Raw genomic sequence first — 104,779 nt, 5'->3', positions numbered from 1 at the left:
GCGCACACGCGGGCCGCGGCGAAGGCGCGGAAGGGAAGGGACCCGGCGGCGGCAAGGGCCGTGAGTCCGCCGCCGGGCGTTCTGCGGAGGTCAGGGCGTCAGCAGGTGCCGAGGTCCTTCCAGACGCCCCACTCGCCGGTCGTGCCCGGCTCCTCGTTCTGGGTCCACCACTGGGCCTTCCACGTGTGGCCCTTGTGGGAGACCTCGTTGCCCGCGGTGTAGACCGTGCCGGCCACGTACGCCGGAGCGGTGCAGGTGCCACCGGTCGGCGTCGGCGTCGGGGTCGGACCCGTCGGAGTCGGGGTCGGACCGGTCGGCGTCGGCGTCGGGGTCGGGGTCGGGGTCGGCGTCGAGCCGCCGGGCTCCACCACCGTCGTGCCGCGCGCCAGGTCACCGGCGAGCGCGTACGTCGTGCCGCTGATGTTCACCGTCCAGTTCGACGGCGTGGACACCGGCAGGTAGTAGTTGAACGCCAGGTCCACCGACGCGCCCGGGGCCAGCGACTGCCAGGTCGGAAGCTTCAGCGACACCCGGTGGAAGTCGCCCTTCAGACCGCCCACGTTGTTGCCCGTGTGGTCGCTGCTGATCACCTTCGTGCCGAAGCCGGACTGGTCCGAGGCGTTGCCCGGCGCGGCCGTCGCGTAGTCGAACTGGAACTCCGTGCCGCCCGGCAGCGCGGTGGCCGTGTTGTTGGTGATCTTGATCTTCGGGGTGATCGGGTAGTTGGAGTCGCCCAGCTTGAACTCGGTGAACTCCACGCCCACGTTCACGGCCTGCGTCGGCAGCGTCGCGTTCGACTTCTTCGCCCCGTAGGGGGTGGCCGCCTTGAACTTGTCGTACATCAGCGAGGTGAGCGTGGAGCCCATCTCGTACTGGCCCTTGCCGGCGTTCCAGGCGTAGTCGCCGGCCATCTCCCAGACCATCGTGCCGCCGATGCCCTTGCTGACCACGTAGTCGGCCTTGGCGGCCACCGACTGCTCGTCCTCGGTGGACAGGAAGACCTTCTTCTGCGCGTTCCACAGCCACGGCGCGACCAGGGTCGAGTCGTACTTACGGGCGTAGGTGCCGGTCAGCGTGGTGTTCGCGGGGAAGCCGTACTGCGTGACGTAGTCGCCGACGATCCCCTTCTCCAGGTTCTTGGCGTGCCACATCGGGTTGGAGCCGGCCGGCGACTCGACACCGTTGGTGTCCTTGTCGTGCCACAGGTTGTCGATGCCGACGGCGCCGTCACCGCACTTGGTCAGACCGGAGCCGGCCGGGCAGGTGGTCGCGGAGGCCTTGCCCCACAGACCGTCCGTGCCGCCCTGCACGTTCTTGTGCCCGCGGGTGTAGTACGGCAGGCCGATGTTGATCCGGCCGGCCGGCATCGAGCCGCGGAAGTAGTGGTAGGCCCAGTCGGTGTTGAGGTAGCCGATGCCGCCGTACTGCGAGGTGGAGTACACGCTCGCCGCGGCCAGCTCGGCGTCCTTGCCGTCGTCGAAGAGCGAGGCGTTGGGGCCGACGTACTCGTTCCAGGCCCCGTGCAGGTCGTAGGACATGATGTTGACGTAGTCCAGATACTTCTGCATCTGGAAGGTCTCCATGCCGCGCAGCAGGTAGCCGGAGGAGGGCGCGGCCACGGTCAGCATGTAGTGCTTGCCGTCGGCGGCGCCGGCCCGGTCGAGCTTCTCGCGCAGGCTCTTCATCAGGGCGTCGTAGCCCTTGACCAGACCCGCGCGGCGGGCGTTGGAGAGCTGCCAGTCCAGCGGGTTGCCCGCGTCCTTCATCGTCGTCGGGTACTCGTAGTCGATGTCGACGCCGTTGAAGCCGTACTTCTTGATGAAGGCGACGGCCGAGTCCGCGAACGTGTCGATCCCGGCCTGGTTGACCGAACCGTCGGCGTTGGTGGCCATCGAGTAGAAGCCGCCGGAGTTCACCCGGTTGCCGTTGTCGTCGAAGTAGCCGCCGGTCTCCGCCCAGCCGCCGACCGAGATCAGCGTCTTGACGTCCGGGTGCTGCTTCTTGAACTTGTTCAGCAGGTTGAAGTGGCCCTTGTACGTGTACGCCGGGTCCATCTCCGCGCCCGCGACACCGGGCCAGGTCATCCCGGTGGCCGCGTTGTTCGGCCCGTCCGTGCCGACCGAGAGCTTGTTGTCGGAACCGATGTGTCCGAAGGCGTAGTTGATGTGGGTGATCTTGTCCCACGGGATGTTGTTGGCGAGGTAGGCCGGCTCGCCGTTCTTGCCGGTGCGCCAGCCGGTGAAGTAGCCGATGACCCGGCGCTGGTGGTCCGCGCCCATCTTCTCGCGGCCCTCGGAGTCGTAGACCGAGCAGTACGGGACGTCGACACCGGGAGTCTTGTGCAGCCCGTCGGGGCGACAGCTCTCGTTGTCGGCGGCGTGCGAGACACCGCCGGCGAGGGAGCTGATCAGCAGTCCGGCGACGGCCGCGCCGGACGCGAGCAGCGAGGCCCTCGTCTTCGTGGGGGACAACACGATCGGTTCCTCCTGGGGAGGTCATCGGAACACAACGAACAAAGGGGTGGGTCGTGTTGGGCCCGTGGAGTGCGCACACCGGCGGGCCGTACCTCGGAGGTGACACGGAGATTAAGAGGACTAGACCAGTGCGTCAATAGGTCTGGACCAACGGAAGAGTTCATGGGACGCTGTGAGCCAGCCCACAGGGCCTCACCCGCATGGCCGACGATCGGCCGTGGCACACTGGCCCTGTATCAGCAGCAGCGCACTCCGGGGTCGGTGTAATTCCGAACCGGCGGTATAGTCCGCGACCCGTCCGCAGCCAGCGGCCGGTTGACCAGGTGAAATTCCTGGACCGACGGTGAAAGTCCGGATGGGAGGCAGTGCGCGGCGGGCGACCCTTCAAGGGGCGCTGTCGGCCGTATCGCCGCTGGTCGCCGTCTTCGGCGATCGGTGTGTCCGGCCTCGGCACCCCTGTGCGAAGTGTCGTACCCGCTCTCTGTCGTCATCGACAGGCCCCGGAGTCCGTGCCCGAAGAGGCAGGAGGACCCGGTGGCAGAGCCGACCGACATCACCGCCATGCGACGCGCCATCGCGCTCGCCGCCCGTGGTCTCGGCTCCACCAGCCCCAACCCGGTCGTCGGCTGCGTCATCCTCGACGCCTCCGGACACCAGGTAGGCGCCGGGTTCCACCAGCGCGCCGGCGGACCGCACGCCGAGATCCACGCCCTGCGCGCGGCCGGCGACCTCGCTCGCGGCGGCACCGCCTACGTCACCCTCGAACCCTGCAACCACACCGGCCGCACGGGCCCCTGCGCCCAGGCGCTCGTCGAGGCCGGGATCGGCCGTGTCGTGTACGCCGTCGGCGACCCGAACCCGCAGGCCACGGGCGGTGCGGACACCCTGCGAGCGGCCGGCGTCGAGGTTCTCGGCGGCCTGCTCGCGGACGAGGCCGAGGCGGGGAACATCGCCTGGCTCACCTCCGTACGCCTCGACCGCCCCTTCGTCCGGTGGAAGTACGCCGCCACCCTCGACGGCCGGATCGCTGCCGCCGACGGGACCTCCCGCTGGATCACCTCGGCCGAGTCCCGCGCCGACGTCCACCGGCTGCGCGCCGAGGCCGACGCCGTCGTCGTCGGCTCCGGCACGGCCCGCGCCGACGACCCCCATCTGGCCGTACGGGGCATCGAGGGTGCCGTCCAGCCGCTGCGGGTCGTCGTCGACACCGAGGCGAGCGCCGTGAAGCCGGGGGCCCGGGTCCTCGACGACGCGGCCCGCACCGTAATCGCCGTGGCCGAGGACGTGCTCCTGGAGGAGACCATGCACTTCCCCGAGACCTGGCGGCTCTCCCGCGCCCCCGGCGGCGGACTCGACATCCCGGAACTCCTCGCGATGCTCCACCAGCAGGGCGTCCGCTCCGTCCTCCTCGAAGGCGGGCCGACCCTGGCCGGAGCCTTCGTCGCCGCGGGCGCTGTCGACCAGGTCGTCGGCTACCTCGCCCCCGTACTCCTCGGCGCGGGCCCGAACGCCCTCGCCGGCGCCGGAATCACCACCATCGCCGAAGCGTTGCGGCTCGACGTCACCGAGACCGTGCGCATCGGACCCGATCTCCGTATCACCGCGACCCTCAAGGGAGCCTGACCGTGTTCACCGGAATCGTCGAAGAACTGGGCGAGGTCACCGCCGTCGAGAAGCTGGCCGACGCGTCTCGCTTCCGCCTGCGCGGACCCCTGGTCACGGAAGGCGCCAAGCACGGCGACTCCATCGCCGTCAACGGTGTCTGTCTCACGGTCGTCGAGTTCGGCGACGGAGAGTTCACCGCCGACGTGATGGCCGAGACCCTCAAGCGGTCCTCCCTCGGCGCGCTCGACGTCGGCTCCCGGGTCAACCTGGAGCGGCCCATGGCCGTCGGCGACCGCCTCGGCGGACACATCGTCCAGGGCCACGTGGACGGCACCGGCACGATCCTCGACCGGACCCCGTCCGAGAACTGGGAGATCGTCAAGGTCGCCCTGCCCGCGCACCTCTCGCGGTACGTCGTCGAGAAGGGCTCGATCACGGTCGACGGCGTCAGCCTCACCGTCGTCGAGGCTGCCGACGACTGGTTCACCATCAGCCTCATCCCCACCACCCTCGCGCTGACCACGCTCGGCATCAAGCAGAGCGGCGACCCGGTCAACCTCGAAGTGGACGTCATCGCCAAGTACGTCGAGCGGCTGCTCGGCCCGAACGCCCGGGAGAACGTCAAGTGAGCTGGCTCAACTCCGAAGCGTTCACCGCCTTCGGCCAGCACATCATGTGGTCCGACATGATCGGCAACACGATCGGTCTGATCGCCCTCGCACTCGGCTGGCGGCGCTCCATACTCACCTGGCCCGCGCAGCTGCTCTCCGGCGTCATCCTCGTCGGCGCCTACGCCTCCGCCCACCTCAGCGGCGGTGTCGGCAAGCAGCTCCTGGTCATCGGCGTCGCCGCCTGGGGCTGGTGGCAGTGGAACCGCGGCAGGCAGCAGGCCCAGGACGGCTCCATCGCCGTCCGCTTCGCGAGCTGGAAGGAGCGCGGACTGCTCCTGGCCGGCGCGGTCCTCGGCACCCTCGCAGTCGGCGGCCTGTTCACCCTCTACCCGTCGCTCTCCTGGAGCCCGTGGGCCGACGCGTACATCTTCGTCGGCACGCTCGTCGCGATGGTCGCCCAGGCCCGCGGTCTGGTCGAGTTCTGGTTCGCCTGGCTCCTCGTCGACCTGGTCGGCGTTCCCCTCGCCTTCAACAGCGGCCTGGCCTTCTCCGGCCTGGTCTACGTGATCTACTTCGCCCTCGTCATCTGGGGCATGCGCGACTGGTGGCTCCGGACGCGTACTGCTCCCGCTCTGGAAGGAGCCCACGCATGAGCGCGCTGCCCGTCTGGGACGTCACCGATCTCGCCCTCGACCCCGTCGAGCAGGCCATCCGCGACATCGCCGCGGGGCGCCCGGTCGTCGTGGTCGACGACGAGGACCGCGAGAACGAGGGAGACCTCGTCATCGCCGCCGAGAAGGCCACCCCCGAGGTCGTCGCCTTCATGATGAGCGAGTGCCGGGGCCTGATCTGCGCCCCCATGGAGAACGACGAGCTGGAGCGCCTCCAGCTCCCGCAGATGGTCGAGCACAACACGGAGTCGATGCGGACGGCCTTCACCGTCTCCGTCGACGCGGGCCCGGCCCACGGCGTCACCACCGGCATCTCCGCCGCCGACCGCGCCACCACGCTGCGGATGCTGGCGAGCGGCGAGTACGAGCCCACGGACTTCGTCCGTCCCGGCCACATCTTCCCGTTGCGCGCCAAGTCCGGCGGCGTCCTGGTCCGCAACGGCCACACCGAGGCCGCGGTCGACCTCGCCCGCCTCGCGGGCCTGCGCCCGGCCGGCGCGATCGTCGAGATCGCCGGCGAGGACGGCGTGATGCTGCGGCTGCCCGAGCTCGTCCCCTTCGCCCGGAAGCACGGCCTCACGATCATCTCGATCGAGGACCTCATCGCGTACCGCCGCTCCTCAGAGCCGACGGTCCGTCGCGAGGCCGAGGTCCGGCTGCCCACCGCGCACGGCGACTTCACCGCGTACGGCTACCGCTCCACCGTCGACGGCGTCGAGCACGTCGCGCTCGTCCACGGCGAGATCGGGGACGGCGAGGACGTCCTGGTCCGGGTCCACTCCGAGTGCCTGACCGGTGACATCTTCCACTCGCTGCGCTGCGACTGCGGCCCGCAGCTGGAGGCCTCCATGGACCGCATCACCGAGGCCGGCCGCGGAGTCGTCGTCTATCTGCGCGGCCACGAGGGCCGCGGCATCGGCCTGCTGTCCAAGCTGCGCGCGTACGAGCTCCAGGAGCGCGGCCGCGACACCCTCGACGCCAACCTGGAGCTGGGCCTGCCCGCCGACGCCCGCGACTATGCGGCCGGCGCGCAGATCCTCGGCGACCTCGGCGTCCGCAGCCTGCGGCTGATGACCAACAACCCCGACAAGATCTCCGCCCTCACCCGGCACGGCCTGAAGGTCGAGGGCCGCGAGCCCATGCCGGTCCAGGCGGGCGAGCACAACCTCCGCTATCTGCGCACCAAGCGGGACCGGATGGGTCACGACCTTCCGTGGCTGGACCCGGGCACCGCGTCCACCTGCGCGAACCAGTAACAAGTCCACCTGCGCGAACCAGTAACAAAACGTAAGAGAACGGCCAGAAGGAGAGACATGAGCGGCAAGGGCGCACCCGTCCTCAGCGTGAAGAACTGCGGCGACCTCCGGGTCGCGGTCGTCGCGGCGCAGTGGCACGAGAAGATCATGGACGGACTCGTCGACGGCGCCCTGCGGGCCCTGCACGAGCTCGGCATCGACGAGCCGACGCTGCTGCGCGTCCCCGGCAGCTTCGAGCTGCCCGTGGTGGCGAAGGTCCTCGCCGGTCGCGGCTACGATGCCGTCGTGGCCCTCGGCGTCGTCATCCGCGGCGGAACCCCGCACTTCGAGTACGTGTGCCAGGGCGTCACCCACGGCCTCACCCAGGTCTCGATCGACACCGGCGTACCCGTCGGCTTCGGCGTCCTGACCGTGGACAACGAGGAGCAGGCCCTGGACCGGGCCGGCCTCGAGGGATCCAGCGAGGACAAGGGCCACGAGGCCGTCACCGCCGCCGTCGCCACCGCGACCACGCTGCGCACGGTCAGCGAACCCTGGCGCTGAGTGCGCGACCCTTACCCCGTACCCTTAGGACCATCATGGCGAACAAAACCTTCGAAGAGCTCTTCGCCGAGCTCAAGCTCAAGGCCGAGAACGGCGACCCGGCCACCTCCCGCACCGCGGAACTGGTGGACAAGGGCGTCCATGCCATCGGCAAGAAGGTCGTCGAGGAGGCCGCCGAGGTCTGGATGGCCGCCGAGTACGAGGGCAAGGAAGCCGCCGCCGAGGAGATCTCGCAGCTGCTGTACCACGTCCAGGTGATGATGGTCGCCCGCGGGATCTCGCTCGACGACGTCTACGCCCATCTCTGATACGTACACCTTCTGAGCGCATCGAACACCCTCCCCGAAAACTCCCAGGCAAAGGAAGCTCATCCCATGCTGCGCATCGCCGTCCCCAACAAGGGTTCACTGTCCGGACCTGCGTCGGCGATGCTCCATGAGGCCGGCTACCGCCAGCGCAAGGAGTCCAAGGAGCTCGTGGTCATCGACCCCGAGAACGAGGTGGAGTTCTTCTACCTGCGCCCGAAGGACATCGCGATCTACGTGGCCTCCGGCAAGCTCGACATCGGCATCACCGGCCGTGACCTGCTGCTCGACTCCGGGGCCAACGCCGAAGAGATCCTCCCGCTGAACTTCGGCCGGTCGACCTTCCGCTACGCCACCCGGCCCGGCACCGCGAACGGCCCCGAGGACTTCCACGGGATGACGATCGCCACCTCCTACGAGGGCATCGTCGCCAAGCACCTCGCCGACCAGGGGATCGACGCCTCCGTCGTCCACCTCGACGGCGCCGTCGAGACCGCCATCCAGCTCGGTGTCGCCCAGATCATCGCGGACGTCGTCGAGACCGGCACCAGCCTGCGCAACGCCGGCCTGGAGGTCATCGGCGAGCCGATCCTCAAGTCCGAGGCCGTGGTCGTCCGGCGCAACGGCGCCGACGCCGAGCAGCCGCAGGTCCAGCAGTTCCTCCGCCGCCTCCAGGGCGTCCTGGTCGCCCGGTCGTACGTGATGATGGACTACGACTGCCGCGCCGAGCACCTGGAGCAGGCCGTCGCCCTCACCCCGGGCCTGGAGTCGCCCACGATCTCGCCCCTGCACAACGAGGGCTGGGTCGCGGTCCGGGCCATGGTCCCGGCCAAGGAGGCGCAGCGGATCATGGACGACCTGTACGAGCTGGGTGCCCGCGCCATCCTGACGACGGCCATCCACGCCTGCCGCCTCTGACCCTCCCGCAGGCACGAAGGAACGACGCACCGATGTCCGAGTCACCCCTGCCCACCCTTCCGGTCACCTTCCGGCCGGGCCGCACCCGAGCGGTCCTGCTGACGGTCGGGACGGTGATGTTCGCCGTCATCACCGCGGTCGCGCTGATGCTGGAGAAGCTCGGACCGGGGGAGCGGGCCAGCTTCATCTTCACCGCCGCCCTCTTCCTCGGCGTCCTGGCGATGCTCAGCCGACCCAAGGTCGTCGCCGACGACAGCGGTGTCACGGTCGTCAACATCACCCGGACGCGCCGACTCGCGTGGGCCGAGATCCTGCGGGTCAACCTGCGGCCCGGCGACCCCTGGGTCTTCCTGGACCTGAGCGACGGCACGAGCATGCCCGCACTCGGAATCCAGCCCGGCATCGCCAAGGAGCAGGCCATCCGCGACGCCCGTGCCCTGCGGGCCCTGGCCGACAGCCGCGGCACGGGATCCGACGCGAGCTGAGTCCCGGGTCCCCCATACGGGGCTGACCCCCTGCCCCGCGCGGGGTCCGCGTGATTACTCTGGAGGCGGTGGTGCCGAGCGGCACCACCGCCTCGCATGTGCAGGGCCGCTGCCGCGGCCCGCGGGGCCTCCCTGCGACCCGAGGAGTGACTCCCTCCGGCAATGGACGGATCGTCCGGTAGTACCTGCGCCGCCCCCTCCACGGAGGCGGCGGCATGATCATCCCCCTTCTGCTGCTCGCCGCAGCCTTCCTCCTGATCCTCGCCAACGGCTTCTTCGTGGCGGCCGAGTTCGGCCTCGTCACCGTGGAACGCCCCGACGCCGAACAGGCCGCGGCCGCCGGTGACCGGCGGGCCCGCACCGTCGTCAAGGCGCTCGGCGAGCTCTCCTTCCAGCTCTCCGGCACCCAGCTCGGCATCACGATCACCTCGCTCGTCGTCGGCATGCTCGCCGAGCCCGCCCTCGCCCAGCTCCTCGACGGGCCCCTGACCGCGACCGGCCTGCCCGCGGGCGCCGTCTCCGGTGTCTCCGTGGTCATCGGGATGCTGCTCGCCTCCGCCGTCCAGATGGTGATCGGCGAACTCGTCCCCAAGAACTGGGCGGTCTCCCGACCCCTCCAGGTGGCGCGGTTCGTGGCGGGACCGCAGCACCTCTTCTCGACCGTGTTCCGGCCGGTGATCGCCCTGCTGAACAGGGTCGCCAACCGGCTGGTCCGGCTCCTGGGCGTCGAGCCCACCGAGGAGCTGGACTCGGTCCGTACCCCCGGCGAGCTGGTCTCGCTGGCCCGGCACTCGGCCAGGGCCGGCGCGCTGGAACAGGACACGGCCGACCTCTTCGTCCGGACCCTGTCGCTGGGCGGGCTCACGGCCGAGCAGGTCATGACCCCGCGGGTGCGGATGAGCGCGCTCCAGTCGGACGCCACCGCGGCCGACGTCCTCAACCTCACCCGGGCCACCGGGCTCTCCCGCTTCCCCGTCTACCGCGACCGCATCGACGAGATCGTCGGCATGGTCCACCTCAAGGACGCGCTCGCCGTGCGGCCGGAGGAGCGGCAGCGCACCACGGTCGGCCGCATCGCCGTACCCCCGCTGCTCGTCCCCGAGACCCTGCCGGCCCAGGCGCTCCTGGAGCGACTGCGCCGGGAACAGCCGATCGCCGTCGTGGTCGACGAGTACGGCGGCACGGCCGGGGTCGTGACCCTGGAGGACATCGTGGAGGAGCTCGTCGGCGAGGTCCGCGACGAGCACGACACCGCGGCCGACGAGCGGCCCGAACTGGCCGCCGTGGCCGCCGAGGACGGCAACCCCGCCTGGGAGGCCGACGGCTCCTGCCGGGTCCACACGCTGCACCGGATAGGCCTCGATGTGCCCGACGGGCCGTACGAGACGGTCGCCGGGCTCGTCGCCGACCTCCTCGGACGCATCCCGGCCCCCGGTGACCGGGCCGAACTCCCGGGCTGGCGGCTGTCGGTGCGCCAGGTGGACCGCTACCGCGCCGAGCGCGTACGGATCGTGCGGACCGCCGAACGGCCCCTGGTGCCGGAGGCCGTCCGATGAGCATGGTCCAACTGCTGTTCGCCGTCCTGCTGGTGGTGGCCAACGGCTTCTTCGTCGGCGCCGAGTTCGCGCTCGTCTCCGTACGGCGCAGCCAGATCGAGCCGCTCGGCTCCGGCTCCAAGCGGGCGCGCCAGGTCCTGTACGGCCTGGAGAACCTGCCGCAGATGATGGCCGCCGCCCAGTTCGGCATCACCGTCTGCTCCCTGACCCTGGGCGCGGTGGCCGAGCCGACCGTGGCGCACCTCCTCGAACCGGTCTTCCACGCCGTGCACGTGCCGGCCGGACTGATCCATCCGCTGGGGTACGTGGTGGCGCTCGCCGCGGTCGTCTTCCTCCACCTCGTCATCGGCGAGATGGTCCCGAAGAACCTCGCGATGGCGGCGCCGGAGCGGACCGCGCTGCTGCTCGGCCCCGGCCTGGTCGGCTTCGCCCGGGTCTGCCGGCCGGTGACCAGGGCGCTCGGCGCCTGGGCCCGACTGGTGCTGCGGGCCTTCCGCGTGGAGCCGAAGGACGAGGTCGAGGCGGTCTTCACCAGCGCGCAGCTCGGCCGACTGGTCGAGGACGCGGGCCAGGCCGGACTGCTCGACCCGGCGGAGCAGGAGCGTCTTGAGGACGCCCTCGAACTGGGCAGCCGCCCGGTGACGGACGTCCTCATCGCCCCGGCCACGCTGGTGACGGTCACCCCGTCCGTCACCCCGCGGGAGATCGAGGAGCTCACCGTGCGCACCGGCTACTCGCGCTTCCCGGTGTGCGCCGAAGGGCGCGGGACGTACATGGGGTTCGTCCACGTCAAGGACGTGCTCGACCTGGAGGAGCGGGAACGGGCGGTGCCGCAGCACATCTGGCGCCCGATGGCGACCGTCCGGGCCGAGCTGCCGCTCGACGACGCCCTCACCGTGATGCGCCGCGCGGCCACCCACCTCGCGCAGGTCGCGGACGGATCGGGGCGTGTGCTCGGTCTCGTCGCGCTGGAGGACGTCCTGGAGATGCTGGTCGGCGAGGTCCGCGACCCGGCGCACCGGGCGCCGCTGCCCTCGGCCCCCCGCCGCCCCGAGCCGGCACCGGAGGTGGTCACGGCCTGACGTCCCAGGGTGGTGGTGGGCATTCGTCCCGCCAGGGCGGCCCGGTGGGCACATCCACCCACCGGGCCGCACCCGGCCCCGTTCCCTGGCCACGTGCCGGCCCGGTTCCCTGGCCACCCACGCGGCCCCGTTCCCTGGCCACGCACGCGGTCAGTGCCCGGCGGGCGGGTCACGTCACTCCGGGATCCTGCTGCCCCCGGCCCGCCGGCCCCCGGCCCGAGAGGACTTCCCCGTACGCCTGCATCAGGTCCGCGAGCCGCAAGGTGGCCAGGTCCTCGCGCGTGGGCGTGCACGGGTAGCCCGACAGCCGGAGGTCCCGGTACGCGCAGGACTTCTCGTACAGCGTGCGCAGGAAGCGGCCGTTGCCGAGCTCGTCGATCCAGCCCTGGTCGACGACATGGCCGCTGATCGAGCGCAGCTCGTCCAGCGCCTCCTCGTCCCAGCCGTCCCCGTTCGCCGCCGCCAGCACCTCGCCGATCGCCGTCAGTTCGAGCGGACGGTACGAAGGGAAGTCGACCCGGGTCGTGAAGCGGGAGGACAGCCCGGGGTTGGTGGCGAGCAGCCGGTCCATGCCCTCGGGGTAGCCGGCCAGGATCACCACCAGGTGGTCCCGGTTGTCCTCGGCACGCTTGAGGAGCACCTGAAGCGCCTCGTCCCCGTACGCGTCGCCCTTGCTGTAGCCGGTGTTGGAGAGGGAGTACGCCTCGTCCACGAAGAGGACCCCGCCGATCGCCGAGTCGATCAGCTCGTTCGCCTTCACCGCGGTCTGCCCCAGGAACTCGCCGACCAGGTCGGCGCGTTGGGCCTCCACCAGGTGGTCGCCGCCGAGCAGCCCGAGGGCGTAGAAGACCCGTCCGAGGATCCGTGCGACGGTGGTCTTCCCGGTGCCGGAGGGGCCGGAGAAGACAAAGTGACGTTTCGGCGGCTGGACCGGTAGGCCCTGCCCGGCCCGCAGCCGGGCCATCTCCAGCTGCGCCGACAACGCCTTGACCTGCCGTTTCACCGGCTCCATCCCGACCATGCGCTCCAGCTCGGCGAGCGCCTCGGCCAGCAGGGCCGGGTCCGTGGGGCTGGCGGGGAAGCGCGGCGGCGCCGGCTGGACGGGGATCACCGCCTTCTGCCGTACCACGTCCGGGGGTTCGGGCGGCCCGGCGGGCGTGGGCGGGGGCCCCGGCTCCGTGCCCAGGCGAAGCCCGTCGGGCGCCGTCCCCTCGGGATCGGTCTGCGTCGCGTCGGCCGTGTCCTGCCCGACTCCGCCGAGAGCGACCGAGGCGAGCCCCGCCGGGTCGTCCGGGCCCTCGAACCCGTCGTACTCGGTGATCGCCGCAAGCCGGGCGGCCGTGTCCATGAACGCCGGGTCGATCCGGTGCACCGCCCGGTAGAGCGGCAGGGCGGCGGCGCTGCGTCCGGTGCCCTCATGAGCCCGGGCCAGCCAGTACCGGAGCTCCTTGCGCTGCGGCTGTTCGCTGCGGCACCGCATCAGCGCCGCCGAGAGCAGCGGCTCCGCCTGGCCGTACATCTCCAGCCGGACCCGGGCCATCCCGCCGAAGAGCCCCGCCTCGATCCCGAGCAGGGGATCGTTCACCAGCGGCTCGGTGTGCCGTACCAACTGGTCCCAGTCCTTGACGAGATAGGACCGGCAGGCGTGCAGAAAGCGGACCTGCGGATCGGTGTCGACCGGCGGCAGTCCCGCCAACGCCCGGTCCAGTTCCGGCACATGGCGTCCGTCCAGCCAGTGCGAGGCGTGCGCGAGCAGCAGATCACGCGGGCTCTCGAGCACGGGCTGCACCCACCAGCCCAGCCAGTACCAGGAGTTCAGCGTCCGGCGGTGCCGGGCGCGCTGTTCGCCGAAGCGGTCGCGGTTGCGGTACATCCGCAGCAGCGCGGTGGTGGTGTCCACCCGCAGCGCGTGCAGCCCGAGCCAGGCGTCCGCCATGCCGGGATCGACGCGTACCGCCGTTCGGAACTCTTCCTCCGCCTGCGGATAGGCGCCCATCGTGTAGGCGTCGACTCCCCGCAGCCAGGCGAGCTCGGCCGGGGCCTGTCCGCCCTGCGTGCCGATGTCCATCGGGTCCCCCACAAAACGTGCCCCCGTTACTGTCCCGGCGGGCGGGCGCCCGCCGGAAGCCGTACAGAACCGCCTTCTCGTGGACGGGATTGACCCCACCGAGGGGCATCGTACCTGCACAGAGCGTGCGCGACGAAGGAGAAGCGCATGATCCGGTGGCCATAACCCTGGGTAAGCATCAGGGGAGGCGACGGGCCGGAGAAAGGGATGATCAGGGCAGAACGAAGCCCCCGATCACGGGGGAACAACCGGGGGCTTCGCGTCCGCGGCGACTCCGAAAAGCCGCACATTGAGAACGTAGGACCTGTACGCCCCTTGGGTCAAGGTGAGTTGAGGCACTTGCGGAAGTCGCCTTCCGGCTACTCATTTCCGGAGGCGGGCTCCGTCACGTTCCGTGATGATCTGGTTCGGGCCCGCTGTCACAGAAGGCCCGGGGAGCCACTCGTAACCCTCAGGACACTCCCGTACCAGGGTGTCGGCGAAGGGCCGCGAAGGGTCCGCGGCGAAATGGCGAGTCTCCGCCACCGTCCAGCCGTCCCAGAAAGCGGACTGCGCTGGTCCGTCGCGGTGCCGACCGCGCGCCCAGGACTCCTCGGGGCCCCGTTCCATCCAGAGCAGCGCGGCCAGATACGGGCGCAGGGCGTGCCGCCCGGCCCCCACACCCTCCACGAGGACGACCGGAGCGGGGGGCAGTTCCCGTGCCGGACCGAAGGTCCTCAGATTCCAGTCGTACGGGTGATAGAGCGCGGTCTCCCCCCGCGAGAGGGGCGCGATCACCTGGTCCCGCATCCGCTCCGTCCACGCGAACAGTTCCTCGTGCGTGGCGAGGTCGTCGAGGTGGAGGACGGGTGCGACCAGCCGGGCGGCGAGGCGGGCCGCGAAGGTGGACTTGCCCGAGCCGGCGTGACCGTCGACCGCGACCAGGCGCACCGGCCCGCAGGAGGGCGGCAGGGCGCGCAGCGCGTCGGCGGCGCTGTCGGGATCGGTCATGGGGGCAAGCGTAGACGAAGGTCGTTCGACGCAGGTCAGGGGCATGGCGCCGCCAGTGGTGAAGACCAATATTGGTACGGCGACGCGGGTCGAATCGCTGGCAGAAGTCCTCGCTGAGCCGCGATAGTGGTCCACGCCCGGCACCGCACCACTTCCTTCCCCTTCCCCTTCCCCTTAGCCATGCGCACCCGCGCCGCGCCCGCGCGCCCGCAGCCCCGTCCGTTCGCCTCAACCGTTCTCGACTGGGGGTCACCGCCCATGACCAGATCCACCCCGCGCAGAACCGTCCTCACCGCAGCCCTCGCGGTCGCCGCCGGCACGGCCGCGGCCTCCGTCGCCCCGGCGACCGCCCTGCCTCGCGACGCCGCGGGCGCCCCGGCGGCCGACGCCGCTCCCGGCCTCGTCGACAACCGCTTCTGGACCTCGTACACCGACTGGCGCTGCGGTGACTCCGCCGGCACCCGGGCCGTCGCCGGCCGTCGGCCGGGACTCGTGATCGCCACCCCCGCCGGCCGTCTCGACTACGCCGACCCGCACGGCGGTACGACCTCCACCTGGGAGTACGCGAGCTGGACCTCCCCGGTCCACACCTCCACCGTCCCCGCCACCGAGGTCATCGCCTCCTGGAACGCCGACACCCCGCCCGGCACCTGGATCCAGATCGAGCTGCGCGGCACGTACAACGACGCGAGCACCACCCCCTGGTTCGTGATGGGCCGCTGGGCGGCGGGGGACGGCGACATCAAGCGCACCTCGGTCGACGACCAGAGCGACGGCAGGAGCTCGATCTGGACCGACACCTTCTCCGTCGACGACGCGGCGAGCGGACTGCGCCTCGACGCGTACCAGCTGCGGCTGACCCTCTACCGGCTGCCCGGCACCGCGCTCACGCCCACGGTCTGGCGACTCGGCGCGATGGCCTCCGACATCCCGGACCGCTTCACCGTCCCGGCGTCGGTGCCCGGCCTCGCGCATGAGCTGAGCGTCCCGCGGTATTCGCAGAACACCCATGTCGGCCAGTACCCCGAGTACGACAACGGCGGCGAGGCCTGGTGCAGCCCGACCTCCTCGCAGATGATCGTCGAGTACTGGGGACGCCGGCCGAGCACCGAGGACCTCGCCTGGGTCGACCCGGCCTTCGCCGACCCCCAGGTCTGCCACGCCGCCCGCTTCACCTTCGACCACCAGTACGAGGGCTGCGGCAACTGGCCCTTCAACGCCGCCTACGCCGCCACCTACCCGGACATGAACGCCGTCGTGACCCGGCTGCGCTCCCTCACGGACCTCGAGACCTTGATCCGGGCGGGCATTCCAGCCATAACGTCACAGTCCTTCCGCAAGGAGGAGCTGACCGGCGCCGGCTACGGCACCTCCGGCCATCTGATGACCGTCATCGGCTTCACCCCGACCGGCGACGTGATCGCCAACGACCCCGCCTCGCCCAACAACGAGGCCGTACGCAGGGTCTACCGACGCCGCGAGTGGGAGAACATCTGGCTGCGGACCAAGCGGTACGACGCGAACGGCAAGGCCAGAAGCGGTACGGGCGGTGTCTGCTACGTCTTCTGGCCCGCTAAGCCGGCACCGAGCCAGCGCCGCGCACTGCGGTCGCTCGGCCTGGCGTGAGTCCGTGCGGCCCCACGGCCGTCGCGACGACCTGACGGCAGCGCTCCTGACCGTCCTGCTGAGGTGGCCGTACCGGTCCACCCCCGCCTACCCGGCGACTGGGACCCGGACGTCGACCGCGACCCGGAGCTCATCGGCGGCCCCCGCAGTCTCGTCCACTACCCGCGAGGCTGGGGCATGGCCTCCAACACCCCCTTCCGTCTCTACAAGCGGCACACCTACGCGGGCGGCGTCCGGGTCCCCTTCGTCCTCTCCTGGCCCGAGGGAGTGCGCAGCGGCCGGCTCGCCCCCGGGATCCGGCCGCAGTACCAGTACGTCACCGACATCGCCCCCACCCTCCTCGAACTCGCCGGGATCGAACGCCCCGAGCGCCGGCGGCACGTCCCGGTCCAGGAGCCCGACGGCATGTGGCACCCCCGAGCTGGAGTGCTACCGCTCGTCGAGGCTTGTCTCCCTGCGCTCCTTCACCGTCGAGGTCCTGCTCGACGAACCCGGCGAGGGCGTCCTCGTCTTCCACGGCGACCAGGGCGGCGGCTACAGCCTGTACGTCGAGGACGGCCGACTGGCCTTCGCCTACGACGAGTTCGGACGCCTCCAGGAGACCGACGCCGGCCCCCTGGCCCCGGACCCCCACGAGATCGTGCTCACCGCGACCGCCGAGGAGCGGGCCGCTCCCGACAGCGTGCACCAGCTCATCGGGATGGCCCCGTTCCAGGGCATCGGCGTCGGAGTGGACCGCAAGCCCCCGGTCTCCTGGCCCCTGTACGAGCGCCGGCGCTCCTTCCGCCACACCGGCGGCATCCGCTCCGTCACCCACCGCCCGGGCCCGCCCGGACCCGACGCCCCGGACGCGGTCGCCGCCGCCCTGAAGGAGGCGGCCGCGGCTTTCGAGTAGACCGACCCCGGCGTCCGGCGCCCGCCCCGCTGTCCGCCTATTTCATCTGCCGTATATGGAAGGACGGTTCCGCGTCGCCTACTGTCGTGGTCATGGCAGCAGAAGTCCTCACTGCGCGCCGCCACGTCGACCAAGGGGGCGCGGCGAGCGCCCTCTGTACGGTCGCCCCGGTGCGCTGAACGCGCCCTCTCCCCCACGGGATCCCCACCTGGCGCCCCGCCTGACTCCCGTCTCTTCCCCTTTCGCACCGCGGCCGACGGCTTGACCCATCGTCCGTTCGTCCGCTGTGCCCCCATGTGCAGACGCACCCCGGAGGAATGGACATCATGAGCGAGAACCGACGCCCCCCGGTGAGCCGCAGAGGCTTTCTCGGCGGCGCCGCCGCCGTGGCGGTCGCGACCGCCGTACCCGGCCTGGCACAGATCGCCGGGGCCGGCCCCGCCGCTGCCGCCGCCCGCCCGAACATCCTGCTGATCGTCACCGACGACCAGCCCAAGCACACCGAGTGGGCCCTGCCCAAGACCGTCGCCTGGCTCGCCGACCAGGGCGTGAAGTTCACCAACGGCCACGTCACCACCCCGCTGTGCGCGCCCTCGCGCTCCAGCGTCTTCTCCGGCCGCCACGCCCACAACCACGGCGTGCGCAACAACGGCGCCTCGCACGCGCTCGACCAGAGCACCACTGTGCAGAAGTACCTCAAGCAGGCGGGCTACCGCACCGGCCTGTTCGGCAAGTACCTCAACTCCTGGGCGCTGGCGGACAACCCGCCGCACTTCGAGGACTTCGCCCTCCTCCAGCCCGGATACGTCGACGCCCAGTGGAACGTCAACGGCACCGTCCAGACGATCAACGGCTACACCACCACCATCGTCAAGAACCGCACGCTGAACTTCCTCGACAAGGCCGCCGCCGACCCCCGGCCCTGGTTCGCGTAGGTCACCCCCTACGCTTCCCACGGCCCGCGCACCCCCGAGGCGAAGTACGCCGGCACCCCGGTCCCGGACTGGAACGGCCGCCCCTCCGTCCCCGAGAACGACCGCAGCGACAAGCCGGCCTACATCAGGAACGCCACCGGCACCCTCGCCGACGGCCGGACCATCCGCGCCGAGCAGCTGCGCACCCTGCTCTCGGTCGACGACGCGGTGCAGGCGTTCAAGGACAAGCTCCAGGCCCTGGGGCAGCTCGACAACACTCTGGTCATCTACATCGGCGACAACGGCTTCAGCTGGGGGGACCACGGCTGGACCGCGAAGTCGGTGCCCTACCGCCCGGCGCACGAGGTGCCGTTCTACCTCTCCTGGCCTGCCGGCGGGCGGGGCGCGGGGACCCTGGACAACCGCGTCGTCGCCAACATCGACATCGCGCCGACCATCCTGGACGCGGCGGGCATCACCCCGAGCGCCCCGCAGGACGGCAGGTCCCTGCTCTCCTCCTACAGTCGCGACCACCTGCTGGTGGAGTGGTGGAAGCAGGGCACCGGCACCGGCGGGGCACCGACCTGGTCCTCGTACGTCGCCAAGGACAAGCAGTACACGGAGTACTACGACCTGACGACCGACGCGAACGGCACGGTGTCCGGCACCGGCCAGGTGAAGTTCCGCGAGTACTACGACCTGGTGAACGACCCGTACCAGCTGACCAACAAGCTGTATCAGGCCACACCGGCCGAGGAGCAGGCGTTGGGCATCCCCGCCCTGGCCGCCCAGCTCGCCGCCGACCGCGTGGCCTGACCCGCATCACAGAACCGCCGGCCGGCACCCGTGTCGCAAGGCACGGGTGCCGGCCACCCATCGTTCCCACGGAGCCGTCATGCCCGAATGCTGCACCCCAGGTCACGCCCACGCCCCCGTACTGACCCTCGCACCGCCACGCCCCGCGCCCGCGCCCTCCCGGGTGGCCCGGCAGCTGCTCACCCTGTCCGGTGGGCGCTTCCTCATGGGCACCGACGACCCGGAAGGCGTTCCGGAGGATGCCGAGGGGCCGGTCCGCGACGCCGTCGTCGAACCCTTCCGTATCGCGTCCACGACCGTGACGAACGCCCAGTTCGCCACGTTCGTCAAGGCGACCGGACACGTCACCGACGCCGAGCGCTTCGGCTTCTCCTTCACGTTCGGAGCCTTTCTCGGCGAGGAGGTGGCCGCTGTATCCCCGCCCGTGGCAGCCGTCCCCTGGTGGCGGGCGGTGGAGGGGGCCGGCTGGCGCCACCCCGAGGGGCCTGGCTCCCACGTCACCGACCGGCAGAACCACCCCGTTGTCCACGTGTCCTGGAACGACGCCCAGGCCTACTGCGCCTGGTCCGGCACCCGCCTGCCCACCGAGGCCGAGTGGGAGTACGCGGCCCGAGGCGGCCTGGAGCAGCGCCGGTACCCGTGGGGTGACGAGCTCACGCCCGGCGGCCGCCACATGTGCAACATCTGGCAGGGCGACTTCCCGGACCTCAACACCGCCGCCGACGGCTACGTGGGCACGGGCCCCGTGAAGTCCTTCCGCCCCAACGGCTTCGGGCTCTACAACACGGTCGGCAACGTCTGGGAGTGGTGCGCGGACTGGTTCACCCCGGGCGAGGAGAGTTCACGGGCGATGCGCGGCGGCTCGTACCTGTGCCACGACTCCTATTGCAACCGCTACCGGGTGGCCGCCCGCAGCTCCAACACGCCCGACAGTTCGACCGGCAACATCGGGTTCCGGGTGGCCGCCGACCCTGCGTAGCACCGTCCGTCCGCCGTGCTGTGGAAGAGGCCGTTTCGGAGTGTTCCGAAACGGCCTCTGGCGTGCGGGCGCGGGAGGTCAGCCCACGGTGATGTGGGCCAGGGCCCAGGAGGTGTGGTCGAAGGACGTGCGGTTGTTGGCGTCCTCGACGACCAGCCGCAGGACGCGCACCCCCCGCACGTCCAGGTCGACACCGACGGGGCCGGTGGCCGCCGTGAGCGTGGGGGTCGTCAGCAGCAGGCGGCCGTCGCCGTAGACCTTGGCGCGGGTGGCGCCGACGTTGCTCTGCTTGGCGGAGAAGTCGTCGATGCCGACCAGGGCGGTGAAACGGAGTGCGGCACCGCCGAGGTGGTACGCGATGTCGCTGGGCGCGTGGACGCCCAGGCCCTTGGAGTAGGTCGTACCGCCGAAGGAGATCAGCGGGCCGTCGCCGGCGGCGTTCTTGCCGTTGGAGGTGTCGCGTTCCACCGGTCCCCAGCCGTTGGTGGCGCTGATCCAGGCGAGGTCGGAGAGGTAGGAGTCGCGGGTGGGGGCAGGGGGCGGGGTCGGGATCGTGCCCGTGGCCGGGTAGCGGACCGGGCCGGCCGGGGTGAGGGCGCTGCCTTCCGCGGCGAGCGTCCACGTGGTCGCGGGGGCGGCGTTCGAGGGCGGGGTGACCTGCCAGGAGGCGGTGAGCCGACTGCCGGTGGCGAGCTGGTCCGCCGTGGTCGGGGAGGCGGGGGCCACGATCCAGCCGTCGGGGGCGTGCAGGGCGAGCGAGGCCGCGTTCCACGGGCGGGAGGAGCCGTTGTCGAGGGTGGCCGTCACGGTGAACGCCTGGCCGGGGACGGCCAGACCGGGCAGGGTCAGACGGGTTCCGAACGGGATGCGCGGATAGCTGTCCTTCCAGGAGGAGCGCATCAACGCCACCAGTTCCGTGGCCTTGGCCGGGTGCTTGTCGACGATGTTGCGGGTCTCGCCGATGTCGGTGGCCAGGTCGTACAGCTCCACCTGCCACTGCTCGTCGGGGAGGGTGTGGTCCCGCTCGGGGGCGAAGCGCACGGCCTTCCAGTTGTCCCGGCGGACCGCCTCGGCGAGCCAGGTGGCACGCCCGCCGTCCTGCGAGTTGGCCCGGCTGGTGACGCCCCGCTCGTCGCGGAACCAGTACAGGTGTCCGTGGCGCGCCGAGACGACGCTACCGGCGAGGAGGGGAGCGGCGGACAGCCCGTCCACATCGGTGGGGGAGGGGGCACCGCCGAGCTCGGCCAGGGTGGGGAGCACGTCGGTCAGCGGGGTGGGGCGGTCGCTGGTGCCCTGGCGGACCCGGCCGGGGCCCCAGGCGATGAGGGGGACGCGTACGCCGCCTTCGTAGAGGTTGCGCTTGTAGCCGCGCAGCGGGCCGTTCGCGTCGAACAGGTCGGGATTGACCCCGCCCTCCTCGTGGGGGCCGTTGTCGCTCGTGACGAGGACGATGGTGTCCTGCTCCAGGCCGACCTCCCGGAGCCGGTCGACCACCTTGCCGACGAGCGAGTCGAAGTACGTGACCTGGGCCGCGTGCCCCTTGTTCGCGGCCGTCCAGGTCCGGTCGGCGTAGGCGCTGGAGTCGGGGATGTCGCTGGGGGCGTGCGGCACGTTCGGGGTGAGCAGCAGGAGGAACGGCTCAGAGGTGTGGGCGCCGATGAACTCCAGGGCGCGCTGCTCCAGGAGGTCCGGGGCGTACACCGCCTTCACGCCGCCGGCGTTGGCGGGGATGGGTTCCTTCACGTCGTTGTGCCAGAGGTACGCGGGGTAGTACTGGTGGGCGTGGCTGTGGTCGATGTAGCCGTAGAACTCCTCGAAGCCGCGGGCGGCCGGGTGACTGTCCTGGCCGGCGGCTTCCGGTCCGAAGCCCCACTTGCCGATCACAGCGGTGCGGTAGCCGCGGGCCCGGAGCACCTCGGCGAAGGTGGTGTCGTCGGCGGTGAGTGAACCCTGGCCACCGGAGGAGGGGTTGGCGCGGACCGTGGAGTGGCCGGTGTGGAGTCCGGTCAGCAGGGAGCCACGTGACGGGGCGCAGACGGCGGCGGTGGAGTAGGCGTCGGTGAAGCGGAGTCCCTCGGCGGCGAGCCGGTCCAGGCGGGAGGTGGTGATCAGCTTCTGGCCGTAGGCGCCGAGCTCTCCGTAGCCGAGGTCGTCGGCGAGGATGACGACGAAGTTCGGCGGCCGGGTGGCCGATGCCTCCGCCACATCGGAGTCCGTCGGCCTGGACGTTGCCTGCGCCGACTCCGCGGGGGCGGCGGTGACGGCGGCCAGACCGAGCGCGGCGGTCGAACCGGCCAGGAAGGTACGGCGGCTGGGCATGGCTGACGGCTCCTCGGGTGCGGGTGAGCGGGGTGGGTGCGGGGTACGGGCGTTCTGCCGATCATGGGCGGGAGAGCCGCACCAGGACCATGCACACGGCATGAAGAGCGTGTGACGGCACCCGAACCGGACCGGACGGGGAGAGAATGCGCCACACGATGTTCACACGGAGCCGGAATTCAAGGACTGGAGCCGCCGGTTGCGGCGAACATGACTCTCGGAGTAACGCTCAGCTCGACCTCCCGACAGCTCCCCGTCGACAGCACCGTGCGGCTCGCGCGCGAAGCGCGGGACGCCGGTCTGCACTCCGTGTGGTTCGGTCAGTCCTTCGCGTACGACTCGCCCTCGCTGGCCGCGATCGTCGGGCGCGAGGTGCCGGGCCTGCACGTGGGGACGGCCGCGATCCCGATCTTCGGCCGCCATCCGCTGCTCGTCTCCAGCCAGGCCCAGACGGCCCAGGCCGCCACCGGCGGCCGCTACCACCTCGGGCTCGCCCTCGGCACCCGGCACCTCACCGAGACCGGATTCGGCCTGCCGTACCGGCGGCCCATCGGTCTGCTCCGGGAGTTCCTCACTGCCCTGCGGCCCCTGCTCGAAACGGGCGAAGCCGACTTCCACGGGGAGCTGCTCACCGCGACGACGCCGTACTCGGCGGCGGTTCCGGGGGCACAGCCGCCGGTGCCGGTACTGGTCGCCGCGATGGGGCCGCAGGCCCTGCGCGTCAGCGGTGAACTCGCCGACGGGGTCCTGCCGTTCCTGGCCGGTCCGCGTGCGCTCGCCGAGCACATCGTCCCGGCCGTGACCGCCGCCGCGGAGGCGGCGGGCCGGCCCGCGCCCCGGATCGTGGCGCTCGTGCCCGGGGCGGTCACGGCCGACCCCGAGGGCGTGCGGCGGCAGGCGACCGAGGCACTCGCGCTCTATGAGCGGGTGCCGTCCTACCAGCGCGTCATCGAGCTCTCCGGCGCCGACCGGGCCGCCGACCTGGCCGTCCTCGGCGACGAGGAGACCGTCGCCGCCGAAGTGCGGCGCTACCGCGAAGCGGGGGCGACCGAGGTGGTCTTCACCGCGACGGACCTGAGTGGCGAGGACGACCGGCGCCGCACCTGGAAGCTGCTCGGCGAGCTGTCGCGGGGCTGAGCCGGCCGCGTCGGACCGTCCGGCGGCTTCCGCGTGCGGCCGCCCGGCGGAGTCGTGTCCGCCGGGGCCCGGCGGTCTCCCGGTGGTTTCCGGGGCGGCGGTGTCGTCCGCCGGTCCGGCGGATGGGCGCTGGGACGGCCCCGGGACGGCCCCGCGACGGCCCCCCGGGACGGGCCTCGGGAGGGGCCTCGGGACGGGCCTCGGGACGGGCCCCGCGACGGGCCCCGGGACGGGTCCCGGCGGACCGAGACACACCAGACGGGCCTGGCAGGCGCGCGCGGCGACGGGGCCGGTCGCTTGCCTCGCTCCTCCCACGAGCGCGGGACGGCGCACAGGCGCACGGCCTTGCCCCGTCAGGACTCCAGTACCTCCACATGGTCGCCGACCGCGACCACCAGGACCCGCGAGCCCGGTTCGGTGGTGCGCCAGCGGTGCCGGACGCCGCCGGACAGCAGCAGCGTGTCCCCGCGCCCCAGCCGGTGGACCCGGCCGTCCGCCTCCACCTCCACCGAGCCGTCCGCCACGTACATCAGCTCGTCGTTGCGGTGCTGGAACTCGCGGTCCGCCTCGTGCTCGCCGACGAACTCCAGCGCGTGCAGCTGATGGCGGCCGCGCACCACCGGCCGGACGCGCGCCTCCCGTTCGAGGCCGCTGTCGTCGCCGGCGCGCACCACGTCCACCGTGCGGGTCTCGTCGGAGGCAGCGAGCAACTGCACCGCCGTCGTGCCGAGAGCGTCCGCGATCCGCTGCAGCGACCGCATGCTCGGGCGCGCCCGGTCGTTCTCGATCTGGCTGAGGAACGGGGAGGACAGCCCACTGCGCCCCGCCACCTCGGCGAGCGTCAGGTCGAGTGCCCGGCGTCGACGGCGTACGGCAGCACCCACCCGCGGTGTGTTCGCGGCATCCACGGATCGTCCCGTCCTTCCCCGCCCCGCGGCGCCGTTCTCCCAGGTCGACGGCGCCTGATGGCACCTTACGCGGCCCGCGCCAGGAACCCTGAGACGGTTTCGTACTCCCGACATACGCCCGTCACACAACGTCTCTACCGTCAAAGTCAGTTGTTCTCATCAAAGAAAGTTTGACGCGAGGAGTTCCGACGTGCCCCCGATCGACCAGAATTCGCGCCGCCGCCGTCCCACCGGCCTCATCGCCCTCGACGAGACGGCCGTGTCCGACGGCTACACCCTCTTCGCCCCGCTCACCGGCAGCGGAGAGGTCTATCTGATCGACCTCCACGGCCGCACCGTCCACCGTTGGGACCTGCCCTACCGCCCCGGCCGCCACGCCCGCCTGCTCGCCGATGGAACCCTCGCCTACAACGGCGTACTCCCGGGCGAGAAGGCCCTCTTCCCGATGTGGCACAAGTACCGGGGAGGCGTCATGCTCCGGGCGGCACCCGACGGAACCGTGCTGCGCGAGCACCGTGACCCCTTCCAGCACCACGACGCCCACCATCTCGACGACGGCCGCATCCTCTACACCGCCCTCGAACCCCTGACCGGAGCCGAGGCCGCGGCGGTACGGGGCGGAGTGCCCGGCTCCGAAGCCGCGGACGGTGTCGTCTGGGCCGACACCATCAAGGAGGTCGGCCCGGACGGTGAACTCCTGTGGTCCTGGCGGGTGGCGGAGCACCTGGACCGCGAGGAGTTCCCGCTGCACGAGGCGTACGCACGCGAGCACTGGCCCCTGATCAACAGCGTGACACCGCTGCGGGACGGCAACATCCTCGCCAGCCTGCGCAGCGTCTCGGCCGTCGTCGTCATCAGCCGCGAGACCGGCGAGATCCTCTGGCACAGCCGCCCCGGCACGGTCAGCCAGCAGCACGCGCCCACCGAACTGGACGACGGCCGGCTGCTGGTCTTCGACAACGGCGTCTTCCGGCCCGGCCACGATGTGCCGTACTCCCGGGTCGTCGAGATCGACCGGGCAGGTGGTGACATCGTGTGGGAGTACCACGACCCGGCCCGCGAGTTCTTCTTCGCGCCCTTCATGGGCTCCGCGCAGCGCCTGCCGAACGGCAACACCCTCGTCACCGACTCTCCGTCCGGGAGGCTGTTCGAGGTGACGAAGGACGGCTACCTGTGCTGGGAGTACGTCGTCCCGTACTTCGCCGGCTACGGCGAGAGCGAGGTACGGGGTCTGTTCCCCTCCGAGCCCAACGCCGTCTTCCGCGCCCACCGTTACGCCGCGGCCGACATCCCGTGGCTGGAGGCGACGGCATGACGACCACCCCGGCCCCGGCTGCCACCCGCTCTGTCGAAGCCGTCGACGCACCGGTGCCGTTGCGGCGACTCGTACCGCTGTCGGCCCAGCACGTCCTGGCGATGATCGCCGCGCCGGTCTCCACCGTCTTCCTCGTCGCCGGCACCCTGAAGATGCCGCCCGGCGCGACGGCCTCGCTGCTCAGCGCCGTTCTCCTGCTCTGCGGAGCGGGCGCCCTGCTCCAGTCCCTCGGCGTGTGGCGGATCGGCGGCCGGCTCCCGTTCGTCATGCTGCCCGGCGGCGCCGCGACCGCGCTCTTCCTCCAGATCGCGCAGGAACACGGGGCGCCGACCGCCGCCGGCGCCGTCCTCCTGGCGGCGGCGCTGCTCCTGGCCGTACTGCCGCTGTACGCCCGTGTCGTACGGCTCTTCCCGCCCCTGGTCATGGGCGTGACCGTGCTGCTCATCGGGATCGCGATGATCCGGGTCGCCGCCCGGCTCGTCACCGGCCCTGACGGTACGGGCGAGCCGCGCGCGGTGCTCCTCGCCGCGCTCACGGTCGCGTTCACCGTCGCCGCGTACGTGCTGCTGCGCGGCGTCTGGCGTCAGACCTCCGTCCTCATCGGGATGGCGGCGGGCACCGTCGTGGCGGTGACGACCGGGCTCGGGGCCTTCGCCCCCGCGGCGGGCAGCGGCTTCGCGTTGCCCGCGTTCCTGCCCTTCGGGACACCCCGGTTCGACCTGGTGGCCGCCCTTCCGCTGCTCGTGTTCAGCCTCACCACGCTGGCCGAGATCACCGGACAGACCGTGCTCAACAGCGAGACCGTCGGCCGGACTCCCGCCCCCGAACGGGACGTTCCGCGCGTCGCCCGCGCCGACGCCCTGGTCTCCCTGGCCGGCGGCCTTTTCGGTACGTCCCTCATGGTCACGAGCGCCGAGAACATCGGCATCGGCCGGCTCACCGGTGTCCGCAGCCGCTTCGTGACCGCCGGGGCCGGAGTCCTCCTGATCGTCCTCGGCCTGGCCACGCCGGTGTCCCGGGGGCTGGCCGGCATACCCGAGGCCGTCGTGGGCGGCTCCGCCCTCGTCGTCTACGCCGTCATCGCCGTGATGGGCGTGGAGATGCTCCGCCGCGCCGATCTGTCCGGCACGGGGACGGGCACCCTGACGGCCGCGCTCGCGCTGACCGCGGGACTGCTGCCGCTGCTCAGCCCGGACCTGTACGCGGGGTTTCCCGGATGGGCCCGTACGATCCTGGGCAGCGGCGTCGTCGCCGGCACCCTGACGGCGGTGCTCCTCACCGCGCTGCTCGGCCGGATCGGTCCGGGGAGCCGTCGCACAGAGGATGACCGCGGCGGGAGCGGCGGCGCGGGTCACCCCTGAGGTGCCGCGCCGCGCCGGTTGAAGGGAAGCCGGCCGAGGACCACCGCCATGCCGCAGGTGTCGGTGAGCGCCGAGAACACCAGGCCTCCTGCGATCGCCGCCGACAGCACCTGGAACGCCGGATGCACGAGCAGCCCGAGGACCAGACCGAGCAGCACGAGGGCGCCTGCGGTGAAGCGCACCTGACGCTCCATCCCCCAGACAGCGCGTACGGGACCGGGCGGGTGCTCGAGCCGGTGGCCGGCGGCGGCCCAGGCCCGGAGACCGCCGGTGAGGCTCGCGGCCGCGAGCCCGTGGAAGGCGAGGACCGCGGCGCCCTTCTCGGAGCGGGCGCCCGAGGCGCACACCAGGAGCAGCGGTCCGCTCTCGGCGGCGCTCCGCAGCTCCGCCAGGCTGCCCTCGACGCGCTCCAGGGGAACGTTGACGGCGCCCGGCACGTGGCCGGAGGCGAACTCGCCGGGAGTACGGACGTCGACCACCCTCAGCTCGGGCAGCCGTGGCTCGGCCTCGTCGACGCTGAGGATGCTGGAAATACTCATGAGAAACCTGCCCTTGGCAGAGACGGGGGACGGCCCCGCACCACCAGCGGCGGGGCCGTCCCCGGGATGTTAGGCGTTGCCGGGCGGCTCCACCCGTAGGCGGAAGGCATCGCCACGAGGCGGCCATGACGCCGTCACGTCGCGGCAACAATCCGAGCCGTTTCCTTCCGCAGGCTTCCGCTAGGAGACCGGGCCGCGCTCGCGGGGGATCCGCTCGCCGGCCTCGATCGCGACGGGCAGCCGGTTCTCGGCCGGCGGCAGCGGGCAGGTCGCGAAGTCGGTGTAGGCGCAGGGCAGATTGGTGGCGCGGTTGAAGTCGAGCACCACCGTGCCGTCGGGACCGGGCGCGGTCACGCCGAGCTGGCGGTTGGCCGCGTACGTGGTGACGCCCGAGGTCTCGTCGGTGAACAGCACCGTGAGGCTCCCGGGTGCCTGCCCGTTGAAGGCGGTCAGGCTCAACTCCTTTCCGTTCAGCCGGAAGACGACGCGGCCCGGAGCGTCGTACACGTGCCGAAGGCCTTCGACGGAGGCGCCGACCGTGGTCGGTCGCGGCTCGTCGAAGGCCTCGTAGCGGCCCGTGACCACCCAGCGCGGATCGGGCGCGTACGCGGGCGTCCCAGTGAAGGCGACCCGCAGCGGGTGGTCGGGGTGCCGCGGCCGGACGACATCGTGGCCGCCGCGCTTGGCGACCTCGATCACGGTGTCGCCCCAGACGGCGTCGACACCGCCGCGCTCCGGAACGACGCCGAAGAGGTGCCGCCCGCGCACCACCACGCCGGCGACGACGAGTTCCGTCCCCTCGTCGAGCGACACGGCGACCCCGTCGGGTCCCGTCGACCAGGTCCCCGGTACGCCGGGGAAACTCTGGGGCTCGGCGGAGAGCCAGTGCAGACCGGTGACCGCGAGGAAGCCGTGCTCCGACGCGAGCCGGGCGTCCTTGACCCGGTGCCACTCCTGCCATTCCGCAGCGAAGACCTCCGGATCGGGAACGCCGGCGTGGTCGTCGTGGTCGTCGTTGTTGTCGACGGCTTCGCGCGCGTCGGGGATGTCATGGACGCTCATGCGTCTCCTCCTGGTGCGGTGGATGGTGTGGTGTGCACGGCCCCGTGTCCAGTGCCAGGAAGCCGAAAGCCCCAAGGCGGGGGGCCGGAAGGCAGGGGGAACGGACCACGGGGCGGAACGAGGCCGTCGGAGGGGCGCCCAGGAGCCCTTCGGGGCGAGCGCGTCGGTGTCCGGACGCCGGGACGAGGCCTCGGTGTCAGCCGGAACAGGCCATGGCCGTGACGCGCACGTAGTCCACGTGTCGACGCATCACGAGCAGGCTCACGGCTTCAGGAGAACACAACTCCGGTGCGGTGCGCCAGTATCCCCGCGTCGCGACGACGGTGGGCGGGCTCCGGCGTGCGCAGCTGCGGACCTCGAAGGCGCGGTGCCGCGCGCCGGCGTCGCGCGGTCGAAGACGACCTCTGACCGGTGCTGCGCCGGGTCGGCATGGCGATCTCGGCAGAGCGGTGGCGTCAGCGATGACGGGCGAGTTTGAGCGCGGAGACGAGCAGGACCACGGCCAGGACCGGGATGAGCACCAGGTCGGGGATCACCCCGAGGAGCACCCCGCCCAGCACGGCACCGGCGACGGAGCCCATGCTCATGACCGCGGCGAAGCGGAGGTTGGCGCCAAGCACCGCGAAGCTGCCGTCACGGCTGTAGCGGGCGAAGGCCACCAGCATCGTCGGCAAGGACACCAGCAGCGACAGGCTGCCCGCCGCCCTGATGTCCACGGCGAACAGCAGCACGATCGTCGGAATCAGCAGCTCGCCGCCGGCCACGCCCATGATCGCCGCGACCACCCCGATGCCGAACCCGGCGACGACCCCGCAGGTGACCTGCGCCCACACTGGCAGCGCGAGCGTTCCCGGCGTGGCGCTGTGGCTGGCGACCAGGGCCGCCGCCATGAGCACCATCAGCCCGGCCAGCACCCTGTAGAGAGTGGCACTGCGCATGCTCACCGCCCAGGCCGCTCCGGCCCAGGCACCGAGCAGACTTCCGGCCAGGAGGTTGACGGCGACGGGCCAGTGCGCGGCCACTTCCGAGGCGGGAACCGCCGCCATCCGGGCGGGCAGCGCGACCAGGACCACCACCAGGCTCACCGCCTTGTTCAGGATGACCGCCGAGAGCGCGGCGAACCCGAACACGTTGATCAGCAACGGCAGCCGGAACTCCGCACCGCCCAGCCCGATCATCCCGCCCAGCACCCCCACGGCCGCTCCAACGGCGAACGCCAAGGGGGCGGAGAGCGGCGCCCGCACGGACACGAGGTCGTGGTCAGTGGCCATGACGGCATCGTCCCTGGCAGCGGATGCCGCCCGCCAGGACAGGGCCCTGTCTTTGTCGGATGGCACGGACACCCGCCCAAGATGTGTTGCGCCGTACCAATGACCCCGTGCCGTCGCCCTCGGCGACTCGCCGCACGGCTCCCTGCTGGCCGGCCCGGACGGCACGATCCTCGCCGGGGCCCACAACACGGTACGGCGCGACGACGACATCACCGCCCATGCTCAGCCCTTCACCAGCAGGCCGCGGCGGCGCAGCACCGCGCGCTCGAGCGGGCTGAACAGCAGCAGGTCGATGGCGACGCCCACGAGCAGGATCAGGATGATCGCCAGGAAGATGCCGGGCATGTCGAAGTTGTTGCGCCCGTTCTCCAGCAACTGGCCCAGTCCGAGGCCGAGGTCGGGGGAGGAGGCGATGATCTCGGCGGCCATCAGCGAGCGCCAGGAGAAGGCCCAGCCTTGCTTGAGCCCGGCCAGGTAGCCGGGCAGCGCGGCCGGCATCACGATGTGCCAGGCGCCCTTGAGCCCGGTCGCGCCGAGGGTCTGCCCGGCGCGCAGGAACAGCGGCGGTACCTGATCCACGCCCGCCACCAGGCCGTTGGCGATCGACGGCACCGCACCCAGCAGGATCACCGCGTACATCATCTGGTCGTTGAGGCCCAGCCACAGCACCGCGGGCGCCACCCAGGCCACCGAGGGCAGCGACTGCAGACCGGAGAGGATCGGGCCGATCGCGGTGCGCACCACGCCCACCCGGGCGACGAGCAGGCCGAGCGGTGTGCCGATCGCCAAGGCGAGGAGGAAGCCGAGCAGGGCCCGGGAGACGCTGGTCCACAGGACGTCGAGGAGCGTGCCCTCCATCCACATCGTGGCCAGGCTGTCCCAGACAGCGGACGGTGCGGGCAGCTTGCCCTCGTCGGTGACCTTCAGGGTCACGAGCAGCTGCCACACCGCCACCACGAGCACCACGGCGAGGACCGGCGGCAGGACCTTCTTCAGGAGGACCTCGCGCACCGGGGTCCGCCGGACCTGCACGGTGTCGAGGGCGTCGAGGCCCGCCTCCAGACCGGCCAGATCGTCGGTCTTCGTCTCAGTGCTGGCCATGACGGCGGATCTCCTCGCGCAGTTCTTCGGTGATCTCGACGGACAGCTCCGCCACGGCGGCGTCCTCGATACGGCGCGGCTGCGGGATGTCGATGGTCCACTCCCGGGCGATCCGCCCCGGCCGGGACGACAGCAGCACCACGCGCTCGGCGAGCCGCACGGCCTCGCGCACGTTGTGGGTGACGAAGAGGACCGACAGCTTCGTCTCCCGCCAGATGCGGGACAGCTCGTCGTGCAGGACGTCCCGGGTGATGGCGTCGAGCGCGGCGAACGGCTCGTCCATCAGCAGCAGTTGTGAATCCTGGGCGAGTGCCCGGGCGAGCGCGACCCGCTGCCGCATGCCGCCGGACAGCTCGTGCACCCGCTTGCCGTACGAGCCGGAGAGCCGCACGAGTTCGAGCAGGCGCTCCGCCTCCGGGCGGCGCTCGGCCTTCGGCACCCCGCGCAGCCGCAGGGCCAGTTCGATGTTCTTGCCCGCGGTGAGCCACGGGAACAGCGCGTGCTCCTGGAACATCAGCGCCGGCCGACCGGCCGTCGTGATGGAACCGGCGGTGGGCGAGTCCAGCCCCGCGACCAGGTTGAGCAGCGTGGACTTGCCGCACCCGGAGGCTCCCAGGAGGGTGACGAACTCGCCCGGGGCGACATCGAGCGAGATGTCGTCGAGCACGAGCTGCGCGTCGGCGGGTCCGCCGAAGGACTTCGAGACGTGCTCGATACGGGCGGCGTGCGTCACCGCCGTACGGTCCTCGGCCTTGTCCTCGGCCTTGGCCTTGGCCTTGGCGAGCATCGCGGTCGTGGCCATGGTCGTCACCTCCTGGGAGTTCGGGCTGCTACGGGCTTACTTCGCGCCGAGACCGGCGTCGGAGACCTCCGGCTTGCCCGCGGCCTTGACCACCTTGTTGAGCAGCGTGAGGTCGTAGATGCCCGCCAGCTCGGGCTCCTTCAGCAGTCCGGCGTCCACCGCGTGCTCGGCCTGCGCCTGGAGGGTGGCGGCGAGCGGGTCGTCGGTGATGGTGATGGACGGCCAGGCCGCGTCGATCACCTTGGCCGACAGCGGCTTGCCGGTCTCCTTCTTCAGCGCCGCGTTCACCGATTCCTTGGCCTTGTCCGGGTTGGCGGTGATCCACGCGTTGGTCTTCACCGTGCCGCGCAGCACCGCTTCGACGACGTCCGGGTGCTCCTTGAGGAACGCCTGCCGCACGATGATGTTCGTGATCACGAACTTCTTTTCGGGCCACAGGTCGGACTCGTCGAGGAGGACCTTCGCGCCCTCGCTGACCAGCTTCGACGCGGTCGGCTCCGGCACCCACGCGCCGTCGATGGAACCGGACTTGTAGGCATCCGGGGTCACCTTGTTGTCCGTACGCAGCACCGAGACGTCACCCTTGCCGGACTGGGAGTCGACCTTCCAGCCCTTCTCGGAGACCCAGTGCAGGAACGCGACGTCCTGCGTGTTGCCGAGCTGGGGGGTGGCGATCCGCTTGCCCTTGACGTCGTCCAGCGTCTTGATCTTCGCCGGATTGACGACCAGCTTCACCCCGCCCGAAGCGGAACCGGAGATGATCCTCAGGTTCTTGCCCTTGGACTTGGTGTAGCCGTTGATCGCGGGGGAGGGGCCGATGAAGCCGATGTCGATCGAGCCGGCGTTCAGCGCCTCGATCTCGGACGGGCCGGCGTTGAAGGTGGACGGCTTGATCGTGGTGCCGCCGAGTTCCTTCTGGAGCAGACCCTCCTGGACACCCACGAGAGCGGTGGCGTGGGTGAGGTTGGGGAAGTAGCCGATCCTCACCTCGCCGGCGGAGAGCTTCTTGGCATCGGCCGCGACCTTGGGCTGCTCGTCGTCCTCGGTCGCCTGGGAGCCGTAGCCGCAGGCGGTGAGCAGGAAGGGAAGCGCCGCTATGGCGGCGATGGTGCGCAGGGCGGTGAGCGGTCTTGCGGCAGACACGGAGGTGTCCTTTCACGGAATGGGTTTCAGGGAGGTGCGGAGACAACACGACGCGATGCACAACCACCCCACGGCCGTCGCTGTGGGCCGATGTGGGGGTGTGAGTGCTGGACGCCGAGGGGTGGATGCCGGACCGCCGTGTATCGCCGGGCCGCGCCTCCAACGGTTGACGCGTGCTTGGGCCGGGATGCGTACGGCGGTGGCGGCGTTCTGTGGGCGGGCAGCCGGATCCGCCGACCGGCCTTAGAGAGGCCGACAGATGGCGCTGGACGTGTGGCCGAGGTCGATGTGCCGGCGGGAGGTGAGAAGGGGGAGCGAGTCGCCTGCCTGCTTCAGCGTGCGCACAGCTACCCACCTCCCGGAATCCCTAGTTTTCCCACCTGGCTGATAGGCATAGTGGCAGAGGCGAGTTTCGGCCCCAAGAGGGATTTCACATAATGGACGATCTCGTCTCGTGATACGATACGTCGCAGGTCAGCGTCAGATGTCCGCCCTTGCCATCGCCCGGCGGCGGCCATTGAGGTAGTGGTCGCCGATGGAGCGCAGGCGGTGGGCGGCCGGGTGGTGGGCTGTCAGGGTGCGAGCGTTGCGCCAGAAGCGGTCCAGGCCGAGAGCGTCCGCGAGCTCCAGGACCCGGGTGGTGATCTGCAGGGCCGCCCTCGTCGTGACGGTCTCGGCCATGGCGACAAGGGCGTCGACGGCCGCCGGTTCCTCGGGGTGGAGCTCCGCTCCGGCGCTCAGGGCGAGTGTCATCGCGTCCGTCGCCCTCTCGACCACGGCGGCGGCCGTCTGGGCGGCGGAGGCGAGTTCGCCGTACGTGAGGAGCAGGTCCGGGTCGTCGCCGGGCGGTCCGGGGGCATGGGTGTTCCTGCCGAGGTCGCGGGCTTCGGTGAGAGCGCCCTCGGCGATGCCCAGGCCCACGTGACACAGAGCGAGGCGGAGTGCGGCCTCGGCGAGCGCGGTGAAGGGCGCGGTCGACTCCTCGTCCTGCGGCCGGTGCCCCAGCACCTGCCGGGAGGTTACGACGACCCCGTCCATGACGACCGCGCCCGCGCCGGCGACGCGCTGGCCGAGACGGTCGTGGGCCGGTTCGGCGATCACTCCCGGGTCGTCGGCCGGGATCCGTACGACGAGCACGTCTCCCGTCACGGCGCACACGGCGTCCACCATGAACTGGTCGGCGACGCTCACCGCGGTGTCCACGGAGCGGCGCCCGTTCAGCACGTAGCCCGTGTCGAGCGGCGTCAGGGTGAGGTCCGGTCCGCCGGTCTCGTGTGCCGAGCCTGGGGCGCGGACGGTCCCGGACCACAGCCACTGCTCGCGTGCCGCCTCTTCTTCGAGGGCGGACGCGCTGTGGTGCCACGCGTAGAAGCGGCCGCTCCAGGCGTGCGCGTAGTGGCGGGCGAGGACTTCGCCGAGGGAGCTGTCCGCCGTGGCGACCTCCTGGATGACGGCGCACCCGGTGCGCCAGTCCGCCCCGCCGCCCGGCAGGGGCGGGGTGAGGGCCGCCAGCAGACCGGCCTCGCGCAGCCGGGCCGTCTCGTCGACGGGCGGCTTGCCTGCCTGGTCGCGGACGATCGCGTCCGTGGCGAGGTCGTCCGCCACGTCGCGGGCGGTACGCAGGAGCGAGCGCCGCCGCTCGTCGGCGGTCGGGGGGAGGGGCGTGGTCGGTGTCGTCGGCATGGTGCTCACCGGCAGGCCGAGGTGCGGGAATGTGGCCCGGGGGCCGGGTGCGCGGCGGTGTCATGGTGGCGGGCGGTGGTGGTCATGTGCGCTACTCCCGGAGTGTGTTGAGGGCGTCGGGGCGCTCTTCGCGCCACGCCCGTGGCAAATTCCTAGTTTTCCCATCGAGTTGATAGGGATACTGCGAGGGAGGCACACGCCTGGCAAGAGGGTGACCGAAGAGTGGACGGCCTCGTCCCGGGTGCAGAGACGATGGCGAGGCAGAGCCTCACGTGCCGTTTCAGGGATTGGTCCAGGCGGCCGGATCCTGTGCCAGGGAATGCACGAAGTCGGGGAGCTCGCCCGATGAGATGTCCGCCAGTGAAACGCCTTCCAGGATCTGGCGGACGTTCGCGCGCAGGGCGATCCATAGTGGCAGCAGTGACTTCGCGGGGCTGTTGTACGAAAGCTCCGGCGGGCGTACGCCGCGCACGGAGACCAGCGGGCCTTCGACCGCCCGCACCACCTCGGCGACGGAGATGTCCTCGGCGGCCCTGGCTAGCCGGTAGCCGCCGCTGGCGCCGCGCTGGCTGACCACCAGTCCGCCGCGGCGCATGTCGTTGAGGATGCCTTCGAGGAACTTGTGCGGGATCTCCTGCGCTTCGGCGATGGCCTCCGCCTTCAGAGGGCCGCCCTCGGGGGCGCCGGCGAGGAGAAGGGCGGCCCGTACCGCATAGTCCGCCCTGGCTGAGATCCGCATGCGGGCATTGTCCCGCACATCCCGTCGCTGATCGCGGGGGTCGGACGGAGTGGGATCCGTCCGGATTCGGCGGCGGGGGCATTTCCTATGCAATCGGCAGGGGAGTCGCCCGGGCTTCGCCGCCCAGGTCCCCCTCCTTCCAGCATGTGAGACGGCGGGCCACATGCGAGCATGCCCTCTTGACGACGTCCGAAGGCCGCCCGACACTCCAGTACAGAATCCCTAGTGGACGGGTGGGAAATGATGGAGTGTCTGGAGTCGCCCGCCGACCGCGCCGTGCACGCGGGCCGCTCGCCGCTCCTCCTGACCTCCCGCCGCCACATCGATCTCCTGCGTGTCTGCAGCGCGGCGAGTCCTCGGCGCTGAACCGCCGGCACCCGTCGGCACCGCATCCCCGTCGGCACCGCATCCCCCGCCGCGTCACGGGAGCGCGCCGACGCCGCCGCGCGCCCGTCACCCCACGTGCGCCGCCCCGCCGCACCTCCGAGAACCGGAAGCCGGACCTGGACACCCAGGGAGACACATGCCCGCCGCACCCCTCACCCCCGTGCCGTCCGTCCCGCCCCTCCCGTCCCTGCCGTCGTTCCGGGGCAGGATCGGCTGTGATGCGAGCAGCGGTTACTACGCCGTGCCGCGCCGTTACCGCCTCCACCTCACGCTGTCCTGTCCCCACTGTCTACGGATCGCCATCACCCACAGCCTGCTAGGTCTGGAAGAGACACTCCCGGTGGTACTGCTGCCGGCCGTTCCCGACGGACCCGAGGGCGGACACTCCGCTTTGCGCCCGTTGTACGAGGCCAGTTCACACCGGCACAACGGACCGGCCACCGCACCGGTGTTGAGCGATACCTGGACGGGGCGGATCGTCAGCACCCACACCCCGGACATCCTGAGCGACCTGGCCCGGCGCTTCGCCGGTGACGTCTCCGACCGGTCCGCGCTGTACCCGCACGGCGCCGATGCCGAGATCCAGGCCGTCAAGCACCTCTGCGAGTACCGCATCAACGAAGCCGCACAGCACGCCGGCCAGGCCGGCGTCGACGCCACCGTGCGTCGGTCCGCCCTCAGCTCCCTGCTCCGCGTCCTGGGCTCGTTGGAGTGGCGGCTCGCCCACCAGCAGTTCCTCCTGAGCGACGAAATCACCGCCGCCGACGTGCAGTTGTGGGTGACCCTGGTCCAACTCGACACCGTGCACCGCCTGCACCTGGACGCCGCCGCGGTGCACCGCATCGCCGACCATCCGCACCTGTGGGCCTACGCACGGCGACTGGCCGCCCACCCGGCGTTCGGCCGACACCTCGACCTGGACGGCATCGCCCGCAGGCACCATGCCCACTGCAAGGGACTGGAGGCCGCGGGGGCGGCCGTGCAGATCCTCGACTGGGCGGCTCACATCGCGGGCGGGGACGGCGCTCAGCCCTGCCAGGAGCATGCGGACCGTTTCATGGAACCGCAACACGCTCTCCACCTTCGCCCGTCCAGCTCCACCTAGGCTGCGAGGACAGAGGACATGGGGCCTGCCGTGCCGGAGCGCGGCAGGCCCCGGCCCGAGCAGGAAGAACAGCCGGAAGAGCGGAGGTGACGGTATCGCTCCCCGTCTCCCTCGTCTCCCGTGCGCTTGTCCCGGCTGCCACAGTCCTCGTCGCGCGCGGCTGCGTCCGCCTGTACTCCCGCCCCCACATCGACCTGCGACGGGGTTGCCGGCGCCCTCTGTCGTTCCTGACCTGTTCCCCGCCATCGAGCCCTCGGCACGAGGGCCGGTGATCACATACGGTCGACCAGGAAGGCCCCCTTCTCGTGTCCGCACATGCCCCTCTTCACCTCGCCGTGGCACTGGACGGCACCGGCTGGCACCCTGCCGCATGGCGCGAGCCGGACGCCCGGCCCCACGACCTGTTCACGGCCGGTTACTGGGCCGACCTCGTGGCCGAGGCCGAACGCGGCCTGCTCGACTTCGTGACGTTCGAGGACGGGCTCGGGCAGCAGTCCTCGCACCCCACGGAGCCGGACGGGCGCACCGACCAGGTCCGGGGTCGACTGGACGCCGTGCTTGTCGCCGCCCGGGTCGCACCGCTGACCCGACACATCGGGCTGGTGCCGACCGTGGTCGCGACCCACACCGAGCCGTTCCACATCTCCAAGGCGATCGCCACCCTGGACTACGTCAGCAGCGGCCGCGCTGGCCTGCGCGTCCAGGTGACGGCACGGCACAACGAGGCCGCGCATTTCGGCCGCCGTACCTTCCCGCCCCTCCGCATCGAGGACTGGGGCACCCCGGCCGGCCGGGATCTGATCGCCGAGCTCTTCGAGGAGGCCGCCGACCACATCGAGGTGGTGCGCCGCCTGTGGGACAGCTGGGAGGACGACGCGGAGATCCGTGACGTCGCCACCGGACGCTTCATCGACCGCGACAAGCTGCACTACATCGACTTCGAGGGCAGGCACTTCAGCGTCAAGGGCCCCTCGATCACCCCTCGGCCGCCGCAGGGACAGCCCCTCGTCAGCGCGCTCGCGCACGACAGCGTGCCGTTCCAACTGGTGGGCCGTTCCGCCGACATCGGATACGTCACCCCGCACGACACCGACCAGGCGCGCGCCATCGTCGCCGAGATCCGTGCCGCCCAGGGCACCGCGGGACGGGCGGGGGAGTCGTTGCACATCTTCGGTGACCTGGTGGTGTTCCTGGACGACGAGCCCGCGGCGGCGGAGGACCGCAAGGCCCGCCTCGACGGCCTCGCGGGCTACGGCTGGACCAGCGACGCCGACGTGTTCACGGGTACCCCCGGGCACCTGGCGGACCTGCTGCTGGAGTGGAGCCGGGCCGGCCTGAGCGGCTTCCGGCTGCGCCCCGGAGTGATCGGCCACGACCTGGAACGGATCACACGGGGCCTGGTGCCCGAACTCCAACGCCGGGGCGCCTTCCGGCAGGCCTACGAGGCAGACACCCTCCGGGGGCTGCTCGGGCTCGCCCGACCCGCGAACCGCTACGCCGCCGCCCTCTGAGCCGCAGGAGTCGTACCACCATGACCGACCCGACCACGGGCAAGCCCCTGAAACAGATCCATCTCGCGGCCCACTTCCCCGGCGTCAACAACACCACCGTGTGGAGCGACCCACGGGCGGGCAGCCACATCGAGTTCAGCTCGTTCGCGCACTTCGCACGGACCGCCGAACGCGCCAAGTTCGACTTCCTGTTCCTCGCCGAGGGGCTGCGGCTGCGTGAACAGGGCGGTCAGCTGTATGACTTGGACGTGGTGGGGCGCCCCGACACCTTCACCGTCCTGTCCGCGCTCGCCGCTGTCACCGATCGTCTCGGCCTGACCGGCACCATCAACTCCACCTTCAACGAGCCCTACGAGGTGGCCCGCCAGTTCGCCGGCCTGGACCACCTGTCCGGCGGACGAGCCGCCTGGAACGTCGTCACCTCCTGGGACGCCTTCACCGGCGAGAACTTCCGGCGCGGCGGCTTCCTCCCGGAGGACCAGCGGTACTCCAGGGCCAAGGAGTTCCTGTCCACCGCCACCGAACTGTTCGACTCCTGGCACGGCGACGAGATCGTCGCCGACCGGGAGTCCGGCATCTTCCTGAAGGACGCGCAAGCCGGAGCCTTCGTCCACCAAGGGCAGCACTTCGACATCGCCGGCCGGTTCAACGTCCCGCGCAGCCCCCAAGGCCGCCCGGTGATCTTCCAGGCCGGAGACTCCGACGAGGGCCGCGAGTTCGCCGCCGCCGGCGCCGACGCCATCTTCAGCCGGCACAGCACCCTGGAGGCCGGCCGGTCCTTCTACACCGACGTCAAGGGACGCCTGGCCCGCCACGGCCGAACCCACGACCAACTGCTGATCCTCCCCGCGGCGACCTTCGTACTCGGCGACACCGACGCCGAGGCACAGGAGCTGGCCCGTGAGGTACGACGCCAACAGGTCAGCGGCCAGACCGCGATCACGTACCTCGAACACGTGTGGAACCGGGACCTCTCCGCGTACGACCCGGACGGCCCACTCCCCGACATCGACCCGGACCCCGGCGAGAACACCATCGCCCGCGGCCGTGCCGGCGTCCGGATGTTCCGCGACCCGCTCGCCGTCGCCAGGCAATGGCGCGAGCGCGCCGAAGCGGAGAACCTGTCGATCCGCGAGCTGGTCATCGAGACCACCGGCCGCCAGTCGTTCATCGGTTCCCCGGCCACCGTCGCCGAGACCATCGACCACTTCGTCCAGACGGACGCCGCCGACGGTTTCATCCTGGTCCCGCACCTCACCCCATGCGGCCTCGACGAGTTCGCCGACACCGTCGTCCCGCTGCTCCAGGAACGCGGCGTGTTCCGCCACGACTACACGGGCACCACGCTCCGCGACCACCTCGGCCTGGCACACCCCGACGCCCGCACGGAGACGGAGACCCGGCGGGTCGCGTCGTGAAGTTCCTCGCCATCCGTAGCGGGCGGCGAGGTCGACCGACCGCGGCGCCCGAGCCCCATCTCGTATCCCCGCCCGCATCGGCACCCGCGCCCACCGACCGCTGAGGAGCACCACCCGACCATGTCCGGCATCCCTCTCGGAGTCCTCGACCTCGTCCCGATACCGTCCGGCTCCACCGCCGCCCAGGCGCTGCGCGACACCATCGATCTGGCCCAGCAGACCGAGCGTTTCGGCTACACCCGCTACTGGTTCGCCGAGCACCACCTCAACCCGGGTGTGGCCGGGTCCTCTCCCGCCGTCGTGCTGGCCCTGACCGCCTCTGCGACCTCCACCATCAGGATCGGCTCCGGCGCCGTACAGCTCGGTCACCGCACCGCGCTGTCCACCGTCGAGGAGTTCGGACTGATCGACGCCCTGCACCCCGGGCGACTCGACCTGGGGCTCGGCCGCTCCGGCGGACGACCCTCCGGGCAGACGGCGGGCCCCCGGTCGACCACGACCCCCGTCGTGGACGGGCAGGCCCCCAACGGGCTGAAGATCCCGCCCCGGTTCTCCTTCGAGCACCTGATCGGTAGCCCTCGCTTCCTGCTCCAGCAGCAATTGCTCCACCAGCCCGGCGCCCGCCCCCAGGACTACGGCGAGCAGATCGACGACGTCCTCGCGCTCCTGCGCGGCGACTACCGCTCCGCGGACGGGACCGAGGCGCACGCCGTCCCCGGCGAGGGCGCGGACCTGGAGGTCTGGATCCTCGGCAGCAGCGGCGGACAGAGCGCCGACGTCGCCGGCCGCAACGGCCTGCGCTTCGCCGCCAACTACCACGTCAGCCCGGCCACCGTACTGGAGGCGGCCGAGGGCTACCGCGCCGCGTTCCAGCCGTCCGACCACCTCGACAAGCCCTACGTCAGCGTCTCCGCCGACGTCGTCGTCGCCGAGGACGACGCGACCGCCCGCGAACTGACCACCGGCTACGGCCTGTGGGTCCGCAGCATCCGCACCGCCGAGGGCGCCATCCCCTTCCCGACCCCGGACCAGGCCCGCGCCCACGCCTGGACCGAAGCGGACCGCGCCCTGGTCGCCGACCGCGTCGACACCCAGTTCGTCGGCTCACCGGGACGCGTCGCCGACCACCTCGAACAACTGCAGGAGGCCACCGGCGCCGACGAACTGATCATCACCACCATCACCCACGACCACGCCGATCGGGTGCGCTCCTACCAACTCCTGGCAGAAGAGTGGCAACGCCGATGAGCCGATCGCGGCCCGGCCCCTGATGCCGTGCGCCGCCGGCGCCCCGCCACCTGCTGAAGCAGCTCCCGAGGAAAGCGGCAAGCGCCTTGACGTCCCACATCGGCTCCCTCACGAACGAGGGGTGCGGGTCAGCACCGATCCAGCGCGAGGGACCCGAACGGACCGGAACGGACGTCAGCGGAAGTCAGCACCAGGTCAGCACCAGCGCGTCCGCGCTCGATTTGCCTCACGCGGCCCGCGCCTCTGACCTGCATGTTTGCGCGGGAGGGCGTCGCGTGGTAAGCGGCGCCCTCCCATTTGGAGAACATCTGGCTGCGTACGAAGCGGTACGACGCGAACGGCAAGGTCAGAAGCGGTACGGGCGGTGTCTGCTACGTCTTCTGGCCCGCTGAGCCGGCACCGAGCCGGCGCCGCGCACTGCGGTCGCTCGGCCTGGCGTGAGTACGTGCGGCCCCACGGCCGTCGCGACGACCTGACGGCAGTGCTCCCGACCGTCCTGAGCGAGGTGGCCGTACCGGTCCACCGTGACCTTGATCGAACGATGTCCGAGCCAGCGAGATACCTCGTGAATGGACACACCGTTCGTCGGGGCCACGGTGGTCCACTTGTGCCGCAAGTCGTGCGGGTTGTATGCGGGCAGATCGAGCCGCCTGATGGCGCGGTCCCACGATTTGCGCAGCATATCTGTCGGAGCCGAGCCCGAATGGAAGCGTGTCTCCGGGCTGGCGGTCGGGACCGGCGACGCATCCAACGACGTGCCGGGAAGGCAGCTTCCGCAGAGGCGCCTGCGGCATCACGGCACCGTGAACCAGCAGACGTCACCGGAATCGGGCAACCGGGACAGGTGTCGCACCTCAGCCGCGATCCGGGCGAGGGCGTCGGCCTTCTCCAGGCGCCACGGCAGAAAGGGCTCTCCCGCCGACTCCGTCAGTTCGCCGGCCCGCACTCCGGCGTCGTACAGGTCGCCGATGATGCGCAGCAGGAGAGTCAGCTGCTCATCGAACGACGCGCCCCGCCCGAGAAGGCTGCCCACGGAACCGCTGACGACCGAGAATCCGATCCAGTCGTCGTGCGCGTACTGGGTCAGGTACTCCAGCTCGCCTCGGTATGCGTCCTGGTTCACCATCACTCAGCTTCTCCGTGCTGCGGAATGTGGAATCGTTTCATGTCCAGGCCGTCCACACCGTTGTAGTCGATGGTTGCTCCACCGGATTTGCTGAACGACCGGTACGTGACGGTCGCTTTCGGATCATCGGACAGCTGCCACACCTCGATATTGCCCTTCGGCGTGGTCTTGATCTCGGGCTCGCCGAGCTTCGCGTGCAGGTCCAGTCGGACCCGCTCCAGCTGCACGTCGTCGATCACCCTGACGCCGGTAGCGTCTTCCTCACCCAACATCTTGCCGTCGCTGTCGACTGCTGCCGAGCGGGCGTTGTCGTGCCGAGCTTGATCGTCGGCATCCAGGCACTTCAGTCCGAGCGGATCCACCCAGCCGAAGAGGTTGGGGACGTACGCATGGTGGTGAGGTGCGGCGCTCAGGCCGAGCGGGTCGGCCGAGATGTACCCGGCGATCTCGGCGTCGTAGTAGCGGAAGAAGTTGTAGTCGAGGCCGGTTTCCGGGTCGCTGTACTGTCCCGGAAAGCGAAGGGGGCAATCGGCGGTGGCCATGCCGGACGCCGAGAGGGGCGTGCCCCACACGGTGGTGCGGTGCTGCCAGGTTTGTCACGAGCTCCGTCGGGGTGCCGACCAGGTCGGTGACGATCGCGTGGAACCGGGCGTCGTACTCGGTCTGGCTGTGACGGTCGGCCTGGGCCAGCGGGCGGTGAGTCCCTGGCCGGTAGTCCCAGGTGGTCGTGTGGCCGTCCTGCCGCACCTCCTCGGCGAGGCGGGTGCCGTCCCAGGTGAAGGTGGTGCGTTCCTCTGTGGTTCCGTCGGGCCCGCGGCGGTGCTTGGCGATGCGGCGCCCCAGCGGATCGTAGGTGTAGTGCCAGTGGCCGTCGTCGGGGGTCGTCGCGGCGGTGAGGCGGTCCTCGGCGTTCCAGGTGAAGGTCCACGTGCGGCGCTGCCCGTTGAGGAGCTTACGGGTACGGCGGACGAGGCGGCCCTGCGCGTCGTGCTCGTAGACCGTACGACCGGAGCGGCGGATGAGGGTCCCCTGGAAGACCCGGTCACCGGAGTCGGGGTGGTCGGGCGCGGTGACGTGCGTGAGGTTGCCGAGGCTGTCGTAGACGTATCGCTCCGTCCATCCCTGAGCATGAACGGTGGTGACCCGACCGATCGGGTCGACGTCGAAGCGCCGGGTCCCGCCCGTCTCACGGATCTCGCTGACATGGTCGTCGGCCTGATAGGCGTAGGTGCGGTGCTGGAGCAGTGTCGGAGTGATCCCCTGATCGCTGCTGAGTGTCTGGTCGGTGAGGCGGTCGAGGGCGTCCCAGGCCTGGGTGAGGGAAACGCCTTCACCGACGGTGCGGGAGATTTCGCGTCCTAAGCGGTACAACGCCAGCGGCACCGTGGTCTCCGGCACAGGCGGGGTCTGTTACCTCTACTTCCCCGACCGCCCGACGCCCGCCCAGCGCAAGGCATTGGCGGCCGTCGGCGTCCGCTGAGGCGGGACCCGCGGCCCCGGGGGCGTGAGGAACGTCTCTACCCCCGGCGGTCCTCCGCTGGCACTGTGGTGGCCATGACCGCCACCACCCACTCCGTCGCCCAGTCCCGCGCCCGCACCGGCGGGCCCAAGGACGACGGGCCGAAGATCCTCGAGCACATCCTCGGCTGGACCCTGGTCGTCGTCCTCGCCATGTTCGTCACCCGGGCCGGACTGATGTGACCCGGTCCCGCTGAAGGCGCCCGTCCGCCCCCGGCCCCTTCAGGACGCTCCACGCGACGCCCCCACACGCCCGCCCCCTCACGACGCCTCCAGTCGCAGACCCGTCGTCTCGATGACGTCCGAGGTGACCAGGGCCTGTTCGGCGCTGACGTCCGTCATGAAGACGAAGGGCGGCACGACCGGCGGCACGGGCAGGCCGTCCGGGGTGAAGGTCAGGCAGAGCAGCCCCTGGAGGCAGCCGCTGAACTTGGTCAGATAAAGCGTGACGTGCCCGCTGAGGTCGAGGGAGTCCGCGCCGAGCGTCAGCTCCTCGCCGCCGTCGCGGGTCCGCAGCCGGTAGTCGGCGAGCGAGGCCGAGCGCATCGTCAGGACCATCACCTTCAGCGGACCGTCGGCGGTCGGCACGGTCCGTACCCCGGCGAGGGTGAAGCCGTGCGGGGCGAAGCGGGTGGTGGTGACGGTCGGGGGAGTGCGGGTGGCCTCGACCGGCGTCGCGGCCCGGGCCTCGGCCGGGTATGTACCGATGCCCAGGAGCAGCGCGATCGGCAGGGCGGCGGCGAGGGTCTTCGACCCGCCGGGGGCCTTGAGCGGCTCCTCCTCCCGTATGGGAGTCCAGCCGAAGCCCATCGCGCTGCCCAGGATCCCGAGCACCATGCCGACCAGGAAGCCGCCGAGGTTCGTCGCGGCGAAGGAGAGCACCGACAGGATCAGGGCGTGCACCGAGACGTAGTGGTGGGTGTGCGGCAGGAACCAGAGGAACAGCCCGGCGGCGACCAGCGCCAGGCCGATCCCGATCGCCGCGATCCCGCCGATGCCCAGGCTGACCAGGACGGTCAGCGGGGAGAGCGGCACCAGCAGCAGCTCTGCCCCGCCGAGGAGGAGCAGCAGCCCGGCCCAGAAGGGCCGGGTGCGCCGCCAGGTCCGCAGCCGGTGCCGGAGGCCGGGGCCGTCCGGCCCGGCCGGGTTCAGAAGCACTTCGTGCCGCCGACGCTCACATCGACCTTCATCCCCTTCAGCCGGAAGTTGCCGCCGGTGGCCGACCAGGCGTTCGACTTCACCCCGACGACCTCGATGTCGCCGGCCTGGAGGCCGAACTTCCCTCGGGGCCCCTGGACGCCCGGCACCTGGTCGAGGGTGGAGGCGTCGCGGCCGATCTGGGCGGTGCCGAAGCGGGCGTCGCCGCTCAGGTCCTCGCCGTCGATGACCAGACTGCTTGCGGTGACCTCGCCGGCCTCGCCGCCGGCGGTGAGCTTGAAGACGACCTTGCCGACCGGGGTGTTCACCTCGGCCGCCTGGCAGATGTCACTGAGCCGGGCTTCGCCGATGCTGAGCAGGGCGACCGGATGTCCCCGTCCGTCGGCGGAGCGGTCGGTGTGGACGTAGGAGGCGAGCCCCTGGCTCGTCAGCTTCCCGGACGAGACCTGGAAGCTGGTCCCGGAGACGGCGAAGGAGGCGGCCAGGGCCCCCTCGGCCATCACCGATGCCATGATCCCGACCGCGAGCACGGCCGGCATCCCGATCACCGCGGTCTTCTTCCAGGACGTTCTGCCGGGCGCTGACGCCCGTGTGGATGCGCGCACGTTGGACCCTCCCGAAGGTCTGCCATACTGCGGGCACTGTCCGTGGAAGTCGGAGACTAGGGCCGAATTTGAATAATAGTCAACAGCGCGGAACGACCGAACGATCCCAGGTACGGCGCTCCGAACTCATCGCGACCGGACGGAAGTTGTTCGCCGACACCTCGTACGACGCGCTGTCCATGGACGACATCGCCCAGCACGCCGGGGTGGCGAAGGGTCTGATCTACTACTACTTCAAGAGCAAGCGCGGCTACTACCTCGCGATCGTCGAGGAGTCCGTCGCCGACCTCGTGGCCCGGGCCGCGTCCGACACGGACCTCCCGCGCCGCGAGCGGGTGGAGCGCACCGTCGACGGCTACCTCCGCTACGCCCAGCACCACCAGGCGGCGTACCGCACGATCGTCACCGGCGGCGTCGGCTTCGACACCCAGGTCCAGGCCATCCGCGACACCGTGCGCGAGGAGCTGATCGCCACCATCGCCGAAGGCGCCTACGGGCGCCGCGACCTCCCGCGCCTCGCCCACCTCGCCCTCCTCGGCTGGCTGAGCAGCGTCGAGGGCATCACCCTCGCCTGGCTCGGCGACCTGGAACCGGGGCGGGAGGCGGTGTGCGCGCTGCTGGTGCGCCTGCTGCGGGGCACCCTGGCGGCGATCGAGGAGCAGGTCCCGGAGTGCCCCGCGCCGGAGCCGGGTCTCGTCTGACGAGGAGGCGGTCCGGCAAGGCCGGGCCTCCGCGGCGAGTGCCGCGCCGCGCGGCTCCGCACGCCGGAGTGAGGCGGGGCCGCCGAACGGGCATACTCCTCCCGCCACGGCCGTCGCTCGGCCCCCGGGGTGATCCGCCGGGGGCAGCATCGGCGCAGCAGTGACCACCGGCGGCCCCGCGCCACCCGCGCACACCCGCCGCAGCGCCCGAGAGGGAGGAGTGCGCCGCCATGCCCGACCGTGCCCCGCAGATCGTGGAACGCAGGCTGCCCACCGAGGAGGCCGGGGACCTGTTCGCCCTGGTCCGTGAGATCGCCGAGCGGGAGATCGCGCCCCGAGCCGCCGAGGAGGAGGACGCCGGCCGCTTCCCACGGGAGCTCTTCACGCTGCTCTCCGCCTCCGGGCTGCTCGGACTGCCGTACGACTCCGAGTACGGCGGCGGTGACCAGCCCTACGCCGTCTACCTCCAGGTGCTCGAAGAGCTGGCCGCCGCCCGCCTCACCGTCGGTCTCGGTGTCAGCGTCCACTCCCTGTCCTGCCACGCGCTCGCGAACTTCGGCTCCAAGGAGCAGCGGGCCGCGCACCTGCCGGCGATGCTGGGCGGCGGCCTGCTCGGCGCGTACTGCCTCTCGGAGCCGGCCTCCGGCTCCGACGCGGCCTCGCTGCGCACGAAGGCGGTCCGGGAGGGCGACGACTGGCTGATCACCGGCACCAAGGCGTGGATCACCCACGGCGGGATCGCCGACTTCTACACGGTGATGGCGCGCACCGGCGGCGAGGGCCCGAAGGGGATCACCGCGTTCCTGGTCCCCGGGGACGCCGACGGGCTGAGCGCCGCCGCACCCGAGCGGAAGATGGGGATGAAGGGCTCGCCCACCGCCCAGCTCCATCTCGACGGAGTGCGGATCCCCGACAGCCGTCGCATCGGCGAGGAGGGGCAGGGCTTCACGATCGCGCTGTCCGCCCTCGACTCCGGGCGGCTCGGGATCGCGGCCTGCGCGGTGGGGGTCGCGCAGGCGGCCATGGGCCAGGCCGTCTCGTACGCCACGGAGCGGCGGCAGTTCGGCCGGCCCATCGCCGACTTCCAGGGGCTCCGCTTCCTGCTCGCGGACATGGCGACGCAGATCGAGGCGGGCCGTGCCCTCTACCTGGAGGCGGCGCGGCTGCGGGACGAGGGGCGGCCCTTCGGGCGGCAGGCGGCGATGGCGAAACTCTTCTGCACGGACGCGGCCATGCGGATCACCACGGACGCGGTGCAGGTGCTCGGCGGCTACGGATACACCGCGGACTTCCCCGTCGAGCGCTACATGCGGGAGGCGAAGGTGCTGCAGATCGTCGAAGGAACGAATCAGATCCAGCGGATGGTCATCGCGCGGCACCTTGTCGGACCAGAGACCCGCTGAGAAGGGTCCCGCTCACCCCGCTCACCCGTACGGTCCGGTCCGCCCACACCGGGGCGGCGGTGAGCCGGTTCCACTCCTGGTCGCTGCGGCCCGGCAGCGTCCTGCCGTGGCTGGCCCACTGGCTGAGCAGCGCCTTGTAGATGGGCGGGTCGGCGAGGTGTGCCGCCTGATGCGGAACCGATTCTTCAACGCGCGGCTCGGCGAGGCGGCGCCGTCCGCTGCCGACCGGGGTGGTGTACAGCGAGGTCATGCCTGTCCCAACGCGCCCGGCCCCGCGGGGTCACCGCCGAGCGGAATCGAGCGGGAGTTCGGGACTTACCCGAGGTCGATCCACCGGTGATCCGATGTCGCACGACTCTGGCCCTCGGCAAGGTGTCTGACTTACCGTCAGATCCCGCTCGCCGACCAGGAGGTCAACCATGTCTGTGGATCGGCACGTCGACGACCGGCCCGTCGCGCTCGACGAATACCCGGTGCACCAGGCGCCACTCTCGATGAAGCACCACGTCAGCGGCGACCGCAACGCCTACGACCGGTGCATCTTCCACGTCTTCGACCACCAGGGCCGGGCCCTGCTCATCGCCGGGCTCGGCGTGTACCCCAACACCGGGGTCATCGACGCCTACGCCACCCTGCGCACCGGCGACCGGCTGCACGCCGTGCGGGCCTCCGACGCCCTCGGCGACGACCGGATGAACCTCGCCGTCGGCCCGCTGCGCATCACCGTCGACGAACCCCTGAAGACGCTCACCCTGCACTGCGACCCCGACCCCGCCGACCCCGAAGGGCTCTCCTTCGACCTCACCTGGACCGGGGACTTCCCCGCCCTCTGGGAGCCCCACCACACCCAGCGCCGCGGGGACCGACTCACCCTCGAAGGGCGCCGCTTCGTTCAGGCCGGCCACTGCACCGGCACCATCAGGGCCTGCGGCGAGGAGTTCGCCGTCACCCCGGGGGAGTGGACCGGCACCCGCGACCGCAGCTGGGGCGTCCGGCCCATCCCGGGCGAGGAGCCGGGCCGCGCCGACGAGTTCCGGCCCGAGGGCTTCCACTGGCTCTGGATCCCCATGCGCTTCGACGACCGCTTCCTCATGGTCATCGCGCAGGAAGACGCCGACGGCTACCGCACCCTCAACGAGGCCGTGGTCGTACGGAACGGACAGCGGGACACCCAGCTCGGCTGGCCCCGCACCGACATCACCTACCGCCCGGGCACGCGCCACCCCGAGCGGGCCGTCGTCCACCTCGCCGACCCGGCGGGCAAGCCGCTGGAGGTCGAGGTCGAGATTCTCGCCTCCTCGCCGCTCGCCGTCGGCGCCGGATATCCGCCCGCGACCGACTGGCAGCACGGCACCTGGCAGGGCCGCGACTGGACCGACCGCAGGGTCTACGACCTCTCCGACCCCGCCGCCCACCCCATGGCCGCCTTCGGTGTCACCGACCACGCGGCCCGCTTCACCCTCGACGGGCGCACCGGATACGGAATCTTCGAGCACGGCTCCTTCGGCCGCCACACCCCGAGCGGCTTCGCCGACTACACGTCCACCGCCGACTGACCCAGCTCGACCGGCGAATCGAGCCCCAAGAAGGAGGAAGTCCGCCCATGGCCACCGCGCCCCGCCCCCGCACCTCCACCCGCGACCCCGAGGAGCTCGGCCGTCGCCTCACCGTCTGGCTCGACGCCCACCTCCCCGGCGCGCGGGTGACCGGGCTCGCCGTGCCCGGCTCCAACGGCATGTCCAGCGAGACCCTGCTCTTCGACATCGACCACCCCGACGCCCCCGTGCGCGGCTGCGCGCTGCGGCTGGCGGCCGACCCCGCCGCGTACACGATCTTCCCCGTCTACGACATGGAGCGGCAGCACCGGGTCATGAGCCTGGTCGGGGAGCACACCGACATCCCCGTGCCGCGCGTGCTGTGGCTGGAGCCCGACCCGGAGCCGCTCGGTGCCCCGTTCTTCGTGATGGCCCGGGCCGAGGGGCGCGTACCGCCGGACGTCATGCCCTACACCTACGAGGGGAACTGGCTGCACTCCGCCACCGACGCCGAACGCGCCGGCCTGGAGGCCGAGTCCGTTTCCGTACTCGCCCGGCTGCACGACCAATTCCCGCAGAAGGAGGCGGAGTTCCTGCTCCCCGACGGAACGGGAAGCCCGCTGCGCCGGCACGTCGACGCCCAACGCGCCTACTACGCCTGGGTGGTGAAGGGGCTCTCGCCCTCCCCGCTCATCGAGTCCGCCTTCGACTGGCTCGAGGCGCACTGGCCCGCCGACGAGGGCCCGGCCGTCCTGAACTGGGGCGACGCGCGCATCGGGAACATCGTCTACGACGGATTCCGCCCCGCGGCCGTGCTCGACTGGGAGATGGCCGGCTTCGCCCCGCGCGAGGTCGACCTCGGCTGGACCGTCTACCTGCACCGCTTCTTCCAGGACCTGACCGTGAGCTTCGGCCAGCCCGGGCTGCCCGGATTCCTGCGCCGCGACGCGATCGAGCGACGCTACGCCGCACTCACCGGCCACACACCGCGGGACATGGACTTCCACACCCTCTACGCGGCGCTGCGGCACGCGATCGTGATGCTCAGAGTCGCGTACCGCCAGGCGCACTTCGGAGAGGTCGAGGTGCCGGAGAACCCGGACAGCCTGATCCTGCACCACGCCACGCTCGCGGCGATGGTGCGGGGAAGCTACTGGTAGGCGTCGCTACGCCGCGCGCCGCATCTGCGGCACCTTGATCGGACGCGAGCCCGGACCGCCGACGTGCGAGAAGGGCTGCGTCCGCCAGTCGAGACCCTGAGGGAGCGTCAGCAGGAGCGCGGTGTCCTGCTCCTGGACCTCCAGCGTCTCGTCCGCGGGGCGCGCGTCCGACGCGGCCCTGCCGGTGCCGGGGCAGACCGTCAGCACGAACGGGTTCCACGGAGTCGGGCACAGCGCGTGCTCCGGCAGTACGTCCTCGTCGGCGAGCAGCGCGATCGGCTGGACGCAGTCCGGGCAGATCACCCGGTACATCTCAAAGGTGTCGTACGCGTCGAGCTCGTCGGGCGTCTCGACCGAATCAACAGGGTCCTGCATGGAGAATCTCCCCCTCGGGTGGGTCGACCAAGTACGTGTGGCCTCGACCACAGCAAGCAATTCCCATACGGGCGGCCGCATAACCGTGAGGTCTCGATCGACCTGTCGACAAACCTGTGGTCTTCGTCACATGCCGGTCGCAGGTGCCCCGTGGATGCCGATTGATGCCCTCGGGGACGGGCCCCCGGCTGTGCCGATGGCACCCCGGGGCAATAGGTTGACCGCATGGAGGAGCTGGATCGTCAGATCGTCGAGTTGCTCGTCAGGGACGGGCGCATGAGCTACACCGACCTGGGCAAGGCCACCGGCCTGTCCACCTCGGCCGTACATCAGCGCGTCCGCCGCCTGGAGCAGCGCGGGGTCATCCGCGGTTATGCCGCCGTCGTCGACCCGGAGGCCGTCGGACTGCCGCTGACCGCCTTCATCTCGGTCAAACCCTTCGACCCCAGCGCGCCCGACGACACCCCGGACCGGCTCGCGGACATCCCGGAGATCGAGGCCTGCCACAGCGTCGCGGGCGACGAGAACTACATCCTCAAGGTGCGCGTCGCGACCCCGTTGGAGCTGGAGCACCTGCTCAGCCGCATCCGCTCCCAGGCCGGCGTCTCCAGCCGCACCACGGTCGTCCTGTCCACTCCGTACGAAGCCAGGCCGCCGCGCGTCTAGCGGCACCGCCGGTCCGGCGGCGGGCCCGGCGTTCGGCCGGACCCCGCCGCGCATCTAGCCTGGTCGCATGAGCGAGACCCTCTCCGAGAACGCACACCGCACCGTTCTGCTGCGCGGTGGAGACGTCCACAGCCCCGCCGACCCCTTCGCCACCGCCATGGTGGTGGAGCGCGGGCATGTCGCCTGGGTGGGCTCGGAGGGGGCGGCCGACGCCTTCGCCTCCGGGGTGGACGAGGTGATCGACCTCGAAGGCGCCCTCGTCACCCCCGCGTTCGTCGACGCGCACGTGCACACCACGGCGACCGGGCTCGCCCTGACCGGCCTCGACCTGTCCTCCGCCGCCTCGCTCGTCGAGGCGGCGGAGAAGATCCGCGCCTATGCCGCCGCCCGCCCCGACGACCGGATCCTGATCGGGCACGGCTGGGACGCCTCGCGCTGGCCCGAGCGACGGGCGCCGCGCCGCGACGAGTTGGACGAGGTCACCGGCGGACGGCCGCTCTACCTCACCCGGATCGACGTCCACTCCGCCGTCGTCACCACCGCCCTGCTCGACCTCGTGCCCGGCATCCGCGAGCTCTCCGGCTTCCGCGACGGCGAGCCGCTGACCGCGGACGCCCACCACGCCGTCCGCCGCGCCGCCTACGCCGCCCTCTCGCCGGCACAGCGCGCCGAGGCCCAGCGCGCGGCCCGCGCGCACGCCGCCTCGCTCGGCATCGGCACCCTGCACGAGTGCGGCGGACCCGAGATCTCCTCCGAGGACGACTTCACCGGACTGCTCGACCTCGCCCGCGCGGAAGCCGGCCCGCGGGTCGTCGGCTACTGGGCCGACCTCGACGTCGAGCGGGCGCGCGCGCTCGGCGCCGTCGGCGCGGCCGGAGACCTCTTCGCCGACGGCTCGCTCGGCTCGCACACCGCCTGCCTCCACGACGCGTACGAGGACGCCGCGCACACCGGCGTCGCCCACCTCGACGCCGCCGTGGTGGCGTCCCATGTCGTCGCGTGCACCGAGGCCGGCCTCCAGGCCGGGTTCCACGCCATCGGCGACGCCGCGATCACCGCCGTGGTCGAGGGCGTGCGGGCCGCCTCCGAGAAGCTCGGCCTCGCCCGGATCCGCGCCGCCCGCCACCGCGTCGAGCACGCCGAGATGCTCACCCCGGAGACGATCGCCGCCTTCGCCGAGCTCGGACTCACCGCCTCCGTGCAGCCCGCCTTCGACGCGGCCTGGGGAGGCGAGAACGGGATGTACGCCGAGCGCCTCGGCGCCGAGCGGGCCCGCACCCTCAACCCGTACGCCGCCCTGCTCCGCTCCGGCGTGCCGCTGGCCTTCGGCTCGGACAGCCCGGTCACCCCGCTGGACCCCTGGGGCACCGTCCGCGCGGCCGCCTTCCATCGCACCCCCGAGCACCGGATCTCCGTGCGCGCCGCCTTCACCGCCCACACCAGGGGCGGCTGGCGGGCCGTCGGCCGCGACGACGCCGGCACGCTCGTCCCCGGCGCCCCCGCCGACTACGCGATCTGGCGCGCCGACGAGCTCGTGGTCCAGGCGCCCGACGACCGGGTGGCCCGCTGGTCGACCGACCCGCGCTCCGGAACGCCCGGTCTGCCCGATCTGACCCCCGGCGGCGAACTCCCGGTCTGCCTGCGCACTGTGGTGTTCGGACAAACGGTTTTCGTACGGCCGAACGAGTGACGTAGGGACATTTCGTACCGCCGATCGATGATCAACCGGCTCGGTCACGACCTGCGGATCTTCCCCGCTGACCTGGTGGTATCGGTCATCTCCGCAGGTCAAACGAGTGTTGACAGCGAGCGGCCACCGGCCGGTAGGTTCGGCGAGTCCACCACAGGACGTCCGACCGGTTTCTAACCTCCACGCAGTCGTCGAACGCCGCTGGGTCAAGGGATGGTGTGCCGCACCGGCTCACCATCACCGGGAACCAGGTTCAGCGCCCGCGCCTCGGGGGCGAGGGAAGGTTTCTCCGGCGGAGGGTGCGACCCGGGTGGGGCCCGGACGTTCAGTAGACAACGGCTCTCGGTCGACCCGCAGCCAGCGGGTTCCAGGTCGGCCCGAAGGGCGCCGGGCCCCGATCCGCACGCCCTGCCCGGCGCCGGTCCGCACCCCGGTGCGTGGCGCCGGTCCGTACGCCGTGCGTGGGACCGACCGCACCGTCCCGCCCCGCAACCAGCCCCGCCGCGACAGAGTCGCGGGCCGGGCTCGCTATGGTGGGGGTTCGCGTATGTATCCGAAGGGGCAGCAGTGAACGACGGTGGCCAGAGGCGTTACGGCCCGCTCGGCAGAGCCTTGGTGATCATTCCGACCTACAACGAGGCGGAGAACATCAAGCCGATCGTCTCGCGCGTACGGGCGGCCGTACCGGAGGCGCACATCCTCGTCGCCGACGACAACAGCCCCGACGGCACGGGCAAGTTCGCCGACGAGATCGCGGCGGACGACGACCATGTCCACGTCCTGCACCGCAAGGGCAAGGAAGGGCTCGGCGCCGCCTACCTCGCCGGCTTCCGCTGGGGCATCGAGAACGGCTACGGCGTCCTCGTCGAGATGGACGCCGACGGCTCCCACCAGCCCGAGGAGCTGCCCCGCCTGCTGACCGCGCTCAAGGGCGCCGATCTGGTCCTCGGCTCCCGCTGGGTGCCCGGCGGCCGGATCGTGAACTGGCCCAAGTCCCGCGAGTTCATCTCCCGCGGCGGCAGCCTCTACTCGCGCGTCATGCTCGACGTGCCGATCCGCGACGTCACCGGCGGCTACCGGGCCTTCCGCAAGGAGACCCTGGAGGGCCTGGGCCTGGAGGACGTGGCCTCGGCCGGCTACTGCTTCCAGGTCGACCTGGCCCGCCGAGCCGTCGCCGCCGGCTACCACGTCGTCGAGGTCCCGATCACCTTCGTGGAGCGCGAGATCGGCGACTCGAAGATGAGCCGCAACATCGTCGTCGAGGCCCTCTGGCGGGTCACCGGCTGGGGTCTGACGGCCCGTGCGAACAAGGTCGGCAAGCTGCTCGGCCGCAAGTCCACGAGCTGATCCCTCCTTCGCCGACCTGATCTCCCCTTTACGGCGTTCCTGCGACGGGCCAGGCACACTGGGGGGCATGACCAACGGCGCACCGCCTCCCCTCGCCCCCAAGCGCTCCCGCGCGCGTACGTTCCTCCCGCTGGCCCTCGCCGCCTGGCTGGTCCTCGAGATCTGGCTGCTCACGGTGGTGGCGGGCGCGGTCGGCGGGCTGACGCTCTTCGGCCTTCTGGTCGGCGGCGCCGTCCTCGGCGCCGTGGTGATCAAGCGCGCCGGCCGGCGCGCCTTCAAGAACCTCACCGAGACCTTCCAGCAGGCGCAGGCGGCGGCGCAGTCCGGCGTCGCGCCGACCGCGACCGACCGGGCCGGCGCGGGCGACCGCAACGGCTTCCTGATGCTCGGCGGTCTGCTGCTGATGATCCCCGGCCTGATCTCCGACGCGGCCGGTCTGCTGCTGCTCGTACCGCCGGTGCGCTCCTTCCTCGGCCGGTACGCCGACCGGGCCGCGGAGCGCCGGATGAACGCCGCACCTCCCGGCAGCCTCCAGGACGCCTTCCAGCAGGCTCGTATGCACCGTCCCGACGGCAAGGTCGTCCAGGGCGAGGTCATCCGCGACGACGCCCCTCAGGGCCCTCGGAGCCCCCAGGAGCCCCGCCCGCCCCTGACGCCCTGATCCGGTCGCATGACGAAACGCCGCGGGGCCCGGTACACACAAGGTGTACCGGGCCCCGCGGCGTCGCTTTCGGCCGTGCCGTCCGCTAGGCGGACTTGCGGCTGTCTCGCGGATGTACGGCGATGTTCATGGCGCCGGAACGAAGGACCGCCAGCCTCTCGGCCAGGACCTCCTCCAGCTCCTCGCGGGTGCGCCGCTCCATGAGCATGTCCCAGTGCGTACGCGCCGGCTTGCCCTTCTTCTCCTCGGGGCCGTCCCCGTCCACCAGGAGTGCCTGGCTGCCGCAGACCTTGCACTCCCACTCCGGCGGAATTTCCGCTTCCACCGAGAAGGGCATCTCAAAACGATGGCCCTTCTCGCATGCGTACTCCACGGCCTGGCGCGGGGCCAGATCGATGCCGCGGTCGGTCTCGTAGCTGGTCACCACGAGGCGCGTGCCGCGAAGAGCTCGCTCACTCATGAATCGTGCCTCCCGGGCTTGTCGCCCACAGGACAGGTGTCGCTGTCGTCGTCATCCGGTCAACGTCCGGTCGGCGGTAAAGATTCCCGTTCCGGGTCATGCGTCGCCCGTCGTGCCGCCCCTTGTTCTACCCACCAGTGCCCGGTTTGTCACATCTGGCAGCAGATGTCACCCAGCGTCTTCACCAAAGCAGCACGCAGTAACGGTCCGCCTGGCAGGCCAAAGGCGTACACTACCGGCCTTTCACTTCCACGTCTAAATTCGCTCCGGAACCGGGTTGCCCGCGGCGGCCACGGCACGCCGCACCGGGACCCGCGCGAGCAGCACGAAACCGGCCGCGAAGAAGATCACCAGAGAGATGATGGCATCCCGGTAGCTCCCGGTCAGCTGATACGCGAGACCGAACACCAGTGGCCCCAGCCAACTCAGGCCCCGGTCGCTCATCTCGTAGGCCGAGAAGTACTCCGCCTCCTTGCCGCGCGGCACCAGATGCGAGAACAGCGAGCGCGACAGCGCCTGGCTGCCGCCGAGGACGAGACCGATCGCCGCCGCGAGACAGAAGAACGCCACCGGCGCGTCGGCCGGCAGGAAGTACCCGGCGGCCAGGATCAGCGTCCAGACCGCCAGCGACCCCAGGATCGTGCGCTTGGCTCCGTACGAACGCGCCATCCGGCCCATGCCGAGCGCGCCCGCCACCGCGAGCACCTGGACAAGGAGCACCGCCGTGATCAGCGTCGTCTGGTCGAGCCCCAGCTCCTCGGAGCCGTAGATCGACGCCTGCGAGATGACCGTCTGGACGCCGTCGTTGTAGATCAGATAGGCCAGCAGGAACGACAGCGTCAGCGGGTGGCGACGCATGTCCCGCAGTGTCGCCATCAGCTGCCGCCAGCCACCGCCCACCGCGCCCTCGGCGACCGCGCCCTCGCCGTGCGGCCGGACCCGCCGGTCGCGCAACCGCCGCAGCGGCACCAGCGTGAACGCGCCCCACCACAGCCCGGCCGAGGCCAGACAGATCCGAACCGCCGCGCCCTCCGACAGGCCGAACGAGTCGTGCCCGGAGTAGAGCACCAGATTGAGGACGAGGACCAGCGCGCCCGAGGTGTAGCCGAAGGCCCAGCCGCGGGAGGAGACCGCGTCCCGTTCGTCCGGCTCGGCGATCTGCGGCAGATAGGCGTTGTAGAGCACCATCGAGACCGCCAGCGAGGCGTTCGCCACGATGAGCAGGAACGCGCCGAGCAGATAGCGGTCCCCGCTCAGGAAGAACATCCCCGCCGTCGCCGCCGCGCCGGTGTACGCGGAGACCGCGAGCAGCGGCTTCTTGCGGCCCGTGCGGTCCGCCGCCGCGCCCACCAGCGGCATCACGAGGACCGCCACGACGATCGAGACCGAGACGGCGTACGCGAAGAGCGAGCCGGCCCGCACGGGTATGCCCAGCGGGTGGACGAATCCGTCCGCGTCCGCCGCCGCCTTCGCGACCGAGGTCAGATACGGACCGAGGAACACCGTCAGGACGCTCGTCGAGTACACCGAGCAGGCGAAGTCGTAGAAGTACCAGCCGCGCTGCTCGCGTCTGCGGTCGGCCGGATCGGAGGTGTGCTCCTGCGGCTCGGTGGTGTCGGCAGTCACGGCCGCGGCCCCCTCGTTCGTCCCCGTGGCGGGACGCGCGTTCAGATCCACGCGCCCCGGGCGGTCAGCACTGCGCGCAGCGCCTCCAGATGATCGGTCATGATGCCATCCACCCCCAGGTCGAGGAGAGCGTTCATCCGCTCCGGATCGTTGACCGTCCACACGTGCACCTGCAGACCGCGGGCATGGGCCTCGCGCACGAAGCGCCTGTCGACCACCGGGATGCCGCCCTGGCTCTCCGGGACCTGCGCGGCGACCGCGCCCGCGCGCAGCGCCGCCGGGATGCCGAGCGAGCGCAGCCGCAGGCCGAGGACGCCCTTCACGCCGTACGAGGTCGCCAGGCGCGGCCCCGCCAGGCGCTGTGCCCGGGCCACCCGGCCCTCGGTGAAGGAACCCACGCAGATCCGGTCCCACGCCCCGGTCCTGCGGATCAGGTCGACCAGCGGGACCAGGGAGGACTCGGCCTTCAGGTCCACGTTCCAGCGCGCCTCGGGGAACTCCTCGAGGAGGTCCTCGAAGAGCGGCAGCGGCTCCTTGCCGGCCACCCGCGCCTCGCGGACGGCGTCCCACGGCAGATCGCGGATGCGGCCAGTGGCGTCCGTGACCCGGTCGAGCGTCGAGTCGTGGAAGGCGACCAGAGCACCGTCCGCGGTGGTGTGCACATCGGTCTCGAAGTAGCGATAACCGGCCGCCGCGGCCCGCCGGAAGGCGGCCGCGGTGTTCTCCAGGCCGTCCGCCGTGCCGCCGCGATGGGCGAACGGGATGGGGGACGGGTGGTCGAGATAGGGGTGGCGTACGCGAGTCACCGCCGCAGTATCGCCTGCTCCGGTGTCCCCGAGGCGACGACGGTGCTGCTCACGTCCTGCTCGGGGATGGCGAACCGGCGCAGGAAGAACTGCGCGAGCGGGCCGATGCTGACCGCGTACAGCACGGTGCCGACACCGACCGAACCGCCGAGCAGGAAGCCGGTGGCGACCACGGCGACCTCGATCGCCGTGCGGACCAGCCGGATCGAGCGGCCGGTGACCCGGTGCAGTCCGGTCATCAGGCCGTCGCGCGGACCGGGGCCGAACCGTGCGGCGATGTACAGGCCGGTCGCCATGCCGTTGAGCACGATGCTCAGGACGACGAACGGGATCTGCGCGGCGAGGCCCTCGACGTCCGGGACGAGAGCGAGCGTCCCGTCCATCGAGGCGCCGACGATGAAGACGTTCGAGACCGTGCCCAGACCCGGCTTCTGGCGGATCGGGATCCACAGCAGCAGGACGACCGCCCCGACGATGATCGAGACGACTCCGATGCTCAGTCCGACCTTCTCGGCGAGACCCTGATGGAGGACGTCCCAGGGATCCACGCCGAGCCCGCCGCGGACCATCAGCGCCGAGCTGATCCCGTACAGCGCCAGTCCGGCATACAGCTGCACGAGCCGACGGGTCAGATGACGACCGGTGAGCCGGCCGCGGAGGCCGGAGGCGATGGACAAGGTGGTGCCCCCCTGTGTGGTGGTAGTGGACTGACTCATGACACTCTGTGGCGGGGGATCGCATGCCAACCATGGCCAATTCGAGGAAGGTGGACTGACTTCCATGGCTCAGTGGACTTCGGCCGTCGGGCCGGCCCAGCTGGCCCGGCAGCTTCAGGCGCAGCAGCCGCGCCCCGCCGGACCCGGCGCGCGCAAGCCGCCCGCCTACCGTGCGCTCGCCGACGGCATCCGCCTCCTCGTCCTGGAGGGCCGCGTGCCCGTCGCCGCCCGGCTGCCCGCCGAGCGGGAGCTCGCCGTGGCGCTCACCGTCAGCCGTACGACGGTGGCGGCCGCGTACGAGGCGCTGCGCGCCGAGGGCTTCCTGGAGTCCCGGCGCGGGGCCGGCAGCTGGACCGCCGTACCGGCCGGGAACCCGCTCCCCGCGCGCGGGCTCGAACCGCTGCCGCCGGAGTCGCTCGGGTCGATGATCGACCTCGGCTGCGCGGCGCTGCCCGCGCCCGAGCCCTGGCTGACCCGGAGCGTCCAGGGGGCCCTGGAGGAGCTGCCGCCGTACGCCCACACGCACGGGGACTACCCGGCCGGCCTGCCCGCGCTGCGGCAGATGCTCGCCGACCGGTACACCGAGCGGGGCATCCCGACCATGCCCGAGCAGATCATGGTCACCACCGGGGCGATGGGCGCCATCGACGCCATCTGCCATCTCTTCGCCGGGCGCGGCGAGCGGATCGCCGTCGAGTCGCCGTCGTACGCCAACATCCTCCAGCTCATGCGGTCCGCGGGCGCCCGGCTGGTGCCCGTCGCTATGGCCGAGGGACTGGCGGGCTGGGACCTGGGCCGCTGGCGGCAGGTGCTGCGGGACGCGGCGCCGCGACTCGCGTACGTCGTGGCCGACTTCCACAACCCGACGGGCGCCCTGGCCGACGAGGACCAGCGCCGGCAGCTCGTGGACGCGGCCCGCTCGGCCGGCACGGTCCTGGTCGTCGACGAGACGATGTCCGAGCTGTACCTGGACGACGACCTGGCGATGCCGCGGCCCGTCTGCGCCTTCGACCCTGCGGGTGCGACGGTGCTGACGGTCGGCTCGGCGAGCAAGGCCTTCTGGGCCGGCATGCGGATCGGCTGGGTGCGGGCCGCTCCCGACGTGATCCGTTCGCTGGTGTCGGCGCGGGCCTACGCCGACCTCGGCACCCCCGTCCTGGAGCAGCTCGGCGTCAACTGGCTGATGCGCACGGGGGGCTGGGAGCAGGCCGTCAGCATCCGCCGCACCCAGGCCCGGGAGAACCGCGACGCGCTGGTCGCTGCGGTGCGGGCCGCGCTCCCGGAGTGGGAGTTCGAGGTCCCTCGCGGGGGCCTGACGCTCTGGGTCCGCACGGGCGGCCTCTCGGGCTCGCGGATCGCGGAGGTCGGCGAGCGGGTGGGGGTTCGGGTCCCGTCGGGGCCGCGGTTCGGGGTGGACGGTGCCTTCGAGGGATACGTCCGGCTGCCGTTCACCGTGGGCGGCCCGGTCGCGGAGGAGGCGGCGGCCCGGTTGGCGGCCGCGGCACGACTCGTGGAGTCGGGCGCGGGGGCGGGCGTGGAGCCCTCACGGTCGTTCGTGGCGTGACCGCGTGACCGCGTGACCGCGTGACCGCGTGACGCAGGAGGGGCGGGTGCGGACCCAGGGTCCGTACCCGCCCCTCCTGCGCTTGGCGCTCAGCCCTCCGCCGGGACCGGGGTATGGCGCGGTGGCGGTCCGTGGCCGACCTCGGGTGCGGGGCGGCCGGGTTCCGTCACCACTGTGTGGCCGGGGTCCGGGGCCGAGCCGGGGGCCGTCTCCACCGCCGTCGCCGTGCCGGTCAGCCGTTCCGGCAGCAGGGCCAGGACGGCCTGCCGGTGCGCCTCGTTCGTCGCGTCGTCGTACGGATCGGGCGTCGCCGGCACCTGCAGGCGCAGGACCTGGCCGGTACCGAGGCGGGCGTAGCCACGGCCCGGCGGGACGACCGGGATCGGTGTGGTGTGCGGCTCGACCCCGAGGACCGACTCGATCTGATCGGGGGAGGCGGGGCCGAGCACGACCCGGGCGCGGGTGTGCGTCCGTACCGTCTCGCTCAGCGAGTCCACGCTGTCGAACTGCTCCGCCACCACCACCGTGACCTGCGCGGCCCGGCCGTGCCGCAGCGGCACCTGGAGGAGGTTCTGCGGGTCGGGACGGCCGTCGGCCGCCGCGAGGTGGCCGAGGATGCTCGGCCGGTCGAGCAGGATCCACAGCGGGCGCCTGGTGTCGTCGGGCGCGGGACGGCCCGCCTGACGGGCCCGGTTCGCGGCGATCAGCCGCCGCTCGGTCTCGTGCGCCGCCCACTCCAGGCTCGCCAGCGAGCCCGCGAGGCCGCACTCGACGGCCAGGACGCCGGCGCGCCCGGTCAGACAGGCGTACTCGCCGGTGCCGCTGCCCTCCACGATCAGCACGTCGCCGTGGGGCAGGGCCTGCAGCGCGATGGAGCGCAGGAGGGAGGTCGTGCCGCTGCCGGGCTGGCCGACCGCGAGCAGATGCGGCTCCGTGGAGCGCGGGCCGGTGCGCCAGATCACCGGCGGCGCGTCCTCCGCCCCGTCGGCGGCCAGGACCGGCACGGTGCGCTGCACGGCGTCGGCGTCGGTGAAGCCGAGGACCGTCTCGCCCGGCGCGGTGACGAAGCGCTGCGCGGCGATCGTGGTCGGAAGGGCGGTCAGCACCGCCATCACGAGCTGGTTGCCCTCCTCGTCCCAGTCGAAGAGGTACTCGCGGCCGCGCCCCGACTTGGCGTGCAGCAGCTGCTCGATCCGGGCGCGGGAGGCGGCCTCCCCGTCGGTGAAGTACGCGGGGTACTTGATCCGCAGGTGAGTGAGACGCCCGCTGTCGTCGAAGGCGTGGTCCCCGAACGCGCCGCTCCAGTCGCCGCCATGGGCGAAGAGCGGGGCCGGGTCCTCGGGGACGGAGAAGTACGGCACCAGTGCCTCGTAGAGGCCCTTGAGCCGCTCGATCTCGGCGTCGTCGGGCCCGGTCTTCACGACCGGGCGCTCGCGCCCCTTCCACGCGGCCGCGCCCATCACCGAGACGAGAGCGAGGAGCGGCCCGTACGGGACGAGGGCGACGACGAGGACGCAGGCCGCGACCAGGAGCAGCGTGGGACCGCGCCGCTCCTTGGGGGTCGCGGCCCACCTGGCGCGCGCGGTCGCGGCCAGCTTCCGCAGACCACGTGTGATGGTGATCAGCGGATGGAGCACATCGGTGGCGCTGTCGGCGGCCGTGCGCGCGATCTCTCGACTGCGAGCGATCCGGTCGCTGCCGCTGCTCAGAATGCGGGGGAGTGGTCGCCGGGCCACGTCGTACTCCTGGAGTTGTGGAAGGGGCTGAGGGGCGTCAGAACTTGATCCCGCCCAAGAGGCTGGCGAGGCTCTGTCCGCCTGCGGTGATGCTCGGAGCGATGGCGGTGCCCGCGAGGTAGAAACCGAAGAGGGCGCTGACGAGGGCGTGCGACGCCTTCATGCCGTCCTTCTTGAAGAACAGGAAGCAGATGATGCCGAGCAGGACCACGCCTGAGATGGACAGGATCATTTGGGGTTCTCCTGGTTGAGGGGACAGTCACCATGAGTCCTTCCAGGTTCACAGGAAGTATCTATGCGATTAAAGGTGCATATGGGTGAAAGACGGGCGATTTCACTTGACTGGCGGATGGGGAGGGCTTGCCCGAGTGGCGAAATGTGCGGAGCGCGCTAGCTGATCTTTGCCGTGGACGCCTCCCGTCATGTCGCGGGACGGGCAGTACCCTGTCGATTCACTCGTACGGCCTCGCTTGCCGTGCGCAGGTCACAGCAACGTGCACGACGGAACGTGTACGACGGAACGTGCGCGACGGATACATGCACGACGGATACATGCACGACGGAACGGAAAGGCGGACACGTCCGATGAGCGAGACTCCGGACCCCGAGGTCATCGAGCTGGCGGGCAAGGTCTTCGACCTCGCGCGGACAGGGGACGCCGAGACGCTGGCCGCCTATGTCGACGCCGGTGTCCCGGCCGACCTCACCAACGACAAGGGCGACTCCCTGGTCATGCTTGCCGCCTACCACGGGCACGCGGAGGCGGTCGCCGCCCTGCTGGCCCGGGGTGCCGACGCGGACCGCGCCAACGACCGCGGCCAGACCCCGCTCGCCGGCGCGGTCTTCAAGGGCGAGGACGCCGTCGTCCGCGCGCTGCTCGCCGGCGGCGCAAATCCGGAAGCGGGGACTCCGTCTGCCGTGGATACTGCTCGGATGTTTGGGAAGACAGAACTCCTGGAGCTGTTCGGCACCCGGTGAAGATCCGGGTGAACGGACACTGAACCCCAGGTGAGAGCGGTGTCGTAAATGTGGTCGCGGTGGCGAAATGGCTGGGTCATCATGACGTCGGGCCCGCAAGGGGCCACCGACGAGAGGCAGAGGAAGATGGTCAACACCAAGCAAAGGACGACGGGCGGCCGAACATGTTGCTGCGCGGCCTAGGCGATCACCAGTCCCCGGTACTCCCGGTCGTGTCGACAGCTTGATGTGAGGCATCTTCCATGTTCGAACCAGTCATAGCGCCGAGCGGCACCCTGCTCGGCCTGCTGCAGAGGGGCCGCGGCGACGGCACCCTGCACGCACTCGCCGCGCCACGCGCCGAGGCCCTCGCGGCCCTCAACCACTGCGTTCTCAGCGACCCCCGCCAGGACTGGCAGGTCGAGAACCGCTCCCTCTACTACGCACGCCTGTACCTGGATCTGCACGGCGGGCTCACGGAGATCGAGACCCACCTCTTCGGGGCCGAGGACCACTTCGACACCGAGGAGAACAGGACCGGGCTCGCGCTCGCCGTCCTCGGGCACCTCGCCTCCTACGGTCGCCACGACGCCCTGGTGCTGCTCCGGCGGTACGCCGCGACCGGCACCAACTGGGCGTGGGCACTCGACGAGCTCGCCCTGCGCGACGACGACGCCGGCCTGCGCTCGCTCGCCGACCCGGTCCTCGCCCGCTTCCCGGCCACGCCGGAGGGCGACGCCGAGCTGGCGAGCACCGTACGGGACGCCTTCGAGCCCCGGCCGTGGCGGCTGTGGGCCGAGGACCAGCGCGACGCCGTCGGCGCCCGGGTCAGGGCCGCCCAGGAACAGGGCTCGTTCGACCGCTGGCAGCGCCAGATGCGACCGAGCGGACCCCGGCCCGGCTGGAGCGTCCAGGCGGTCTTCGACTGGGCCCAGGAAGGCCTGGAGCGCGGCGCCGTGCTGCACGGGCCCGCCGCCCGCTGCCTGACCGCCGTCGCCGGCCCCGATGACCGGCCCGCCATCGTCGAGGCCGCCCGCAGCGGACCCGACGGGGCGCGCTGCGCCGCCCTCCACTACCTCGCCGAGTCACGCGACCCCGCCGTACTCGACCTCATCGAGGCCGCCGCCGGCAGCGACTCCCGTACCGTCGCCGAAGCCGCCGTGTCCGCGTTCGAGCGCATGTGCGGCGAAGCCGCCGTCGACCGCGCCCGCGGCTGGGTCCACCGGCCCGACGCGCTCGGCACGGCCGCCGCCGGCGTCCTCGCCTGCCGGGGCGGTGCCCAGGACGCCCTTCTCGTCCTCGGCGCCCTGCGCGAGACGGTTCGGGCCGACGGCCCCGACGCCACCGCCCTCTACACCCTCGTCGACGGCGCCGGACGCCTCGGCATCGCCTGCGCCGCCCCCGTGCTGCGCCACGTCTACCGAGAGACGGCCTCCTCCCAACTGCGCGGCCGCACGGCCCGCGCCCTCGCCGCCACCGACCCGACTTTTCCGACGGGATTCGCCGTCGAATGCCTCTGGGACTGCGAGGAGACCACGCGCGAGGTCGCGGCGCTGCACGCCGAGACCGGTGACGTACGGGTCGCGGAGCGATTGCGCCGACTGGCGGCCGACCCGGCCGAGGAGGCCGAGGTCCAGACGGCGGTACGCAACCGGATAGGGCCCGACCTGCAGGTCTGAGCGGGGGCGCCCGCCCTGCCGCACGCCCCGCCGCAACGGACGGCGGGGCGGGGGCCGCGGGCGGAAACGCCCGGCGGGGCAAACGCTCATGGGACGTTCCCCGGCCGTCCAGATCCACGTCGGCGGGAACACGCCGGGTGCGACGACAACACCGGTATGCGTGTCGTCATCGTCACCGAATCCTTCCCACCCGATGTCAATGGTGTGGCGCACTGCACCCAGCAGACCGCGCGCCACCTCGTCCGCCGCGGACATGACCCGCTCGTCATCGCCCCGGCCGTCCCCGTGGCCGGCCCCGCCGACCCGCCGGACTCCGACGCGCCCTGTCCCGTCGTGCGCGTACCCTCCCTCCCCCTGCCCGGCTATCCGCAGGTGCGCGTCGCCCTGCCCAGCCGCCGCCTGGCCGCCGCCATCGCCGCGCACCGGGCCGACCTCGTGCACCTGGCGAGCCCCTTCGTGCTCGGCGTGCGAGGAATGGCGGCCGCGAACCGGCTCGGACTGCCCGCCGTCGCCGTCTACCAGACCGACCTCGCCGGCTACGCCCGCACCTACATGGGCGCGGGCGAGGGCGCCGCCTGGCGCCGCCTCCGCGCCGTCCACGGGGCCGCCGACCGCACCCTGGCGCCGTCCACGGCCGCCGCGCACGACCTCGAGACGCACGGCATCGGCCGCATACGGCTCTGGCGCCGCGGCGTCGACACCGACCGCTTCCGCCCCGAGCTGCGCGACGAGGCCCTGCGCCGCGAACTCGCCCCCGGCGGCGAGCTCCTCGTCGGCTACATCGGCCGCCTCGCCCCCGAGAAGCGGGTTGAACTGCTCTCCGGTGTGTGCGGACTCCCCGGCGTGCGGGTCGTGGTCGTCGGCGACGGCCCGAGCGGCCCCGGGCTGCACACCGCCCTGCCCGGCGCCGAGTTCCTCGGCCGCCGCACCGGCACCGACCTGGCGAGGATCTTCGCCTCGCTGGACGTGTTCGCGCACACCGGCCCGTACGAGACCTTCTGCCAGACCGTGCAGGAGGCGATGGCGAGCGGTGTCCCCGTGGTCGCTCCCGCCGCCGGGGGCCCGCTGGACCTCGTCGACCACCGCCGGACCGGACTCCTCGTCCCGCCGGACGACGCGACCGCCCTGCGGGAGGCCGTCGCCTCCCTCGCCGCCGCACCGGCGCTGCGCGCCGCCTACGGCCGGGCGGGCCGGACGGCGGTCGAGGGCCGGACCTGGGAGGCGGTGGGCGACGAACTGATCGGCCACTACCTGGAGGTCCTGCGCGAGCGGACGGCGGTCGCGGCATGAACGGGCTCGGTAGGAATGGACTCGGCACGAACGGCGGCCTCGATGTGAACGGGCTCGGAGTGGACGGCCTCGATGTGAACGGGCTCGGAGTGGACGGTCGCGGCATGAACGGGCTCGGAGTGGACGGTCGCGGCGTGAACGGGCTCGGTATGCGCCGGCCGCTGCGGATCGTCCGGCTGGCCAACTTCGTCACCCCCACGTCGGGGGGCCTGCGTACCGCCCTCGAACAGCTCGGCCGCGGCTACCTCGCGGCCGGGCACGAGCCCGTCCTGATCGTCCCCGGGGACGTCGGGAGCGACCAGGTCACCGATCAGGGGCGGGTCATCACGCTGCCCGGTCCCGTCCTGCCCGGGACCGGCGGCTACCGCGTCCTCGCCGACCGGCGGCGCGTACGCCGCCTCCTCGAGGAACTCGCTCCCGACCGGCTCGAGGTCTCCGACCGGACGACCCTGCGCTGGACGGGGGAGTGGGCCAGGCGCGCCCGGGTGCCGTCGGTGATGGTCTCCCACGAGACCGCGGACGGCGTGCTGCGGACCTGGGGTGTGCCGTCGGCCGCCGCGGCCCACGCGGCCGACCGGCTCAACCGGCGTACGGCGTGGGCGTATTCGCGGATCGTGTGCACGACGGAGTGGGCGGAGCGTGAGTTCGTACGGATCGGGGCCGGCAACGTCGTACGCGCGCCGCTCGGCGTGGACCTGGACCGCTGCAGGCCAGGGCGGCGCAGCACCGTGCTGCGGGCCAAGCATGCGGACGGCCAGCGCGTGCTGCTGGTGATGTGCTCGCGGCTCTCGGTGGAGAAGCGGCCCGGGAACGCGCTGGACGCGCTCGCCCACCTGCGGGCGACCGGGGTCCGGGCCGGGCTCGTCGTGGCCGGCGACGGGCCGCTGCGGGGGACGCTGGAGCGCAGGGCGCGGGACGAACGGCTGCCGGTGCGGTTCCTGGGGCATGTCGCCGACCGCGAGACCCTGGCGGACCTCCAGGCCGCTGCCGACCTGTGCCTGGCCCCCGGGCCCGCCGAAACGTTCGGCCTGTCCGCGCTGGAGTCCCTCGCCTGCGGCACGCCGGTCGTCGCCAGCGCCTCCTCGGCGCTTCCCGAGGTCCTCGGCGACGCGGGCGCCTGCGCCCCCGACGATCCGGCGGCCTTCGCCGCGGCGATGCGTAGCCTGCTCGATCGCCCGGAACGGGAGCGCCGCGCGGCGGCACGCGCGCGTGCCGAACTCTTCGGCTGGGACCGCTCGATCGCCGCCTTCCTCCAGGCCCACGACGCGGCACCGGCCTCGATCCTCGTCCCGCCGCAGGGAGCCCGGACATGACGACCACGACCACCGCCCCACCGACCGCCGGCGCCCCGGAGCCGTCGGGCACCACCGGGCGGGCGTGCGTGCCCGGGACGCGGGGCAACGCCGCTAGGTCGGACACCGCCCGTACGTCGGGCACAGCTGGCGCGTCGGGCACAGCCCGTACGTCGGGCACCACCGGTACGTCGGGCACAGCCGGTGCGTCCGGTGCCGTCGACGCGTCTGCCTTGGCGGGCACGTCCGGTGCCGTCGACGCGTCTGTCCTGGCGGGCACGTCGGGTACCGCCGAGGCGTCCGCCCCGGCCGGCATCTCGGGCACCGCCCGGACGTCCGGTCCCGCCGAGGCCGTCCACGCGCGCGTGGACATGCTTCCCGCCCCGCGTCGGGGGGACCCGCGCGTGGTGGACGACCCGGGGACCCCGCTTCCGGTCGCCGCGCAAGCGGACGCGCACACGCCGACCCCGTCCGCCCCGGCCCCCGTCCCCGCCCTCCGGTTCGCCGTTCTCGGGGACTCCCTCAGTGAGGGCGTCGGGGACCGCGTCGACGGCGCCTGGCGCGGCTGGGCCGCGTTGCTGGCCGAGGGGCTCGCCGGCCCCGCGCAGCACGTCGAGTTCCGGAACTTCGCCGTCAGCGGGGCCCAGAGCCGGGAGGTCGCCGAGCAGCAGGCCCCCGAGGCCGTGGCGTTCCGGCCGGACCTCGCCTCCGTCGTCGTCGGCGTCAACGACACCCTGCGCCACACCTTCGACATAGGCCGGCTCGCCCGCCGCCTCGACCGGGTCTGCGCGGACCTCACCGCGGGCGGAGCCGTACTCCTCACCGCCTGTCTGCCCGACCCCGGCCGGATGCTCGGCCTCCCCGCGCCGCTCGCCCGGCCGCTCGCCCGGCGCCAAAAGGCCGTGAACGCGCTCGTCCACGCGGTGTCGGCCCGTTACGACGCCGTCCACCTCCACCTCGCCGACGCCGCCTGGACGGACGACCGGTCCCTGTGGAGCGCCGACCGGCTGCACCCCGGCGAGCGCGGCCACCGGGCCATCGCCGCACGGTTCCACGCGCTCCTGACCGCCCGCGGCCTCGCCCACGGAGCGCCTCCCCCGACCGAACCCGAACAGCCCCCGCCGACCCGCACGGAGGCGGTGCTCTGGCTCGCCACCGCCGGCACCGGCTGGGTCGCGCGGCGCTGCCACGACCTGCTGCCCCAGCTGCTGCACATGGCGGGCGCCGAGCTGCGCCACTGGGCGGGCGGCACCGGCTCCCGGCTCGACCGGCGGGCCGAACACGCCCTGTCCGCCGCCCTCGCGGCGGTGTCGCTGGACGCCCCGGTGGCCACAATGGGGGAATGACCGGGCGCTGGGAGTTCTGGATCGACCGTGGCGGCACCTTCACCGACATCGTGGGCCGGCGGCCCGACGGGCGGCTCGTCACCCGCAAGCTCCTCTCCCACGACCCGGCCCGCCCCCACGACGCCGCCGTGGCGGGGATCCGTCTCCTCCTCGGGCTCGGCCCGGACGATCCGGTCCCCGCCGAACGGATCGACGTCGTCAAGATGGGCACCACCGTCGCCACCAACGCGCTCCTGGAGCGGCGCGGCGAGCCGACCGTCCTCCTCGTCACCGAGGGCTTCCGCGACGCCCTGCGCATCGCCTACCAGAACCGTCCCCGGCTCTTCGACCGCCACATCGTGCTCCCCGAGGCCGTCTACGAGCGGGTGATCGAGGTCCCCGAGCGGGTCGACGCCCACGGCCGCGTCGTCAGCCCGCTCGACGAGGACGCCGTCGCCGAGGAGTTGCGGACCGCCCACCGCGACGGCTACCGCTCCGCCGCCGTCGTCCTCATGCACGGCTACCGGCACCCCGCCCACGAGACCCGGATCGCCACCCGCGCCCGCGCGCTCGGCTTCACCCAGGTCAGCTGCTCCCACGAGGTCAGCCCGCTCATCAAGCTCGTACCGCGCGGCGACACCACCGTCGTCGACGCCTATCTCTCCCCGATCCTGCGCCGGTACGTCGACGAGGTGGCCCGCGAACTCGCCGGAATCCGGCTGATGTTCATGCAGTCCAACGGCGGACTGCGCGAGGCCGCCCACTTCCGCGGCAAGGACGCCGTCCTGTCCGGACCGGCCGGCGGCGTCGTCGGGATGGCCCGCACCTCGGGGCAGGCGGGGTTCGACCGCGTCATCGGCTTCGACATGGGCGGCACGTCCACCGATGTGTCCCACTATGCGGGCGAGTTCGAGCGTGAACTGGGTACACAGGTCGCCGGCGTGCGGATGCGCGCCCCGATGATGAACATCCACACCGTCGCCGCGGGCGGCGGCTCCGTCCTCCACTACGACGGCCAGCGCTACCGCGTCGGCCCCGACTCCGCCGGCGCCGTCCCCGGCCCCGCCTGCTACCGCCGCGGCGGCCCGCTGACCGTCACCGACGCCAATGTGATGCTCGGCCGCGTCCAGCCCGACCACTTCCCCGCCGTCTTCGGACCGGACGGCGACCAGCCGCTCGACGACACCGTCGTACGGGAGAAGTTCACCGCCCTCGCCCTGGAGATCGGCGGCGGCCGTACCCCCGAGGAGGTCGCCGCCGGCTTCCTGGAGATCGCCGTCCTCAACATGGCCAACGCCGTCAAGAAGATCTCCGTCCAGCGCGGCCACGACATCACCCGCTACGCCCTCACCAGCTTCGGCGGCGCCGGCGGCCAGCACGCCTGCGCCGTCGCCGACGCCCTGGGCATCGACACCGTCCTCGTACCGCCGCTGGCCGGTGTGCTCTCCGCGTACGGCATCGGCCTCGCCGACGCCACCGCCATGCGCGAGCAGTCGGTCGAGGCGGAGCTCCGCGCGCCGGGGACGCACGCGCGCGTGACGGAGCTGTGCGCCGCACTCGCCGAGAAGACCAGGGGCGAGCTGCGCGCCGACGGCCTCCCCGACTCCGCGATCACCACCCACGCGCGCGTGCTGCTGCGCTACGCCGGCACGGACGCGAGCCTCCAGGTCGACCTGGCCGCCGCCGAGGAGATGACGCGGGCGTTCACCGGCCTCCACCGCGCGCGGTACGCCTTCACCATGGACCGGCCGCTCGTCGTCGAGGCCGTCTCCGTGGAGGCCGTGGGCATCGCGGGTCCGCACGGCCCGGTGGCCCTCGGGACAGGAGTACGGGAAGGGGATCTCGCACCCCGGGCGACGGTACGGATACACGGCGCGGGCACTGGCACCGACACCGGCACAAGCAGCGGCACCGGCACTGACACCAGCACCGGCACTGACACCAGCACCGGCTCCGGAACCGCGAGCGACACCCCGCTGTACCGGCGCGAGGACCTGCGCCCCGGCGACACCGTCACCGGCCCGGCCATCCTGGCCGAGGCCGACGCCACCACCGTCGTCGACCCCGGCTGGCAGGCCACGGCGGGTGACGGCGGACACCTCGTCCTCACCCGCGCGCGGCCCCGCCCCGCGCGCGTGGCGGTCGGCACGGACGTGGACCCCGTCCTCCTGGAGGTCTTCAACAACCTCTTCATGTCGATCGCCGAGCAGATGGGCGTACGACTGGAGAACACCGCGCACTCCGTCAACATCAAGGAGCGGCTCGACTTCTCCTGCGCCCTGTTCGACGCCGAGGGCAACCTCATCGCCAACGCGCCCCACATCCCCGTCCACCTCGGTTCCATGGGCGAGTCCATCAAGGAGGTGCTGCGGCGGGGCGGGGACTCCCTGCGCCCCGGTGACGTCTACGCGATCAACGACCCGTACCACGGCGGCACTCACCTCCCGGACGTCACGGTGGTGACACCCGTCTTCGACGACTCCGGCGACCGTCTGCTGTTCCTCGTCGCCTCGCGCGGCCATCACGCGGAGATCGGCGGCATCACCCCCGGCTCCATGCCCGCGTTCAGCCGGACCGTCCACGAAGAGGGCGTCCTCTTCGACAACTGGCTCCTCGTACGGGACGGGCGGCTTCGGGAGGACGAGACGCGGGCGCTGCTGACCGGAGCGCGCTACCCCTCCCGCGACCCCGACACCAACCTCGCCGACCTGCGCGCCCAGATCGCCGCCAACGAGAAGGGCATCGAGGAACTGCGGGCCATGGTCGGCCAGTTCGGCCTCGACGTCGTCCACGCCTACATGCGGCACGTGCGCGCCAACGCCGAGGAGTCCGTACGGCGGATCGTGGCCGGCCTCCGGGACGGTACGTACCGCTACGAGACCGACGGCGGCGCGGTCGTCCAGGTGGCGGTCCGCGTCGACCGCGAACGGCGCGCCGCGGTCCTCGACTTCGCGGGGACCTCCCCCGAGCAGCCGGGCAACGCCAACGCACCGACCTCCGTCGTCATGGCCGCAGTCCTGTACGTCTTCCGCACCCTCGTCGACGACGACATCCCCCTCAACAGCGGGTGCCTGGAACCCCTCGACGTCCGTGTGCCGCCCGGCTCGATGCTCGCCCCCGCCTACCCGGCGGCGACGGTCGCCGGGAACGTGGAGACCTCGCAGGCGGTCACCGGCGCGCTCTACGCGGCCCTCGGCGTCCAGGCCGAGGGCTCGGGCACGATGAACAACGTGACCTTCGGCAACGCGCGCGTGCAGTACTACGAGACGGTCGCGAGCGGCTCCGGCGCGGGCGACGGCTTCGATGGGGCCGACGCCGTCCAGACCCACATGACCAACTCCCGGCTCACCGACCCCGAGATCCTGGAGTGGCGCCACCCGGTCCGGGTGGACTCCTTCGCCGTACGCCGGGGCAGCGGCGGGAGCGGCCGGTGGCACGGCGGCGACGGCGTCGAGCGCCGCATCCGCTTCCTGGAACAGATGACCGTGACCCTGCTGACCGGCCACCGCAGGGTCCCGCCCTACGGCATGGCCGGCGGAGAGCCCGGGGCGCTCGGCGAGAACCTGGTCGAACGTGCCGACGGCACCGTCGAGCACCTCGACGGCGTCGACGCCACCGACGTCGGCCCGGACGACGTCCTGGTCCTGCGGACCCCGGGCGGCGGAGGCTACGGCACGCCCTGAGCCGGCGCGCCTCAGCCCATCGGTACGAAGCGGACCACCGTCCCCGGCACCGCCTGGGCCGCCGCCGCCAGGTCGGCCTCCCGCACCACCGCCACCACCGGATAGCCCCCGGTCGTCGGATGGTCCGCCAGAAAGACCACCGGCCGGCCGTCCGGCGGCACCTGGACCGCACCCAGGACCATGCCCTCGCTGGGGAGTTCGGCGGCGAGCGCCCGCTCGAGGGGCGGTCCCTCGGTGCGCAGACCGATGCGGTTGCTGGCCGAGGAGACCCGGTACGCGCGCGTGGCGAGCGTGCGGAGCGCCCCACGGGTGAACCAGTCGTGCCGCGGCCCGAGCCGGACCCGCAGGACGAGTTCGTCCGGCGGGCCCGGCCAGGGGGGAGTGTCGACCGACCCCCGTACGGCCGATTCCACTCCCAGCGGCAGCACGGCCCCGTCGGCCAGCGGCGCCGGACCGAGCCCGGACAACAGGTCGGTGGAGCGGCTGCCGAGGACGGGGTCGACGGCGATGCCGCCGCCGAACCCCACGTACGCGCGCAGGCCGCGTACGGCCGCGCCGACTTCGAGGAGCGCCCCGGCTGCGACCCGTACCGCCGCGCCCCAGGCGACCGCGCGCCCGTCGACGGAGACCGGGCACGGCGCGCCGCCCACGGCGACGGTGACCGCGCACCGGGGCCGTACCGCGCACCCGTTGACCGTGGTCTCCAGGACCGCCGCGTCCTCCGGATTGCCGACCAGGCGGTTCACCAGCCGCGCCGCCCCCGGATCGAGCGCCCCCGAGCGGGGCACGCCCAGATGTGCGTGACCGGTCCGCCCCAGGTCCTGCACGGTGGTCAGCGCTCCGGCCCGTACGACCGCGAGTGCACGATCGGTCACCGGCTCTCCACCACGAAACGCACCCGCGAGCCGGGCGTGAGCAGCGCGGCGGGCTCGCGGCCCGCGTCCCACAGCACCGCGTCCGTGGAACCGATCAACTGCCAGCCACCGGGGGAGGAGCGCGGGTACACGCCCGTGTACGGCCCGGCCAGCGCCACCGACCCGGCCGGCACGGCGGTGCGCGGGGTGGCCCGCCGCGGCACCTGGTACTGCTCGCCGAGCCCGGTCAGATAGCCGAAGCCCGGCGCGAATCCGCAGAACGCGACCCGGAACTCGGTGCCCGAGTGGATCCGGACCGCCGTCTCCACGGACACCCCCCACAGCGCGGCGACCCCGGCCAGATCGGGGCCGTCGTAACGGACCGGTACCTCGACGGCCCCCTCCACGCGCGCGTGGAGGTGCGGAACCGACCATTCCCGCAGCTGGCCCGCCAGCAGGTCTGGCGCGTCGACCCCGTCGAGCAGCACCGTCCGCGCCGCCGGGACGATCTCCCGTACGGAGGGCAGCACACCGCCCGCCCGTCGGCGCAGTAGCTCGGCGTGGAACGCCTCCGTCTCCGTGCCGCTCCCCAACTCGACCAGCAGGGCCCGCTCTCCCACCCGGAACACGCGCCGCGCCTTCATACGAACGCCTCCACTCTGACTCCGGTGGCCTCCAGCTGGGCGCGCACCCGACGGGCCAGGCCCACCGCGCCCGGGGTGTCCCCGTGCAGACAGAGCGAGCGCGCCCGCACGGGGACGGACCGCCCGCAGTGCGCGGTCACCACCCCGAAGCGGGCCATGGACACGGACCGTTCGACGACCTCCGCCGGGTCGGTGACGACGGCCCCCTGCTGCCCCCGTGGCAGCAGGGAGCCCTCCGCCGTGTATGCCCGGTCGCCGAAGGCCTCGGTGACGACGGGCAGGCCCGCCTTCTCGGCGGCCTCGTGCAGCCGCGAGCCGGGCAGACCGAGCACCGGGAGCCCGCCCCCGGCGAGCAGCACCCCGTCGACGACGGCGGCGGCCTGCTCCTCGTCGCGGACCACCCGGTTGTACAGGGCGCCGTGCGGCTTGACGTACGAGACCGCCGAACCGGCCGCCCGGGCGAAGACCTCGAGCGCGCCGATCTGGTAGGCGACCTCGGCGGCCAGCTCGTCGGCGGGAACGTCCATGGAGCGCCGCCCGAAACCGGCCAGATCGCGGTACGAGACCTGGGCCCCGATCCGTACGCCTCTCGCGGCCGCCAGCTCACAGACGCGCCGCATGGTGACCGCGTCCCCGGCATGGAAGCCGCAGGCCACGTTGGCGCTGGTGACCACGGAGAGCAGCTCCTCGTCGTCGGTGAGCGTCCAGCGGCCGAAGCCCTCTCCGAGGTCGGCGTTGAGATCGATCGAGGCCCAGGTCATGGTGAGGTTCCTTCCTTCCCGGGGCATGGCGGTACGGGTCAGGACGCGACGCGGTACTCGGCGTCGCGTACCAGGTCGCCGCGCCAGTACGCGGTCACGTCGGTCGGTTCGTCGACAAGTCGCCCGTGCTCCCAGACGCGGTAGCGCGGGATGTCCGTCCGAAGGTCGGCGCCGGGGGCGAGCTCCGTGGTCCACGAACCGGCGTCGGTGACGTCCAGGACGGGGCACGGCTTGGGGTTGCGGGTGCAGAACAGGAGCACGTCGTACGCCCAGTCCGCCGGCACCGAGATGAGGTTGGCCTGGGTGTGGCCGGGGGCCCAGCCGGCCGTCGGTGCGGTCGATCCGGCCCGGGCACGCGCGCGTGCCGCCCGCGGGTCGAGAACTGCCGTGGAGGTCATACCAGTTCCCTTCCGCGAGTCTCCGGGAGTCCGAGGAGCGCGAGCACCGCGAGGCCGTAGCCGACGGCCCCGAAGACCAGCGCGCCACCGACGCCCCAGCTCTCGGCGAGGAAACCCACCAGGGTCGGGAAGACGGCGCCCACCGCACGCCCGGTGTTGTACGTGAAGCCCTGTCCCGTGCCCCGGACCGCCGTCGGGTACAGCTCGGCGAGGAAGGAGCCGAAGCCGCTGAAGATCGCCGACATGCAGAATCCGAGGGGGAATCCGAGGACGAGGAGGAGCGTGTTCGCCCCGGAGGGGATGTTCGTGTAGGCGAGGACGGACAGCGCCGACAGGGCGGCGAAGAGCGCGATGTTCTTCTTCCGGCCGAGCCGGTCCGTGAGGTAACCCCCGGTCAGATAGCCGATGAAGGCCCCGGAGATCAGGAAGGTCAGATAGCCGCCGGTGCCGACCACCGTCAGCCCGCGCTCGGTCTTCAGGAAGGTCGGGACCCAGGTGGCGAGGGTGTAGTAGCCGCCCTGCACACCGGTCGACAGGAGCACCGCGAAGAGCGTGGTGCGCAGCAGCGACGGCTTGAAGATGGCGGTGAACGAGCCGCGTTCGGCGGAGGTGCGCCGGATCTCCGCGGCCTGCGGGGCGTCCTCGACGTTCCGCCGGACGTAGACCACGAGGAGAGCCGGCAGAGCCCCCGTCCAGAACATGACCCGCCAGGCGGTGTCGGCGTCGACGAACTGGAAGACCAGGGTGTAGACGATCACGGCGAGCGCCCAGCCGGCCGCCCAGGCGCTCTGGATGCCGCCGAGGGTACGGCCCCTGTGCTTGGCGGAGGCGTACTCGGCGACCAGGATCGCACCGACGGCCCACTCGCCGCCGAAACCGAGGCCCTGGAGGGCCCGGAAGACCAGCAAGGTCTCGTAGTTGGGCGCGAAGCCGCACAGCACGGTGAAGAGCGCGTAGGTGACGACCGTGATCATCAGCGCCTTCACCCGGCCGATGCGGTCGGCCAGGATGCCGGCCAGCGCGCCGCCGATCGCCGAGACGACCAGAGTGACCGTGGTCAGCAGACCGGTCTGCCCCTTGTCCAGGCTGAAGTAGGCGGCGATGGCCACCATCGAGAGCGGCAGCGTGAAGAAGTCGTAGGAATCCAGGGCGTATCCGCCGAACGCGCCGCCGAACGCGCGCCGGCCGCGCGGACCGAGCGCGCGCAGCCAGGCGAACGCGCCCGTGTCGTCGGGCCGTTCGCCCTGGGTCTGCTGCTGGGTCTGTGTCGTGCTCATGTGCACCTCGCAGAGGGGGAGGAGCGTGCCTGAGTGACGTACTGGAGGACCGTGCGGTGTCGTCAAGGTAGGGGATTGTTGAACGATCCGACAAGAGGTATGTCGTCACGTTCTTGTTTCCGCGCGGCGCGTGCGATTGACTCGGCCGCGGACGACGGAGGGAAACGAGGCACAGTGGGCGGAATCGGCGAACTGGCGGACGACCGGGCGCTGCTCGGGCGGACCAGCACGGCGGAACGGGTGGCGGACATCCTGCGCACCCGGATCGCCGAGGGCTTCTTCCCGCCCGGCACCCGGCTGTCGGAGGACAGCATCGGCGGCGCCCTCGGTGTGTCCCGCAACACACTGCGCGAGGCGTTCCGGCTGCTCACCCACGAACGGCTGCTCGTCCACCAGCTCAACCGGGGCGTCTTCGTCCGGGTCCTCGCGGTCGAGGACGTCGCCGACATCTACCGCACCCGCCGCCTCGTCGAATGCGCGGTCGTCCACGACCTGGGGCAGCCGCCGTTCGCCGTCGACGGGCTCGCCGCCGCGGTCGAGGAGGGCGAGCGGGCGGCCCGCGCGGCGGACTGGAAGGGCGTCTCCACCGCCAACATCCACTTCCACCGCGAACTGGTCGCCCTGGCCGGCAGCGCGCGCACGGACGAGCTGATGCGGGGCGTCCTCGCCGAACTCCGTCTCGCGTTCCACATCGTGGGCGACCCCCGCGGCCTGCACGAGCCGTATCTCGTACGAAACCGGAAGATTCTGGAAGCCCTGCTCGCCGGCGAACGCGCGACGGCGGAACGCCTCCTGGCCCGCTACCTCGACGACTCCCGCACCCGTATCGTCGAGGTCTACGCGAAGGCGGTCGACGAGCCTGAGGCCCCGGAGTCCTGAGCGGGGCGCTCGCACCCGCGCTACCACGCCCTCCCGCCGTGCGGGTCGCTTCTGCGCCGTTTCGACCGTTGTCGGTGCGAGGACCTAATCTGTGCACCGTGACTTCGCCTGCCTCGACGGACTTCGTTCCGCCCCAGCTCAGCGCGGGGCCGCGGCCCGCGCAGGGCCCGGCCGCCGACGAAGGGCTCGCGCGGCGCCTCCGCGCGCTCGCGTGCACCGCGCCGCTGCACGACCTGGACACCCGCAAGGCGAACCTGGCCGGCGAGTACTCGGTCTACGCGATGGCCGAGGTCGCCCTCGCCGCCATCGACCTCGTCACGCTCAACATGGACTTCGACACCGGCGCCGACCACGAGCAGATCGTCGCCCGTCTCCTCCCTCGTGTCGCCGCCCAGTCGCCCGGCCGCCCCGCCGCCGAGCACGAGCGGGTCGCCCGCTGGGTCCTGGAGAACCTGATCAACGTCGGCAGCGTCGACCGCGGCTTCCGCGCCGTCTACGGCACCTTCGGCGCCGACGGCGTCTACATCCGCCGCGACTACGACTTCAAGCTGATCGAAGAGGTCCCCGGCTACGGCGGAGGGGTCTACCTCCGGACGACCGACGAAGCGGTCAACGTCCTCGTCGGCGCCCTCGACACCGACGTCACCAGCGCCCAGATCGCCGCCGAGGTCAAGCTCGAGGTCCTGATCAGCCGCGGGCGGCTCGCCGACGCCCAGCTCGCCGCCGAGCAGGCGCGATACCGGACCGTGCAGTACGCCGAGACCCTCCGCAAGACCCTGGAGGCGACCCGGCGCAACGTCCGCGCGGTGGACTGGTTGCAGGCGGTCCCGGACATGATCGCCGAGGCGCTCGACCACGTCGCCGACCGCTACCGCCACGAGAACGCGATCCTCACCAACATCCGCAAGGCCCGCGACGAGGCCGAGGACCCCGAGCACAAGCGCCGCGCCGCCGAGCTCGTCGACATCGTCAAGGACTGCATCCGCCGCCACACCCAGCTCCAGTCCCGCCTCCTGGAGGCGGGACCGCTCTTCCGCGCCGAGCAGGACCGGCAGGCCTTCGCCGCCCCCACGTCGTACACCGGGATAGATCTGTACGGCCAGCTCGTCGCACCGATCCTGCCGCTCCCCGTCGAGCAGGCGACCAAGGTCACGGACGCCTTCTTCGCCCGTGGCACGGGCCTGCGCACCCCCGCGTCCGTACGCGTCGGGGACCTGGTCGAGATGCTGCTCACCCCGCCGGTCGAGCGCGAGCACCTCGGCGCGGAGATGCCCGAGCCGGACCTGATCGCCACTCCCGACGACAGCCGCTTCAGCGAGGAACAGCTGGCGAGCGCGATGGAGCTGCTCGACCTGGAGCACGACGCACCGCGCCGCCTCTCCGGCCTCCTCGCCGACGCCCGCCGCCGCGACCCCGACCTCCCGTACCTGGTCGCCCTCCTCGCCGTCCACGCCGCGAGCCCTCCGGTCGGCACCGCGTACCGGCAGGGCGAGGAGCGCCTGCTCTTCGCCGTCGACGACGGCACCCCGCTCGACGACCCGGAGTTCGGCGGCGCCGACCTGATAGTCGGTACGGCTCTGCTGGACGCGCTCGGCATGGCGGCGGACCGCACGGAGGCCTCGTGACCACGGACCGGTCGGACACCACGCTGATGCCCCGAACCGTGCCCACGGAGGGATTCCCGCTCCCACCTGCCGACGAGAGCGGGACGCCCGCGGCGGCTCGTTTCCCGGGAGGGACGCCTGCCGTCGGCGAGGCCCCGCTCCCCACGGGCACCGTGGTCGCGGACCCGCCCCCGCAGCCGGAGGGAACGTCGGCTTCGGTCGGGACGGCGGTCCCGGGCGACGCTCCGGTCCACGGCGAAACTCGGGTCCACGGCGAAACCCCGGCCTCGGGCGACACTCCGGGCCCGGGCGAAACTCCGACCTCGGGCGGAACTCCGACCTCGGGCGACACTCCGGGCCCCGGCGAAACTCCGGTCCCGGCCGAAACTCCGGCCTCGGGCGACGCTCCGGCCGCAGGCGAAACTCCCGCCCCGGACGGGACCTCGTCCTCGGGCGAGGCCCCGAGCTCGGCGGAGGCCGCGCTCGCGGACTCCTCTCCGGTCCCGGAAGGGATCCCCGCCTCAGGCGAGGCCTCGGCTCCCCAGCGGGCGTCCGACGCGAACCGGCCGGCGGCGGCGCCGCAGGTCATGACCGTCGGGGTCGTGTCGGCGCCCGCACCGGCCCGTCGGAGCCCCGCCCCCTACGTGCGGGCCGTCCGGCTCACGTCTGCCGCGCCCGAGCCGGGACCGTCCGCCGAGGTCCCGCCCCGGCGGCCGGCGGTGAGGGTCACCCCTGTCCGCCTTCCCCTGCCGCGCCCCGTCCCCACCGCACCACCGACCACCCGTACCGAGGAGCCCCAGCCGTGAGCGAACACCACGCCGAGCACGCCGACGCGTGGAGCGAGCCGGAGCCCCCGCACACCCCCGCCGCACCCACCGCCGTCACCCCCGCGGACGCCGCCGACGCCGCACGGCTCGTCTCGTTCGGGCTCCAGCCCAAGCTGATGCCCGCCCGCGACGCCGAGTACGCCGAGCTGCTCCGGCGCTACCGCGAGGACCCCGCCTTCGCACGCCTCGCCGATGCCGTCGCCACCGGCCTCGGACTCGTCGTCCTGGAGGTCTCCCCGCGCGCGGGCATGGCCGTCACCGCCGGCGAGGACTCCGTCTTCGCCGTCCGCATGGGCGACTACGCCCGCCGCGCCAACACCGACTCCGGCGACCGCTTCCTGCACGGCCTCGCCCACCTCGCCGTCGCCGCCATGGCCTTCCCCCGCCCCGAGGACCTCGCCGACGACGGCTACATCGGCCGCCTCACCGTCAACGGAGTCGACGCCTTCGTGCGCCAGGCCTGCCGCCGCCTCGAGGAGCGCGCCGAGGAGCAGGGCGAGAACACCGACCCCGCCTCCGACGCCCCCGGCCTGGAGGCCGCCTGGCGGATCTACGCCCGCCGCAGCTCCACCGGCGCCACCAAGGACGCCCGCCGGCTCGCCGGATCCACCACCGGCATCGTCGGCAAGGCCGTCGCCTTCCTCACCGACTCCGGCTTCCTCCAGCGCACAGGCGACGACGCGGGCGGCGCCTACCGCACCACCGCCCGCTACCAGCTCCAGGTCCGCGACATGGCCGGCAGCGCAGCCATGGCCGAGCTCCTCGACCTCGGCGTCGTCCCCGTCAGCGACGGCACCGCCACGCTCCTGCCGCCGCCCCAGGGCGACGATCTGGAGCTCGCCGCCGACGCCGGCCTGCCCTTCCACGCGTAACCGCCCCCGCGCAACCGCCCCGCGTCATCACCGAACCAGTCGACGAGAGTCCGCCGCCATGTACGAGCTGTCCCGGGTCCGCCTCTACTCCATCGGTCCCGCCGGTGCGCGCTACGCCGACACCGTCCTGGACCTGCGCGGAGTCGGCGCGCCCGTGCCCCACCCCGCCCCCACTCAGGCGGAGTTCTTCGAGGAGGAGCCGGTCGGCCCGCCGCGCCGCCCCGCGCCCGCGGGCGTGCTCTTCCTGGAGAACGGCGGCGGCAAGTCCGTCCTCCTCAAGCTGATCTTCTCGGTCATGCTCCCCGGCCACCGCAACACCCTCGGCGGGGCCAGCTCCGGCGTGCTGCGCAAGTTCCTGCTCGCCGACGACTGCGGCCACGTCGCCCTGGAGTGGCAGCACACGCTCACCGGCGAGCTCGTCGTCGTCGGCAAGGCCAGCGAGTGGCGCGGCCGCCAGGTCTCCAACGACCCGCGGAAGTTCGCCGAGGCCTGGTACTCCTTCCGCCCCGGCCCGGGGCTGAGCCTGGACAACCTCCCGGTCGCCGAGTCCACCGCCGTCCGCCCGTCCGTCGAGGGCGCTTCGGGCGCGCAGGGCCGCCGCCGCACCATGAAGGGCTTCCGCGACGCGATCACGGAGGCGGGGAAGGCGTACCCGCACCTGGAGGTCTACTGGGAGGAGATCCACGACCGCTGGAACGAGCACCTCGGCGACCTGGGCCTCGACCCCGAACTCTTCCGCTACCAGCGGGAGATGAACGCCGACGAGGGTGAGGCCGCCGGCCTCTTCGCGGTCAAGAAGGACTCCGACTTCACCGACCTGCTCCTGCGGGCCGTTACCGACACCCGCGACACCGACGGCCTCGCCGACCTCGTCAGCGGCTTCGGCAACAAGCTCGGCCGGCGCGCCGAACTCACCGCCGAACGCGACTTCACCGCGGGCTCCGTCGACCTCCTCGGTCGCATCGTCGAGGCCGCAGAGACCCGGGCACGCGCGCGTGAGGTCCACGCCGGGGCCGAGCGCCGCACCCGTACGCTCGCCCGCCGCCTCTCCGCCCGCGCCACCGAGGAACGCGGCCGCGCCGCCGAACTCGCCCAGCAGGTCACCTCCGCCGCGCACGCCGTCGCCGAGGCCGAGACCGCGCGCGGCCGCAGCTCCCTCATCGCCGCCGAACTGGCCTACCGGCACGCCTCCCTGGCGCTGACCGTCGCCGAGAAGGGCGCAGCCTCCCAGCGCCGCGAGCTCACCGACGCGCGCACGCTGCACTCCGCCTGGCAGGCCGCCGAGGCCGTGCTCCGCCACCGAGCGGCCGGCGACCGCTCCTCGCGCGTGGCCGCCGCGATCCGTGAGGCCGAGCGCGACGCCGCCCCCGCGCTCGCCGCGCGCGCCACGGCCGCCGCCGATCTCGTACGGGCCCTGCACGCCGCCGCCGAGGACGGCGAGCGGCACGCCGCCGAGGAGGAAGAGCGCTCCGCCGCCCTCCAGGAGGCCGGCGAGACCGCCCACCGCGACGCCACCGCCGCCGCGACCGAGGCCCAGCGCGCCCGCAGCGAGGCCGGCCACCTGCGCCAGCGCCTCGCCGAGGTCGAGCAGGAGACCGCCGAGGCGGTACGGGCCGGCTGGCTCGACGACTCCGCACCGGACGCCGACCCGGCGCGTGCGGCGCTCGCCGCGAGCGACGCCGAGAAGACCACGGTCGCCGCCTGGGACGCTGCCCGCGATGCCGCCCGCACCGCCGCCGACCGCGCCCGCGAGGCCGCGGCCGCCGAGGCCCGCGCCGAACTCGCCGCCGCCCGCGCCGCGGACGCGGCCGAGGCCGCCGAGAACGCCTACGACGCGGAACGCCGCGCGGCGGAGTCCCTCGCCGCCGACGAGCGCCTGGCCGAACTCCTGAGCCTGCCGACGCAGCCGACCTCCCCGCTCCCCGGCCAGCGCGCGGGTGAGACCGGCGGGGGAGCGGGCTCCGAGGGCCCGGGCGCCACCACCGGCCGTGGCCCGGCCGCAGGCCCGGGCTCCGAGCCCGGCGGTCCCGGCGCGGCGAACTCCGGCCTGGCTGAAGGCGAGGGATCCGACCTCGGCCAGCCCGGCGGCACGGCCTCCGGCCCGCAGGGCCGTGGCGAGATCGCGGGGCACGCCGGTGCCACCACCGGCCCGGCCGAAGGCCGCGGCGCCGGGCTACCCGTGCCCGGCACGGGCTCGGGCGCGGAGACCGCACCCGGCCCGGGCGCAGGCCAAGGCCTCCCTTCCGGCGCCGCCCACACCCCCGGCGCCGCCTTCGGGCTCGCGGGTGCGTCCGGCTTCCCCGTCCGTCACTCCGGGCCCGAAGGGCCCCACGGCCCCCTCACCGTCACTGAGTTCGATCGGTACGCCGATGAGCTGCGGCGGCTGCTCGACCAGTCCATCGCCTCCGCCGAGCGCCAGCTCTTCGACCTGCGCACCGCCGCCGCCGACGACTCCCGCATCCTCGGCGCCCTCGGCGACGGCGGCCTGCTGCCGCCCGGCCCGGACGTGCTCGCCACCGTCGAGTACCTCGGCGAGCAGGGCATCCCGGCACTCCCGGGCTGGCGCTATCTCGCCCAGGCCGTCGACCCCGCCGACCACGCCGCCGTCCTCGCCGCCCGCCCCGAGCTGGTCGACGGCGTCGTGATCACCGACCCCGTCTCGTACGCCCGCGCCCGTGAGGTGCTGAGCACGGCGGCGCTGCTGCCGCGCTCCACCGTCGCCGTCGGCACCGCCGCCGCGCTGCTCGCGCCCGTGCCGAGCCCGGATTCCGGCGAGGACGCGGGCGTGTTCCTCGTCCCGCCGAACCCCGCCATGCACGACGAGCACGCCGCCGACGAGGAGCGGCACGCCCTGCGCGCCCGCGCCGCCGCGCGCGACGAGGAGATCCGTACGCTCGCGGCCCGGCTCACCGGCGACCGTTCGCTCGCCGCCCGGATCGGCTCGTGGCGCGCCGACTGCCCGCCCGGCATGATCGCCGAGCTGGCCGCCGTCGCCGCCACCGCGCGCGAGACCGCCGAGGCGGCCGCGGCCACGCTCGCCGAGGCCCGGACGGTACGGGCGGAGGCCGACGAGGCCGCCGCCGTCGCCGCCCGCGTACGGGACGAACGTCAGGAGGCCGCCCAGCGCGCCCGCCGCGTCGCCGACGCCCTCGCGGGCCTGGCGTTCCGGCTCCGCGAGCGCTCCGCCTGGCAGGCCAAGCTCCGCGAACTGGCCGACGACGCCGCCGAGTCCGAGGCCCGGGCACAGACCTGCCTGGAGCGTGCCCGCGCCGCCGACGAGGACCGCCGCGCCGCCCAGCGGGCCGCCGACGACGCCCACCGCACCGCGCGCGCCCTGCGCGCCGAGCGCGCCGAGATCGCCGGCGCCCCCGACCAGCTCCCCGAGGTGGACGCGGCCGCCCCCCGCACCGCGCTCCCCACCCTCCGCGAGGCGTACCGCGCCGCGTCCCAGCTCTACGAGAAGGTCGGCGTCGGCGCCGACCTGCGCGCCGAACAGGCCCGAGCCGAGAGCGACGAGTCCGCCGCCCTCGCGGAGCTCGACCGCCTCACCAACAAGGTCCGCACCCGCGCCGAGCAGCTCCTGGAGTCCACCGACGGCGCCGACGGCCCCTCCCGGCAGGCCGCTGCCGCCCGCGCCGAAGCCCTCGTCCAGATGCTGGAGACCCGCGCGTCCGAGGCGAGCGAGAAGCTCGGCCGGCTCCGCGGCGAAGCCGAACGACTGGCCCCGGAGGACGCCGAGTCGCACACCGAACTGCCCGAGGACCAGGTCCCGGTCGACGCCGAGCAGGCCCAGACCCTGCTCCGTACCGCGTCCGCCGAACTCGCCTCCCGCAGCGACGCCCTGGAAGCCGCACGGACCGCGCACGCGAGCCTCCTGCGGGCCCACCGCGCCGCCGAGGACGCCGCCGGCGGCTTCGACGAGACCGCGGCGCTCCTGCGCGACCTGCTGCGCGACCACGCCGAGGACGAGGAGGACGGACCGGAGACGTACCCCGGCACGCTGGAGGAGGCGCGGCACACCGCGGCCGAGGCCCGCCGCTCGCTGCGCGCCTGCGCCGCCGAGCTCTCCGCGGCCGACGCCGCCGTCCGCGAGGCCAGTGACATCCTCGTCCGGCACGCCAACTCCACCCGCTACGAGCAGGTCCGCACCCCCGCCCGGCAGCAGATCCGCGAACTGCCCGCGGCCGCGCTGCCCGAGCACGCGGCGAAGTGGGCGGAGGCGTTCGCGCCCCGGCTCCGCGTCCTCACCGACGAGCTGGAGCAGCTGGAGCGCAACCGCGACTCGATCGTCGACCGGCTGCGCGGACTCGTGGAGTCCGCGCTGACCACGCTCCGCTCCGCGCAGCGCCTGTCGCGGCTGCCCGAGGGGCTCGGCGAGTGGTCGGGCCAGGAGTTCCTGCGCATCCGCTTCGAGGAGCCGGACCAGGCCACCCTCACCGAACGGCTCGGCGAGGTCATCGACGAGGCGACCCGCGCCGCCGTCAAGAAGAACTCCGACATGCGCCGGGACGGCATGTCCCTGCTCCTGCGGGGCGTTCAGGCGGCGCTCGAGCCGCGTGGCATCGCGGTCGAGATCCTCAAGCCCGACGCCGTGCTGCGGGCCGAGCGCGTACCGGTCGGGCAGATGGGCGACGTCTTCTCCGGCGGCCAGCTCCTCACCGCCGCCATCGCGCTGTACTGCACGATGGCCGCGCTGCGCTCCAACGACCGGGGCCGGGACAAGCATCGCCACGCGGGCACCCTGTTCCTGGACAACCCGATCGGCCGCGCCAACGCCACGTACCTGCTGGAGCTCCAGCGGGCCGTGTCGGACGCCCTCGGCGTCCAGCTGCTGTACACCACGGGTCTGTTCGACACGACCGCGCTCGCGGAGTTCCCGCTGGTCATCCGCTTGCGCAACGACGCCGACCTGCGGGCCGGGCTGAAGTACATCAGCGTGGAGGAGCACCTGCGCCCGGGTCTGCCGCAGCCGAGTGCGGAGGGCGAGGCCATCCACGGCGAGATCACCGCGACCCGGATGTTCCGCCGTACGCCGGCGGAGGAGTCCGTCCAGCAGTAGCAGTAGCAGTAGCAGTAGCAGTAGCAGTAGCAGTGAGTACGAGGAACGGCCCGGCCCCGCAGGGGGACCGGGCCGTTCGTCGACTCTCCTGCCTCAGGCGGCCTCGGACAGCGCAGGCGCCGCCTCCGCTCGCACGGGCTCCTCGTGCCGCACCGAGTCCTCGCGCCGTCCCGACTCCTCGTCCCGCGCCGACTCCTCGTGCCGTCCCAACTCCTCGCGTGGCACCGACTCCTCGCGCCGCACCGACTCCTCGTCCCGCGCGGGCTGTTCGTTCCGCGGGGTCTGCGTGTCGCGACGTATCCCCGCCGCCCCGTGACCCGGTTCGCCGTCCGGCACCTGCGTGGCCTTCCGCGCCCGGCGCCGCTCGCGCCGCGGCCGGCGCGCGGCGCTGCTCGGCTCGGACACCACACCGTTCCGCTGCCGCCACACCTGACGTGTCACCCACACATCGAGCACACTCCAGGTCGCCACCACCGTGCTGCCCACCGAGGTGAGCAGCATCGGAAACGCGAGCCAGGAGTCGGTGACCGCGCAGAAGAACGCCACCATTCCCTGTATGAGCGTCACCGACGTGAGCAGCACGGCCCGCACGGCGGCGGTACGCACCGGGTCCGGCATCCGGCGCCGGCCCTTCTCGTCCTCCACCCACAACTGCCGCGCCGATCGCGCCTCATGCACCATCGTGTCGTCACTCCCCACCGCTGACCCGTCCTCAGGGGTGGTTGCCCGTCTTACCTGGCTTTACGCGGACACACCCCGCCCCGTACACAATGACGCTCGGCAGAGGGAAAAGGTTTCCCCGCGTTCGTACCGGAACGAACACTTCCAGCCATCTGCCGTACCCGTTCGGGCAACGTCCCGCCAGGTGTCCTGCGCCACAGTGTCGAATCCCAACTCCCCGAATACCAGGACATCTCATGATCAACGCTCACTCGAGAGGCTGAAAATCGCCCGGACATGCCTTCGGGTTGGCTGTGATGCAGTAGTAGGCTCGCGCCGCCGTTTGTTGAAGCTGATGGTTGACGCCATGTGTTGACGCTGTGTGTTGACGCCACGCGTCGCAAACGAGGACTTCCGCGCCGGGCGGAGGCCGAACTGGGGGAGGCCATGCGCTTTCGCGGGAAGTCCATCCGCCGGAAGATCGTGGCGTTGTTGCTGGTGCCGCTCGTGTCCCTCACCGGCCTCTGGGGTTTCGCCACGGTACTCACCGGCCGCGAGGCCGACCAACTCCTCGACGTCGGCTACATCGTCGAGAAGGTCGGCTACCCCATCGAGGACACGGCCCGCGTCATCCAGAAGGAACGCCGGCAGTCGCTGATCTATCTGGCCGATCCGCGTGCCTCGGACTCTCTCACCGACCTGCGCAAGCAACGCGAGGCCACCGACCGTCAGATCGCCCTCATCCGGCAGAACGCCGCGGACTCCGGCGTGCAGGAGGAGATGCGGCCCCTCGCCTCGCAGCGGCTCGAATCGCTGCTGACGGCGCTCGACGGCCTCGACGCACTGCGCCGCTCCGTGGAGAACCGCAGCATCGGCCGCATGCAGGCCCTCGACTTCTACAACCGCGTGGTCGATCCCTGCTACAGCTTCCTCATGACCCTCCACGCGCTCGAGAACGTGGAGATGGACAAGCAGGGCCGCGCCCTCGTCGGCATCACCCGCGGTCGCGAGATGCTCGCCCGTGAGGACGCCCTCGTCGTCTCCGCCCTCATCTCCGAACGCGTCACGGCCGAGGAACTCCGCGCGGTCACCGACCTCGTCGCCCACCGCAAGCTGCTCTACGAGGTGAACCTCGAAGTCCTGCCGACCGTCGAGCGCGAGAAGTTCGAGAGGTACTGGGGCAGTCCCGACACCGAGCCGCTGCGCCGCGCCGAAGAGGCCCTGATCGCCGCGGGTCCCACCAAGAACCCGCGCGCCATCACTGCCGAGCGCTGGGAGGAACGGGCGAACCCGGTCCTCGACGACCTGGCGCGGGAGAACACGGCCGCGGGCGACCGCTACCAGGAGCGCGTCCAGCCCGCCGCCTACAGCGTGCTGCTCAAGGCGGGCATCGCCGGTGTCCTCGGCTTCCTCGCCCTGCTCGTCTCCCTCGTCGTGTCCGTCCGCGTCGGCCGCGAACTCGTCCGCGACCTGCGCCGGCTGCGCAAGGAGGCCCAGGAGGTCTCCGGCGTACGACTGCCCAGCGTCATGCGCCGCCTCGCCGCCGGCGAACACGTCGACGTCGAGACCGAGGTGCCGCAACTGCGGTACGAGGAGGACGAGGTCGGCCAGGTCGGCCGGGCCCTCAACACCCTCCAGCGGGCCGCCGTCGAAGCCGCCGTGAAGCAGGCCGACATGCGCCGCGGCGTCTCCGAGGTGTTCGTCAACCTGGCCCGCCGCAACCAGGTACTGCTGCACCGCCAGCTCACCCTCCTCGACACCATGGAACGACGCACCGAGGACACCGAGGAACTGGCCGACCTGTTCCGGCTCGACCACATGACCACGCGCATGCGCCGCCACGCCGAGGGTCTCGTGATCCTCTCCGGCGCCGCCCCCTCCCGCCAGTGGCGCAAGCCCGTCCAGCTCATGGACGTCGTACGCGCGGCGGTCGCCGAGGTCGAGGACTACGAACGGATCGAGGTGCGCCGCCTGCCCCGTCTCGGTGTGGGCGGCCCCGCCGTCGCCGACCTCACCCACCTCATCGCGGAACTCCTCGAGAACGCCACGGTGTTCTCGCCCCCGCACACCGCCGTCCAGGTGCTCGGCGAGCGGGTCGCCAACGGCTTCACGCTCGAGATCCACGACCGCGGCCTCGGCATGAACCCCGACGCCCTGCTCGACGCCAACCTCCGGCTGGCCGAGACCCCCGAGTTCGAGCTCTCCGACACCGACCGGCTCGGCCTCTTCGTCGTCAGCCGGCTCGCCCAGCGCCAGAACGTCCGCGTCTCGCTGCAGCCCTCGCCGTACGGGGGGACCACCGCGGTCGTCTTCATCCCGGCCACGCTGCTCACCGACGCGCCCGAGACGCAGGGCGCGGGCTTCCGCCTGGACCGCAAGAGCCTGGACCGCGGGCCTGCGGAGCGTGGGCTCGCGGAGCGTGAGAACGGCGCCGCCGAGCAGCCGGGACGCCGTCCCGCTCTCACCAAGGTGCCGGGCGGCGCGCCCCGGGCCACCGGATCCGCGCGCTCCGCGGCCTCCCCGCTCCTGGACGGCCCGCTCGACGGGCCCGTCGAGCTCGAACCTCCCCTCGGTACCTCCGGCTTCGAGGAACTGCTCGCGCCGTCCGCCGCGGACCTGGAGGACACCGAGAGCGAACGCGGTGGCCTCTTCCGCCCCCGGGACCACCGCCGCGGCCTCGCCCCGGCCCCGAGCGCCGAACAGCACCACCAGACCCCGGACCAGTCGCCCGACCGGGCGCCCCGGGACCGCGGCCCCGTGCCGCTGCCCCGGCGCCGCCCGCCCACGCTCGTCGTCGACCACGGCCGCCGGGTCGACGAGCCGGGCCGCGCCCACCCGATCTCCGGCCCGGACACCGACTCACCGGGCACCCCGCCCACGCTGGTGCCCGTACCGCCCGACGGCCCGGTCCCGGCCCGCGGCCTCGGAGCGCCGACCGGTCCCGTGCAGCCGGACCGCCCCGTGCCGCCCGACGGTTCCGTACAGCCCGACGGTCCGGCGCCGTTCGGCGGACTGCCCCGCCGGGTCCGCCAGGCGAGCCTCGCGCCCCAGCTGCGCGTGACGGGCGAACGCACCGACGACAAGGCGAAGACGTCCACCGGCTCCGCCGCCTCAGCCGACACGGACTTCGAGCGCGACGCCGAGGAAGTGCGCAGCCGCATGGCCTCCATGCAGCGCGGCTGGCAGCGCGGACGACGGAAGAACGCAGAGACGACAGCACCAGGAACGACACCCGAGGGGGACGGTCGATGACCGCACCGAACGCCGCAGCAACCAACACCTCCGGAAACGCCAACGGCGAGCTGAACTGGCTCCTCGACGAGCTGGTCCAGCGGGTGGCGTCCATCCGCAAGGCGCTGGTGCTCTCCAGCGACGGACTTCCCACCGGTGCCTCCGCCGACCTGACCCGCGAGGACGGCGAGCACCTCGCCGCCGTCGCTTCCGGCTTCCACAGCCTCGCCAAGGGCGTCGGCCGCCACTTCGAGGCGGGCAAGGTCCGCCAGACCGTCGTGGAGCTGGAGGACGCGTTCCTCTTCGTCACGGCGGCGGGCGACGGCAGCTGCCTCGCCGTCCTCGCGGACGCCGACTCGGACGTCGGCCAGGTCGCCTACGAGATGACACTGATGGTCAAGCGGGTCGGCGCCCACCTCGCGACGGCCCCTCGCTCCGGACTGTCCGCCGGAGGGTGAGTGGGGGGACACCATGACTGACGGCACGACTGACGGCATGATCGACGGCACGACCGACGCGGACCCGCAGAACCACGGGCCGGGCCCAGCCCACCACTGGTTCGACGACGATGCCGGGCCGGTGGTCCGTCCGTACGCGATGACCCGCGGCCGGACCAGCGCCGCGACCCGTCATCGGCTCGACCTGATCGCCGTGGTGGTACCCGAGCCCGCCGCGGACGATCCCGGCCGGGACCAGACGCTCTCCCCGGAACACGTGGAGATCGTCGAACGCTGCTCGGACTCGCCGCAGTCGATCGCCGAACTCGCCGCCGGACTCGACCTCCCCGTCGGGGTCGTCCGGGTCCTCGTCGGCGATCTCGTCGAGGACGAACTCGTCCATGTGACCCGCCCCGTTCCGCCGGCCGAGCTGCCGGACGTGAGCATTCTCCGCGAGGTGATCAATGGCCTTCGGGCGCTCTAGCCGCACCAAGCCGTTCGTCGAACCGGTGACCTTGAAGATCCTGGTCGCGGGCGGTTTCGGGGTGGGCAAGACGACGCTGGTCGGCGCCGTCAGCGAGATCAGACCGCTGCGCACCGAGGAGATCCTCAGCGAGGCCGGACGGCCCGTCGACGATCTCCACGGGGTCGAGAACAAGTCGACCACCACGGTCGCCATGGACTTCGGGCGGATCACCCTCCGCGAGGACCTGGTCCTGTATCTCTTCGGCACGCCCGGCCAGGACCGCTTCTGGTTCCTCTGGGACGAGCTGGCGCAGGGCGCGCTCGGGGCGGTCGTCCTGGCCGACACTCGTCGTCTGGAGGACAGCTTCGCGGCGATCGACTACTTCGAGCGGCGCGGCATCCCCTTCACGGTGGCGGTCAACTGCTTCGAGGGCGCGCGCCGGTTCCCGGCCGAGAGCGTGCGCGGGGCACTCGACCTCGACCCCGAGGTCGAGCTGCTGATGTGCGACGCGCGCGACCGGGAGTCCGTGAAGAACGTCCTCGTGGCCGTCGTCGAGCACGCCCTGGTCCTGGCGGACCGGGGCGCCACGCCCGTCGCCACCTGACACCTGAGACGGCCGGGCAGTGGTGGTGCCGCTCAGCGGACCGCCACCACCGCCGACCCGTGCCCGAACAGCCCCTGGTTCGCGGTGATCCCGACCCGCGCACCGGGCACCTGCCGGTCGCCGGCCGTGCCCCGCAACTGCCAGGTGAGCTCGCAGACCTGCGCGACGGCCTGGGCGGGCACGGCCTCGCCGAACGAGCCCAGGCCCCCGCTGGTGTTGACCGGGACGCGGCCACCGAGCGCCGTGGCTCCTTCTCGTACCAGCTTCGCGCCCTCGCCCGCCGCGCACAGACCGATGTCCTCGTACCACTCCAGCTCCAGCGCGGTGGACAGGTCGTACACCTCCGCGAGCGACAGGTCCTCGGGTCCCAGCCCCGCCTCCTCGTAAGCGGCACGCGCGATCGAGGCGCGGAAGGTGTCCGGCGCGGGGGAGACGGCGACCGCGGAGTCGGTCGCGATGTCCGGGAGGTCGAGGACCGCCTTCGGGTACGTCGGTGTGACGGTGGAGACGGCCCGGATACGGACCGGGTCCCGGTGCCCGTGTCGGCGGGCGAACTCCATGCTGGAGAGCACCAGCGCCGCACCCCCGTCCGAGGTTGCGCAGATGTCGAGCAGCCGCAGCGGATCGGCGACGACGGCCGATGCAGCGACCTCCTCGGCGCTCACCGCCTTGCGGTAGCGGGCGAGCGGATTGAGGGCGCCCGCCGCCGCGTTCTTCACCTTGACCTGGGCGAAGTCGTCCACCGTGTCCCCGTACAGAGCCATCCGACGGCGGGCGTAGAGCGCGAAGTACGCGGGATTGGTCGCCCCGAGGACCCGGAAGCGCAGCCAGTCCGGATCGTCCGGCCGCTCCCCGCCCGCCGGAGCGAAGAAGCCCTTGGGCGCCGAGTCCGCCCCGACGACCAGCACCACGTCCGCCAGACCCGCGAGGATCTGGGCCCGCGCGGCGCCGACCGCCTGCGCTCCCGAGGCACAGGCCGCGTACACGCTGGTGACGCGCGCCCCCTGCCAGCCCAGCGCCTGCGCGAAGGTCGCCCCCGCCACGTATCCCGGGTACCCGCACCGCACGGTGTCGGCGCCGACCACCGAACCGACGTCCTTCCAGCTCAGCCCGGCGTCCGCGAGCGCCGCCCGGGCCGCCACGGTCCCGTACTCGACGAAGCTGCGCCCCCACTTGCCCCAGGGGTGCATCCCGGCCCCCAGCACGGCGATGTCGTTCATGACCGCTCCTCCGTCACGCGCGCGTGCACCGGCCGCCAGTGCCAGGTGGTCCAGATGTGTGCGTCGTCCTCGTTGAGGACTCCCGGCACGACCTCGACCTCCATGCCGACGGCGAGGTCCGCGGTCCGCACCCCGGGCGCCGCCTGCCCGAGCACCACCATCGCCTCGGCGGCCAGTTCCACCGCGACCAGGGTGTACGGCTGCCAGGGCGCGTCCGGATCGGAGACGTAGGGAGCGGGCGGGCGGTAGCGGCCGTCGGTGTACGACCACACGCGGCCACGCCGGGAGAGCGGGGTCTCGACGAGCTCGCCGCCGCCCGGGCAGCCGGGGTTGCGGCACCAGGAGTCCTCGCGGGGGAAGAAGACCGAGGAGCACGCCGTACAGCGGGTCCCGAGGAGCCGGAAGTCCCCGTCCCCGCCTTCCTCGCCGTCGTCCGTGAACCATCCGGCCACCACCGGTCTGCGCGTCCGTGCCACGACGGCCCTCCCGACCTCGAGATCGCATGAATCTGACGAAGCGTCAGGAGTCTGTCATGGATGCCGCGCGCTGAGAACCGTACGGGCCTTTACCGCGTCCTTACGTACGGAACGGGCGGCCGGGACCCACGGGGGTGGTCCCGGCCGCCCGTTGTCCACCGGACGTCACCTTCCGCCGATCAGTGACCGGCCACCGACCGCCGCGCCACCGGGAAGTCGAAGAAGGTGCTCGGGAACGGCTCCGGCTTGAACGTGAAGTGCCACCACTCCTCGGGCAGATTCACGAATCCCTGCTCCGCCAGCGTCCCCTTCAGGAGCTGCCGGTTGGCCCGCTGCGCACCCTGGATCCGTGGATCGTCGGTGTGCGACAGCGTGTCGAAGCAGTCGAAGCCCGTCCCCATGTCGACGGAGTTGTCGGGGAAACGCTCGGCCCGCGGGGCGTAGCACTCCACCAGCTCCTCGCCCGGCACGTACGGGCGGGTCGGTGCGGCCGGCAGTTTCACGATCGTCAGGTCGACCGTAGAACCGCGGCTGTGCCCGGACTTCTCCGCGATGTAACCGTCCGCGAACAGCCTCGACTTGTCGACAAGGGGATAGAACTCCGGCTTCATCCGCTCGTCCTCGAGATCCTTGGCCCAGCGGACGAAGTGGTCGACGGCCCGCTGCGGCCGGTAGCAGTCGTAGACCTTCAGTGAGTAGCCCCGCGCGCGCAGCTTCATCTGCGCGCGGTGCAAGGCCTCGGCGGCGGGACGGGTCAGGATGCACAGCGGTTGGCGGTAGCCGTCGACCTCCTCGCCCACGAAGTTGTGCTCCGTGGTGTAGCGCATCTCCTGAATGATCGTCCGGTCCACCGAGCTCAGCGCCACGAACTCCTTCGGAGCCTTCGGCTCCGGCTCGGCCTGCGCGGACGGTACGGCCGCCGTGGCGGCGAGCAGACCGGCGGTCGCCAGCACACCGAGGGTACGGAAAACGGAAGCAAGTCCTGTCATGTGCACCGTCTATCAGTTCCGGGAGGCACGGGAAAGGGTGATCGCATACGGTCCTGCCTGTGAAGGACTCCTACTGCTCCGCCTGCGGCACCCTATACGCCGAGCCCGCCGCCTGGCCCCGCCGGTGCGCCGGCTGCGGCTCCGTCGCCTACCGCAACCCGCTGCCCGTCGCCGTGGCCCTGCTCCCCGTAACGGACGTACGGGGGACCGGACTTGTCGTCATCACCCGCACGATCGAACCCGCCAGGGGCGGAGTCGCGCTCCCCGGCGGCTTCATCGACCATGCCGAGGACTGGCGCGACGCCGTCGTCCGCGAACTGCGCGAGGAGACGGGGATCGAGGCGCCGGCGGCGGAGGTACGGCTCGCCGACGCCCTCAGCTCGCCGGCCGGGCACCTTCTCCTCTTCGGCCTGCTCCCGCCCCGCCCTGCCGGCGACCTGCCGCCCTCCGCCCCCACCGACGAGACCACCGGTCACCACCTGCTGCACGCCCCGGCGGAACTGGCCTTCCCCCTGCACACGGAGGCGGTACGGCGCTGGTTCGCGGGGCGGTACGCCTCCTGCGACGGCTGAGGGAGGCTGGTGACGCCTGCGACGGCTGAGAGGTTGACCGCCTGCGACGGCTGAGGACCGCCAAGGACGGCTGAGGACGGCTGAAGGCGGTCACCCCGCCAGGCCCCGCACCCGCACCGGAAGCGCCACCTCCTCCGAGCCCGCGTCCGTCACCCGCTCCACCACCACCCGGCCGTCCACCAGCCGCGAGGCGTAGCGCTCGATCTCGCCCGGCTCCCATCCGTCCCCGGTGTCCCGTACGACGAGCCCACCGCCCGTGCGTCCGGCCGCCGGCGCCCACACCTCCAGCTCCAGACCCCCGTCCGCACCCCGCACCGGAATCACCGACCCCGCTCGCGCGAGCACCGGGATCCGGGACGGGGGCGCGTCGAGGAGGACCTGCCCCGGCCCCTCGTACGCCCGACCCGTCGCGGTGTCGTACCAGCGCCCGCGCGGCAGCCGCACCGCACGCCGGTCGGCGCCCCGGGCGAGGACGGGCGCCACGAGCAGCGCGTCGCCCACCAGGAACGCGTTCTCGCAGTCCCGCAGGGCCCGGTCCTCCGGCGCGCCCCACCACACCGGCCGGACGTACGGAGCCCCCGTCAACCGGGCGAGCTGGGCGAGCGTGACGAAGTACGGCCGCATCCGCTCACGCTCGGCGAGCGCCACGCGCGCGTGCTCCAGGACCTCGGGCCCGAACTCCCACGGCTCACGCCGACCCGCGTCGATCGCCGCGTGCGTACGGAACAGCGGCAGCCACGCACCCAGCTGGAACCAGCGCAGGAACAGCTCCGGCGACGGACTCCCGTCGAAGCCGCCGACGTCCGGCCCCGAGTACGGCACCCCGCACAGCCCCAGCCCGAGAACCAGCGAGAGGGAGGCCCGCAGCCCCGGCCACCCGGTCGACACATCGCCCGACCAGGTCCCGCCGTACCGCTGCATCCCGGCCCAGCCCGAGCGCGAGAAGAGGAACGGCCGTTCGTCCGGCCGCAGCCGGCGCAGCCCTTCGTACCCGGCCCTGGCCATCGTCAGCCCGTAGACGTTGTGCGCCTCGCGGTGGTCGCCGCCTCGCCCCTCGAGGGCGTGCCGGGACGAGCGCGGCAGCGACTGGTCCCCGAAGGGCGAGAAGGAGACCGGTTCGTTCATGTCGTGCCAGACCCCGGAGAAGCCCTGGCCGAGCCGCTCCTCGTACAGGCCGCCCCACCACTCCCGTACCGCCGGATCGGTGAAGTCCGGATAGGCGCACTCGCCCGGCCAGACCACCCCCTGGACCTCGTTCCCGCGCCCGTCGCGGACGAACGCGCCGACCGCGGTACCGCTGTCGTAGACCGTGTTCCCCGGCTCCGCCTTCACCGCCGGGTCCACGATCGACACCAGCCGTACCCCCTGCTCCCGCAGCTCGCCCGCGAGCCCCGGCAGATCGGGAAAGCGCTCGCGGTCCACCGTGAACACCTGGTGCCCGTCGTAGTGGTCGATGTCCAGATGCAGCACGGACAGCGGCAGTCCCCGCTCGCGGTAGCCGTCCACCACCCGCCGAACCTCACGCTCGCTGCCGAACCCCCAGCGGGCGTGCTGCGGACCCAGCGCCCAGGACGGCGGCAGCGCCGGCGCACCTGTCAGCGCCGCCCAGCCGTGGAGCACGCGCGCGGGGGTCCCGACCACCACCCAGCAGCGCAGTGGTCCGCCGCCCATCCGGACCTCGCTGGTCCCCGGCCGGTCGTGCCCGGACCCGGCCCCCTCCTCACCTTCGGTGAGGGTGATCAGGCCGTCCCAGGAGTTGTCGTGGAACGCCAGGTGTGTGCCCGCGTCCGAGACGACGAACTGCACCGGCATCGTGATGTACAGCGGATCGTCGCCGGGGGAGAAGCTCCCCTTGGGGTCGGTGTTCCACAGCCGGTACGAACCGTCGCGCAGCCGCGGCCCCGACGCCCGCCCGCCGAGTCCGAAGAAGCGCGCGTCCGCCGGCACCTCGCTGCGCTGCACCCAGCGCGCGGGCCCACCCGCGACCGGCTCCCACCAGCGTGGCGGCAGATCCCGGCGCAGCACCACACCCCCGGGCGTACGGACCTCGACCGCCCCGTGGCGGGACACGGCGACCGTCACCCGTTCCGACACCACCCGCCAACCACCGTCGGTGTCCGGCTCGAGCAGCGCCCGCGGGTCCGGCTCGGGCGCCTCGCCGGCCAACGCGTACGACGGGAGCGGCTCGGCCCCGTCCCAGCCCCAGAAGACCGTGCCCCCTGCCGACACACTGATCCGCAGATCGGAGCGGGCGAACCGGATGATCCCCCCGCCCGGCAGCGGCTCGACCTCGCCGACCGACCCCGGCACCCTGGCCCGCTCGGTCCCCCTCGGCGGCAACCCCCACGCATCCGTACGACGCTGCCGCCACGCCGAACGTACTGCCCGCAATCCCTGCACCGATCCGAACACCCTCACCGAACGCACCAGCTCACGACCGTCCATGCAGCTCACCCTGCCATTCGGCAGGGCCCGCGCGCGGTTCGTTCAACTGCCGTTCACCCGTGGTGGGAGCACATATTCAGCCACCCGACCATGGGCGGGGAACCCTGGTGCGAAAGCCGCTCCCATGGCATCGTCCCTGTCAGCCGCGTACACGCGCACACCCCAGCACGTGCGCGCGACACACGCACACCCCGCGTACCCCAGGGAGCCGCCCCATGACATCAGCGCACACCGAGCCGCTTTGGCAGCCGGACGAGGAACGCATCGCCGCCGCCGCGGTCACCCGCTTCCAGTCCTGGGCCGCCGAGCGCCACGGAGCCCCGGCCGACGGTGGATACCCGGCCCTGCACCGCTGGTCGGTGGACGAGCTGGAGTCGTTCTGGCAGGCCGTCGCCGAGTGGTTCGACATCCGCTTCTCCACCCCGTACGAGCGCGTCCTCGGCGACCGCTCGATGCCCGGCGCCGAGTGGTTCCCGGGCGCCACCCTCAACTACGCCGAGCACGCCCTGCGTGCCGCCGAGGAGCGCCCCCACGACACAGCCCTGCTCCATGTGGACGAGACACATGAGCCGCGCCCGATCAGCTGGGCCGAGCTGCGCCGACAGGTCGGCTCGCTCGCCGCCGAGCTCCGCGCCCTGGGGGTGCGCCCCGGCGACCGCGTCAGCGGCTACCTCCCCAACATCCCCGAGGCGGTCACCGCCCTCCTCGCCACGGCCGCCGTCGGCGCGGTGTGGACCTCCTGCGCCCCCGACTTCGGCGCACGCAGCGTCCTCGACCGCTTCCAGCAGGTCGAGCCGGTCGTCCTGTTCACCGTCGACGGCTACCGCTACGGCGGCAAGGAGCACGACCGCCGCGACACCGTCGCCGAGCTGCGCGCCGAACTTCCCACCCTCCGCGCGGTCGTCAACATCCCGCTCCTCGGCACCGACGCCCCCGAAGGGGCGCTCACCTGGTCCGACCTGACCTCCGCCGACGTGGAGCCGGTCTTCGAGCAGGTGCCGTTCGCCCACCCGCTGTGGGTGCTGTACTCCTCCGGCACGACGGGCCTGCCCAAGGCGATCGTCCAGTCCCAGGGCGGCATCCTGATCGAGCACTTCAAGCAGCTCGGCCTGCACTGCGACCTGGGCTCCGGGGACGTGTTCTTCTGGTACACCTCCACCGGCTGGATGATGTGGAACTTCCTCGTCTCCGGCCTGCTCACCGGCACCACGGTCGTCATCTACGACGGCAGCCCCGGCTACCCCGACACCGGCGCCCAGTGGCGGGTCGCCGAGCGGACCGGGGCGACGCTGTACGGCACCTCCGCCGCGTACGTCATGGCCTGCGCCAAGGCGGACGTCCACCCGGCGCGGGACTTCGACCTCTCGGCGATCAAGTGCGTCGCGACCACCGGCTCCCCGCTGCCGCCCGACGGCTTCCGATGGCTGCACGACGAGGTCCGTGAAGACCTCTGGATCGCCTCGGTCAGCGGCGGCACGGACGTCTGCTCCTGCTTCGCGGGAGCGGTCCCGACCCTCCCCGTCCACATCGGCGAACTCCAGGCCGCCGGCCTCGGCACGGACCTGCAGTCCTGGGACCCGTCCGGCAAGCCGGTCATCGGCGAGGTCGGCGAACTCGTCGTCACCAACCCGATGCCGTCCATGCCGATCCACTTCTGGAACGACCCCGACGGCAGCCGCTACCGCGACAGCTACTTCGAGATGTTCCCGGGCGTGTGGCGCCACGGCGACTGGATCACGATCACGGACCACGGCTCGGTCGTCATCCACGGCCGCTCGGACTCCACCCTGAACCGCCAGGGCGTACGGATGGGCAGCGCGGACATCTACGAGGCCGTCGAACGGCTCCCGGAGATCCGCGAATCCCTCGTCATCGGGCTCGAAGAGCCGGACGGCGGCTACTGGATGCCGCTCTTCGTCCATCTCGCGGAGGGCGCGACCCTGGACGACGCGCTGATCGCCCGCATCAAGCAGACGATCCGCACCGAACTCTCCCCGCGCCACGTCCCCGACGACATCATCGAGGTCCCCGGCGTCCCCCACACCCTCACGGGCAAGCGCATCGAGGTCCCGGTCAAACGCCTCCTCCAGGGCACCCCGATGTCCAAGGCGGTCAACCCGGGCTCGGTCGACAACCTCGACCTGCTCCCCTTCTACGAGAGCCTGGCCGCGACCCGACGCACGTAGCGGCCCTCCCGCCCTCACCACCCCCGCGGCGCGAAGCTCCCGCGCCGCGGGGGTTCGGGGGCGTGGCGCCAGCCTCGTATAAGAAGGGGGAGTTCCCCTACCCCCCGTACGTCGCCTGCGACTCGCCCAGTACCTCCGCGAAGTCCGCTGCCAGACGCCCGGCTGCCTCGACGCCCAGCGTCGCTGTCGTGATCCGCACCGCCGTCGGCGACGCGATGCGGAACCGCGCCCCGGCCGCCACCCACCAGCCGCGCGTCCGCAGCCCGTTGACCACGGCCGACTCGTCCCGCACCGGCACCCAGACGTTCAGCCCGCTCGGCCCCACCGCCCTGATCCCGTGCCCCGCCAGCGCGTCGATCAGCGCCGCACGCCGCGATGCGTACGCCGCCGTGCCCGCCGCCACCAGCTCAGTCACCCCCGGGTCCGTGAACAGCCCGGCCACCGTCTCCTGCAGGACGTGACTGACCCAGCCGGACGTCATCAGCATCCGCCCGTCATGTCGTGCCAGCGTCGCCGCGTCACAGGCGAGCCCGGCCCACCGCAGGTCGATCCCCAGATGCTTGGACGAGGTCCGCACCTGCGCCCACCGCTCGAGACCGGCCGCCGCCAGGGTGAACGCCCGCGCCCCCGCGACGTCCGCGTTGTGGTCGTCCTCGACGACGAGGACGTCCGGGAACTCCCTGAGCACCGCGACGAGTTCGTCCCGGCGCGCCCGGCCGAAGTACGCACCCGTCGGACATTGTCCCCGCGGACTGCACACCACCGCCCGCACCCCGGCCCGCAACGCCGTCCGCAGGGCGTCCGGCACAAGGCCCTCCCCGTCCACCGCGACCGGGGCCATCCGCAGTCCCAAGGCCGGTACGAGGTCGAGGAGATGGTGGAACCCGGGATCCTCGACCGCCACCGCGTCCCCCGGCCGCAGCTCCGTCGAGAGCAGCCGTGCGATGCAGTCGAGCGCACCGTGGGCGAACGTCACGTGCTCCGCCGGTACCCCGTCCCGCTCGAACCAGTCCCGGGTCAGCTCCTCCAGCGCCCCGAGCCGGGGCGCCGCGCGGTGGGATCCGTACACCGGGCGCACCAGGGCGGGCGGTCGCAGATCCGGCAGGAACGCCGGGTCGGGATGACCGCCCGCGAGATCCACGAGACCCGCCGGTACCCGCGGCGGCCGTCGTGAGGCCACCGACGGCACCTCCGCGACCACCGTCCCGCCCCGCCCGCGGGTCATCACGACCCCGCGCCGGCGCAGCTCCTTGTACGCGGTGGCGACCGTGCCCGGACTGACTCCGAGCTCGTCCGCGAGCCGACGCACCGGAGGCAGCGCGTCCCCCGGCCCGAGCCCACCCTCGGAGACACCCTGCTCCACGGACGCGGCAATCCCCTTGGCCGTCGTCCCAATAATCGAATATTGTGTTGCCACGTACCGAACTATGTATCAATACAAAGCTCGAGTCAAGGGGGAACGAGTGAGCCGTTCATCGTGGAAGAACCGCATCCCGGGGGGTGTCGACGGCCGCCGGATGCTCGTCGTCAGCATCATCGACAAGACCGGCACCGGCCTCTGGGCCGGGTGCACCGCCCTCTACTTCACGTATGTGTCCGGTCTCGGCCTCGGCCAAGTCGGTCTCCTCATGACCGTCTCCGGCGGCGTGGGCATCGCAGGCGCCCCACTCGCCGGCCGCCTCGCCGACCGCTTCCCCCTCGTCCGGATCATCGCCGGCGCCCAACTCATGCGCGGCGCCGCCCTCCTCGCCCTCCTCACCACCGACAACTTCCTCCTGCTGACGCTCTACTCCGCGCTCGGCGCCCTCCCCGACCGTGCCGGCAGCGTCCTCATCAAGCTCTACGCGGCCCGTCTCGCCGGCCCCGACCGCGTCCGCTACCAGGCCATCCAGCGCACCACCGTCAACATCGGCTGGTCGATCGGCGGTCTCGGCGCCGCCGCCGCGCTCGCCACCGGCGGCACGCGCGCCTACGGGCTGCTCCTCATCGGAAACGTCCTCACCTACCTGGTGATCGCACTCCTCACCCTGCGCTGCGCCGAACCTCCCGCACCCGCCCGCGTCGCAGCCACCTCCGCAACACCCGACGGCCGAGCACCCGCCCAGCCCGCCAACCCCTGGCGCGACCGGACCTTCCTCACCTACACCGCCACCGAAGCCGCCCTCTTCCTCTACGACACGATCCTCCAGGTCGCCATCCCCCTCTGGATCGTCCACGCCACCAACGCGCCCGTCGGGCTCGTCCCGCTGCTCCTGGTCCTCAACACCGTCCTCGTCGTCGCCTTCCAGGTCCCCCTCGCCCGCTTCGGCGCCACCACCCAGGCCGCCCGGCGCCTCCTCGTCCCGCTCGCCGGCCTCTTCGTCCTCGGCACCCTCGCCCTCGCCGCCTCGGCCGCGGGCGGACGCGCCTTCGCCATCACCGCCGTCGTCGTCGCGGTCATCGCCCTGACGTTCGCCGAGATCATCCACGCGACCGCCTCCTGGGAACTCTCCGTCGCCCTGGCCCCCGCCGAGGCCCAGGGCGCCTACCTCGGCGTCCACGGCCTCGCCCACTCCACCCAGCGATTCGCCGGACCCCTCCTGGTCACCGGCGTGATGTCGGTCGGCGCACTCGCCTGGCCCCTCCTCGGCCTCGGCCTCGTCGCAGCGGGCGCCGCGCAGCACCGCCTGATCCGCGACCGGATCACCGAGAAGTCACTGTCAGTGGTGCCGGTTACGGTGAGTGAGCACTGATCGACAGAGCTCAGGGGGAGACATGACCCAGCACGGCACCACCACGTCCCTGCGCCGCGCCCTGCGCCGCGAAGTCCCCAGCACCGTCGGCCTCCTCGCCGACGAGGACGACTTCACCACCATGCGCCGGTACGACACCTTCGCCTTCCACGACCACCCGACCTACCTGCGCCAGGTCGAAGGCCTGCTCAAGGCACTCACCGCCCAGGGCGGGCACACCACCGTCGTCCTCTTCGACCCTGAGGAGTACGCCGAGTACTGCGAGGACACAGGCCTCGACCCCGACCGCCCCGCCAGCCGCAGCCGGTTCACCGCCGAACTGGCCGCCACCGGCACCCGCGTCCCCTACACCGGCCAGCCCATGACCACCCTCGTACCCACCCTCATCGACACGGCGGTCCGCCGCGCCACCTGGGAGTACGCCACGATGCTCCTCGCGGACACCGGAGACTGCGCCGACTGCGGGCAGGACATCGGCCGCGCCGCCTTCGACCAGGCCTCCCGCCTGCTCATGCGCCTCCTCGAAGCCGCCGGCCCCGGCACCCACCACCTCGTCTGCAGCGTCCCCGCCGCGGACGATCAACTCCTCGCGATCCTCCACGCCACCTGCGACGAGGACGGACCCGCCCACCTCGACAGCAGCGAGGGAGCCGAATTCGCCACCGTCCTCGCCGCCGGCATCGCACTCGACAGCCCCGGGGGAGTGGTCCTGCGCACCACGAGCCCCGGAGCACGCGACCGCCTCCACGGCTGGCGCCTCACCCGCGGGACCCTCCACCCCCTCACCGAAGCCGAAGTGTTCAGCGCTTACTGCACCGACGCCCGCACCGGAGAACCGCTCCCACCCGAACCCCACGTCGACTACCGCGCCGGCTTCGCCCTCGCCCCCGAGGACGACGACCGGCCCACCCACCACTGACGCCGAAGGGGCTCCCCGCCACCGACGTGACGGGAAGCCCCTTCGACACTCATGAACGCTCCGGGATCACTCCCCGGACAGCACCGCCTGCGCGGCCACCCGGGCCTCCTCGGCCGTGTCCGCCGCGCGCGCGGCAGCGGCCGCACGCTCGCACTGCGCCAGCGTGTACTTCGCGAGCGTCGCCCGCACATACGGAATCGACGCGGCACCCATCGACAGAGAGGTGACACCCAGACCCGTCAGCACACAGGCCAGCAGCGGATCCGAAGCGGCCTCACCACACACACCACAGCTCTTGCCCTCGGCCTTCGCCGCCTCGGCGGACAGCGCCACGAGGTCGAGCAGCGCCGGCTGCCACGGGTCCTGCAGCCGCGACACCGCACCGACCTGACGGTCGGCCGCGAAGGTGTACTGCGCCAGGTCGTTGGTGCCCAGCGACAGGAACTCCACCTCCTGCAGGATCGAACGCGCCCGCAGAGCGGCGGAGGGGATCTCCACCATGGCACCGAACTTCGCCTGCAGCCCCGCCTCACGGCACGCGTCGGCGAAAGCCTTCGCGTCCGTACGGTCGGCCACCATCGGCGCCATGACCTCGAGGTACACCGGCAGCCCCTCGACGGCCTTCGCCAGCGCCGTCAGCTGCGTCCGCAGCACCTCGGGGTGGTCCAGCAGCGAACGCAGGCCCCGCACACCCAGAGCGGGGTTGGGCTCGTCCGCCGGCGTCAGGAAGTCGAGCGGCTTGTCCGCACCGGCATCCAGCACCCGCACGACCACACGACCCTCGGGGAACGCCTCGAGGACCTTGCGGTACGCCTCGATCTGCTTCTCCTCCGACGGAGCCTTCTTGCTGTCGTCCAGGAAGAGGAACTCCGTACGGAACAGACCGACACCCTCGGCCCCGGCCTCCACCGCTGCCGGCACATCCGCAGGACCGCCGACATTGGCGAGCAGCGGCACCTTGTGCCCGTCCGAGGTCGCACCCGGGCCACTGGACGCGGCGAGCGCGGCCTTCCGCTCGGCGGCGGCCGCGGTCAGCGTCGCCTTCCGCTCCTCGGTCGGATCCACGAAGAGCTCACCGGTGGAACCGTCCACCGCGATGACCGTGCCCTCGCCGATCTCCCCGGCGCCCGGCAGGGCCACCACGGCCGGCACCCCGAGCGCCCGCGCCAGGATGGCGCTGTGGCTGGTCGGCCCGCCCTCCTCGGTCACGAAGCCCAGGACGAGCGCCGGGTCGAGCAGCGCCGTGTCCGCAGGAGCGAGATCCCGCGCGATCAGCACGTACGGCTCGTCGCTGTCCGGCACACCCGGCATGGGAACGCCCAACAGGCGGGCGACGATACGGTTCCGCACGTCGTCGAGGTCGGCGACCCGCCCGGCCATGTACTCACCCGCGCCCGCGAGCAGCTCGCGGTAGTGGGAGAACGCGTCGTAGATACCGCGCTCGGCCGTGCTGCCGACCGCGATCCGGCGGTCGACGTCGGCGATGAGCTCGGGGTCCTGGGCGATCATCGCCTGGGCCTCCAGCACATGCTGTGCCTCGCCCCCGGCCAGATTGCCGCGCGCAATCAGGTCGGCAGCCACAGCTTCCACGGCCTGGCGGGCGCGCCCCTGTTCGCGCTCCGCCTCCTCGGCGGGAATCTGCTTGGCCGGCGGCTCCAGAACCGCCGTACCCATGTGCCGGACCTCGCCGATCGCCACTCCGTGGCTGACGCCGACGCCTCGCAGCGTTGTCTCCATCTCACCCGTCTCCGATAGAGCGGCGGCATCGGGCCGCCGCGATGAATGTCGAACTCGTGGTCGTCACGAGGACGACGCCGGCCTCAGTTCCAGCCGAAGAGCTGGTCGTCGGCCTTCACGTCGCCGCTCTCGACGACATCGGAGAGAGAGTCGGACGTGGCCTCAAGGGCCACGACGGGGCAGATGGGGGACTTGCCCGCGGCCTCGACCTCGGACGGGTTCCAACGGACGACGGCCTGTCCCCGCGTCACGGTGTCCCCCTTGCTCACGAGCAGCTCGAAGCCCTGCCCGTTGAGCTGAACGGTGTCGATCCCGAGGTGCGTCAGCACGCCGTGCCCCTCGCCGTCGACGACGACGAACGCGTGCGGGTGCAGAGAGACAATGACGCCGTCGACCGGCGACACGGCCTCCGACGGCTCACGTACGGGGTCGATGGCGGTGCCGGGACCGACCATCGCGCCGGAGAAGACCGGATCGGGTACAGCGGCGAGACCGATGGCGCGTCCAGCAAGTGGCGACGTCACGGTTGTCATGGGAAGCCTCCCAGGGGCGGAGATTGTGTGGCGCCGTCACTACCTGTCCTGGACGGCGTACTGCTCAGAAGCGTATGTCATACGAAGTCCTAGTTCCGCACGAGACGTACCAGTTGGCGGACCTAGGGACTACCCGAAACGATTTGCCTCTACTGACGGTGGGATGTACTGTCGTACTCCTGCCTGACCCCAACGCGGCTTTGAGTCGTGGGTCGGCAGCACCTATCAAGCCAGATCCTAACCCAAGTGGTCTACACCTCTGCATGCCTGCGGAGGGGTGGTCGGGGGGAGCGAAAAAGCCTGGTAGTGTTTGACCCCGCCGCAAGGGAAAACGCGAAAAGCGAATTCCCGAAACGGCAAACCCGCTCCAGCGGGTGGCAGAAACGGAAATCGGATCTGCTAAGCTGGAAACACGAAAGACCGAAGGGAAAAGCCCGGAGGAAAGCCCGAGAGGGTGAGTACAAAGGAAGCGTCC

The 104,779-nt window shown here is 72.2% G+C and carries 84 protein-coding genes, 7 pseudogenes and 1 riboswitch; of the genes and pseudogenes, 51 read left to right on the top strand and 40 right to left on the bottom strand.

The window, feature by feature from the left end:
* Positions 1–98: 98 nt before the first annotated feature.
* A complete protein-coding gene (locus ACFV9D_RS30640; protein ID WP_385153334.1) occupies positions 99–2,474 on the bottom strand; it encodes a chitinase C-terminal domain-containing protein in 2,376 nt (791 codons plus the stop codon).
* A 243-nt stretch (positions 2,475–2,717) separates the two neighbouring features.
* Positions 2,718–2,847, top strand: a riboswitch (FMN riboswitch).
* Positions 2,848–3,035: 188 nt separating this feature from the next.
* Between ACFV9D_RS30640 and ribD the strand changes: the two genes are divergently transcribed.
* The 10 genes from ribD (at position 3,036) to ACFV9D_RS30590 (ending at position 11,506) form a co-directional block, all read left to right on the top strand.
* Positions 3,036–4,097, top strand: coding sequence for a bifunctional diaminohydroxyphosphoribosylaminopyrimidine deaminase/5-amino-6-(5-phosphoribosylamino)uracil reductase RibD (gene ribD, locus ACFV9D_RS30635; protein ID WP_385153349.1), 1,062 nt, complete (start codon positions 3,036–3,038; stop codon positions 4,095–4,097).
* A gap of 2 nt (positions 4,098–4,099) precedes the next feature.
* Positions 4,100–4,708: a riboflavin synthase gene (locus ACFV9D_RS30630; protein ID WP_385153331.1), complete on the top strand. Its 609-nt coding sequence runs from the start codon at positions 4,100–4,102 to the stop codon at positions 4,706–4,708.
* Between the two features lie 44 nt (positions 4,709–4,752).
* Positions 4,753–5,343, top strand: a complete 591-nt coding sequence (locus ACFV9D_RS30625; RefSeq protein WP_385153346.1) for a nicotinamide riboside transporter PnuC — start codon at positions 4,753–4,755, stop codon at positions 5,341–5,343.
* Entirely contained in the window at positions 5,340–6,617 is a 1,278-nt protein-coding gene (locus tag ACFV9D_RS30620; RefSeq protein WP_385153328.1) for a bifunctional 3,4-dihydroxy-2-butanone-4-phosphate synthase/GTP cyclohydrolase II, read from the top strand. Before ACFV9D_RS30625 ends, ACFV9D_RS30620 begins: the two co-directional genes overlap by 4 nt.
* 57 nt (positions 6,618–6,674) lie before the next feature.
* Positions 6,675–7,160 carry a 6,7-dimethyl-8-ribityllumazine synthase gene (gene ribH, locus ACFV9D_RS30615; RefSeq protein WP_385153325.1) on the top strand — a complete coding sequence of 162 codons (486 nt, stop codon included), beginning with the start codon at positions 6,675–6,677 and terminating at the stop codon, positions 7,158–7,160.
* Between the two features lie 35 nt (positions 7,161–7,195).
* The gene (locus tag ACFV9D_RS30610) at positions 7,196–7,468 is read left to right on the top strand and encodes a phosphoribosyl-ATP diphosphatase (RefSeq protein ID WP_053643769.1); all 273 of its coding nucleotides are present in this window, start codon (positions 7,196–7,198) and stop codon (positions 7,466–7,468) included.
* Positions 7,469–7,534: 66 nt separating this feature from the next.
* Positions 7,535–8,383 (top strand): ATP phosphoribosyltransferase, encoded by an 849-nt coding sequence (gene hisG, locus ACFV9D_RS30605; RefSeq protein WP_361847727.1) that lies wholly within the window; start codon positions 7,535–7,537, stop codon positions 8,381–8,383.
* A gap of 32 nt (positions 8,384–8,415) precedes the next feature.
* The gene (locus ACFV9D_RS30600) at positions 8,416–8,868 is read left to right on the top strand and encodes a PH domain-containing protein (RefSeq protein WP_385153320.1); all 453 of its coding nucleotides are present in this window, start codon (positions 8,416–8,418) and stop codon (positions 8,866–8,868) included.
* A 215-nt stretch (positions 8,869–9,083) separates the two neighbouring features.
* Positions 9,084–10,424 (top strand): hemolysin family protein, encoded by a 1,341-nt coding sequence (locus tag ACFV9D_RS30595; protein WP_385153317.1) that lies wholly within the window; start codon positions 9,084–9,086, stop codon positions 10,422–10,424.
* Positions 10,421–11,506 (top strand): hemolysin family protein, encoded by a 1,086-nt coding sequence (locus ACFV9D_RS30590; protein WP_385153314.1) that lies wholly within the window; start codon positions 10,421–10,423, stop codon positions 11,504–11,506. Before ACFV9D_RS30595 ends, ACFV9D_RS30590 begins: the two co-directional genes overlap by 4 nt.
* Before the next feature lie 169 nt (positions 11,507–11,675).
* Here the strand turns inward: ACFV9D_RS30590 and ACFV9D_RS30585 are convergent, their stop codons facing one another.
* Entirely contained in the window at positions 11,676–13,574 is a 1,899-nt protein-coding gene (locus tag ACFV9D_RS30585; RefSeq protein WP_385153312.1) for an AAA family ATPase, read from the bottom strand.
* A 363-nt stretch (positions 13,575–13,937) separates the two neighbouring features.
* Positions 13,938–14,564 (bottom strand): uridine kinase, encoded by a 627-nt coding sequence (locus tag ACFV9D_RS30580; protein WP_385153309.1) that lies wholly within the window; start codon positions 14,562–14,564, stop codon positions 13,938–13,940.
* A gap of 258 nt (positions 14,565–14,822) precedes the next feature.
* On the opposite strand from ACFV9D_RS30580, the gene ACFV9D_RS30575 reads away from it, so the two are divergent.
* The 4 genes and pseudogenes from ACFV9D_RS30575 to ACFV9D_RS30560 all read left to right on the top strand — a co-directional run bounded on the left by ACFV9D_RS30575 (position 14,823) and on the right by ACFV9D_RS30560 (position 19,794).
* Positions 14,823–16,190 carry a peptidase C39 family protein gene (locus ACFV9D_RS30575; RefSeq protein WP_385153306.1) on the top strand — a complete coding sequence of 456 codons (1,368 nt, stop codon included), beginning with the start codon at positions 14,823–14,825 and terminating at the stop codon, positions 16,188–16,190.
* 78 nt (positions 16,191–16,268) lie between these two features.
* A pseudogene (locus ACFV9D_RS30570) lies at positions 16,269–17,085 on the top strand (sulfatase-like hydrolase/transferase); the annotation flags it as partial.
* Between the two features lie 317 nt (positions 17,086–17,402).
* A pseudogene (locus ACFV9D_RS30565) lies at positions 17,403–18,815 on the top strand (sulfatase).
* Between the two features lie 79 nt (positions 18,816–18,894).
* Positions 18,895–19,794, top strand: coding sequence for a formylglycine-generating enzyme family protein (locus ACFV9D_RS30560; RefSeq protein WP_385153303.1), 900 nt, complete (start codon positions 18,895–18,897; stop codon positions 19,792–19,794).
* 78 nt (positions 19,795–19,872) lie between these two features.
* On the opposite strand, the gene ACFV9D_RS30555 is transcribed toward ACFV9D_RS30560, so the two are convergent.
* Positions 19,873–22,113, bottom strand: a complete 2,241-nt coding sequence (locus ACFV9D_RS30555; protein WP_385153300.1) for a sulfatase-like hydrolase/transferase — start codon at positions 22,111–22,113, stop codon at positions 19,873–19,875.
* A gap of 210 nt (positions 22,114–22,323) precedes the next feature.
* Between ACFV9D_RS30555 and ACFV9D_RS30550 the strand changes: the two genes are divergently transcribed.
* Positions 22,324–23,250, top strand: a complete 927-nt coding sequence (locus ACFV9D_RS30550) for an LLM class F420-dependent oxidoreductase (RefSeq protein ID WP_385153297.1) — start codon at positions 22,324–22,326, stop codon at positions 23,248–23,250.
* Between the two features lie 353 nt (positions 23,251–23,603).
* Here the strand turns inward: ACFV9D_RS30550 and ACFV9D_RS30545 are convergent, their stop codons facing one another.
* Positions 23,604–24,158 (bottom strand): helix-turn-helix domain-containing protein, encoded by a 555-nt coding sequence (locus tag ACFV9D_RS30545; RefSeq protein ID WP_385153294.1) that lies wholly within the window; start codon positions 24,156–24,158, stop codon positions 23,604–23,606.
* A 190-nt stretch (positions 24,159–24,348) separates the two neighbouring features.
* Between ACFV9D_RS30545 and ACFV9D_RS30540 the strand changes: the two genes are divergently transcribed.
* On the top strand, positions 24,349–25,473 hold the full coding sequence (locus ACFV9D_RS30540) for an arylsulfotransferase family protein (RefSeq protein WP_385153291.1): 1,125 nt from the start codon (positions 24,349–24,351) through the stop codon (positions 25,471–25,473).
* Entirely contained in the window at positions 25,470–26,834 is a 1,365-nt protein-coding gene (locus ACFV9D_RS30535; protein WP_385153288.1) for a uracil-xanthine permease family protein, read from the top strand. Before ACFV9D_RS30540 ends, ACFV9D_RS30535 begins: the two co-directional genes overlap by 4 nt.
* Here the strand turns inward: ACFV9D_RS30535 and ACFV9D_RS30530 are convergent.
* From ACFV9D_RS30530 to ACFV9D_RS30520, 3 genes are all read right to left on the bottom strand, one after another.
* Positions 26,825–27,373: a rhodanese-like domain-containing protein gene (locus ACFV9D_RS30530; RefSeq protein ID WP_385153285.1), complete on the bottom strand. Its 549-nt coding sequence runs from the start codon at positions 27,371–27,373 to the stop codon at positions 26,825–26,827. The genes ACFV9D_RS30535 and ACFV9D_RS30530 overlap by 10 nt on opposite strands.
* Before the next feature lie 180 nt (positions 27,374–27,553).
* Entirely contained in the window at positions 27,554–28,435 is an 882-nt protein-coding gene (locus ACFV9D_RS30525) for a DUF1684 domain-containing protein (protein ID WP_385153282.1), read from the bottom strand.
* A gap of 455 nt (positions 28,436–28,890) precedes the next feature.
* Positions 28,891–29,706, bottom strand: a complete 816-nt coding sequence (locus tag ACFV9D_RS30520; RefSeq protein WP_385153280.1) for a sulfite exporter TauE/SafE family protein — start codon at positions 29,704–29,706, stop codon at positions 28,891–28,893.
* Positions 29,707–29,812: 106 nt separating this feature from the next.
* Here ACFV9D_RS30520 and ACFV9D_RS30515 point away from each other — a divergent pair.
* Positions 29,813–29,932: pseudogene (locus ACFV9D_RS30515) on the top strand (nucleoside deaminase); the annotation flags it as partial.
* Here the strand turns inward: ACFV9D_RS30515 and ACFV9D_RS30510 are convergent.
* From ACFV9D_RS30510 to ACFV9D_RS30490, 5 genes are all read right to left on the bottom strand, one after another.
* Positions 29,929–30,807: an ABC transporter permease gene (locus ACFV9D_RS30510; RefSeq protein WP_385153277.1), complete on the bottom strand. Its 879-nt coding sequence runs from the start codon at positions 30,805–30,807 to the stop codon at positions 29,929–29,931. The pseudogene ACFV9D_RS30515 and the gene ACFV9D_RS30510 overlap by 4 nt on opposite strands.
* Complete coding sequence (locus ACFV9D_RS30505; RefSeq protein WP_385153274.1) at positions 30,794–31,609, bottom strand: ABC transporter ATP-binding protein; 816 nt, start codon at positions 31,607–31,609, stop codon at positions 30,794–30,796. The genes ACFV9D_RS30510 and ACFV9D_RS30505 overlap by 14 nt, the downstream gene beginning before the upstream one ends.
* 36 nt (positions 31,610–31,645) lie before the next feature.
* Positions 31,646–32,752: an aliphatic sulfonate ABC transporter substrate-binding protein gene (locus tag ACFV9D_RS30500; protein WP_385153271.1), complete on the bottom strand. Its 1,107-nt coding sequence runs from the start codon at positions 32,750–32,752 to the stop codon at positions 31,646–31,648.
* Between the two features lie 480 nt (positions 32,753–33,232).
* Positions 33,233–34,435, bottom strand: a complete 1,203-nt coding sequence (locus ACFV9D_RS30495) for an acyl-CoA dehydrogenase (RefSeq protein ID WP_385153268.1) — start codon at positions 34,433–34,435, stop codon at positions 33,233–33,235.
* Positions 34,436–34,715: 280 nt separating this feature from the next.
* Positions 34,716–35,174, bottom strand: a complete 459-nt coding sequence (locus tag ACFV9D_RS30490) for an RrF2 family transcriptional regulator (protein WP_385153265.1) — start codon at positions 35,172–35,174, stop codon at positions 34,716–34,718.
* Positions 35,175–35,697: 523 nt separating this feature from the next.
* Between ACFV9D_RS30490 and ACFV9D_RS30485 the strand changes: the two genes are divergently transcribed.
* From ACFV9D_RS30485 to ACFV9D_RS30465, 5 genes and pseudogenes are all read left to right on the top strand, one after another.
* Positions 35,698–36,666, top strand: a complete 969-nt coding sequence (locus ACFV9D_RS30485; protein ID WP_385153262.1) for a glutathione S-transferase C-terminal domain-containing protein — start codon at positions 35,698–35,700, stop codon at positions 36,664–36,666.
* A 305-nt stretch (positions 36,667–36,971) separates the two neighbouring features.
* A complete protein-coding gene (locus ACFV9D_RS30480; RefSeq protein ID WP_385153259.1) occupies positions 36,972–38,177 on the top strand; it encodes an LLM class flavin-dependent oxidoreductase in 1,206 nt (401 codons plus the stop codon).
* Between the two features lie 20 nt (positions 38,178–38,197).
* Positions 38,198–39,595, top strand: coding sequence for an NtaA/DmoA family FMN-dependent monooxygenase (locus ACFV9D_RS30475; protein ID WP_385153256.1), 1,398 nt, complete (start codon positions 38,198–38,200; stop codon positions 39,593–39,595).
* Between the two features lie 120 nt (positions 39,596–39,715).
* The gene (locus ACFV9D_RS30470; RefSeq protein ID WP_385153253.1) at positions 39,716–40,843 is read left to right on the top strand and encodes an LLM class flavin-dependent oxidoreductase; all 1,128 of its coding nucleotides are present in this window, start codon (positions 39,716–39,718) and stop codon (positions 40,841–40,843) included.
* Positions 40,844–41,143: 300 nt separating this feature from the next.
* Positions 41,144–41,284: pseudogene (locus ACFV9D_RS30465) on the top strand (peptidase C39 family protein); the annotation flags it as partial.
* A gap of 70 nt (positions 41,285–41,354) precedes the next feature.
* On the opposite strand, the pseudogene ACFV9D_RS30460 reads toward ACFV9D_RS30465, so the two are convergent.
* The 4 genes and pseudogenes from ACFV9D_RS30460 to ACFV9D_RS30445 form a co-directional block, all read right to left on the bottom strand.
* A pseudogene (locus tag ACFV9D_RS30460) lies at positions 41,355–41,525 on the bottom strand (tyrosine-type recombinase/integrase); the annotation flags it as partial.
* 111 nt (positions 41,526–41,636) lie between these two features.
* Positions 41,637–41,969 (bottom strand): hypothetical protein, encoded by a 333-nt coding sequence (locus ACFV9D_RS30455; RefSeq protein WP_385153250.1) that lies wholly within the window; start codon positions 41,967–41,969, stop codon positions 41,637–41,639.
* Entirely contained in the window at positions 41,969–42,511 is a 543-nt protein-coding gene (locus ACFV9D_RS30450) for an RHS repeat-associated core domain-containing protein (protein WP_385153247.1), read from the bottom strand. The genes ACFV9D_RS30455 and ACFV9D_RS30450 overlap by 1 nt, the downstream gene beginning before the upstream one ends.
* A gap of 307 nt (positions 42,512–42,818) precedes the next feature.
* Positions 42,819–43,352 (bottom strand): annotated as a pseudogene (locus ACFV9D_RS30445) (type IV secretion protein Rhs); the annotation flags it as partial.
* Positions 43,353–43,523: 171 nt separating this feature from the next.
* On the opposite strand from ACFV9D_RS30445, the gene ACFV9D_RS30440 reads away from it, so the two are divergent.
* Positions 43,524–43,670: an SCO1431 family membrane protein gene (locus ACFV9D_RS30440; protein WP_385153244.1), complete on the top strand. Its 147-nt coding sequence runs from the start codon at positions 43,524–43,526 to the stop codon at positions 43,668–43,670.
* 78 nt (positions 43,671–43,748) lie between these two features.
* Here ACFV9D_RS30440 and ACFV9D_RS30435 read toward each other — a convergent pair whose 3' ends face one another.
* Positions 43,749–44,645, bottom strand: coding sequence for a DUF6114 domain-containing protein (locus tag ACFV9D_RS30435; RefSeq protein WP_385153241.1), 897 nt, complete (start codon positions 44,643–44,645; stop codon positions 43,749–43,751).
* Positions 44,636–45,184, bottom strand: coding sequence for a DUF6230 family protein (locus ACFV9D_RS30430; protein WP_385153343.1), 549 nt, complete (start codon positions 45,182–45,184; stop codon positions 44,636–44,638). Before ACFV9D_RS30430 ends, ACFV9D_RS30435 begins: the two co-directional genes overlap by 10 nt.
* A 134-nt stretch (positions 45,185–45,318) precedes the next feature.
* Between ACFV9D_RS30430 and ACFV9D_RS30425 the strand changes: the two genes are divergently transcribed.
* Together ACFV9D_RS30425 and ACFV9D_RS30420 are read left to right on the top strand one after the other, a co-directional pair.
* On the top strand, positions 45,319–45,951 hold the full coding sequence (locus ACFV9D_RS30425; protein ID WP_385153238.1) for a TetR/AcrR family transcriptional regulator: 633 nt from the start codon (positions 45,319–45,321) through the stop codon (positions 45,949–45,951).
* Positions 45,952–46,181: 230 nt separating this feature from the next.
* The gene (locus ACFV9D_RS30420) at positions 46,182–47,354 is read left to right on the top strand and encodes an acyl-CoA dehydrogenase family protein (RefSeq protein ID WP_385153235.1); all 1,173 of its coding nucleotides are present in this window, start codon (positions 46,182–46,184) and stop codon (positions 47,352–47,354) included.
* Here ACFV9D_RS30420 and ACFV9D_RS30415 read toward each other — a convergent pair.
* Complete coding sequence (locus tag ACFV9D_RS30415) at positions 47,317–47,604, bottom strand: hypothetical protein (RefSeq protein ID WP_385153232.1); 288 nt, start codon at positions 47,602–47,604, stop codon at positions 47,317–47,319. The two genes, ACFV9D_RS30420 and ACFV9D_RS30415, sit on opposite strands and share 38 nt — an antisense overlap.
* A 169-nt stretch (positions 47,605–47,773) precedes the next feature.
* Here ACFV9D_RS30415 and ACFV9D_RS30410 point away from each other — a divergent pair, with 169 nt between their 5' ends.
* Both ACFV9D_RS30410 and ACFV9D_RS30405 read left to right on the top strand, forming a co-directional pair.
* Positions 47,774–48,910, top strand: coding sequence for a hypothetical protein (locus ACFV9D_RS30410; RefSeq protein ID WP_385153229.1), 1,137 nt, complete (start codon positions 47,774–47,776; stop codon positions 48,908–48,910).
* 47 nt (positions 48,911–48,957) lie between these two features.
* Positions 48,958–50,049, top strand: a complete 1,092-nt coding sequence (locus ACFV9D_RS30405) for a phosphotransferase family protein (protein WP_385153226.1) — start codon at positions 48,958–48,960, stop codon at positions 50,047–50,049.
* A 6-nt stretch (positions 50,050–50,055) separates the two neighbouring features.
* Here ACFV9D_RS30405 and ACFV9D_RS30400 read toward each other — a convergent pair whose 3' ends face one another.
* Entirely contained in the window at positions 50,056–50,424 is a 369-nt protein-coding gene (locus ACFV9D_RS30400; RefSeq protein WP_385153222.1) for a hypothetical protein, read from the bottom strand.
* A 225-nt stretch (positions 50,425–50,649) separates the two neighbouring features.
* Between ACFV9D_RS30400 and ACFV9D_RS30395 the strand changes: the two genes are divergently transcribed.
* The 4 genes from ACFV9D_RS30395 (at position 50,650) to fxsA (ending at position 54,788) form a co-directional block, all read left to right on the top strand.
* Complete coding sequence (locus ACFV9D_RS30395) at positions 50,650–51,090, top strand: Lrp/AsnC family transcriptional regulator (RefSeq protein ID WP_137990589.1); 441 nt, start codon at positions 50,650–50,652, stop codon at positions 51,088–51,090.
* Positions 51,091–51,157: 67 nt separating this feature from the next.
* Positions 51,158–52,780 carry an amidohydrolase gene (locus tag ACFV9D_RS30390; RefSeq protein WP_385153219.1) on the top strand — a complete coding sequence of 541 codons (1,623 nt, stop codon included), beginning with the start codon at positions 51,158–51,160 and terminating at the stop codon, positions 52,778–52,780.
* A gap of 567 nt (positions 52,781–53,347) precedes the next feature.
* Positions 53,348–54,127, top strand: coding sequence for a polyprenol monophosphomannose synthase (locus ACFV9D_RS30385; RefSeq protein ID WP_385153217.1), 780 nt, complete (start codon positions 53,348–53,350; stop codon positions 54,125–54,127).
* A 67-nt stretch (positions 54,128–54,194) separates the two neighbouring features.
* Entirely contained in the window at positions 54,195–54,788 is a 594-nt protein-coding gene (gene fxsA, locus ACFV9D_RS30380; protein WP_385153214.1) for an FxsA family membrane protein, read from the top strand.
* 85 nt (positions 54,789–54,873) lie between these two features.
* On the opposite strand, the gene ACFV9D_RS30375 is transcribed toward fxsA, so the two are convergent.
* The 4 genes from ACFV9D_RS30375 to ACFV9D_RS30360 all read right to left on the bottom strand — a co-directional run bounded on the left by ACFV9D_RS30375 (position 54,874) and on the right by ACFV9D_RS30360 (position 58,396).
* Positions 54,874–55,248, bottom strand: coding sequence for an RNA polymerase-binding protein RbpA (locus ACFV9D_RS30375; RefSeq protein ID WP_026278069.1), 375 nt, complete (start codon positions 55,246–55,248; stop codon positions 54,874–54,876).
* Positions 55,249–55,503: 255 nt separating this feature from the next.
* Positions 55,504–56,874, bottom strand: a complete 1,371-nt coding sequence (locus ACFV9D_RS30370) for an MFS transporter (protein ID WP_385153211.1) — start codon at positions 56,872–56,874, stop codon at positions 55,504–55,506.
* Between the two features lie 41 nt (positions 56,875–56,915).
* Entirely contained in the window at positions 56,916–57,680 is a 765-nt protein-coding gene (locus tag ACFV9D_RS30365) for a glycerophosphodiester phosphodiesterase (protein WP_385153208.1), read from the bottom strand.
* The gene (locus ACFV9D_RS30360) at positions 57,677–58,396 is read right to left on the bottom strand and encodes a YitT family protein (protein ID WP_385153205.1); all 720 of its coding nucleotides are present in this window, start codon (positions 58,394–58,396) and stop codon (positions 57,677–57,679) included. The genes ACFV9D_RS30365 and ACFV9D_RS30360 overlap by 4 nt, the downstream gene beginning before the upstream one ends.
* Positions 58,397–58,460: 64 nt before the next feature.
* On the opposite strand from ACFV9D_RS30360, the gene ACFV9D_RS30355 reads away from it, so the two are divergent.
* The gene (locus ACFV9D_RS30355) at positions 58,461–59,960 is read left to right on the top strand and encodes a PLP-dependent aminotransferase family protein (RefSeq protein ID WP_385153202.1); all 1,500 of its coding nucleotides are present in this window, start codon (positions 58,461–58,463) and stop codon (positions 59,958–59,960) included.
* An 89-nt stretch (positions 59,961–60,049) separates the two neighbouring features.
* On the opposite strand, the gene ACFV9D_RS30350 is transcribed toward ACFV9D_RS30355, so the two are convergent.
* Together ACFV9D_RS30350 and ACFV9D_RS30345 are read right to left on the bottom strand one after the other, a co-directional pair.
* Entirely contained in the window at positions 60,050–61,696 is a 1,647-nt protein-coding gene (locus tag ACFV9D_RS30350) for a hypothetical protein (RefSeq protein ID WP_385153199.1), read from the bottom strand.
* Between the two features lie 37 nt (positions 61,697–61,733).
* Entirely contained in the window at positions 61,734–61,928 is a 195-nt protein-coding gene (locus ACFV9D_RS30345; RefSeq protein ID WP_046907412.1) for a hypothetical protein, read from the bottom strand.
* A 353-nt stretch (positions 61,929–62,281) separates the two neighbouring features.
* On the opposite strand from ACFV9D_RS30345, the gene ACFV9D_RS30340 reads away from it, so the two are divergent.
* The 6 genes from ACFV9D_RS30340 to ACFV9D_RS30315 all read left to right on the top strand — a co-directional run bounded on the left by ACFV9D_RS30340 (position 62,282) and on the right by ACFV9D_RS30315 (position 71,922).
* Positions 62,282–62,674: an ankyrin repeat domain-containing protein gene (locus ACFV9D_RS30340; RefSeq protein ID WP_385153196.1), complete on the top strand. Its 393-nt coding sequence runs from the start codon at positions 62,282–62,284 to the stop codon at positions 62,672–62,674.
* Between the two features lie 242 nt (positions 62,675–62,916).
* Positions 62,917–64,332: a HEAT repeat domain-containing protein gene (locus ACFV9D_RS30335; RefSeq protein WP_385153193.1), complete on the top strand. Its 1,416-nt coding sequence runs from the start codon at positions 62,917–62,919 to the stop codon at positions 64,330–64,332.
* A gap of 156 nt (positions 64,333–64,488) precedes the next feature.
* Positions 64,489–65,622 (top strand): glycosyltransferase family 4 protein, encoded by a 1,134-nt coding sequence (locus tag ACFV9D_RS30330; protein WP_385153191.1) that lies wholly within the window; start codon positions 64,489–64,491, stop codon positions 65,620–65,622.
* Between the two features lie 104 nt (positions 65,623–65,726).
* Positions 65,727–66,935, top strand: coding sequence for a glycosyltransferase (locus ACFV9D_RS30325; RefSeq protein WP_385153340.1), 1,209 nt, complete (start codon positions 65,727–65,729; stop codon positions 66,933–66,935).
* 350 nt (positions 66,936–67,285) lie between these two features.
* Positions 67,286–68,260, top strand: coding sequence for an SGNH/GDSL hydrolase family protein (locus ACFV9D_RS30320; RefSeq protein ID WP_385153337.1), 975 nt, complete (start codon positions 67,286–67,288; stop codon positions 68,258–68,260).
* Positions 68,257–71,922, top strand: a complete 3,666-nt coding sequence (locus ACFV9D_RS30315) for a hydantoinase B/oxoprolinase family protein (RefSeq protein ID WP_385153188.1) — start codon at positions 68,257–68,259, stop codon at positions 71,920–71,922. Before ACFV9D_RS30320 ends, ACFV9D_RS30315 begins: the two co-directional genes overlap by 4 nt.
* An 11-nt stretch (positions 71,923–71,933) precedes the next feature.
* On the opposite strand, the gene ACFV9D_RS30310 is transcribed toward ACFV9D_RS30315, so the two are convergent.
* The 5 genes and pseudogenes from ACFV9D_RS30310 to ACFV9D_RS30290 form a co-directional block, all read right to left on the bottom strand.
* On the bottom strand, positions 71,934–72,797 hold the full coding sequence (locus ACFV9D_RS30310) for a biotin-dependent carboxyltransferase family protein (protein ID WP_385153185.1): 864 nt from the start codon (positions 72,795–72,797) through the stop codon (positions 71,934–71,936).
* Positions 72,794–73,420, bottom strand: a complete 627-nt coding sequence (locus ACFV9D_RS30305) for an allophanate hydrolase subunit 1 (protein ID WP_385153182.1) — start codon at positions 73,418–73,420, stop codon at positions 72,794–72,796. The genes ACFV9D_RS30310 and ACFV9D_RS30305 overlap by 4 nt, the downstream gene beginning before the upstream one ends.
* Complete coding sequence (locus tag ACFV9D_RS30300; RefSeq protein WP_385153179.1) at positions 73,417–74,181, bottom strand: LamB/YcsF family protein; 765 nt, start codon at positions 74,179–74,181, stop codon at positions 73,417–73,419. Before ACFV9D_RS30300 ends, ACFV9D_RS30305 begins: the two co-directional genes overlap by 4 nt.
* Before the next feature lie 68 nt (positions 74,182–74,249).
* Positions 74,250–74,579, bottom strand: a pseudogene (locus ACFV9D_RS30295) (hypothetical protein); the annotation flags it as partial.
* Positions 74,576–75,856: an MFS transporter gene (locus tag ACFV9D_RS30290; RefSeq protein ID WP_385153176.1), complete on the bottom strand. Its 1,281-nt coding sequence runs from the start codon at positions 75,854–75,856 to the stop codon at positions 74,576–74,578. The gene ACFV9D_RS30290 and the pseudogene ACFV9D_RS30295, both read right to left, overlap by 4 nt.
* A gap of 174 nt (positions 75,857–76,030) precedes the next feature.
* On the opposite strand from ACFV9D_RS30290, the gene ACFV9D_RS30285 reads away from it, so the two are divergent.
* The 4 genes from ACFV9D_RS30285 to ACFV9D_RS30270 all read left to right on the top strand — a co-directional run bounded on the left by ACFV9D_RS30285 (position 76,031) and on the right by ACFV9D_RS30270 (position 85,097).
* Complete coding sequence (locus tag ACFV9D_RS30285) at positions 76,031–76,735, top strand: GntR family transcriptional regulator (RefSeq protein WP_385153174.1); 705 nt, start codon at positions 76,031–76,033, stop codon at positions 76,733–76,735.
* A 98-nt stretch (positions 76,736–76,833) separates the two neighbouring features.
* Positions 76,834–78,360 (top strand): hypothetical protein, encoded by a 1,527-nt coding sequence (locus tag ACFV9D_RS30280; RefSeq protein WP_385153171.1) that lies wholly within the window; start codon positions 76,834–76,836, stop codon positions 78,358–78,360.
* A 781-nt stretch (positions 78,361–79,141) separates the two neighbouring features.
* Positions 79,142–80,038 (top strand): hypothetical protein, encoded by an 897-nt coding sequence (locus tag ACFV9D_RS30275; protein ID WP_385153169.1) that lies wholly within the window; start codon positions 79,142–79,144, stop codon positions 80,036–80,038.
* A gap of 58 nt (positions 80,039–80,096) precedes the next feature.
* Complete coding sequence (locus ACFV9D_RS30270; protein WP_385153166.1) at positions 80,097–85,097, top strand: hypothetical protein; 5,001 nt, start codon at positions 80,097–80,099, stop codon at positions 85,095–85,097.
* A 93-nt stretch (positions 85,098–85,190) separates the two neighbouring features.
* Here the strand turns inward: ACFV9D_RS30270 and ACFV9D_RS30265 are convergent, their stop codons facing one another.
* Positions 85,191–85,778 carry a hypothetical protein gene (locus tag ACFV9D_RS30265; protein ID WP_385153164.1) on the bottom strand — a complete coding sequence of 196 codons (588 nt, stop codon included), beginning with the start codon at positions 85,776–85,778 and terminating at the stop codon, positions 85,191–85,193.
* A 426-nt stretch (positions 85,779–86,204) separates the two neighbouring features.
* On the opposite strand from ACFV9D_RS30265, the gene ACFV9D_RS30260 reads away from it, so the two are divergent.
* From ACFV9D_RS30260 to ACFV9D_RS30245, 4 genes are read left to right on the top strand one after another with little or no spacing between them, the layout of a single operon-like run.
* Positions 86,205–89,009, top strand: a complete 2,805-nt coding sequence (locus tag ACFV9D_RS30260) for a nitrate- and nitrite sensing domain-containing protein (protein ID WP_385153161.1) — start codon at positions 86,205–86,207, stop codon at positions 89,007–89,009.
* Positions 89,006–89,446, top strand: coding sequence for a roadblock/LC7 domain-containing protein (locus tag ACFV9D_RS30255; protein ID WP_385153158.1), 441 nt, complete (start codon positions 89,006–89,008; stop codon positions 89,444–89,446). The genes ACFV9D_RS30260 and ACFV9D_RS30255 overlap by 4 nt, the downstream gene beginning before the upstream one ends.
* A 13-nt stretch (positions 89,447–89,459) precedes the next feature.
* Positions 89,460–89,909, top strand: coding sequence for a DUF742 domain-containing protein (locus ACFV9D_RS30250; protein WP_385153155.1), 450 nt, complete (start codon positions 89,460–89,462; stop codon positions 89,907–89,909).
* Complete coding sequence (locus ACFV9D_RS30245) at positions 89,890–90,495, top strand: ATP/GTP-binding protein (RefSeq protein ID WP_385153153.1); 606 nt, start codon at positions 89,890–89,892, stop codon at positions 90,493–90,495. The genes ACFV9D_RS30250 and ACFV9D_RS30245 overlap by 20 nt, the downstream gene beginning before the upstream one ends.
* Before the next feature lie 32 nt (positions 90,496–90,527).
* Here ACFV9D_RS30245 and ACFV9D_RS30240 read toward each other — a convergent pair whose 3' ends face one another.
* The 3 genes from ACFV9D_RS30240 to ACFV9D_RS30230 form a co-directional block, all read right to left on the bottom strand.
* On the bottom strand, positions 90,528–91,715 hold the full coding sequence (locus tag ACFV9D_RS30240; RefSeq protein ID WP_385153151.1) for a lipid-transfer protein: 1,188 nt from the start codon (positions 91,713–91,715) through the stop codon (positions 90,528–90,530).
* Complete coding sequence (locus tag ACFV9D_RS30235; protein WP_385153148.1) at positions 91,712–92,191, bottom strand: Zn-ribbon domain-containing OB-fold protein; 480 nt, start codon at positions 92,189–92,191, stop codon at positions 91,712–91,714. The genes ACFV9D_RS30240 and ACFV9D_RS30235 overlap by 4 nt, the downstream gene beginning before the upstream one ends.
* Before the next feature lie 179 nt (positions 92,192–92,370).
* Positions 92,371–93,180: a M15 family metallopeptidase gene (locus tag ACFV9D_RS30230; protein ID WP_385153145.1), complete on the bottom strand. Its 810-nt coding sequence runs from the start codon at positions 93,178–93,180 to the stop codon at positions 92,371–92,373.
* 59 nt (positions 93,181–93,239) lie between these two features.
* Here ACFV9D_RS30230 and ACFV9D_RS30225 point away from each other — a divergent pair, with 59 nt between their 5' ends.
* Positions 93,240–93,752, top strand: coding sequence for an NUDIX domain-containing protein (locus ACFV9D_RS30225; RefSeq protein WP_385153142.1), 513 nt, complete (start codon positions 93,240–93,242; stop codon positions 93,750–93,752).
* A 90-nt stretch (positions 93,753–93,842) separates the two neighbouring features.
* On the opposite strand, the gene ACFV9D_RS30220 is transcribed toward ACFV9D_RS30225, so the two are convergent.
* On the bottom strand, positions 93,843–96,197 hold the full coding sequence (locus ACFV9D_RS30220; protein WP_385153139.1) for a glycoside hydrolase family 31 protein: 2,355 nt from the start codon (positions 96,195–96,197) through the stop codon (positions 93,843–93,845).
* 215 nt (positions 96,198–96,412) lie between these two features.
* Between ACFV9D_RS30220 and ACFV9D_RS30215 the strand changes: the two genes are divergently transcribed.
* Positions 96,413–98,383 carry an acetoacetate--CoA ligase gene (locus ACFV9D_RS30215; RefSeq protein WP_385153136.1) on the top strand — a complete coding sequence of 657 codons (1,971 nt, stop codon included), beginning with the start codon at positions 96,413–96,415 and terminating at the stop codon, positions 98,381–98,383.
* Between the two features lie 97 nt (positions 98,384–98,480).
* On the opposite strand, the gene ACFV9D_RS30210 is transcribed toward ACFV9D_RS30215, so the two are convergent.
* Positions 98,481–99,800: an aminotransferase class I/II-fold pyridoxal phosphate-dependent enzyme gene (locus tag ACFV9D_RS30210; protein WP_385153133.1), complete on the bottom strand. Its 1,320-nt coding sequence runs from the start codon at positions 99,798–99,800 to the stop codon at positions 98,481–98,483.
* Positions 99,801–99,846: 46 nt separating this feature from the next.
* On the opposite strand from ACFV9D_RS30210, the gene ACFV9D_RS30205 reads away from it, so the two are divergent.
* Together ACFV9D_RS30205 and ACFV9D_RS30200 are read left to right on the top strand one after the other, a co-directional pair.
* On the top strand, positions 99,847–101,115 hold the full coding sequence (locus ACFV9D_RS30205) for an MFS transporter (protein ID WP_385153131.1): 1,269 nt from the start codon (positions 99,847–99,849) through the stop codon (positions 101,113–101,115).
* Between the two features lie 22 nt (positions 101,116–101,137).
* The gene (locus tag ACFV9D_RS30200; RefSeq protein ID WP_385153128.1) at positions 101,138–102,034 is read left to right on the top strand and encodes a hypothetical protein; all 897 of its coding nucleotides are present in this window, start codon (positions 101,138–101,140) and stop codon (positions 102,032–102,034) included.
* 66 nt (positions 102,035–102,100) lie between these two features.
* On the opposite strand, the gene ptsP is transcribed toward ACFV9D_RS30200, so the two are convergent.
* Complete coding sequence (gene ptsP / locus ACFV9D_RS30195) at positions 102,101–103,771, bottom strand: phosphoenolpyruvate--protein phosphotransferase (protein WP_385153125.1); 1,671 nt, start codon at positions 103,769–103,771, stop codon at positions 102,101–102,103.
* Positions 103,772–103,854: 83 nt separating this feature from the next.
* Positions 103,855–104,304, bottom strand: coding sequence for a PTS glucose transporter subunit IIA (locus ACFV9D_RS30190; RefSeq protein WP_385153122.1), 450 nt, complete (start codon positions 104,302–104,304; stop codon positions 103,855–103,857).
* Between the last annotated feature and the right edge of the window lie 475 nt (positions 104,305–104,779).

This window comes from Streptomyces sp. NPDC059875, from assembly GCF_042731085.1.
GTDB lineage: Bacteria > Actinomycetota > Actinomycetes > Streptomycetales > Streptomycetaceae > Streptomyces.
Note: the sequence above shows the minus strand (reverse complement) of the source record. Positions and strands in the feature narration are given on the sequence as shown.

Bases quoted from the DNA above. Each gene is read 5' to 3' on its own strand.
- ACFV9D_RS30455 (WP_385153250.1), bottom strand. From the start codon at position 41,969: ATGGTGAACCAGGACGCATACCGAGGCGAGCTGGAGTACCTGACCCAG.
- ribD (WP_385153349.1), top strand. From the start codon at position 3,036: ATGCGACGCGCCATCGCGCTCGCCGCCCGTGGTCTCGGCTCCACCAGC.
- ACFV9D_RS30520 (WP_385153280.1), bottom strand. From the start codon at position 29,706: ATGGCCACTGACCACGACCTCGTGTCCGTGCGGGCGCCGCTCTCCGCC.
- ACFV9D_RS30600 (WP_385153320.1), top strand. From the start codon at position 8,416: ATGTCCGAGTCACCCCTGCCCACCCTTCCGGTCACCTTCCGGCCGGGC.
- ACFV9D_RS30265 (WP_385153164.1), bottom strand. From the start codon at position 85,778: ATGGTGCATGAGGCGCGATCGGCGCGGCAGTTGTGGGTGGAGGACGAG.
- ACFV9D_RS30405 (WP_385153226.1), top strand. From the start codon at position 48,958: ATGGCCACCGCGCCCCGCCCCCGCACCTCCACCCGCGACCCCGAGGAG.
- ACFV9D_RS30300 (WP_385153179.1), bottom strand. From the start codon at position 74,181: ATGACCTGGGCCTCGATCGATCTCAACGCCGACCTCGGAGAGGGCTTC.
- ACFV9D_RS30510 (WP_385153277.1), bottom strand. From the start codon at position 30,807: ATGGCCAGCACTGAGACGAAGACCGACGATCTGGCCGGTCTGGAGGCG.
- ACFV9D_RS30620 (WP_385153328.1), top strand. From the start codon at position 5,340: ATGAGCGCGCTGCCCGTCTGGGACGTCACCGATCTCGCCCTCGACCCC.
- ACFV9D_RS30470 (WP_385153253.1), top strand. From the start codon at position 39,716: ATGTCCGGCATCCCTCTCGGAGTCCTCGACCTCGTCCCGATACCGTCC.
- ACFV9D_RS30200 (WP_385153128.1), top strand. From the start codon at position 101,138: ATGACCCAGCACGGCACCACCACGTCCCTGCGCCGCGCCCTGCGCCGC.
- ACFV9D_RS30355 (WP_385153202.1), top strand. From the start codon at position 58,461: ATGGCTCAGTGGACTTCGGCCGTCGGGCCGGCCCAGCTGGCCCGGCAG.
- ACFV9D_RS30415 (WP_385153232.1), bottom strand. From the start codon at position 47,604: ATGACCTCGCTGTACACCACCCCGGTCGGCAGCGGACGGCGCCGCCTC.
- ACFV9D_RS30320 (WP_385153337.1), top strand. From the start codon at position 67,286: ATGCTTCCCGCCCCGCGTCGGGGGGACCCGCGCGTGGTGGACGACCCG.
- ACFV9D_RS30305 (WP_385153182.1), bottom strand. From the start codon at position 73,420: ATGAAGGCGCGGCGCGTGTTCCGGGTGGGAGAGCGGGCCCTGCTGGTC.
- ACFV9D_RS30325 (WP_385153340.1), top strand. From the start codon at position 65,727: ATGAACGGGCTCGGAGTGGACGGTCGCGGCGTGAACGGGCTCGGTATG.
- ACFV9D_RS30220 (WP_385153139.1), bottom strand. From the start codon at position 96,197: ATGGACGGTCGTGAGCTGGTGCGTTCGGTGAGGGTGTTCGGATCGGTG.
- ACFV9D_RS30625 (WP_385153346.1), top strand. From the start codon at position 4,753: ATGTGGTCCGACATGATCGGCAACACGATCGGTCTGATCGCCCTCGCA.
- ACFV9D_RS30550 (WP_385153297.1), top strand. From the start codon at position 22,324: ATGACTCTCGGAGTAACGCTCAGCTCGACCTCCCGACAGCTCCCCGTC.
- ACFV9D_RS30375 (WP_026278069.1), bottom strand. From the start codon at position 55,248: ATGAGTGAGCGAGCTCTTCGCGGCACGCGCCTCGTGGTGACCAGCTAC.
- ACFV9D_RS30290 (WP_385153176.1), bottom strand. From the start codon at position 75,856: ATGAGCACGACACAGACCCAGCAGCAGACCCAGGGCGAACGGCCCGAC.
- ACFV9D_RS30585 (WP_385153312.1), bottom strand. From the start codon at position 13,574: ATGGACATCGGCACGCAGGGCGGACAGGCCCCGGCCGAGCTCGCCTGG.
- ACFV9D_RS30560 (WP_385153303.1), top strand. From the start codon at position 18,895: ATGCCCGAATGCTGCACCCCAGGTCACGCCCACGCCCCCGTACTGACC.
- ACFV9D_RS30610 (WP_053643769.1), top strand. From the start codon at position 7,196: ATGGCGAACAAAACCTTCGAAGAGCTCTTCGCCGAGCTCAAGCTCAAG.
- ptsP (WP_385153125.1), bottom strand. From the start codon at position 103,771: ATGGAGACAACGCTGCGAGGCGTCGGCGTCAGCCACGGAGTGGCGATC.
- hisG (WP_361847727.1), top strand. From the start codon at position 7,535: ATGCTGCGCATCGCCGTCCCCAACAAGGGTTCACTGTCCGGACCTGCG.
- ACFV9D_RS30255 (WP_385153158.1), top strand. From the start codon at position 89,006: ATGACCGCACCGAACGCCGCAGCAACCAACACCTCCGGAAACGCCAAC.
- ACFV9D_RS30580 (WP_385153309.1), bottom strand. From the start codon at position 14,564: ATGACCGATCCCGACAGCGCCGCCGACGCGCTGCGCGCCCTGCCGCCC.
- ACFV9D_RS30390 (WP_385153219.1), top strand. From the start codon at position 51,158: ATGAGCGAGACCCTCTCCGAGAACGCACACCGCACCGTTCTGCTGCGC.
- ACFV9D_RS30595 (WP_385153317.1), top strand. From the start codon at position 9,084: ATGATCATCCCCCTTCTGCTGCTCGCCGCAGCCTTCCTCCTGATCCTC.
- ACFV9D_RS30505 (WP_385153274.1), bottom strand. From the start codon at position 31,609: ATGGCCACGACCGCGATGCTCGCCAAGGCCAAGGCCAAGGCCGAGGAC.
- ACFV9D_RS30535 (WP_385153288.1), top strand. From the start codon at position 25,470: ATGACGACCACCCCGGCCCCGGCTGCCACCCGCTCTGTCGAAGCCGTC.
- ACFV9D_RS30330 (WP_385153191.1), top strand. From the start codon at position 64,489: ATGCGTGTCGTCATCGTCACCGAATCCTTCCCACCCGATGTCAATGGT.
- ACFV9D_RS30555 (WP_385153300.1), bottom strand. From the start codon at position 22,113: ATGCCCAGCCGCCGTACCTTCCTGGCCGGTTCGACCGCCGCGCTCGGT.
- ACFV9D_RS30525 (WP_385153282.1), bottom strand. From the start codon at position 28,435: ATGAGCGTCCATGACATCCCCGACGCGCGCGAAGCCGTCGACAACAAC.
- ACFV9D_RS30270 (WP_385153166.1), top strand. From the start codon at position 80,097: ATGTACGAGCTGTCCCGGGTCCGCCTCTACTCCATCGGTCCCGCCGGT.
- ACFV9D_RS30360 (WP_385153205.1), bottom strand. From the start codon at position 58,396: ATGAGTCAGTCCACTACCACCACACAGGGGGGCACCACCTTGTCCATC.
- ACFV9D_RS30230 (WP_385153145.1), bottom strand. From the start codon at position 93,180: ATGACAGGACTTGCTTCCGTTTTCCGTACCCTCGGTGTGCTGGCGACC.
- ACFV9D_RS30430 (WP_385153343.1), bottom strand. From the start codon at position 45,184: ATGCCGGCCGTGCTCGCGGTCGGGATCATGGCATCGGTGATGGCCGAG.
- ACFV9D_RS30495 (WP_385153268.1), bottom strand. From the start codon at position 34,435: ATGCCGACGACACCGACCACGCCCCTCCCCCCGACCGCCGACGAGCGG.
- ACFV9D_RS30245 (WP_385153153.1), top strand. From the start codon at position 89,890: ATGGCCTTCGGGCGCTCTAGCCGCACCAAGCCGTTCGTCGAACCGGTG.
- ACFV9D_RS30450 (WP_385153247.1), bottom strand. From the start codon at position 42,511: ATGGCCACCGCCGATTGCCCCCTTCGCTTTCCGGGACAGTACAGCGAC.
- fxsA (WP_385153214.1), top strand. From the start codon at position 54,195: ATGACCAACGGCGCACCGCCTCCCCTCGCCCCCAAGCGCTCCCGCGCG.
- ACFV9D_RS30335 (WP_385153193.1), top strand. From the start codon at position 62,917: ATGTTCGAACCAGTCATAGCGCCGAGCGGCACCCTGCTCGGCCTGCTG.
- ACFV9D_RS30475 (WP_385153256.1), top strand. From the start codon at position 38,198: ATGACCGACCCGACCACGGGCAAGCCCCTGAAACAGATCCATCTCGCG.
- ACFV9D_RS30440 (WP_385153244.1), top strand. From the start codon at position 43,524: ATGACCGCCACCACCCACTCCGTCGCCCAGTCCCGCGCCCGCACCGGC.
- ACFV9D_RS30250 (WP_385153155.1), top strand. From the start codon at position 89,460: ATGACTGACGGCACGACTGACGGCATGATCGACGGCACGACCGACGCG.
- ACFV9D_RS30590 (WP_385153314.1), top strand. From the start codon at position 10,421: ATGAGCATGGTCCAACTGCTGTTCGCCGTCCTGCTGGTGGTGGCCAAC.
- ACFV9D_RS30575 (WP_385153306.1), top strand. From the start codon at position 14,823: ATGACCAGATCCACCCCGCGCAGAACCGTCCTCACCGCAGCCCTCGCG.
- ACFV9D_RS30345 (WP_046907412.1), bottom strand. From the start codon at position 61,928: ATGATCCTGTCCATCTCAGGCGTGGTCCTGCTCGGCATCATCTGCTTC.
- ACFV9D_RS30530 (WP_385153285.1), bottom strand. From the start codon at position 27,373: ATGAGTATTTCCAGCATCCTCAGCGTCGACGAGGCCGAGCCACGGCTG.
- ACFV9D_RS30420 (WP_385153235.1), top strand. From the start codon at position 46,182: ATGCCCGACCGTGCCCCGCAGATCGTGGAACGCAGGCTGCCCACCGAG.
- ACFV9D_RS30485 (WP_385153262.1), top strand. From the start codon at position 35,698: ATGCCCGCCGCACCCCTCACCCCCGTGCCGTCCGTCCCGCCCCTCCCG.
- ACFV9D_RS30315 (WP_385153188.1), top strand. From the start codon at position 68,257: ATGACCGGGCGCTGGGAGTTCTGGATCGACCGTGGCGGCACCTTCACC.
- ACFV9D_RS30395 (WP_137990589.1), top strand. From the start codon at position 50,650: ATGGAGGAGCTGGATCGTCAGATCGTCGAGTTGCTCGTCAGGGACGGG.
- ribH (WP_385153325.1), top strand. From the start codon at position 6,675: ATGAGCGGCAAGGGCGCACCCGTCCTCAGCGTGAAGAACTGCGGCGAC.
- ACFV9D_RS30240 (WP_385153151.1), bottom strand. From the start codon at position 91,715: ATGAACGACATCGCCGTGCTGGGGGCCGGGATGCACCCCTGGGGCAAG.
- ACFV9D_RS30215 (WP_385153136.1), top strand. From the start codon at position 96,413: ATGACATCAGCGCACACCGAGCCGCTTTGGCAGCCGGACGAGGAACGC.
- ACFV9D_RS30410 (WP_385153229.1), top strand. From the start codon at position 47,774: ATGTCTGTGGATCGGCACGTCGACGACCGGCCCGTCGCGCTCGACGAA.
- ACFV9D_RS30490 (WP_385153265.1), bottom strand. From the start codon at position 35,174: ATGCGGATCTCAGCCAGGGCGGACTATGCGGTACGGGCCGCCCTTCTC.
- ACFV9D_RS30340 (WP_385153196.1), top strand. From the start codon at position 62,282: ATGAGCGAGACTCCGGACCCCGAGGTCATCGAGCTGGCGGGCAAGGTC.
- ACFV9D_RS30260 (WP_385153161.1), top strand. From the start codon at position 86,205: ATGCGCTTTCGCGGGAAGTCCATCCGCCGGAAGATCGTGGCGTTGTTG.
- ACFV9D_RS30190 (WP_385153122.1), bottom strand. From the start codon at position 104,304: ATGACAACCGTGACGTCGCCACTTGCTGGACGCGCCATCGGTCTCGCC.
- ACFV9D_RS30400 (WP_385153222.1), bottom strand. From the start codon at position 50,424: ATGCAGGACCCTGTTGATTCGGTCGAGACGCCCGACGAGCTCGACGCG.